86 protein-coding genes and 1 pseudogene are annotated in these 103,970 nt (G+C 71.6%); 49 read left to right on the top strand and 38 right to left on the bottom strand.

Translation table 11 applies throughout. The features are described from left to right. Together ACZ7CH_RS38545 and ACZ7CH_RS38540 are read left to right on the top strand one after the other, a co-directional pair. A partial coding sequence (locus ACZ7CH_RS38545; protein ID WP_470376203.1) for an alpha-glucosidase C-terminal domain-containing protein occupies positions 1-449 on the top strand: 449 nt, incomplete at its 5' end. Then, a complete protein-coding gene (locus ACZ7CH_RS38540; protein WP_470376202.1) occupies positions 446-1,801 on the top strand; it encodes a maltokinase N-terminal cap-like domain-containing protein in 1,356 nt (451 codons plus the stop codon). The genes ACZ7CH_RS38545 and ACZ7CH_RS38540, both read left to right, overlap by 4 nt. Before the next feature lie 153 nt (positions 1,802-1,954). Here the strand turns inward: ACZ7CH_RS38540 and ACZ7CH_RS38535 are convergent, their stop codons facing one another. From ACZ7CH_RS38535 to ACZ7CH_RS38520, 4 genes are all read right to left on the bottom strand, one after another. Next, on the bottom strand, positions 1,955-2,845 hold the full coding sequence (locus ACZ7CH_RS38535; RefSeq protein ID WP_470376201.1) for a hypothetical protein: 891 nt from the start codon (positions 2,843-2,845) through the stop codon (positions 1,955-1,957). A 275-nt stretch (positions 2,846-3,120) separates the two neighbouring features. After that, a complete protein-coding gene (locus ACZ7CH_RS38530) occupies positions 3,121-3,519 on the bottom strand; it encodes an ankyrin repeat domain-containing protein (RefSeq protein WP_470376200.1) in 399 nt (132 codons plus the stop codon). Further along, positions 3,516-5,708 (bottom strand): catalase, encoded by a 2,193-nt coding sequence (locus tag ACZ7CH_RS38525; protein ID WP_470376205.1) that lies wholly within the window; start codon positions 5,706-5,708, stop codon positions 3,516-3,518. The genes ACZ7CH_RS38530 and ACZ7CH_RS38525 overlap by 4 nt, the downstream gene beginning before the upstream one ends. Positions 5,709-5,861: 153 nt before the next feature. Beyond that, positions 5,862-6,233: a hypothetical protein gene (locus ACZ7CH_RS38520; protein ID WP_360388607.1), complete on the bottom strand. Its 372-nt coding sequence runs from the start codon at positions 6,231-6,233 to the stop codon at positions 5,862-5,864. Positions 6,234-6,444: 211 nt separating this feature from the next. Here ACZ7CH_RS38520 and ACZ7CH_RS38515 point away from each other — a divergent pair, with 211 nt between their 5' ends. Next, complete coding sequence (locus tag ACZ7CH_RS38515; protein WP_470372014.1) at positions 6,445-8,262, top strand: trypsin-like serine protease; 1,818 nt, start codon at positions 6,445-6,447, stop codon at positions 8,260-8,262. Positions 8,263-8,473: 211 nt separating this feature from the next. Here ACZ7CH_RS38515 and ACZ7CH_RS38510 read toward each other — a convergent pair whose 3' ends face one another. Together ACZ7CH_RS38510 and ACZ7CH_RS38505 are read right to left on the bottom strand one after the other, a co-directional pair. Further along, positions 8,474-10,021 (bottom strand): S8 family peptidase, encoded by a 1,548-nt coding sequence (locus ACZ7CH_RS38510; RefSeq protein WP_470376199.1) that lies wholly within the window; start codon positions 10,019-10,021, stop codon positions 8,474-8,476. A gap of 21 nt (positions 10,022-10,042) precedes the next feature. Continuing rightward, the gene (locus ACZ7CH_RS38505) at positions 10,043-11,614 is read right to left on the bottom strand and encodes a S8 family peptidase (protein WP_470376198.1); all 1,572 of its coding nucleotides are present in this window, start codon (positions 11,612-11,614) and stop codon (positions 10,043-10,045) included. A 136-nt stretch (positions 11,615-11,750) separates the two neighbouring features. On the opposite strand from ACZ7CH_RS38505, the gene ACZ7CH_RS38500 reads away from it, so the two are divergent. Together ACZ7CH_RS38500 and ACZ7CH_RS38495 are read left to right on the top strand one after the other, a co-directional pair. Beyond that, positions 11,751-14,645 (top strand): ATP-binding protein, encoded by a 2,895-nt coding sequence (locus ACZ7CH_RS38500; protein ID WP_360388596.1) that lies wholly within the window; start codon positions 11,751-11,753, stop codon positions 14,643-14,645. 146 nt (positions 14,646-14,791) lie between these two features. Then, positions 14,792-15,913 (top strand): FAD-dependent oxidoreductase, encoded by a 1,122-nt coding sequence (locus tag ACZ7CH_RS38495; protein WP_360388594.1) that lies wholly within the window; start codon positions 14,792-14,794, stop codon positions 15,911-15,913. A 19-nt stretch (positions 15,914-15,932) separates the two neighbouring features. Here the strand turns inward: ACZ7CH_RS38495 and ACZ7CH_RS38490 are convergent, their stop codons facing one another. Continuing rightward, a complete protein-coding gene (locus ACZ7CH_RS38490; RefSeq protein ID WP_458432040.1) occupies positions 15,933-16,160 on the bottom strand; it encodes a hypothetical protein in 228 nt (75 codons plus the stop codon). A 211-nt stretch (positions 16,161-16,371) separates the two neighbouring features. Between ACZ7CH_RS38490 and ACZ7CH_RS38485 the strand changes: the two genes are divergently transcribed. From ACZ7CH_RS38485 to ACZ7CH_RS38475, 3 genes are all read left to right on the top strand, one after another. Then, positions 16,372-17,337 carry a hypothetical protein gene (locus ACZ7CH_RS38485; protein ID WP_360388591.1) on the top strand — a complete coding sequence of 322 codons (966 nt, stop codon included), beginning with the start codon at positions 16,372-16,374 and terminating at the stop codon, positions 17,335-17,337. An 8-nt stretch (positions 17,338-17,345) separates the two neighbouring features. After that, a complete protein-coding gene (locus ACZ7CH_RS38480) occupies positions 17,346-17,723 on the top strand; it encodes a sunset domain-containing protein (protein WP_360388589.1) in 378 nt (125 codons plus the stop codon). Between the two features lie 209 nt (positions 17,724-17,932). After that, entirely contained in the window at positions 17,933-19,471 is a 1,539-nt protein-coding gene (locus tag ACZ7CH_RS38475; RefSeq protein WP_360388586.1) for a GMC oxidoreductase, read from the top strand. 16 nt (positions 19,472-19,487) lie between these two features. Here ACZ7CH_RS38475 and ACZ7CH_RS38470 read toward each other — a convergent pair whose 3' ends face one another. The 4 genes from ACZ7CH_RS38470 to ACZ7CH_RS38455 all read right to left on the bottom strand — a co-directional run bounded on the left by ACZ7CH_RS38470 (position 19,488) and on the right by ACZ7CH_RS38455 (position 24,969). Beyond that, positions 19,488-19,982 (bottom strand): carboxymuconolactone decarboxylase family protein, encoded by a 495-nt coding sequence (locus ACZ7CH_RS38470; RefSeq protein ID WP_470372007.1) that lies wholly within the window; start codon positions 19,980-19,982, stop codon positions 19,488-19,490. After that, entirely contained in the window at positions 19,979-21,058 is a 1,080-nt protein-coding gene (locus ACZ7CH_RS38465) for an NAD(P)H-dependent amine dehydrogenase family protein (RefSeq protein WP_470376197.1), read from the bottom strand. The genes ACZ7CH_RS38470 and ACZ7CH_RS38465 overlap by 4 nt, the downstream gene beginning before the upstream one ends. Positions 21,059-21,177: 119 nt before the next feature. After that, positions 21,178-24,234, bottom strand: a complete 3,057-nt coding sequence (gene ileS / locus ACZ7CH_RS38460; protein WP_470376196.1) for an isoleucine--tRNA ligase — start codon at positions 24,232-24,234, stop codon at positions 21,178-21,180. Between the two features lie 27 nt (positions 24,235-24,261). After that, positions 24,262-24,969, bottom strand: coding sequence for a hypothetical protein (locus ACZ7CH_RS38455; protein WP_470376195.1), 708 nt, complete (start codon positions 24,967-24,969; stop codon positions 24,262-24,264). Positions 24,970-25,076: 107 nt separating this feature from the next. Here ACZ7CH_RS38455 and ACZ7CH_RS38450 point away from each other — a divergent pair, with 107 nt between their 5' ends. Both ACZ7CH_RS38450 and ACZ7CH_RS38445 read left to right on the top strand, forming a co-directional pair. After that, positions 25,077-25,949 (top strand): alpha/beta fold hydrolase, encoded by an 873-nt coding sequence (locus ACZ7CH_RS38450; protein ID WP_470376194.1) that lies wholly within the window; start codon positions 25,077-25,079, stop codon positions 25,947-25,949. A gap of 9 nt (positions 25,950-25,958) precedes the next feature. Beyond that, positions 25,959-26,441 carry a winged helix-turn-helix transcriptional regulator gene (locus ACZ7CH_RS38445; protein WP_470376193.1) on the top strand — a complete coding sequence of 161 codons (483 nt, stop codon included), beginning with the start codon at positions 25,959-25,961 and terminating at the stop codon, positions 26,439-26,441. On the opposite strand, the gene ACZ7CH_RS38440 is transcribed toward ACZ7CH_RS38445, so the two are convergent. Continuing rightward, positions 26,416-26,898 (bottom strand): PaaI family thioesterase, encoded by a 483-nt coding sequence (locus ACZ7CH_RS38440; protein WP_360388569.1) that lies wholly within the window; start codon positions 26,896-26,898, stop codon positions 26,416-26,418. The two genes, ACZ7CH_RS38445 and ACZ7CH_RS38440, sit on opposite strands and share 26 nt — an antisense overlap. A 2-nt stretch (positions 26,899-26,900) precedes the next feature. Further along, positions 26,901-28,076, bottom strand: coding sequence for a thiolase family protein (locus ACZ7CH_RS38435; protein ID WP_470376192.1), 1,176 nt, complete (start codon positions 28,074-28,076; stop codon positions 26,901-26,903). A gap of 127 nt (positions 28,077-28,203) precedes the next feature. Between ACZ7CH_RS38435 and ACZ7CH_RS38430 the strand changes: the two genes are divergently transcribed. From ACZ7CH_RS38430 to ACZ7CH_RS38410, 5 genes are all read left to right on the top strand, one after another. Then, a complete protein-coding gene (locus tag ACZ7CH_RS38430; RefSeq protein ID WP_470372001.1) occupies positions 28,204-28,866 on the top strand; it encodes a hypothetical protein in 663 nt (220 codons plus the stop codon). Between the two features lie 261 nt (positions 28,867-29,127). Next, a complete protein-coding gene (locus tag ACZ7CH_RS38425) occupies positions 29,128-31,824 on the top strand; it encodes a ricin-type beta-trefoil lectin domain protein (RefSeq protein ID WP_360388561.1) in 2,697 nt (898 codons plus the stop codon). A 108-nt stretch (positions 31,825-31,932) separates the two neighbouring features. Continuing rightward, a complete protein-coding gene (locus tag ACZ7CH_RS38420; RefSeq protein WP_360388558.1) occupies positions 31,933-32,430 on the top strand; it encodes a DUF2243 domain-containing protein in 498 nt (165 codons plus the stop codon). Then, entirely contained in the window at positions 32,430-33,317 is an 888-nt protein-coding gene (locus ACZ7CH_RS38415) for a cytochrome c oxidase assembly protein (protein ID WP_458432050.1), read from the top strand. The genes ACZ7CH_RS38420 and ACZ7CH_RS38415 overlap by 1 nt, the downstream gene beginning before the upstream one ends. 8 nt (positions 33,318-33,325) lie before the next feature. Further along, the gene (locus tag ACZ7CH_RS38410) at positions 33,326-33,592 is read left to right on the top strand and encodes an early set domain-containing protein (protein ID WP_458432051.1); all 267 of its coding nucleotides are present in this window, start codon (positions 33,326-33,328) and stop codon (positions 33,590-33,592) included. 65 nt (positions 33,593-33,657) lie between these two features. Here ACZ7CH_RS38410 and ACZ7CH_RS38405 read toward each other — a convergent pair whose 3' ends face one another. Then, complete coding sequence (locus tag ACZ7CH_RS38405) at positions 33,658-34,569, bottom strand: LysR family transcriptional regulator (protein ID WP_360388550.1); 912 nt, start codon at positions 34,567-34,569, stop codon at positions 33,658-33,660. 268 nt (positions 34,570-34,837) lie between these two features. Here ACZ7CH_RS38405 and ACZ7CH_RS38400 point away from each other — a divergent pair, with 268 nt between their 5' ends. Both ACZ7CH_RS38400 and ACZ7CH_RS38395 read left to right on the top strand, forming a co-directional pair. Then, positions 34,838-35,944, top strand: coding sequence for a PrpF domain-containing protein (locus ACZ7CH_RS38400; RefSeq protein WP_470376191.1), 1,107 nt, complete (start codon positions 34,838-34,840; stop codon positions 35,942-35,944). Positions 35,945-36,000: 56 nt separating this feature from the next. Further along, positions 36,001-37,389 (top strand): SLC13 family permease, encoded by a 1,389-nt coding sequence (locus ACZ7CH_RS38395; RefSeq protein ID WP_470376190.1) that lies wholly within the window; start codon positions 36,001-36,003, stop codon positions 37,387-37,389. Between the two features lie 56 nt (positions 37,390-37,445). Here the strand turns inward: ACZ7CH_RS38395 and ACZ7CH_RS38390 are convergent, their stop codons facing one another. Beyond that, a complete protein-coding gene (locus ACZ7CH_RS38390; protein ID WP_360388542.1) occupies positions 37,446-37,898 on the bottom strand; it encodes a MarR family winged helix-turn-helix transcriptional regulator in 453 nt (150 codons plus the stop codon). A 63-nt stretch (positions 37,899-37,961) separates the two neighbouring features. Between ACZ7CH_RS38390 and ACZ7CH_RS38385 the strand changes: the two genes are divergently transcribed. Continuing rightward, positions 37,962-38,330, top strand: coding sequence for a VOC family protein (locus ACZ7CH_RS38385; protein ID WP_360388539.1), 369 nt, complete (start codon positions 37,962-37,964; stop codon positions 38,328-38,330). 96 nt (positions 38,331-38,426) lie between these two features. Further along, positions 38,427-39,113 carry a type 1 glutamine amidotransferase domain-containing protein gene (locus tag ACZ7CH_RS38380; protein WP_470376189.1) on the top strand — a complete coding sequence of 229 codons (687 nt, stop codon included), beginning with the start codon at positions 38,427-38,429 and terminating at the stop codon, positions 39,111-39,113. Between the two features lie 132 nt (positions 39,114-39,245). On the opposite strand, the gene ACZ7CH_RS38375 is transcribed toward ACZ7CH_RS38380, so the two are convergent. Next, positions 39,246-40,112, bottom strand: coding sequence for an MBL fold metallo-hydrolase (locus ACZ7CH_RS38375; protein WP_470376188.1), 867 nt, complete (start codon positions 40,110-40,112; stop codon positions 39,246-39,248). A 91-nt stretch (positions 40,113-40,203) separates the two neighbouring features. Here ACZ7CH_RS38375 and ACZ7CH_RS38370 point away from each other — a divergent pair, with 91 nt between their 5' ends. From ACZ7CH_RS38370 to ACZ7CH_RS38325, 10 genes are all read left to right on the top strand, one after another. After that, positions 40,204-40,758 (top strand): TetR/AcrR family transcriptional regulator, encoded by a 555-nt coding sequence (locus ACZ7CH_RS38370; RefSeq protein WP_470376187.1) that lies wholly within the window; start codon positions 40,204-40,206, stop codon positions 40,756-40,758. Positions 40,759-40,794: 36 nt separating this feature from the next. Continuing rightward, entirely contained in the window at positions 40,795-41,784 is a 990-nt protein-coding gene (locus tag ACZ7CH_RS38365) for a hypothetical protein (protein ID WP_458432058.1), read from the top strand. A 20-nt stretch (positions 41,785-41,804) separates the two neighbouring features. Then, positions 41,805-42,935 (top strand): sensor histidine kinase, encoded by a 1,131-nt coding sequence (locus tag ACZ7CH_RS38360; protein ID WP_470371995.1) that lies wholly within the window; start codon positions 41,805-41,807, stop codon positions 42,933-42,935. Further along, entirely contained in the window at positions 42,932-43,645 is a 714-nt protein-coding gene (locus ACZ7CH_RS38355) for a response regulator transcription factor (protein WP_360388523.1), read from the top strand. The genes ACZ7CH_RS38360 and ACZ7CH_RS38355 overlap by 4 nt, the downstream gene beginning before the upstream one ends. Before the next feature lie 54 nt (positions 43,646-43,699). Next, entirely contained in the window at positions 43,700-44,362 is a 663-nt protein-coding gene (locus ACZ7CH_RS38350) for a DUF2306 domain-containing protein (RefSeq protein WP_360388520.1), read from the top strand. Next, positions 44,359-45,345 carry an NAD(P)-dependent alcohol dehydrogenase gene (locus ACZ7CH_RS38345; protein WP_470376186.1) on the top strand — a complete coding sequence of 329 codons (987 nt, stop codon included), beginning with the start codon at positions 44,359-44,361 and terminating at the stop codon, positions 45,343-45,345. The genes ACZ7CH_RS38350 and ACZ7CH_RS38345 overlap by 4 nt, the downstream gene beginning before the upstream one ends. A gap of 178 nt (positions 45,346-45,523) precedes the next feature. Next, positions 45,524-46,705 carry an FAD-dependent monooxygenase gene (locus tag ACZ7CH_RS38340; RefSeq protein WP_470376185.1) on the top strand — a complete coding sequence of 394 codons (1,182 nt, stop codon included), beginning with the start codon at positions 45,524-45,526 and terminating at the stop codon, positions 46,703-46,705. Positions 46,706-46,719: 14 nt separating this feature from the next. Then, positions 46,720-47,418: a hypothetical protein gene (locus ACZ7CH_RS38335; protein ID WP_470376184.1), complete on the top strand. Its 699-nt coding sequence runs from the start codon at positions 46,720-46,722 to the stop codon at positions 47,416-47,418. 74 nt (positions 47,419-47,492) lie between these two features. Next, a complete protein-coding gene (locus tag ACZ7CH_RS38330; RefSeq protein ID WP_470371990.1) occupies positions 47,493-47,753 on the top strand; it encodes an Atu4866 domain-containing protein in 261 nt (86 codons plus the stop codon). A 308-nt stretch (positions 47,754-48,061) separates the two neighbouring features. Beyond that, the gene (locus ACZ7CH_RS38325) at positions 48,062-49,552 is read left to right on the top strand and encodes a cellulase family glycosylhydrolase (RefSeq protein WP_458432066.1); all 1,491 of its coding nucleotides are present in this window, start codon (positions 48,062-48,064) and stop codon (positions 49,550-49,552) included. Positions 49,553-49,848: 296 nt separating this feature from the next. On the opposite strand, the gene ACZ7CH_RS38320 is transcribed toward ACZ7CH_RS38325, so the two are convergent. Continuing rightward, a complete protein-coding gene (locus ACZ7CH_RS38320) occupies positions 49,849-50,226 on the bottom strand; it encodes a hypothetical protein (RefSeq protein WP_470376183.1) in 378 nt (125 codons plus the stop codon). Positions 50,227-50,498: 272 nt separating this feature from the next. On the opposite strand from ACZ7CH_RS38320, the gene ACZ7CH_RS38315 reads away from it, so the two are divergent. After that, positions 50,499-51,266 (top strand): hypothetical protein, encoded by a 768-nt coding sequence (locus ACZ7CH_RS38315; protein WP_470376182.1) that lies wholly within the window; start codon positions 50,499-50,501, stop codon positions 51,264-51,266. A 25-nt stretch (positions 51,267-51,291) separates the two neighbouring features. Here the strand turns inward: ACZ7CH_RS38315 and ACZ7CH_RS38310 are convergent, their stop codons facing one another. Beyond that, positions 51,292-51,588 (bottom strand): ArsR/SmtB family transcription factor, encoded by a 297-nt coding sequence (locus tag ACZ7CH_RS38310; protein ID WP_360388499.1) that lies wholly within the window; start codon positions 51,586-51,588, stop codon positions 51,292-51,294. A 70-nt stretch (positions 51,589-51,658) separates the two neighbouring features. On the opposite strand from ACZ7CH_RS38310, the gene ACZ7CH_RS38305 reads away from it, so the two are divergent. Next, positions 51,659-52,045, top strand: coding sequence for a nuclear transport factor 2 family protein (locus ACZ7CH_RS38305; protein WP_470376181.1), 387 nt, complete (start codon positions 51,659-51,661; stop codon positions 52,043-52,045). A gap of 202 nt (positions 52,046-52,247) precedes the next feature. Here ACZ7CH_RS38305 and ACZ7CH_RS38300 read toward each other — a convergent pair whose 3' ends face one another. From ACZ7CH_RS38300 to ACZ7CH_RS38290, 3 genes are read right to left on the bottom strand one after another with little or no spacing between them, the layout of a single operon-like run. Continuing rightward, positions 52,248-52,877 (bottom strand): response regulator, encoded by a 630-nt coding sequence (locus tag ACZ7CH_RS38300; protein WP_470376180.1) that lies wholly within the window; start codon positions 52,875-52,877, stop codon positions 52,248-52,250. Further along, entirely contained in the window at positions 52,874-54,166 is a 1,293-nt protein-coding gene (locus tag ACZ7CH_RS38295) for a sensor histidine kinase (protein WP_360388490.1), read from the bottom strand. The genes ACZ7CH_RS38300 and ACZ7CH_RS38295 overlap by 4 nt, the downstream gene beginning before the upstream one ends. A gap of 34 nt (positions 54,167-54,200) precedes the next feature. Then, positions 54,201-55,331, bottom strand: coding sequence for an acyltransferase family protein (locus ACZ7CH_RS38290; RefSeq protein WP_470376179.1), 1,131 nt, complete (start codon positions 55,329-55,331; stop codon positions 54,201-54,203). A 287-nt stretch (positions 55,332-55,618) separates the two neighbouring features. Here ACZ7CH_RS38290 and ACZ7CH_RS38285 point away from each other — a divergent pair, with 287 nt between their 5' ends. Together ACZ7CH_RS38285 and ACZ7CH_RS38280 are read left to right on the top strand one after the other, a co-directional pair. Then, positions 55,619-55,954 carry a hypothetical protein gene (locus tag ACZ7CH_RS38285; RefSeq protein ID WP_470376178.1) on the top strand — a complete coding sequence of 112 codons (336 nt, stop codon included), beginning with the start codon at positions 55,619-55,621 and terminating at the stop codon, positions 55,952-55,954. Then, positions 55,951-59,637 carry a tetratricopeptide repeat protein gene (locus ACZ7CH_RS38280; RefSeq protein WP_470376177.1) on the top strand — a complete coding sequence of 1,229 codons (3,687 nt, stop codon included), beginning with the start codon at positions 55,951-55,953 and terminating at the stop codon, positions 59,635-59,637. The genes ACZ7CH_RS38285 and ACZ7CH_RS38280 overlap by 4 nt, the downstream gene beginning before the upstream one ends. Before the next feature lie 160 nt (positions 59,638-59,797). Here ACZ7CH_RS38280 and ACZ7CH_RS38275 read toward each other — a convergent pair whose 3' ends face one another. Next, positions 59,798-60,355 carry a hypothetical protein gene (locus ACZ7CH_RS38275; protein WP_458432073.1) on the bottom strand — a complete coding sequence of 186 codons (558 nt, stop codon included), beginning with the start codon at positions 60,353-60,355 and terminating at the stop codon, positions 59,798-59,800. 8 nt (positions 60,356-60,363) lie between these two features. Continuing rightward, on the bottom strand, positions 60,364-60,996 hold the full coding sequence (locus ACZ7CH_RS38270) for a DUF998 domain-containing protein (protein ID WP_360389843.1): 633 nt from the start codon (positions 60,994-60,996) through the stop codon (positions 60,364-60,366). A 23-nt stretch (positions 60,997-61,019) separates the two neighbouring features. Between ACZ7CH_RS38270 and ACZ7CH_RS38265 the strand changes: the two genes are divergently transcribed. Then, a complete protein-coding gene (locus ACZ7CH_RS38265) occupies positions 61,020-61,805 on the top strand; it encodes an alpha/beta fold hydrolase (protein ID WP_470376176.1) in 786 nt (261 codons plus the stop codon). Positions 61,806-61,860: 55 nt separating this feature from the next. Here ACZ7CH_RS38265 and ACZ7CH_RS38260 read toward each other — a convergent pair whose 3' ends face one another. From ACZ7CH_RS38260 to ACZ7CH_RS38240, 5 genes are all read right to left on the bottom strand, one after another. Next, positions 61,861-62,814: a cation diffusion facilitator family transporter gene (locus ACZ7CH_RS38260; protein WP_360388474.1), complete on the bottom strand. Its 954-nt coding sequence runs from the start codon at positions 62,812-62,814 to the stop codon at positions 61,861-61,863. A gap of 1 nt (position 62,815) precedes the next feature. Then, the gene (locus ACZ7CH_RS38255) at positions 62,816-63,547 is read right to left on the bottom strand and encodes a substrate-binding periplasmic protein (RefSeq protein ID WP_470376175.1); all 732 of its coding nucleotides are present in this window, start codon (positions 63,545-63,547) and stop codon (positions 62,816-62,818) included. Between the two features lie 161 nt (positions 63,548-63,708). Further along, on the bottom strand, positions 63,709-64,626 hold the full coding sequence (locus ACZ7CH_RS38250) for a Dyp-type peroxidase (protein WP_360388468.1): 918 nt from the start codon (positions 64,624-64,626) through the stop codon (positions 63,709-63,711). Continuing rightward, positions 64,623-65,078, bottom strand: a complete 456-nt coding sequence (locus ACZ7CH_RS38245) for a hypothetical protein (RefSeq protein WP_458432079.1) — start codon at positions 65,076-65,078, stop codon at positions 64,623-64,625. Before ACZ7CH_RS38245 ends, ACZ7CH_RS38250 begins: the two co-directional genes overlap by 4 nt. A gap of 12 nt (positions 65,079-65,090) precedes the next feature. Then, a complete protein-coding gene (locus ACZ7CH_RS38240; protein WP_470376174.1) occupies positions 65,091-72,899 on the bottom strand; it encodes an RHS repeat-associated core domain-containing protein in 7,809 nt (2,602 codons plus the stop codon). Between the two features lie 454 nt (positions 72,900-73,353). On the opposite strand from ACZ7CH_RS38240, the gene ACZ7CH_RS38235 reads away from it, so the two are divergent. After that, positions 73,354-75,087 carry an ABC transporter ATP-binding protein gene (locus tag ACZ7CH_RS38235; protein WP_470376173.1) on the top strand — a complete coding sequence of 578 codons (1,734 nt, stop codon included), beginning with the start codon at positions 73,354-73,356 and terminating at the stop codon, positions 75,085-75,087. 13 nt (positions 75,088-75,100) lie between these two features. On the opposite strand, the gene ACZ7CH_RS38230 is transcribed toward ACZ7CH_RS38235, so the two are convergent. The 4 genes from ACZ7CH_RS38230 to ACZ7CH_RS38215 form a co-directional block, all read right to left on the bottom strand. Next, positions 75,101-76,204 carry a sensor histidine kinase gene (locus tag ACZ7CH_RS38230; RefSeq protein ID WP_470376172.1) on the bottom strand — a complete coding sequence of 368 codons (1,104 nt, stop codon included), beginning with the start codon at positions 76,202-76,204 and terminating at the stop codon, positions 75,101-75,103. Continuing rightward, a complete protein-coding gene (locus tag ACZ7CH_RS38225) occupies positions 76,201-76,854 on the bottom strand; it encodes a response regulator transcription factor (RefSeq protein WP_360388454.1) in 654 nt (217 codons plus the stop codon). The genes ACZ7CH_RS38230 and ACZ7CH_RS38225 overlap by 4 nt, the downstream gene beginning before the upstream one ends. Positions 76,855-77,011: 157 nt before the next feature. Beyond that, positions 77,012-78,229: a DUF418 domain-containing protein gene (locus ACZ7CH_RS38220; protein ID WP_470376171.1), complete on the bottom strand. Its 1,218-nt coding sequence runs from the start codon at positions 78,227-78,229 to the stop codon at positions 77,012-77,014. Positions 78,230-78,340: 111 nt separating this feature from the next. Further along, positions 78,341-79,426 (bottom strand): sporulation protein, encoded by a 1,086-nt coding sequence (locus ACZ7CH_RS38215; RefSeq protein WP_360388448.1) that lies wholly within the window; start codon positions 79,424-79,426, stop codon positions 78,341-78,343. 191 nt (positions 79,427-79,617) lie between these two features. Here ACZ7CH_RS38215 and ACZ7CH_RS38210 point away from each other — a divergent pair, with 191 nt between their 5' ends. The 4 genes from ACZ7CH_RS38210 (at position 79,618) to ACZ7CH_RS38195 (ending at position 83,694) form a co-directional block, all read left to right on the top strand. Beyond that, positions 79,618-80,601 (top strand): GlxA family transcriptional regulator, encoded by a 984-nt coding sequence (locus tag ACZ7CH_RS38210; protein ID WP_470376204.1) that lies wholly within the window; start codon positions 79,618-79,620, stop codon positions 80,599-80,601. A gap of 97 nt (positions 80,602-80,698) precedes the next feature. Further along, positions 80,699-81,325, top strand: coding sequence for a DJ-1/PfpI family protein (locus ACZ7CH_RS38205; RefSeq protein ID WP_360388445.1), 627 nt, complete (start codon positions 80,699-80,701; stop codon positions 81,323-81,325). A 144-nt stretch (positions 81,326-81,469) separates the two neighbouring features. Further along, entirely contained in the window at positions 81,470-82,522 is a 1,053-nt protein-coding gene (locus ACZ7CH_RS38200) for an aldo/keto reductase (RefSeq protein ID WP_470376170.1), read from the top strand. Then, on the top strand, positions 82,519-83,694 hold the full coding sequence (locus ACZ7CH_RS38195; protein ID WP_470376169.1) for a winged helix DNA-binding domain-containing protein: 1,176 nt from the start codon (positions 82,519-82,521) through the stop codon (positions 83,692-83,694). Before ACZ7CH_RS38200 ends, ACZ7CH_RS38195 begins: the two co-directional genes overlap by 4 nt. Positions 83,695-83,731: 37 nt before the next feature. On the opposite strand, the gene ACZ7CH_RS38190 is transcribed toward ACZ7CH_RS38195, so the two are convergent. The 5 genes from ACZ7CH_RS38190 to ACZ7CH_RS38170 all read right to left on the bottom strand — a co-directional run bounded on the left by ACZ7CH_RS38190 (position 83,732) and on the right by ACZ7CH_RS38170 (position 92,151). Next, on the bottom strand, positions 83,732-84,946 hold the full coding sequence (locus tag ACZ7CH_RS38190; protein WP_470376168.1) for a cytochrome P450: 1,215 nt from the start codon (positions 84,944-84,946) through the stop codon (positions 83,732-83,734). Further along, the gene (locus ACZ7CH_RS38185; RefSeq protein WP_470376167.1) at positions 84,943-87,339 is read right to left on the bottom strand and encodes an SDR family NAD(P)-dependent oxidoreductase; all 2,397 of its coding nucleotides are present in this window, start codon (positions 87,337-87,339) and stop codon (positions 84,943-84,945) included. The genes ACZ7CH_RS38190 and ACZ7CH_RS38185 overlap by 4 nt, the downstream gene beginning before the upstream one ends. Then, on the bottom strand, positions 87,336-89,579 hold the full coding sequence (locus ACZ7CH_RS38180) for a beta-ketoacyl synthase N-terminal-like domain-containing protein (RefSeq protein ID WP_470376166.1): 2,244 nt from the start codon (positions 89,577-89,579) through the stop codon (positions 87,336-87,338). Before ACZ7CH_RS38180 ends, ACZ7CH_RS38185 begins: the two co-directional genes overlap by 4 nt. Positions 89,580-89,583: 4 nt before the next feature. Continuing rightward, on the bottom strand, positions 89,584-90,792 hold the full coding sequence (locus ACZ7CH_RS38175) for an acyltransferase domain-containing protein (protein ID WP_470376165.1): 1,209 nt from the start codon (positions 90,790-90,792) through the stop codon (positions 89,584-89,586). A gap of 132 nt (positions 90,793-90,924) precedes the next feature. Beyond that, entirely contained in the window at positions 90,925-92,151 is a 1,227-nt protein-coding gene (locus ACZ7CH_RS38170) for a metal-dependent hydrolase family protein (protein ID WP_458432089.1), read from the bottom strand. A 342-nt stretch (positions 92,152-92,493) separates the two neighbouring features. On the opposite strand from ACZ7CH_RS38170, the gene ACZ7CH_RS38165 reads away from it, so the two are divergent. Genes ACZ7CH_RS38165 through ACZ7CH_RS38155 form a run of 3 tightly spaced genes read left to right on the top strand, consistent with a single transcriptional unit; the run spans position 92,494 to position 95,710 of the window. Continuing rightward, complete coding sequence (locus ACZ7CH_RS38165) at positions 92,494-94,035, top strand: HAL/PAL/TAL family ammonia-lyase (RefSeq protein WP_470376164.1); 1,542 nt, start codon at positions 92,494-92,496, stop codon at positions 94,033-94,035. Beyond that, positions 94,032-95,219, top strand: coding sequence for a carboxylate-amine ligase (locus ACZ7CH_RS38160; RefSeq protein ID WP_360388420.1), 1,188 nt, complete (start codon positions 94,032-94,034; stop codon positions 95,217-95,219). Before ACZ7CH_RS38165 ends, ACZ7CH_RS38160 begins: the two co-directional genes overlap by 4 nt. Before the next feature lie 5 nt (positions 95,220-95,224). After that, positions 95,225-95,710 (top strand): phenolic acid decarboxylase, encoded by a 486-nt coding sequence (locus ACZ7CH_RS38155; protein ID WP_360388417.1) that lies wholly within the window; start codon positions 95,225-95,227, stop codon positions 95,708-95,710. A 10-nt stretch (positions 95,711-95,720) separates the two neighbouring features. On the opposite strand, the gene ACZ7CH_RS38150 is transcribed toward ACZ7CH_RS38155, so the two are convergent. After that, the gene (locus tag ACZ7CH_RS38150; protein WP_458432093.1) at positions 95,721-96,872 is read right to left on the bottom strand and encodes a histidine decarboxylase; all 1,152 of its coding nucleotides are present in this window, start codon (positions 96,870-96,872) and stop codon (positions 95,721-95,723) included. 39 nt (positions 96,873-96,911) lie between these two features. Between ACZ7CH_RS38150 and ACZ7CH_RS38145 the strand changes: the two genes are divergently transcribed. The 7 genes and pseudogenes from ACZ7CH_RS38145 to ACZ7CH_RS38115 all read left to right on the top strand — a co-directional run. Further along, entirely contained in the window at positions 96,912-97,112 is a 201-nt protein-coding gene (locus tag ACZ7CH_RS38145; RefSeq protein ID WP_470371969.1) for a hypothetical protein, read from the top strand. A 205-nt stretch (positions 97,113-97,317) separates the two neighbouring features. Further along, positions 97,318-98,058, top strand: a complete 741-nt coding sequence (locus ACZ7CH_RS38140; RefSeq protein WP_360388410.1) for a glycine-rich domain-containing protein — start codon at positions 97,318-97,320, stop codon at positions 98,056-98,058. A 375-nt stretch (positions 98,059-98,433) separates the two neighbouring features. Next, entirely contained in the window at positions 98,434-99,564 is a 1,131-nt protein-coding gene (locus tag ACZ7CH_RS38135; RefSeq protein ID WP_470376163.1) for a cytochrome P450, read from the top strand. Positions 99,565-99,775: 211 nt separating this feature from the next. Continuing rightward, complete coding sequence (locus ACZ7CH_RS38130) at positions 99,776-101,893, top strand: discoidin domain-containing protein (protein ID WP_470376162.1); 2,118 nt, start codon at positions 99,776-99,778, stop codon at positions 101,891-101,893. Between the two features lie 55 nt (positions 101,894-101,948). Next, the gene (locus tag ACZ7CH_RS38125) at positions 101,949-102,380 is read left to right on the top strand and encodes a hypothetical protein (RefSeq protein ID WP_470376161.1); all 432 of its coding nucleotides are present in this window, start codon (positions 101,949-101,951) and stop codon (positions 102,378-102,380) included. A gap of 207 nt (positions 102,381-102,587) precedes the next feature. Beyond that, on the top strand, positions 102,588-103,622 hold the full coding sequence (locus ACZ7CH_RS38120) for a S1 family peptidase (protein ID WP_470376160.1): 1,035 nt from the start codon (positions 102,588-102,590) through the stop codon (positions 103,620-103,622). Positions 103,623-103,670: 48 nt separating this feature from the next. Then, a pseudogene (locus ACZ7CH_RS38115) lies at positions 103,671-103,970 on the top strand (hypothetical protein); the annotation flags it as partial.

The raw sequence follows: 103,970 nt of genomic DNA, 5'->3' as shown, positions 1-103,970 counted from the left end.
ACGCGGGGTTCTCCTCCTGCGACCCGGGCCGGATCTACCTGCCGGTGATCATGGACCCGGTCTACGGCTACCAGGGCCTCAACGTCGAGGCGCAGGCCCGCAGCCAGTCCTCGCTGCTGAACTGGACCCGGCACCTGATCGCGGTGCGCAAGCAGCACCGGGCGTTCGGCCACGGCGACTTCACCGAGCTCGGCGCGTCGAACCCCACCGTGCTCGCCTACCGCCGCACGCTCGGCGCCGACGTGGTGCTCTGCGTCAACAACCTCTCCCGCTTCCCCCAGCCCGTCGAGCTCGACCTGGCCGAGCACGCGGGCAGCGTGCCGGTGGAGCTCACCGGCGGCGTGCGGTTCCCGGCGATCGGGGAGCTGCCGTACCAGCTCACCCTGACCGGTCACGGCTTCTACTGGTTCCAGCTGACCTCCGACGTGGAAGGTGGCGACAAGAAGTGACGACGAGCGAGGCCGTCGAGGTCGTGCCGGAGCAGCTGGACCGCTGGCTGGTGACCCAGCCCTGGTTCCGCGGCCGCGGGCCGGTGGAGTGCGAACGCGTGACCGTGCTGCGCGACGGTGACCCGACGCTGGCCCACGTCGTGCTGGCGGCGGGCGGACGCCGCTACCAGCTGCTGCTGGGCGTGCGCGACGAGCTGCCGGAACGGCTGGTGCACGCCAGGATCGGCGCCGCGGGCGACCGCCAGGTGTACGAGGCGGTGTACGACCCCGAGCTCACCGCCGTGCTGCTGCGGCACTTCGAGGAGTCCGCGCAGGTGGCGGGCCTGCGGTTCCGCGGCGACCTGCCGCCGCGCTACACCGACGCGCCGGTGGGGCGGCCGTTCCCGGGCCCGCAGCGCAACTGCTCCATCGTCTACGGCCAGCGTCACGTGCTGAAGTTCTTCCGCGAGCTGGTCGCGGGCGACAACCCGGAGCTCGTGCTGCACACCGCCCTGCACTCCATCGACGACCCGCACATCGCACCGCCCCAGGGCGCGCTGGAGTCCGAGCTGGACGGGGAGCGCACCACGTTCGCGGTGCTGCACGAGTTCGTCCCGCTCGGCGCCCTGGGCTGGCCGATGGCGACCGCGAGCGTGCGGGACTTCCTCGCGAGCCCCGGCACGGACCCGCAGGCCGCGGGCGGTGACTTCGCCGCGGAGGCGCGCCGGCTCGGCCGGGCCGTCGCGCGGGTGCACGCCGACCTGCGCGAGACGCTCGGCGAGCAGACCGCGGGACCGGACGAGGAGGCCGAGTTCGTGGCGGCCCTGCACCACCGCCTGGACGCGGCACTGGCCGAGGTCCCCGCGCTGGCACCGTTCGAGGCGGGCCTGCGCGCCCGGTTCGACGCCGTCCTGGCCGCCGCGGAGCCGGTCCGCCTGCAGCGGGTGCACGGCGACCTGCACCTGGGCCAGGTGCTGCGCTCACCGCGCACGTGGGTGCTCGTCGACTTCGAGGGCGAACCCCACGGCGGTGCGGCGGAACGGGCCCGGCCACGCCCCGCGGAACACGACGTGGCCACCGCCCTGCGGTCCCTGCACTACGCGGCGGCACAGCTGCTGGTGGGCGCGGACGACGTGGCCACCCTGCTGCCGCGGGCCGCTCGGTGGCTGGACCGCAACCGCGGCGCGTTCTGCGACGGCTACGCCGAGGTGGCGCCGGACCGCCGTCCCGGTGGCGCGCTGCTGGCCGCGGTCGAGCTGGACCGGGCGGTGCTGGAGGTGTGCCACGAGCAGCGCTACCGTCCCGAGTGGACGGTCATCCCGCTGTCGGCGATCGCGGAGGCGGTGACCGGCGAGCCCGCCTGGCTGGTGTAGCCGGGTTTCGGACGGCGGCGGGCCTCAGCGGTCCGGCCGCCGTCCACGGCCGGCGTGATCGCATCGTCGGTGCGGTCGTTGTCGGCAAGCTCGTGGTGGGACCGCGAGCCAGGTCGTCGTCGGCTCTCCGCGTTCGGCACCGCCGCCCGCGGCTCAGCCGGACCTGAGCAGGTTCTGCGTGTCGCCCCGCCGCTGGGTGCCCACGGTCGCGTCCGTGCCGATCAACGGCACCGCCGTCGTCCGCACCGGTTCGAGCACCGGAGTGGCCTGGGTCCAGCTGCGCAGCAGGTGCCGGCACAGGGACGCCTCCAGGGCGATCGCGGCGGCAGCGGCGTGCAGGAGGTCCTGGGTCCGGCCGGGGTGGGCGGACAGGTGTTCGCGGCTCTCGTTCAGCATCCTGGCCCAGCGCTCGTCCGGCGCCTCCGCGACGGACGGGACCGGGCGGCCGCCGACGCGGTGCAGGCCCGCGGTGAGGCGGCGGTCGAACAGCAACGCGATGCCCGCTGCCGCGGTCCGGTGGCCGATGGCCGTGGCGGTGGTGAGGGCCAGCGCGCTCATCGTGTTGTGGGCGGCGATGGCGACGGCGGGCACGCGGTCGATCGCGGGCTGCGGCTCGTGCAGCGACTTCGCGGTGACCAGCTCGCGCAGCTGCGTGGTGGTGGCCTTGGTCTCGATGAACGAGTACAGCGCGGTGTGGCTGCTGCGCATCAGGCTGATGAGGTGGTCGCCGATGCGGGCGGGGGAGGCGGTGTCACCGCCCGCGTCCCTGACCATCGGCGCGGTCATCTCCCGCAGGGCGGCCAGCCACCGCTCGCTCAGCAGCGCACGCCACCGCACGACCTCCGGCTCGGCCGCGCGCTCGGCGCCGACGCCGTCGAACTCGCCTTCGTGCAGGGCGATCCACAGGGCCAGCTGGAAGTCCGGGTCGGCCAGCAGCCGCGCCGGCTCGTCGACCGCCGCGAGGGCGGGGGGTGCCGTGCGGACGTCGAGCAGTGCGGCGATGACGCCGGCGCTCAACGGTCCTCGGGCGGTGGGCAACAACATCAGTGCCTCCGACGGGGGTGATCGCGATCCCGTGATCACTTACCCCTCCCGGGGTTCGTCAAACGCCTTCCCGGATTCCGGTACCCGGACGTGGGCCCGCGCCCTGCCGCTGAGGCGCCGTACAGGGGCGGCGAGGTCGCGGTCTTCAGGTCGTGTCCGGCTGACCGGACACGACCTGAAGACCGCGCGAGCTGGAGCACCCGCAACCCCGATGACGGCAGGTCGGCGGTCATCTCCCGGGGGACGACCGCCGCCGACCTCCCGGCCGACCCGGCTCAGGCCGTCCGGGACCCCAGCAGTTCCAGCATCTCCGGCAGGTCGAAGAACCGCGCCACGTCGAGCGCGGACCTCGGCCCGAGTGCCGGGTCCGCCCCGGCCTCCAGCAACAGCCGCACGGAGCGCTCGGAACGGCGGAACACCGCCGCCCCGAGCGCGGTCTGCCCGCGGTCGTTGACCCGCCCGGTGTCGGCGCCGCGCTCCAGCAGCGCGGCGACGGTGTCGGGGTGGTTGTGGTACGCGGCCAGGATCAGCAGCGAGTCACCGGCGCCGTTGGTGAGGTTCACCGGCACGCCCGCGTCGAGTGCCTCGGCCAGCCGCTCGGTGTCGCCGGTGCGGGCCAGGTCGAACATCGACTGCAGGAACGCGAGCTCCTCCTCCGTCAGCGCCCCGGTCATGCGATCGTCGCCGGGAACCGTTCCCACACGCGGTGGGCGCCGAGCAGCGTCATCAGCTCCGTGAACACCTTCGTCGCGTCCTCACCGGCCACCACGCCCGCGGCACCGGTGATCCCGGCGGCCTCCAGGGCAGCGCGGCCGGTGCCCCACGCGCCGATGGCCTTGGCGTGGCGGAAGCACTCCTCGACCATCAGCAGCACGCGCGGGTCGACGGTCGTGCCCGGCGCGCCCGCCTTCGCGTCCCTGGCCGGCACCGCGTCCGGGCCGGGCGGGGGAGCCGCGGCGAGCAGCAGGGCGTCGAACTCGATCGACCGGGCCGTGAGGAACGTGCGCTGCGCGACCAGGCCGGAGTCGCCGATGGGGCCACCGGTCGGCGCGATCAGCAACGGCACCATCCCGCCGGCCAGGATCGTCTCGCGGACGGTCCGCACGCCGTCGAGGTCGGCCGGGTCGACCACGATGCCGATGAGGCGGCCGTCGGTCGGCCAGGTCTTCCCGACCTGGGAGAGCGCCGGGCTCGGCGTGACCTTCCTCGGCCGCACGGTGGGTTCGGGCGCGGGCAGGCCGAGGCCGCGGGCGACCTCCGCGCACAGCGTCGGGTCGACGTTGGCGAGCACCCGCAGCTGGCGTTCCTTGATCGCCTGCTCGTAGCACTTGCCGAGCTCGAAGGTGAACGCGCGCACCACGTGCTCCTTCTCCACCGGCGACAGGCTCAGCCAGAACAGCCGCGGCTGCGTGAAGTGGTCGGAGAACGACACGGGCGACTGCCGCACCTTCGCCGACTTCGGCAGCGGCTGCGCCACCTCGACGAACGCCCGGTCCTCCACGCCCGCGGTGAACGGGTTGCCGCCGTCAAGCGTGTTCGGCCGGTACGGCGCCACCCCGGCGTGCACCGCGTGCTGGTGGTAGCCGTCGCGGAACATGTCGTTGACCGGCACGTGCGGGCGGTTGATGGGGATCTGGTTGAAGTTCGGCCCAGCCAGCCGGGTCAGCTGGGTGTCCAGGTAGGAGAACAGCCGCGACTGGAACAGCGGGTCGTCGGTGACGTCGATGCCGGGCACCAGATTGCCGAGGTGGAACGCGACCTGCTCGGTCTCGGCGAAGAAGTTCATGGTGTTGCGGTTGAGCGTCAGGAGGCCGACCGGCTGCACCGGCGCGAGCTCCTCCGGCACGATCTTCGTCGAGTCCAGCAGGTCGATGCCCTCGAACGTCTGCCGCGGGGTGTCCGGGAAGATCTGCAGGCCGAGCTCCCACTGCGGGTACGCGCCGGACTCGATCGCGTCGGCGAGGTCGCGGCGGTGGAAGTCCGGGTCGAAGCCGTTGGCCATCTGCGCCTCCTCCCACACCAGGGAGTGCACGCCCAGCTTCGGCTTCCAGTGGAACTTCGCGAGCGCGGTCTCACCCTCGGCGTTGACGAGCCGGAACGTGTGGACGCCGAAGCCCTCCATCGTCCGGTACGAGCGGGGGATGCCGCGGTCGGACATGTTCCACAGGACGTGGTGGGTGGCTTCGGTGTGGGTGGACACGAAGTCCCAGAACGTGTCGTGCGCGCTCTGCGCCTGCGGGATCTCCCGGTCCGGGTGGGGCTTGCCGGCGTGGATGATGTCCGGGAACTTGATGCCGTCCTGGATGAAGAAGACCGGGATGTTGTTGCCGACCAGGTCGAAGTTGCCCTCCTGGGTGTAGAACTTCGTCGCGAACCCGCGGGTGTCGCGGACCGTGTCGGCCGAACCGCGCGAGCCCAGCACGGTCGAGAACCGCACGAACACCTGCGTCTCCACGCCGTCGCCCAGGAACGCGGCCTTGCAGACGTTGGCGGCCGTGCCATAGCCGACGAACACGCCGTGCGCGCCGTAGCCGCGTGCGTGCACCACGCGCTCCGGGATGCGCTCGTGGTCGAAGTGCATGATCTTTTCGCGCAGGTGGTGGTCCTGCAGCAACGTCGGGCCGCGGTCACCGGCCTTGAGCGAGTGGTCGGTGTCGTACAGCCGCGCGCCGGCCGACGTGGTGAGGAACTCGCCCTGCTGACCGTTGGCGAGCTTCGGGGCACCGGTGGGCGCTCCCGTCGGTGACACCGTCTCCGGACCGGTCTGGTCCTGCTTGGGCGGCAACGGGCCCCGCGGCTCGGTCGGCTCCTCGAGCGAAGGCGGCTCGCTGTTCGGCACGCCGGGGATCGGCGGGTTCACCATCTCGGTGACCTTGTCGACCGCCTTCTCCAACGCCGCCTTCACGCGCTTGCCCGGCTTCTGGGTCGCCACTTGCTTCCTCCTCGGAGCTTGAACGTCAGCCAGGCAGTACCCGCCTAAACGCCATCTATGCGTGACAACCCGTCCGAGTATTGGTCAGCGCCGCCGTTTCTTCTCCTTCGCCTTCTTCTCCTTCGCGGCGGGCGCGGGCACGATCCGCTCCGCGACCGCAGGTGGCGCGGCGGCCAGCCCCGGTCCACCGGCCTCGACCCACTCGACGACGCCGTCCACCACCTCGTCCTCCAGCACCGACCCGACCCACACCGGCCGGGCGCCCGCGGCCCGTTCCCGCGCGCCGGGCAGCACGACCACGACGTTGGACACCTCGCACGCGTCCAGGCAGTCGGCGACCCGGACACCGGACAGGCGGGAACGCAGGACCGCGAGCTGGTGGTCGTGGTCGACGTCGGGGTGCTTGCGCGCGGTACCGCAGCAGCACCCCCGGCAGACGGTGATCTTGGGCGTCATGCCCTGAGTTCTACCCACCGACCGGCCGCGAGGGGTGTGAACGTGCTGCGGTTCTCAGTCCCGCGATCCGGGCGACCGGCCGATAAAGTGCCGTACCCCTACGGATGCGGACCCTGATTGTTCCTCACCGGACACCGCCTGACAGTGATCGGCAGTGAACTGCCGCCGTCCCTGCCTGAAGGCGAGCGTTCCTGATCCGAGAGGAACTGAAGTGAACAGAACACCACGGTCCTGGGGTCTGCTGGCCCTGGTCGCCGCGGCGGCGCTGGCCCCGGTCAGCACCGCGCACGCGGCACCGGAGAACGCCCAGCGGACCGCCCCGGCGGCCACCTACCTCGGCGACACCGTCCCTGCGAACCTCGGTGACGTCTCGCCCATGTTCGCCGGCGGCCAGAACGCCACGGTGAGCGAGTTCCCCGGCATCGTCGCGGGCATCCGCGCCGGTGGCTCCCGGCCGGAGGGCCAGACCTGCACCGGCACGGTCGTCGCCCCGCGCAAGATCCTCATCGCGGCGCACTGCGCGGACGCGGAGGGGGAGAAGAAGTTCGTCTACGGCCTCGACGACCTCAAGGACTACCGGGGCGGCGCCGGTTCCGGGTTCGCCGTGAACGTCGTCAGCTACAAGAAGCACCCGCGGTACGTCAACTTCGACCAGGGCTACGACGTGGCGGTCGTGACCGTCGACCGCGACATCGCGCTCAAGGGCGGGGCGGCCTACCCGAAGTTCGCCACCTCGGCGGACGCCGGCGGCGCGGCACCGGGCAAGACGGGCCAGGGCTTCGGCTACGGCAAGAAGGACTTCAACGACACCTCGCAGGACGTCACGCTGGACAAGGCGAGCCTGCCGGTCGTCGACGGCGACCGGGTCTGCCAGGGCGTCGGCGCGGGCTTCAAGTCGGCGACCATGATCTGCGCCGGCTACTCCGACGGCCGCACCACGATCCTGCCCGGTGACAGCGGTGGCCCGCTGGTCGTCGACGGCAAGGTCTACGGCGTCGCGTCGTGGAGCCGGTCGGACTTCAAGTGGTACTCGATCTACGGCCGCCTCGACAACGACATGGGCGACTGGGTGAAGACCGAGGTCGGCGAGCAGCCCCCGGTCGGTGACTTCGGGCTGACCGTCGCGCCGGGCAGCGGTTCGGTCGCCGCCGGCAAGGCGCTGTCCGCCGCGGTCAACACGACCGCGGGCTCGGGTGGTGCGGAGAACGCGACGCTGTCCGCCTCCGGCCTGCCCAGCGGCGTGAAGGCGGTCTTCCAGCCGACGTCGGTCACCACCGGTGGCTCGGGCAAGGTCACGTTCGACGCGAGCACCACCGCTCCGAACGGCACCTACGAGATCACCGTCACCGGCACCACGTCGAGCGGCAAGACCGCGTCCGGCAGGTACTCGCTGACCGTCACCGGCGGCGGCGACCCGCAGCCGGGCGACTTCACCCTGGCGGCGACCCCGAGCAGCGTGAAGGCGGCCAAGGGCAAGTACGTCTCGACCACCGTCGGCAGCACCGGCGACGGCCAGACCATCACCCTCTCAGCCTCCGGCGTGCCCACCGGCGTGAAGGCGGCCTTCCAGCCGTCGTCGATCGCCGCGGGCAGCGCGGCCAAGCTGACGCTCGACGTCTCCACCACCGCGGCCGCCGGCACCTCGTCGATCACGGTCACCGGCACCGACGCGGGCGGCAAGACCGCCACCACCACGGTCTCGCTCACCGTCGAGGGCACCGAACCGCCGACCGGTGAGGTCACCGTCACCGCGACGCCGTCGTCAGCGACCGTCAAGCAGGGCCTGCTCGCGCAGACCCTGGTGAAGGCCGCCGGCGGCACCGGGAACCTCACGCTGACCGCGTCCGGGGTGCCCGCGGGCGCGCAGCTGTCGTTCAACCCGGCCACCATCGGCCAGAACGGCAGCAGCAACGTCTGGATCTTCACGAACTTCTCCACCCCGCCCGGCACCTACCCGATCACCGTCAAGGCCACCTCGGCGGACGGCAAGACCGGCACGACGACGTTCACGCTGACCGTCACCCGCTAGCAGCAACAACGACGTGTGGGGTGTGACCGCTTCCCGCGGTCACACCCCACACGTGTTCTCGCTGCTGAGCAGGTTGCCAGCTGTCGTGCCTTCGCCCCCGAGTTCCCGCCCCTGGCTCTGCCGGCGTCTGCAAGTACCACCAACTGGTACTTGCAGACGCCTTGGGCAAGCAAGGAGGGGAGGGGCGGACAAGACTTCTGGCCCCAGGTGTTCAGACCGTGAGAGTCCAGGAGTCGATGGTGCCGACGTCGTAGGTGTAGACGTCCTTCACCTGGAGCTTCCACGTGCCGTTGCGCGTCTCCGAGGAGAGGTCGACGGTGTAGGTCTCGTGGACCCCCGCCGAGGACGACGCGCCGCCGGCCTTCTTGAGCACGTAGGACCGGCCGGACGGGCCGACCAGGTCGATGGCCAGGTCACCGGTGTAGGTGTGGTTGATGTCGACCTTGACGGTTGCCGAGGCCGTGGAGTTGCCGGTGCAGCCCGAGATCGTGACCGAGGACGAGACCGCGGTGCCGTTGTCCGGGATGGACACGTCCTCGCCGTTCGTGCCGGGGCCGCACTCCGGTGCCGGGCCGCCGCCGATGAACCCGCTGTGGAGCAGCTTGTTCGGCGAACCGGAACCGGGGTTGGTGACCTTGCCGCTCGTGGCGCCGTTCACCAGCGCGTCGCGCAGGGCCTGGGGGCTCGCGGACGGGTTGGCCGACAGGTACAGGGCCGCGACCCCCGCGACGTGCGGGGTGGCCATGGACGTGCCGGACATGTTCGTGGCACCGCCGTTCAGCCCGAGCGAGGTGATGTTGTCACCCGGCGCGAAGATGTCGGTGCAGGTGCCGTAGTTGGAGAACGAGGCACGGGCGTCGTTCGACGAGGTCGCGTTCACGGTGATCAGCGCCGCGATCTTCGCGGGGCCGGTGGAGCAGGCGTCGGTCGAGCTGTTGCCCGACGCGACGGCCATCTGCACGCCCGAGCTCACCATGCCGGCGATGGCGTCGTTGCCGATGTCGGCGGTGTCGAACGTCCAGGAGGCGTTGACCACCGCGGGCTTGCGGGCGTTCGCGGTGATCCACTCGATCGCCTTGACACCCGCGGAGTCCGGGCCGTTGCCGGTGCAGCTGGTGCCCAGCATCCGCACCGACACCAGCTTCGCCTTCTTGGCCACGCCGTAGGTCTTCGACCCGACCGTGCCCGCCACGTGCGTGCCGTGGCCGGAGCAGTCCTGGCCGTTCTGGCCGTCCTCGATGAAGTCCGCGCCGACGGTGGCACGGCCCTCGAAGTCGGCGATGCCGGTCTTGATGCCGGTGTCGGTGACGTAGACGGTGACGTTCGACGCGCCCCCGTCGGGGTAGCTGAACCTCTTGTCCAGCGGGAGGTTCGCCTGGTCGATCCGGTCCAGGCCCCAGGTCGGGTTGCTCTGCACCTCGGTGGCCCGCGCCGTGCCGTCCTGGTAGACGGCCTTGACCGCGGGGTCGGCCGCGAGCCTGCGGGCCTGCTGCGAGCTCAGGCCCGTGACCTGGAACCCCTGCATGGCGCGGGAGAACACGGTGTCGAGGGTGCCGCCGTAGCGCTGGACCAGCGTGGAGGAGGCGGCCTGGACACCGGCCAGCGAGATGCCGCCGGCCGGTTTGAGGGAGACGATGAAGCTGTCGCCAGGGGCGGGGTTCTTGGCCCGGACGAAGTCGGCCTCAGCGGCGTGCGCCGCCGGGGCGGTGATGACCGAGAGCGACGCCAGCACGGCGAGCCCGAGAGCGGTGCGTTGCATGACAGGTCCTTCCGGGCGTCGTCAGAACGTCAGGGTCCAGGAGTCGATGGTGCCGCTGTCGTAGCTCCACACGTCCGTGACCTGCAGCTTCCACGTGCCGTTGCGGTCCTCCGCGGACGCGTCGACGGTATAGGTCTCGTGCACACCGGTCGTGGACGACGCGCCGCCCGCCTTCTTGAGGCCGTACTTCGCGCCGGACGGACCGACCAGGTCGATGGCCAGGTCAGCGGTGTAGGGGTGGTTGATGTCCACCTTCACCTTGGTGGTGGTGGACGCCTTGCCGGTGCAGTTCGAGACGGTCACCGAGGAGGAGACGGTGGTGTTGGTGTCCGGGATGGACACGTCGTCGCCGTTGGTGGCCGCCGCGCACGGCTCGGGGTCGGGGCCGCCGCCACCGATGAAGGAGATGTTGAGCAGCTTGTTCGGCGAGCCCTTGGTGTCCGAGATCTTGTCCGGCGTCGAGTTGTTCACCAGCGCGTCGCGGACCTGGGCAGGGGTGGCAGAAGGGTTCGCCGAGAGGTACAGCGCGGCCGCGCCGACCACGTGCGGGGTGGCCATCGAGGTGCCGCCCATCGACGTGGTGCCGCCGCCGTTCTTCGTGGAGGTGATGTTCGAGCCGGGCCCGAAGATGTCGACGCACGAACCCCAGTTGGAGGCCTGGCCGCCGGTGTAGATCGAGCGCTTGTCGGCCGAGTCGCTGGCGGCCACCGTGATGGCCTCCGGCGTGCGGGCGGGGGAGGTCTGGCAGGCGTCGCCGTTGTTGTTGCCCGCCGCCACGCCGAACGTGACGCCCGCCGCGATCGCCCGCTTCACCGCGCTGTCCACAGTGGAGTCGGCGCCGCCGCCGAGGCTCATGTTCGCCACGGCCGGCTTCTTCGCGTTCTGGGCGACCCAGTCGATGCCCTTGATGATCTGCGAGTACTGCCCGTTGCCCGAGCAGTCGAGCACGCGCACACCGACGAGGTTGACCTTCTTGGCCACGCCGTAGGTCTTCGACCCGACCGTGCCGGCGACGTGCGTGCCGTGGCCCTGGCAGTCCGAGGCGTCCGGGTCGTTGTCGATGAAGTCGTAGCCGTCCTTGGCACGTCCCTCGAACTCCGGGTGAGCCTTGTAGATGCCGGTGTCGAGGATGTACGCGGTGACGTTGGAGGCGGTGTTCGGGTAGGTGTAGCGCTGGTCGAGCGGCAGGTTCGCCTGGTCGATCCGGTCGAGGCCCCAGGTCGGGTTGGTCTGGGTCTCTGACATGCGCGCCCAGCCGTCCTGCTGCACGTAGGCGACCTGCGGGTCGGCCGCGAGCCGCCGGGCCGCCGCCTCGTCGAGCTTCACCGCGAAACCGCGCACGGAGGCGACGTAGGTGTTGCTGACCTTGCCGCCGTGCTTGCGGGCCAGGTCGAGTGCCTTGGCGTTCGTGGTCGGCGCGTCGCTCGCCCCGTCCTTGAACACCACGATGTAGCTGCCCGCGACGGGCTGCGCCACCGCCTTGACCTCGGCCTGCTGGGCGAAGGCGGGGGTCGCCGCCGCAGCCGCGGCGCACAGGGCGGCCACACCGAGTCCGGCCGTGACCAGCCGGCGGGATGTGCGATCGAGTCGCATCTGAGGTTCTCCGTTCTGGGCCGCCTCGGCAGGGAGTGGGCGGCCACGTGCGGATCACCATCGGTCGCGTGCGCACCGCGAACAATCCGGATATCGCTACGTAGGGATACCCGTCTTTCGCCTAAGATCAGTCCGGATGAGTCGGACACCGAGCCAGCGCCGGCCCGGCCCCGCCGCACTGGTGCGGACCAGCTCCCCGGTGCTCGTGGGGCGAGGGGACCAACTCGGCACGCTGCGCGCCGCCGTGCCGAGGCACCCCGCCGTGGTCATGGTCGAGGGCGAGGCCGGTGTGGGGAAGTCCCGCCTGGTCCGCGAGCTGCTCGACTCCGACCTCGGTCCGATCGCCGTGCTGATCGGGCACTGCCAGCCGGTGGGGGAGCCGTTCCCGTACGGGGCGGTGCTGGAGGCGTTGCGCGACTGCGCCGAACGGCTCGCGCGCGGTCCGCGGCTCAGCCCGGTGACCGGTGTGCTGGGCGCGTTGCTGCCGGAGATCGCCGAACACCTGCCGCCGCCACCGCCGCCGACCGGTGACCCGCGGGCCGAGCGGCACCGGGTGTTCCGCGCGGTGCGGGAGCTGGTGAGCGTCCTCGGGCCGGTGCTGCTGGTCGTGGAGGACCTGCACTGGGCCGACGACGGGTCGCGGCAGCTGCTGCGGTTCCTGATGGGCGACCCGCCCGCGAACCTCTCGATCGTGGTCACCTACCGCCGCGAGGACGTGCCCGGCGGGGTGCCGCTGGGGTCGGCGTACCGGCCGCCCGGTGGGACCACCAGCGCGGTGCTGGAGCTCGAGCCGCTCGACGTGGCCGAGGTGCGGGCGCTGACCTCGGCCATCCTCGACGGCGAGCCGGTGTCCGCGGAGTTCGCGGCCAAGCTGCACGAACGCACGGCGGGCATCCCGTTCGTCGTCGAGGAGACCCTGCGCGCGCTGCGGAACCCGGCCGGTGCCGTGCACGCCGACGGTGCCACGGCGCGGCGGCTGCTCGACCACGTGGACGTGCCGGTGCTGCTGCGCGACGCGATGGCCGAGCGGCTGGCCGCGTTGCCGGTGACCGCGACCCGGCTGGTGCAGGCAGCGGCCGTGCTCGGGGTACCCGCGACGGCCGAGCTGCTCGGTGCGGTGGCCGCCATCGGGGAGAACCGGGTGCGCACGGCGTTGACCCACGCGCTGACGGGCCACGTTCTGCACGAGGCCGACGCACGCACCTACGGCTTCCGCCACGCGCTGGCACGCCAGGCCGTGTACGACACGTTGAGCGGACCGGACCGCCAGCAGCTGCACAGCCGGGCCGTCGAGGCGTTGTCGCAGGTCGAGCCGCTGCCGTTGGTGCAGCTGGCCGAGCACAGCGAACGCGCTGGTCACACCGCTGAGTGGCTGCGCTTCGGCGAGGCCGCCGCCGACCGGGCCGCCGAGCGCGGTGAGGCCGGGACCGCCACCGCCCTGCTGCAACGGCTGCTGTTCGACCCGGCCGTGCCCGCGGCCGACGTGGACCGGCTCGCGATCAAGCTCGGCGAGGTCGCCCACCGCGGCCTCGACCAGCACGCCCCGACCGAGGCGCTGGAACGCCTGCTGTCCGACCGGCGGCTGTCCGTCTCGGCGCGCGGCGAGGTGCGCCTGTTCCGCGGCCTGCTGCTGATCCGCCAGGCCGGCGGCCTGGAGGAAGCCCGCGTCGAGATCGAACGCGCCGTCGCCGACCTGGGCGAACGCCCCGACCTGGCCGCCCGCGGCGCCGCCGTGCTGGGCCTGCCCTACCTCGGCACCACCCCGGTCGGCGAGTGCATGCCGTGGCTGGACCTCGTCGAGGAGCACCGCGCGTCGACCGGCGACGCCGAGCTGCGGCTGTCGCTCTACGCCAACCAGCTCGGCTCGAAGATGCACACCGGCGACCCGTCCGTGCTGCGCGAGCTGGACTTCACCCCCGCCACGACCCCCGGCGAACTGCGCCAGCTCGCCCGCGCCCACTGCAACCTCGCCGACGCGCTGGCCACCACCGGCCACCTCGACCTGTGCGGTGACCTGCTGCGCGACGGCCTGCGCCTCGCCGCCGAGTGCGGCGCCCCGTTCGTGGTGAGCACCGCCCAGGCCACCCGCGTCCGCCTCGACTGGCTGACCGGCCGCTGGGACGGCCTCGCCGACCGCGCCCAGACCCTGCTCGACGAGTACCGCGACCTGTTCCCGGTGGCCAGCGAGCTGAACCTGGTGCTCGGCTCGCTGGCCACCGCGCGCGGCGAGTGGGCGGAGGCCACCAGCCACCTCACCGAGACCGGCGCGTTCGCCCCGGAGGAGTCGATCGCCCCGGTCGCCATCGCCGGCTGCGCCGCACTGGCGTGGACGGTGCTGTCGCAGGACGAGGTCACCCGCGCCTGCGTGGACGTGGACCGCGGCCTCGCCGTCGTGCGCGCCAAGGGCGTCTGGGTGTGGGCCACCGAGCTGGGCCCGGTCGCCGTGGCCACGTTCCTCGCCGCCGGCCGCGAAACCGACGCCGAGACCCTGATCGCCGACATCGCCCGCGGCATCGAGGGCCGCGACGCACCGATGGCGGTGGCCGCACTGGCCCAGTGCCGCGCCCGCCTCGCCGAGGCCCGCGGTCAGCTCGACGTCGCCATGACGCTCTACCGGGAAGCCGCCGACCGCTACGCGGCGCTGCCCGCGCCGTACTTCACGGCCCTGGTGACCGAACGCGAGGCCGTCTGCCTGCTCCCGACCGACCACGAGAAGGCGACCGAGGTCCTCTCCGCCCTGGTGGACACCTTCGACGCGCTGGGTGCGACCCGCGACGCCGCCCGGTGCCGCCACCTGCTGCGCAGCATCGGCGGCGGCAAACCCTCCCGCCGCGGCCGCCGCGGCTACGGCAACGAGCTGTCCCCGCGCGAACAGGAGGTCGCCCGCCTGCTCGCCGCCGGCCACACCAACCGCAAGATCGCCGACGTGCTGTTCCTGTCGCCGAGGACCGTGGAACAGCACGCGGCCAGGGTGCTGCGCAAGCTCGGGGTGTCGTCGCGGGCGGAGCTGCAGGCGGAGGACCTGGGCTGACCGGCTGCGCGGCGAGGTGTCGCGGTCGTCCGCTGACAGGGCCTGTCAGCGGCTGTCAGGCCCTGCCAGCCGCACGTGCGCCCGGTGCCAGCGCCTCCCACCAGCCTTCTGGGCGAACACCCCAGAGCTGATCAGGAGTCCACCCCATGCACGTCACGATCACCGGCGCCGGTCTCGGCGGCCTCACCCTCGCCCGCGTGCTGCACGTGCACGGCATCGAGGCCGCGGTCTACGAGGCCGAGCCGTCACCGACCGCCCGCGCCCAGGGCGGCATGCTCGACATCCACGACTACAACGGCCAGCTCGCCATCACCGCCGCCGGGCTGATGGACGAGTTCCGCGCCATCGTCCTGGAGGGCCGCGAGGCCATGCGCGTCGTCGACCGCAACGGCACCGTCCTGATCGACAAGGCCGACGACGGCACCGGTGGCCGCCCGGAGGTGCAACGCGGCGAGCTGCGCACGTTGCTCATCGACTCGCTGCCCGAAGGCACTGTCCGATGGGGGCACAAGGTCAGCAGCGCGCGCACCCTCGACGACGGCCGCCATGAGGTCACGTTCGACAACGGCACCGTCATCGCCACCGACCTGCTCGTCGGCGCGGACGGCGCCTGGTCGCGCATCCGCCCGCTGCTGACGCCTGCGACCCCCGAGTACGCGGGCACGTCGTCCGTCGAGACCTTCCTGCTCGACGCCGACACCCGCCACCCGGGGGCCGCCGCACTGGTCGGCGGCGGCATGATGATGGCCGCCGCGCCGAACAAGGGCATCCACGCCCACCGGGAACGCGGGGGCACGCTGCACGTCTACGTGATGTTCACCGAAGCGCAGGAGTGGTTCGACCGCTTCGACTTCACCGACCCCGCCGCGGCCACCGCCGCGCTCGCGCGGGAGTTCGACGGCTGGGCCCCCGAACTGGTCGCGCTGATCACCGACACCGACACCCCGCCGCTGTGGCGGCCCCACTACGGCCTGCCCTCCGGCCACCGCTGGGAGCGCGTGCCGGGCGTGACGCTCGTCGGCGACGCCGCCCACGTCGCCGCACCGGACGGCGAGGGCGCCAACCTCGCGATGCTCGACGGCGCCGACCTCGCGCAGGCACTGGCCGCGCACCCGCACGACGTCGAGGCGGCGCTGGCGGAGTACGAGCGGAAGATGTTCGGGCGCGTGGAGGCGGGCGTCGACGAGGAGCAGCTGCTGCAAAGCCTGTTCGGGGAGAACGCGCCGCAGAACCTGGTGGACCTGTTCGCCGAGCACCAGGCGTCCTGACCCACGAGGAGCCGGTCCGTCAGACCAGGTCCGCCGGGGCACGGGCCGCGAGCGCCTCCGCGTCCGCCACGCCGAGCCGCCGTCCCCGGACCTGCCGTGCGCGGCCGGAACGCCGGTCGCACCCGCAGGTCTCGAAGCCCTCGTAGCGCAGCCCGGCCGCCAGCGCCGCGGCCACGGCCCTCCACCCGGAGTCGTCCGTGCGCCGCGGCGCCGTGAAGTCGTGGCCCGCGAACGCGTACCGGCACACGCCGCCGACGGTAGCAGGAGCCGCTCAACGTCCGAAGTGGACGAACCGCACCGCGGTGTGCAACGCCCGCGCCACCGGCTGAGCACGTCTTCACGACCGGCGACGTGCGCGGAGTCCACCACCCCGTTTCGGCCACCTGACCGGGTGAAGTTCCGCTCGAACGACGGCAGCGGCTGGCTTTTCGGCCGCGCGGTCCGGTAAGCCCTCCGGCGTGCGTTTGCCTCACGCGGTTTGGGTCGGCGGGCTGCTGGTGCCCGCCCTGCTCGCCGCCACCGGTGTGTTCGTCTACGGCAGTGGCGTCGAACGGTCGCTCGACGCCGATGTCCGCTCGGCGCTGACCAAGGCCGGCTACCACGGCGTCGTGGCGGTGGACGGGCGGTCGGTGGTGGTCAGCGAGGTGGCCCCGCGCGCGGCCGACGCCGTGCGCGCCGTGGTGTCCGACGTGGACGGTGTCGCCACCACCGAGATCCGCGCGGCCGGCCCCGAGCAACTGCTCGTGGCCGTGCGCGGCGCGGAGGTCCTGGTGTCCGGCGCGGTCGCCGACGACGCGGAACGCCGCGCGCTGGTCGACGCCGTCCAGACCCCCGGTCACCGGGTCACCGCGGCACTGCGCCTGGGAGGCACCCTGCCGATCCCGCCCGCGGTGGTCGGCCGGCTGGTGTCGGCCGCGTTGTCCGCCAGGGTGTCCGAGGTGACCACGACCGTCCACGGTGGACATGTCGCCGTGGCTGCCCGCGTGCCGGACGAGGAACGTGCCACCGCGGTCCGCGAGGCCATCCGCCAGGCCGCGAACGGCCTGCGGGTCACCGACCGCGTCGAGGTCGGCCCGTCCACCACCGCCGGCGACCTGGACGTCGCGGCCCTGCACGACTCGATCAGCCGCATGGTCAACGGCAACGGCGCGATCCGGTTCGTGCAGGGCACCACCGCCTGGGAGGGCCACGGCCCGGTGCTCGTGCACCGCGTCGGCCGCATGCTCCTGGTCGCACCCCGCGCCTCCGTCACGCTGGTCGCCCACGGCACCGACCCGGTAACGGCCACCACACGCGGCCAGATGGTCCGCGACGAGCTCGTGGGCCAAGGCGTCTCCCCAGCCCTGATCGCCGTTGAGACCCGCCCCGCCCCCGACGGCGAGTACGACCCGGCCACCCGCCAGGTCGACGTCGTAGTCCGCTAGGAGTTCCCGTGCTCTGGTTGTTCTCGCAGATGTTCCTGCTGTGCCTGGCGTCCTTCGCCGCCGGCTGCCTGCTCACCTGGCTGGCCGTGCGCAAGCGCCACGCCGAGTCCCCGAAGCCCCGCCTCGCCCTGCCCGCACCCCGCACCGAGAACCCGATCGTGCGCCAGCAGCCGCTGCTCCAGGTCGCGGACGAACCCGTGGTGACGGTGCCCGCCGATGACGAGGAAGCGTTGCCCGTCAAGGGGAACTCGCGAACGATGGTCTACCACACGCCGGACTCGCCGTACTACCGGCGGATGAAGGGCGACGTGATGTTCGGGACCGAGACCGAGGCGCTGAAGGCCGGGTACCGGATGTGGACGACGAAGGCCCGCGTGAAGGCCTGATCGCACTTCTCCAGACCCCTCCGACGTCGAGGAAGGCCCCGTCGATCTGACTAGCAGGTAGTGACTTGCCGCACAAGCGCAGGTATAACTTGTTCTCATACGGCAAGAGTGAGGATGATCACATGAACCACACAATGACGTGTGATAACGGTTTCAAGGGTCCCTCTCGACGTTCGTTCTTGACTGGAACAGGTTCTATTTTAGGTGGCATGGCCCTGGGTGCCGGTCTCGCACCGGCGGCCAGAGCGAGCACGATCGCCGACGCGGCGGTGGTTCCGGCGCTCGTCATCGGCACCGGGTACGGCGGGTGCGTCGCGGCGCTGCGCCTGGCCCAGGCCGGTGTCGACGTCCACATGGTCGAGATGGGCATGGCCTGGGACACGCCCGGTTCCGACGGCAAGGTCTTCGCCAACACGACCACGCCGGACCAGCGCTCGTTCTGGCTGCGCACCAGGACGAAACAGCCTTTGAGCAACTTCCTCGGCTTCCCGATCGACAAGGCGATCCCGAGGTACACCGGCATCCTCGACGCCGAGGAGTTCGGCGGCATCACCGTCTACCAGGGCCGCGGTGTCGGCGGCGGCTCCCTCGTCAACGGCGGCATGGCCGTCACGCCCCGGCGCGAGACCTTCGGCGACGTGCTGCCCGGCGTGAACGCCGACGAGATGTACGGCACCTATTACCCGCGGGCCAACGCCGAGCTCGGCGCCGGGCTCGTCAACCCGGCCTGGTTCGACGGCACCGCGTGCTACCAGTACGCGCGGGTCGGCCGCAAGCACGCCCAGCGCAGCAACTTCCCGTACGTGTTCGTGCCCACCGTGTACGACTGGGGCTACATGGAACAGGAGGCGGCGGGCACCGTCCCGAAGTCGGCGCTGGCCGGCGAGATCCTCTACGGCAACAACCACGGCAAGAAGTCCCTGCAGAAGTCCTACCTGCCCAAGATCAGGGCGACCGGGCGGGTCACCATCTCGCCGCTGCACCGGGTCGCCTCGGTCCGGCCCACGACCGGTGGCTACGCGGTCACCGTCGAGCAGCTCAACACCACCGGTGACGTCATCGCGACCAAGTCGGTGACCGCGGCGAAGGTGTTCTTCGCGGCGGGCAGCGTCGGCACCAGCAAGCTGCTGGTGAAGCTGAGGGCCACCGGTGCGCTGCCGAACCTGAACGGCGAGGTCGGCAAGGGCTGGGGTGACAACGGCAACGTCATGTGCGGCCGGGCCAACCACATGTGGGACGCCACGGGCGCGCTGCAGTCGTCCATCCCGACGCTGGGCATCGACAACTGGGCGGCCGGGGGAGCGTTCGCGGAGGTGGCGCCGCTACCGACCGGGATCGAGACCTACGCCTCGTTCTACCTGTCGATCACCAAGACCCCGCACCGCGCCGCGTTCTCCTGGAACGCCGCCACGAACAAGGTCGACCTCAACTGGCAGACGGTGTGGAAGGAGAAGTCCATCACCGCCGCCAAGACGATCTTCGACAAGATCAACGCGAAGGAGGGGACGATCTACCGGACCGACCTGTTCGGCGTGTACAAGATCTGGGGCGACCACCTGACCTACCACCCGCTCGGCGGCGCGGTCCTGGGCAGGGCCACCGATGCCTACGGCCGCCTGCACGGCTATCCGGGGCTGTACGTCATCGACGGGTCGCTCATCCCCGGCACGACCGTGGTGAACCCGTTCGTCACCATCACCGCGCTCGCGGAACGCAACATCGAGAAGATCATCGCCACGGACCTGTGACCGGGTCTGTGAAGTCCTACGTGGACGCTCCCAGCTGACTCGGCAGCACGCAGACCGCGTCGAGCCCGAGCACGTGGTTCAACCGGCCGAACGAGAGCCACGCGCCGATGCTCATGGTCAGCTCCACGATCTCCACCTGGCTGTACGACGCGGTCATGCGGGACCAGAAGTCCTCGTCGAGACCGTGGTGGTCCAGTGCGTACCGCTCGGCGTACTCCGCGGCCATCCTGGTGCGGTCGTCGAAGGCGTCGGTGGTGCGCCACTGGGTCACCGCGTCGAGGAACCCGTCCTCGACCTTCTGCCCGTCGCGCTCGGTCCGCCAGTCGAGGCAGAACAGGCACCCGTTGATCTGCGCGGTCCGCAGCCGTGCCGCCTCGAACTCGCGCAGCCCGAGCGTGGTGTGCTGGTAGACAGCGAGCGAGAAGTTCGCCGCGGCGACACCGATGCCCGGCACCATCTCGCCCCACACGTACCCGATGGGGTCCTTGCCCTGCGGGATGTCGACGTTCACCGCGCACTCCTCCCCAGCTTGCCCGCCACCGGTCGCAGCGGCACGTCCAACGCGTCATAGAGACCGGGTTCCGCCGCCGCCAGCCAGTCGATGGCGTTCACGAGCCGCCCGACCGCCGTCGCGTTGCCGCCCGCGGACCGGTTCTCGCCCTCGTCGTCGGCCTCGACGGACACCTCGATGCGCGGCCGGCCCTCGATGATCACCTTGTGCGCGCCGTCGCCGGAGGGCGGCATCGGCCAGTCGGGCGCGCACGACGGGTGGATGCGCGTCACGTGCTCGATCACGATCAACGGCTCGCCGCCGACGACCCCCTGCACCTCGAACCGGATCGCGCCCTGCGCACCCGCCTCGAACTCGCCCATGGTCCTCGTCGTCACCGTCTCGTCGAGCGCGCGCCGGTCGACGGTCTCGCGGATCTCGTCGACCTCCACGCCCAGCGCCCTGGCCATCAGCCGGATCTGCCCGCCCCACACCATGGTCGGCACCGCGGGCATCAGCATCGGCGCCTGGTAGTCGAGCGGCTGGCCCATGCCGATCAGCCACCGCACCGCGTCGGGCTGGTCGTAGGTCGAGTAGTCGAAGATCTCCTGGCAGCGCACCGCGTCGATCCGGCTGCCCAGTCCGCTGATCAGCAACGGCAGCACGTCGTTGCCCCAGCCGGGGTCCACACCCGACACGAACAGCGACCCGCCGCCGTCCGCGATCGCCTTCAGCACCGGGTCACGCAGCTCCGGAGGTGCACTGCGGTGGTCGTAGAGCGCGTACAGCGACGGCGTCACCACCACCGCGCCCGCCGCGATCGCCCTGGTGATGTCGGCGAGCGCCTCGGCCGGCCGCACGTCACCCGAGGCCGCGTAGACGACGGCCCGCGGACCCGTGGCGAGCACCGCGCCGATGTCGTCGGTCGCGACGATCCCTGTGTTGTAACCGGTTCCAGCAAGCTCACCGGCGTCGCGTCCCACCTTGTTGGCGTCGTGCACGACCACCGCGGTCAACTTCAACCCAGGATGGGCCTCCACGGCCCGAATTGCCGCACGCCCGACGTTGCCCGTGCCCCACACCACTGTGGCGATCATGCGCTGTAGCCTAACTAGAACACGTTCCAGTTTCTAGTGCAGTCCCGTTCCCGCTCCCAAATCCACCCGCGGGGCGTAACCCCCTGCCTTCCACGGCATCTGCAACAAGCGGGGTGGGGCTAGGGTTTGTGGAGTTGGACGGTCAGCTCCTTGCCTGGGTGCAGGAGAAGGGACACGGCCAGCGTTTCGCGTTCGACGAAATCGCGGTGCGTGTGAACGGCCGCCGCGACGTCCTCGGGTGCCGTCAGGACGACCTCGATGCGGTCGGAGACGTCGAACCCGGAGTCCTTGCGGGCCTGCTGCACCAGCCGGACCACGTCCCGCGCCAGGCCCTCCGCCTCCAGCTCCGGCGTGAGCGCGGTGTCGAGCGCGATCGTCACGCCCTGCTGCGCACCCACGACCCAACCGCTGCGCGGCGCCTCGGTGACCAGCACGTCATCCGGCGAGAGCGTGACGGACCCGGCCAGCTCGGCCGCACCCGTGGCGCGCAGGGCCTCCGCCAACGAGCGGGGGTCCGCGGCCGTGATCGCCGCCGCCACCTCCTGGGTGCGCTTGCCGAACCGCTTGCCCAGTACGCGGAAGTTCGGCCGCACCTCGATGTCGACCACCTCGCTCGCGGCGTCGAGCGGCAGCACGACCTTGACGTTGAGCTCGTCACCGACGTCGTCGAGCAGCTCCCGCGGCAACGGAACGCTGACCAGCGCGCGGCTCAACGGCTGGCGGATGCGCAGACCCGCGGACTTGCGCGCGGCACGGCCCAGCTCCGCGACCACGCGGGCACTCGCGACCTGCGCGGACAGCTCGGGGGAGACGCGGGCGGGATCGCTGACGGGCCACGTGGCCAGGTGCACCGAGTCCGCGGCGGCGGGGTCGTGCGGCCTGATCACCCGCTGCCAGACCTCCTCGGTGATGAACGGCACGAACGGCGCCAGCAGCCGGGTGAGCACCTCCAGGCACTCGTGCAGCGTCGCCAGCGCGTTCTCGTCGCCGCGCGAGAACCGTTGCCGCGACCGGCGCACGTACCAGTTCGACAGGTCGTCGACGAACCCGGCGAGCAACCGGCCGGCCTGCGCGGTGTCGTACTGCTCCATCGCAACGTCGACAGCGGCCACGAGCGCGTGCAGCTCGGAGAGCACCCACCGGTCGAGCACCGGCCGGTCGGAGCCTGCGGTCCACGTGGCACCCGAGGCGTGGAGGCTGAAGAACGAGGCGGTGTTCCAGTACGTCAGCAGCACCTTGCGCACGATCTCGTCCAGCGGCCCGGCACCGACGCGGCGTGCCGACCACGGTGAGCCCGAGCAGGCCATGAACCACCGCAACGCGTCCGCGCCATGCGTGTCCATCAACGGGATCGGCTCGATGATGTTGCCCAGGTGCTTGCTCATCTTGCGGCCGTCCTCGGCCAGGATGTGGCCCAGGCACACGACGTTCTCGTACGGCGACTTGCCGAACACCAGCGTGCCGATCGCCATCAGCGTGTAGAACCAGCCGCGGGTCTGGTCGATCGCCTCGCAGATGTACTGCGCCGGGTAGGTGGCCTCGAACGCCTCGACGCTGCCGGGCAGGTGCGGGTAGCCGAGCGAGGCGAACGGCATCGCACCCGAGTCGTACCAGGCGTCGATGACCTCCGGCACCCGCGTGGCCACCTCGCCGCAGTCCGGGCAGGCGAACGTGACCGCGTCCACGAACGGCCGGTGCGGGTCCAGTGTGGACAGATCAGCCCCGGCCAGCCGCCCCAGCTCCGCCCGCGAGCCCACGGCCGTGACGTGCCCGCCGTCGCAGCGCCACAGCGGCAGCGGCGTGCCCCAGTAGCGCGTCCGCGACAGCGCCCAGTCGACGTTGTTGACCAGCCAGTCGCCGTAGCGGCCGTGCTTGATGTGCTCGGGGAACCAGTTCGTCGCCTCGTTCTCCCGCAGCAGCTCCGCGCGCACCTCGGTCGTGCGGACGTACCACGACGGCTGCGCGTAATAGAGCAGCGGCCAGTGGCAACGCCAGCAGTGCGGGTACGGGTGCTCGAAGTCCTCGTAGCGGAACAGCCGGCCGGTCCGGCGCAGCTCCTCGACCAGCACGGGGTCGGCGTCCTTGAAGAACGTCCCGCCCACCAGCGGCACCTCTGCCAGGAACCGCCCGTCCCGCCCGACCGGGTTGACCAGCGGCAGCCCGTTCTCCCTCGCCACGGCCAGGTCCTCGGCGCCGAACGCCGGCGCCTGGTGCACCAGACCGGTGCCGTCGGTGGTCGTCACGTAGCCGGCGAGCACCACCCGGTGCGCGTCGGGGATGTCGATGAGCTCGAACGGCCGCTCGTACCGCAGCCCGGCCAGCTCCGCACCGGTGAGCGCCGCCAGCACCTCGGCGTCGCCGAGAACGGCCTCGACCCGCGGCTCGGCCACCACGAACACGCCGTCCCCGGTGCGCGCGACCACGTAGGTGACCTCCGGGTGCACGGCGACCGCGGTGTTGGACACCAGCGTCCACGGCGTCGTGGTCCAGATCAGCAGCTCGGCGCCGTCGATGCCGTGCAGCGGCTCGACGAGGGGGAGTCGCACGTAGGCGGACGGGTCCGTCACCGTCTCGTACCCCTGCGCCACCTCGTGGTCGGACAACGTGGTCTGGTCGTTCGCGCAGTACGGCGTGACCCGGAAGTCCTCGACCAACCGGCCGTCGGCGTGGATGCGCTGCAACGACCACCAGACGCTGTCGACGTACTCCGGCGTCATCGTCTCGTACGGGTGCGCCAGGTCGATCCAGTAGCCCATCCGCTCGGTGAGCTGCTCGAACGCGCCGACGTGCCGCAGCACGGACTCCCGGCAGTGCGCGTTGAACTCGGCGACGCCCATCCGCTCGACATCGGGCTTGCCGGACAGCCCGAGCTCCTTCTCGACCGCCAGCTCCACCGGCAGCCCGTGGCAGTCCCACCCGGCCCTGCGCGGCACCGAGCAGCCCTTCATCGTGCGGTAGCGCGGGAACACGTCCTTGAACACGCGCGCTTCGACGTGGTGTGTGCCCGGCATGCCGTTCGCGGTCGGTGGTCCCTCGTAGAACACCCACGCGGGCCCTTGGGCGGTCTGCTCGACGCTGCGGGCGAACACGTCGTTGTCCTGCCACCACCGGATGATCCGGCGGTCCAGGTCACCGAGGTCCACCTTGGACGGCAGCGGGCGGGCGTTCTCGCTCATGCCGGCCATGATCCTCCAGTCGCGCGGTCAGGCGCCGAGCGGCGTGCGGAGCTTCGCGGCCCTGGCTGCTCCGTACCTGGTGGTCAGCAGCTGGTCGACCAGCTGCTCGGAGGTCAGGCCCTCGCGGTTCTTCTGCTGGTTGAACGCCAGGTCGGAGAGGTCGAACAGGGCCGGCAGGTCGAACTTCCACACACCGTCCTCGAGGCCGAAGCCGATCATGCCCGACGCCTGCTCGCCCCGGACGGCGTAGCGGGCCAGCGCGACGCCGTTGTGGATCGTCGGCCGGCTCAGCGCGATGTCGCGGGCGTCGTCCGCGTTGACCAGACCCCGGTCGATGATCGTCTTCACGAGGTCCTGCGGCGAGCCGGTGCGCAGCACGGCGTGGTCGAGCTCGGCGCGCATCGCGTACGTGAGGAGGCGGGCGCTCGGCCGCTGGGTCGCGACCGTCTGCTCGGTGCCGGTGACCGCTTCCCGCCTGATCCCGTCGTAGATCTTGAAGGTGTTGCTCAGCAGCACGGGGAGGGCGGCGGCGCCGTCCTTGGTCAGCGCGGCTTCCCGGTAGGTCTCGAAGGCGGCGGAGATGGCCTGCGGATCACCGGCGGACGTCGGCACGGTCGTCGGCACGGTCGTCGGCGCGCCGCTGGACGCCCCGGTCGAAGGCGGTGCGGCGTCCGGAGCCGGGGTGGTGCAGGCGGCCGCTGCCAGGCACAGGACGGCCGCGATGAGTCGCTTCACGGGCGGAGCGTAGTCGACGAAGCAGGCCGGGACCGCCGGGTTTGACAACGCAGGCTAATGGCATTAGCTTTTGGCTAACGACATTAGCCGAGGCTCTGGAGAACAGCGTGACCGAGCACCTGGAGATCGACGGCAACACCCTCGCCTACGACCTGATCGGGCAGGGGCCGCTCGTCGTGCTCGCCCACGGCATCGGCGACAGCCGCCACTCCTACCGCTTCCTCGCCCCGGCACTGGCCGCGCAGGGGTACCGGGTGGCGAACGTCGACCTCCGCGGCTGCGGTGACTCCGGCGTCGGCTGGGACGGTTACAGCCGCACCGACATCGCGGGGGACCTGGTGGCCGTCATCCGCCACCTGGGCGGCCCGGCGGTGATCATCGGTCAGTCCATCAGCGGCGGTGCGGCCACGATCGCGGCCGCCACCGCGCCCGACGTCGTCGCCGGTGTCGTGGAGCTCGCGCCGTTCACCCGCGCGCAGTCCTTCGACGTGGGCGGGCTGCTGCGGGTGCGCCGCTTCCGCGCCGGGTACGCGCAGCTCGCGAAGGTCATGATCGCGGGCAGCCTGCCGGGCTGGACGAGGTACCTCGACCTCGCGGTGCCGGTGAAGCCGGCGGACTGGACCGTGGAGCTCGCGCGCATCGAGGCCAAGCTGGGCGAACCCGGCCGGATGGGGGTGTTGCAGGCCATGTGCAAGACCAGCCCCGCCGACGCCGGTGCGCGGCTGGCCGACGTCACCTGCCCGGTGCTCGTCGTCATGGGCGACGCCGACCCCGACTGGGCCGACCCGCGGGCCGAGGGGGAGAAGGTGCTCGCCGGCCTGCCCCGGGGTCGCGGCGAGCTGGCCGTCATCGAGGGCGCCGGCCACTACCCGCACGTGCAGACCCCGGACGAGGTCCTCGCGCTGTGCCTGCCGTTCCTGGTCGCGACGCTGGCGGACCGCCCCGCCGAGCTGGGTATGTCCGACACTAGCCAGGTGTAGGCTCCCTGCATGCCCATGCAGATGAAGGGCCCGTTGGCCGCGCTGGACCAGTGGCAGCCGGACCGGTGCTCGATCGCGCTGGCGCTGGACGTCATCGGCACGAAGTCGGCGGTCCTCCTGCTGCGCGAGGCCTTCTACGGCACGACGAGGTTCGACGCGTTCGTGCGGCGCGTGGGCATCACCGAGGCCGTCGCGGCCAAGCGCCTCAAGGAACTGGTCGCGGCCGGCGTGCTCGCCAAACGCCCGTACCGGGAGCCCGGCGCGCGCACGCGGTACGAGTACGTGCTGACCGACATGGGCAACGCGCTGCTGCCGGTGGTCGTCGCCCTCATGCAGTGGGGCGACACCTACCTGCGCGAGGACGGCCCGTTGCAGGTGGTGGCCGCCGAGACCGGCGAACCGGTGAGCGTGCACGTCGTCCCCTCCGGCGCCGGGTCGCTCACGCCGGAGGGGTTGCAGGTGCGGATCAACCGAGGAGCAGGCACGTCGTGACGGCGTGCGCGATCACGCGGCCAGAGGCGTCGGTGACGCGGCCCTCGGCCGTGGCGGTGCGGCGCCCGCTGGACACCACCCGGCCCTCGCACGTGAGCGTGCCGCTGCCGAGCGTGGCCGGACGGGTGAACTTGATCGTGAGGTCCAGCGAGGTGTAGCCGGTGCCCGCGGGCAGTCTGCTGTGCACCGCGCATCCGAGCGCGGTGTCGGCGAGCGTCGACAGGACACCGCCGTGCACCGAGCCGATCGGGTTGTAGTGCCACTCGGCCGGTGTCAGCTCGAACCGCGCGTAGCCGTCACCGATCTCGGCCATTCTCAGGCCGGTGGTCTCGGCGGCAGGGGGAGCGGGCAGGTCGCCGCTGCCGATCTTCTTGAGGAACTCGGCGCCGTCCAGCTCGCTCGCCGCCCGGGCGAGCAGCCGCGGGTCGCTCCAGCCGTAGGTGCGGGTCCGGTCCACCGTCAGACCCTCTCGATGATCGTCGCGTTGGCCAGTCCGCCCGCCTCGCACATGACCTGCAACCCGAACCGGCCGCCGGTCTGCTCCAGCGCGTTCAGCAACGTCGTCATCAGCCGCGCCCCGGACGCGCCCAGCGGGTGCCCGATCGCGATGGCGCCGCCGTTGACGTTGACCTTCGCCGGGTCCGCGCCGGTCTCCGCCTGCCACGCCAGCACGACCGGCGCGAACGCCTCGTTGACCTCGAACACGTCGATGTCGTTGATCGTGAGCCCGGCGCGGGCCAGCACCTTGTGCGTGGCGGGGATGATGCCGGTGAGCATGAGGACGGGGTCGTCGCCGGCGACGGCGAACGAGTGCACGCGGGCCCGTGGCCGCAGCCCGTGCCGCGCCGCCGCCTCCTCGCTGGTGAGCAGCACGGCCGCGGCGCCGTCGTTGACCGGTGAGCTGTTGCCGGCGGTGATCCGCCAGTCCAGCTCGGGGAACCGCGTCTCCCAGTGCTCTGCCCGGAACGCCGGTCGCAGCCCGGCCAGCACCTCGGCGGTCGTGTCGGGGCGGATCGTCTCGTCCACCGCCAGGTCGGTCACCGCCACGACCTGCGCGTCGAAGAGCCCGTCCTTCCACGCCGCGGCGGCCTTCTGGTGCGACTCGGCGGAGAACTCGTCGAGCCGCGCCCGCGACAGGCCCCACCTCCGCGCGATCAGCTCCGCGCTGATGCCCTGCGGCACCAGCCCCTCCGGGTAGCGCGCGGCGACCTTCGTCCCGAGGAAGTCCCTGCCCAGCGCCTGCGACCCGATCGGGACGCGGCTCATCGACTCGACCCCGGACGCGACCACCACGTCGTAGGCGCCGGCCAGCACCCCCTGCGCTGCGAAGTGCAGCGCCTGCTGGCTCGACCCGCACTGCCGGTCCACGGTCACGCCCGGCACCGACTCCGGGAACCCGGCCGCGAGCGCCGCCCACCGCGCCGTGTTGCCCGACTGCTCGCCGACCTGGCCGACGGCGCCGCTGATGACGTCGTCGACCGCGGCCGGGTCGAGCCCGGTGCGGTCGACGAGTGCCTTGAGGACCGCGCTGTGCAGGTCCACCGGGTGGATCTCGGAGTACGCGCCACCGGGCTTGCCCTTGGCCAGCGGGGTGCGGACGGCGTCGACGACGACAGCCTGACTAGTGGAAGGCATAGTCAGGACGCTACCCCCTGACTGTGCTCAAGCCAAGCCAGGTTGCGAGGGAAAACCGCTGTGCCGGATTTGGTTAGATCATCCCCGTGCGCCCGTTGCCGGGCGCGTGACTCCTGGGGGAAACAAGTTGAAGAAGCGCATTTGTGCTGCCGTCGTGGCGATCGCCGCCCTGGCCACGACCGCCTGCGGTGGTGAGCCGGCTGCGGCGCCGCCGGTCACGACGACCACCACGACGACGGCGCCGCCGACCGCGGCGGAGCTGGACCTGCGCGCCAAGGCGGCGATCGCCCCGCCCGGTGCGTTCGACGCCCTGGGCGGCAAGGTCGGGTCGAGCACACCCGCCACCGACACCGACCCCGGCCTGGAGGGCGAGCCGGTCACCTTCGTCTGCAAGACCAGTGAGCTGTTCGCCGACGGCATGTCGGTCTCGCGGACGCGCACCTGGGACGGGCGGGTGGACCTGTTCCAGCGGGTTCACGCCACGGCCGACCGCCCGGCGGCCACGCTGGTCGAGCGGGTGCGGACCTGGGCGCAGCAGTGCACCCAGTACCGCGGCGCCGACAAGATCAAGCTCGAGCTCCCGCTCACCAAGCCGCAGGGCGTCGACGACTTCTACGCCTACTGCGAGACGACCGAGGACCCCGCGCTCATCGACTGGTCGTGCCACGCGGTCATGGGCCGCGGCACGCTCATCACGGTCGTGGTGGCGTTCGGTCCCACGCAGGCGGCGGCCGAGGCGCAGCTGACCTCCGCGGTGCCGATCTTCGCGGAGACGTTCGCGAAGGCGTGACCGTGCGCGCCGGTGGTCCGCCACAGCGATGGCAGACCACCGGGTTGCGCAACGCTCACATCGAAACTGTCGCGCAGATCTCGCCTGCTCAACAGCCGCTAGCGCGGTGCCGTGCTCCATCCGGCCCTTGCTAAAACGTTAGCGCTCACAATCGTGGCAGATATCTGCCATCGGCTGCCCGCCCGCGCCCGGCGTGCTGGAAGGTGGCGGTGATCCGCGGGTGGCTCCCGGCCGGTTCGCGGGGTGAGCGAAGGGGAGAGCATGGGGAGCACAGCCGTGAACGCCGCGAGGTCGCTGGTCGCCCTCGCGGTGCTGGTGTCCGCCGCACTGCTGCCGGCCTCGGCAGGTCAGCTCCGCGCCTCCGCCGCCGTGCAGGAGACGTTCTACGTCGCACCGGACGGGAACGACTCCAACCCCGGCACGCTCACGGCGCCGTTCCGGACGCTGCCGCGTGCACGGGACGCCGTGCGCGCGGTGAACGCGAACATGTCCGGCGACATCCAGGTGTACCTGCGCGGCGGGAACTACCCGGTCACGAGCACCGTCGAGTTCACGCCGGGCGACTCGGGCACGAACGGCCACCGGGTCCTGTACTCCGCGTACCAGGACGAGGTGCCGGTGCTCAGCGGCGGCGTGCCGGTGACCGGCTGGACGCAGCACAGCGGCAACATCTGGAAGGCGCCGCTCAGCCGCGCGAACAAGCTGCGGGCGTTGTACGTCAACGACAAGCGCGCCTTCATGGCCACCAAGACGATCAGCTCGCAGGGCTGCTACGGCACCTACACCGTGACCGCAGGGCAGGCGCCGTGGGCGTGGGAGTCGGGCTCGCAGTGCGACGGCGCCCGCTACAACCCCGGCGACCTGCCCGCCATCACCCGCAACCCCGCCGACATCGAGATCGAGACCGCCACGACGTGGACGACGGCCATCGCCGGCGTCCGCCAGATCACCACGAGCAGCGACGGTGCGAGCCGGGTGGCGTTGTTCCAGCAGCCCGGCGGCGCCATCGCCCAGGGCGCGTTCAACGGCAACTTCCAGTCGGGCGGCAGCCACAAGTTCATGAACGCCTACGAGTTCCTCGACGCTCCGGGCGAGTTCTACTTCGACCGGTCGAGCCAGACGGTGTTCTACTACAAGGCCGACTCCGACAACATGGCGACCGCGTCGGTCTTCGCGCCCAACAACGTCTCGACGCTGCTGCGGATCGCGGGCACCTCCACGGCCAACCGCGCGCGCAACATCACGTTCTCGGGCATCACCGTGCAGCACTCGGACTGGAACCTGTTCACCGTGGCCGGGTCGTCGTTCAAGCAGGCCCAGCAGGGCAACCTCGGCAACACCGCCTACGCCAAGGGCAACTTCCACGTCTACTACTACCGCAACGTCGACACCGCACCCGGCGCCGTGCAGCTGGAGAACGCCGAAGGCATCGCGTTGCTGCGCAACAGGGTCCAGCACACCGGCGTCGACGGCATCAGCATGGTCAACGACGTGCTGAACACCCAGCTGGTCGGCAACGTCACCAACGACGTCGCCGGGTCGGCGATCGTCGTCGGCCACCCGCAGCACGTCTACATCGGCGACCACACCTCGTCCAACCGCGAGAAGTACACCGCCCAGGCCGAGGGCCTGCCGAAGAACATCGAGATCAAGAACAACTACCTCTACGACAGCGCGGTGCTGTTCAACGGCCACAGCCCGATCTCCGCCTACTTCGCGGACACGCTGACGGTGCAGCACAACCGCATCGAGAAGGCGCCGTGGAACGGCATCACGCTCGGCTGGGGCTGGTGGAACTTCGACGGCTCATCGGGTTCCATCGCCCCGAACCGGCCGACGACCACGGCCCGCAACAACACCGTCAGCCACAACCACATCATCGACACGGTGCAGCGGCTCAACGACACCGCGCCCATCTACACGCTGGGCAGCCAGCCGGGCACCACGATCACGGACAACTACCTGCAAGGCGTCCCGTCCGGGCACAAGTACGGCCTGCACCCGGACGAGGGGTCGGCCTTCATGACCTTCCGCGACAACGTGCTCAGCGTCGACAAGAACGTCACCTGGCTGGTCAACTCCGACGACTTCGGCCGCAAGCACGACCTGAGCATCACGCAGACCTACGGGCCGATCAACAAGGTCTCGCAGAAGGTCCTGCCCAACAGCACCATCCACGACATCCTGGTGTCCTCGGACTACGTGTGGCCGGCCGCGGCCTACGGCATCGCCGTGCGCTCCGGCCTGGAGGACGCCTACCGCGACATCGTCCCCGCCGCCAACCTCTCCCGGCCCGACTACGCGCTGCCCGCCAGCACGTTCGTCGGCGCGGGCACGGCCTCGATCCCGATCCGCAGCACCGGTGACGCGACCAGGACCGTGTGGCTGGCGCCTTCCGGCACCACGAACTTCGCGGTGGGACCGACGATGACCAGGGCCGGTGGCACGGCGACGACCATCGACGTCCCGGCCACCAACGGCGACTACCGGCTGTTCGTCGTGGACGCGCAGGGCGTGCGGTCAGCCGAGTCGAAGTCGCTGGTGCGGCGCCAGGGCGGCGGCAGCCAGCAGAGCGGCACGATCGTGGGCGGCCAGTCCGGCCGGTGCGTCGACATCAACGGCGCCAGCACGGCCAACGGTGCCGCGGCCCAGCTGTGGGACTGCCACGGCAACACCAACCAGCGCTTCACCCTCACCTCGGCCAAGCAGTTGCAGGTGTACGGCACCAAGTGCCTGGTCGCGAGCGGCGGCGGCACCGGCAACGGCACCGCGGTCGTGATCGGGGACTGCGCGAACCAGACCAGCCAGCAGTGGAACGTCAACGCGAACGGCACGATCACCGGCGTGCAGTCCGGGTTGTGCTTCGACGCCAACGGCGCGGCCACCGCGAACGGCACCAGGATCATCCTCTGGACCTGCAACGGTGCGGCGAACCAGCAGTGGAGCCTGCGTTCCTGACCGGCTCGAAGTGGCCCCTTACGCGGCGGCGTGGGGGGCCACCAGAGTGGCAGCCATGACGAGAGCACCGATCTTCGACGAAGAAGCCCGGTCGAACGGACGGCCCAGGTGACCACCGTCGAACAGCGGACGAGCCTGAAAGCCCCCGGAATCCTGCTCGGGGTGGGCCTCGGCGGGTTCGCCGACGGCATCCTGCTGCACCAGCTCCTGCAGTGGCACCACATGTTGAGCAGCACGAACACCGACAACGCCGGAATCGACTTCTACGACCCGGACACCGTCTCCGGGCTGCGGATGAACACCGCGTGGGACGGCATCTTCCACACGGTCTGCTGGCTGGCGGTCCTGCTGGGGCTGGCCGTCCTGCACTCCAGAGTCACCGAGAACCGGCGCGGGACGTGGACCTCCCGCGCGCTGTGGGGGTGGGTCCTGGTCGGCTGGGGCACGTTCAACCTCGTCGAGGGCGTGCTCGACCACCACCTCCTCGGCGTGCACCACGTGCGCGGCGGGCCGCACCAGCTGTGGTGGGACCTCGCGTTCCTGGCCCTGGGCGCGGTTCTGGTCGTGGGCGGCTATCTGCTGCAACGCAGTCGGCGTGACTCCTGATGGACCACCACGCTCACGGCCCGAGCATCGGCGCGTGGCTGCCCATCGTCCCGTTGTTGTCGTGCGCGGTCGTCTACCTGCTGCTCGTCGGCCGCGCTCGACGGTCGAACCCGGTCCTGGGGTGGAGCCCGTGGCGCACAGCCGGGTTCCTCGGCGGCATCGCCCTGCTGGCCGTCGCGTTGCTGCCGCCGGTCGCACCATGGGCACACACCGACTTCCGCGGCCACATGGCGCAGCACCTGCTGATCGGCATGTACGCGCCGTTGGCACTCGTGCTGAGCGCACCGGTCACACTGCTGCTGCGAACGCTGCCGGTCCGTGCGGCGCGTCGGCTCGTCGCGGTGCTGCACAGCCCGCCGGCACGTTTCGCGGTACGACCGGCGGTCGCGTTCCTGTTGAGCACCGGCAGTCTCGTGCCGCTCTACTTCACGTCGCTGTACAACGTGATCACCGCCGACCCGGCGGGGCACTGGCTGCTGCACGCGCACTTCCTCGCCGCCGGGCTGCTGTTCGCCCACGTGATCGCCGGCCCCGACCCCGCTCCGGCCCGACCCGGCGTCCGCACCCGGCTGGTCTACCTCGGTTGCGCCATCGCGGTGCACGCCGTGGTCTCCCAGCTGCTGTACGGCGGCTTCTGGACCCGGGTCGACGCACCCGCCGCCGAGGTCCGCACCGGTGCGGAGATCATGTACTACGGCGGTGACATCGCCGAGCTGCTGCTCGCCGCGATGATCACACCGCTGCTCGGCGAGCGCCGTGCCCGGCGGACGAACCACCCGATCCAGCGACTGTCCACTCGGGCGCGTCGGCTCGTCAGACGCGGCACTCCTCGACAGGCTGTCACGGCACAAAGACCGGAAAGCCTGAGAGGACCGACGTCTCGATGATCCGAATCGTGCCTGCGAAGGACCAGCAAGTGCGGGTGACCTGGGCGCTGCCCCGGCACGAGCCGTCAGGACCCGTCAGCGTGGTCGGCGACTTCAACGGCTGGACGCCGGGCGTGACCGAGCTGCGCGCCCGGTCCAACGGCCGCCGCACCGCCGCCGTCGTCGTCCCGCGGGGCACCACCCTGCGCTTCCGCTACCTCGGCTCCGACGGCCACTGGTTCGACGACGAGGACGCCGCCGCCCGCGACGACCACGGGTGCCTGATCACGGTCTGAGCCCGCGACCGGGCACCTTCGGCGTGACCGGCGCGCAGCCCTGACCGCCTCGTGAGGCGGCGGCGTCAGGGTTTGGTCTGGTACTCGCGGGCGACGTCGACCAGCAACTGGTGCATCGCGAGCTCGGCCGGTGCGCGGAGCCGGTCCTGGCGGTGCGCGAGCAGCACCCGGCGGGCCGGCACGTCGCTGCCCAGTGCGAGGACGCGGACGTCCGGGTTCGGGTTGCGCACCGCGGTCCTGGGGGCGAGCGCGACGCCGAGGCCGACGCTGACCATGGCCTGCGCCTCCTGGTAGTCGTTGGCCTCGAACGCGATCCGCGGGGTGAACCCGGCCGCGCGGCAGCTGCGTTCGAGCACCTCGGCGACCGGGTGGTCGTGGGCGCGCACGATCCACTCCTCGTCGGCGAGCTCCGCCATGGTGGTGAACCTCTTGCGGGCCAGGCGGTGGTCGGCGGCGACGACCAGCACGGTCGGGTCGTCGAGCAGCGGTGTCAGCGAGATGTCCGGCACGTCGACCCGGTTCCACGCGTAGTCCCACAGCAGCGCGATGCCGACCGTGCCGTTCTCCAGCAGCTCGACCAGCTCGTCGAACCGCGTGCTGCGCACGTCCAGGCGCAGGTCCGGGTACTGGCGGCGGAACCGGCTGACGACCTGGGGGAGCAGCGCGCTCGCGACGGTCGGGAACACGCCCACCGCGATCGTGCCGCGGCGCAGGCCCGCCAGCTCGGCGAGGTCGGCCTCGGCGGCGCTGAGCCGGCGCAGCACGTGGCGGGCGTGACCGGCCAGCACCGCTCCGGCCTCGGTGGGCCGCACGCCCCTGGCCTGCCGGTGCAACAGCGGCTGACCGGCCTCCACCTCCAGCCGGCGCAGCTGCTGGGAGACCGCCGACGGCGTGTAGCCGAGCTGTTCCGCGGCGGCGGTCATCGAGCCCGTGTCCACCACGGCGGCGAGCAGTGCGAGGCGTCGGACGTCCAGCATGGGGCGCTCCTCGGCAGAAAAGTTCGATGCGGTCGTTTCACTGTGCGATGACTTCCGTACAGCTGTGCTTCAGGCTACCCATAGTGTTCGAACAGCGTTTTTCGGCCTTGGCGCTGGTTCATGGACGTTGATTGGGCCGATTGAGCATGAAGCAACACTTCACGGGTATGCAGATTCTCGTGATTGTGTTCAACCTCGGTGCACGTCACGGTTGCCGTCATTCCCCGGTTGTCACGGCGGTGTTGCCACCGCCCGCGAAGGAGTGGCTGTGCGAGAGATACCGGCGACGTGGATGCGCGGAGGCACCAGCAAGTGCTGGGTGTTCGAGCGCGATGTGCTGGCGGTGCCCGGTCGCAGCGTGGACGAGGTCCTGCTGCGGCTGTACGGGAGCCCCGACCCGCGCCAGGTCGACGGTGTCGGCGGGGCGACGTCCACGACCAGCAAGGCCGTGGTGCTCGCGCGGAGCGACCGGCCGGGCATCGACGTCGAGTACACGTTCGCCCAGATCGGCATCGCCGACGGGCGCGTGGACTGGACGAGCAACTGCGGCAACTGCTCGGCCGTTGTCGGCCCGTACGCGCTGCGCCGCGGCTGGGTGACGCCCACCGGAGACGTGACGACGGTGCGGATCAACAACACCAACACCGGCCAGCTGATCGTGGTCGACGTGCCGACGCCGGCGGGCCGCGTCACCGAACAGGGCACCGACCGCATCCCCGGTGTCGCCCAGCCCGGTCTCGGCGTGCACCTGTGGTTCGTCGACCCGGCCGGCCGCACGACCGGTGCGTTGCTGCCCACCGGCAACGCCATCGACGTGGTGGACGGCGTCCGCGTCACGCTCCTCGACGCCGGAGCACCGGTCGTCCTCGTGCCCGCCGACGAGCTCGGCGCGAACGGGGAAGCGTCCCCGGCCGCGCTCGACGCCCAGCCGGACCTGCTGGACCGGCTCGACCGCATCCGCCGCACCGCCGCCGTGCGCATGGGCCTCGCCGCCGAGGCCGAGCAGGCCGCCCGCGCCACCCCGAAGATCGCTCTCGTCAGCGCGGGCCGCCCCGGCCGCTCGGACGTGACCGTGCGGATGATGTCCATGGGCCGCACCCACCCCGCGCTGGCCGTCACCGGCAGCGTCGCCCTCACCGCCGCCGCCCGCACCGCGGGTACCGTCCTGTCCCGGTTCACCGCCGGTGACGAGGAGGTGCTGCGCCTGGACACCCCGGCCGGAGTCGTGACGACCCGCGCGGACACCCGCGACGGACAGCTCGCCATCGGGGTCACCCGGACGACGCGCCGCATCGGCGACGCGACCCTGGTCCTGCCCGACGACGAACCGCTGGAGCTCCCGCTCACGGAACTGGCCGCCCTGTCGGCCTCCTGACCCGACCGTCCTGCCCGGGCGGAAGCGTCGGGGCCGCATGACCCAAGAGGACAATGATGTCATCACAGCTGATCGCCATCCTGGTTCTGGGCGGCATGTTCGTCATCGCCACCGTGTTGCCCGTCAACATCGGGATCCTCGCGCTGGTCGCGTCCTTCCTCGTCGGCACGTTCGTGTTCGGCTTGGAGGACAAGGAGATCTTCGAGGGCTTCCCCGTTTCGCTGTTCATCACCGTCGTCGGCGTGACCTACCTGTTCTCCGTCGCCAAGCTGAACGGCACGATCGACCTGCTGGTGGAGGGCGGGATCCGGCTCGTGCGCGGCCGGGCGATCCTCGTGCCCTGGGTGCTGTTCGCCGTCGCCGCGACGCTGACCGCACTCGGCACGTTCACCCCGGCCGCGGTCGCACTGCTGGTGCCGATCGGCATGAGCTTCGCCTTCGCCTACCGCATCAGCCCGCTGATGATCGGCATGATGGTGATCTGCGGTGCCCACGCCGGCGCGTTCTCGCCGATGGCGGTGTCCGGCGCGCTGGTCCACGGCATCGTTGCGAAGTCCGGTCTCACGATCTCGCACGCCGCGTTGTTCTTCGCGAGCTTGGGCTTCAACGTGCTGCTGGCCGCCGTCACCTACGTGATGCTGCGCCGCCGTGGTGAGGAGAGCTTCGTCGAACGCCCGGACGACGTGGCCTCCGGCGGCGGGATGTCCGGCGGCGGGGTGTCCGGCGGCGGGGTGTCCGGCGGCGGGGTGTCCGGCGGCGGGGTGTCCGGCGGCGGGGTGTCCGGCGGCGGGGTGGCGGAGCCGACCGGTGGTGGCGTCGCCACGGCGGTCCGCCCGGAGGCGGTGGCGGTGACCTGGCGCCAGCGGGCCACCCTCGCTGCCCTGGTGGTGCTCGTCATCGGCGCGCTGGCGTTCCACCTGCAGATCGGCTTCCTCGCCCTGGCCGCAGGAGCCGTGCTCGCCCTGCTCGACCGCGAGCACCTCGGCAAGGCCGTCGAGGGCATCAGCTGGCCGACGATCCTGCTGGTCGCGGGCATGGTCACCTACGTGGGCGTGCTGGAGCACTCCGGCACCATCGACTGGGTCGCCCACGGCGCGGTCGGCCTCGGCGCCCCGCTGCTCGTGGCGCTGGTGCTGTGCGTCATCGTCGGCGTCACCTCGGCGTTCGCCTCCTCGACGGCCATCCTCACCGCCACCATCCCGATGGCGATCCCGCTGCTGCTCACCGACGCGCTGCCGGTCGCGGGCGTCGTCGCCGCCATGGCCATCTCCACCACGATCGTCGACGTCTCCCCGTTCTCCACCAACGGCGCCCTGGTCCTCGCCAACGCCCGCGGCGTCGACCGCACCCGGTTCTACCGCCAGGTCATCTCCTACACCTGCGTGATCGTCGGCCTCGGGCCGATCGCGGCGTGGGCGGTGCTGGTGCTGCCCGGCTCGTTCTGATCCGCAGCCCTCGGGGCGGACGTCACCACGGCGTCCGCCCCGAGGGCTGTTCCGGTTCAGGCGCCTTCGTCGCGCAGCGCGTGCACCATGCTCCGCAGCACCCGGAACGCCTCCGCCCGCTCGCCCTCGGTGAGCCCCGCCAGCATCCTGACCTCCACCGCCCGCACCGCCGCCGACGCCTTCTCCAGGCTCCGCCGCCCGCGGGGGGTGAGCCGGGTGGGCAGCACCTTCCCGACCGGCGCCGCCGCGGGCCGGGTCACGTACCCGTCCCGCTCCAGGTTCTGCAGCAGCACGTTCATCGACTGCCGCGTCACGAACGCGCGGCGGGCGAGCTCGGAGTTCGACAGGCCCGGCCGCTGGGCCAGCAGCTCCAGGCACGAGTAGTGCGTCACGGTCATCCCGAGCGGGCGCAGCACCTGCTCCATGGCCGCGCGCAGGACGCTCGACGCCTCCTTCAGCAGGTAGCCGAGTGACGTGTCGAGGTCGATGCCCGCGTCGTCTTGACTCATGTCAGGATTCTGACATAGCGTGGTGCATGTCAGAAAACTGACACGTAGTGGAGGAGCCACGCCATGCCCGTCACCGGACCCGACTTCATCTCGCTGCAGGCCCGCGACCTCACGGCCTCGCAAGCGTTCTACGAGCGCTACCTCGGTCTCGTCCGCTCGCCGGCCGGGCCGCCGCACGCGGTGGTCTTCGAGACGAAGCCCATCGCGTTCGCGCTTCGCGACGTCGTCCCCGGCACCGACCTCGACGCCGTCGCCCAGCCCGGCATCGGTGCCGCGATCTGGTTGCACGCCACCGACGTCCAGGACATCCACGACGCGCTCGCCGCCGACGGGCACACCATCGTCGCCGCGCCGGTCGACGGTCCCTTCGGGCGGACGTTCACCTTCGCCGACCCCGACGGGTACCGGATCACGCTGCACGACCGCGGCTGACCGCCCGAGTCGCCGGGAGCGGACCCGTCGTCCAGGGTGGTGGGCGGACCGGCTTTGACCCTCAAGGCCCCACGACGACGACGGAAGGGTTCCGCGATGAACGTGCTGATCGTTCTGACCTCGCACGACGAGCTGGGGGACACGGGCCGCAAGACGGGTTTCTGGCTGGAGGAGCTCGCCGCGCCGTACTACCGGCTCAAGGAGGCCGGTGCGACGCTCACGCTCGCGTCCCCGAAGGGCGGCCGGCCGCCGCTGGACCCCAAGAGCGACGAACCGGACACGCAGACCGACGACACCCGCCGGTTCGCGGCGGACCCCGAGGCCGAGGCAGCGCTGAGCTCGACCGTCGCGCTGAGCGCGGTCGACCCCGCCGACTACGACGCGGTGTTCTACCCCGGCGGGCACGGGCCGCTGTGGGACCTCGCGGAGGACACCGACTCGATCCGGGTCATCCAGGACACCCTGCGGGCCGGGAAGCCGGTCGCGCTGGTGTGCCACGCGCCGGGCGTGCTGCGGCACGTGACCGGCGAGGACGGTGAGCCGCTGGTGAAGGGGCGGTCGGTCACCGGGTTCACCAACGGCGAGGAGGACGGTGCCGGGCTGACCGACGTGGTGCCGTTCCTCGTGGAGGACGAGCTGAAGGCCAAGGGCGGCGACTACTCGAAGGGTCCGGACTGGGGTTCCTACGTGGTGCGGGACGGGCTGCTGATCACCGGGCAGAACCCGGCCTCGTCCGCGGAGGCCGCCGACGCCCTCGTCGCCCTGCTGCGCGAGGGCGCCTGACCGCCGCCGGGACGGCTCCGGCGGGGGCCGTCCCGGCAAGCCGGTGCTGCCCGACGGTGGTGCTCTTCAGAGCCGCCGCGGTCCAGGCCGACAGCGGCGGGACCGCCGCCACCGCCGTCATCCGGGAGCTCCTCACCTGACCGTCAGCACCAGGCCGTCCGGCCCGCGAACGATCCGGCCGGCCGTCGGCGGCGGGAAATGCGTGCCCAGCACGAGGGTGCCGGTGTCCGCGAGCGACTCGAGCAGCGCGCGCCGGGTGGCCTCGGCCTGGACCGGGTCGACGTCGGCGCAGCTGGTCACCTCCGGGTGCGCGACCTGCACCGGGTGGTGCAGGCAGTCGCCGGTGACCAGGGCGGTCTCGCCGCCGCTGGTCAGCTCCACCGCGACGTGCCCCGGCGTGTGCCCCGGCGTCGGGACGAGCCGCACCCCCTCGGCCACCTCTGCGCCGTGCGCGCCGACCTCGACCAGGTCCAGCAGGCCGGCGTCCTCGACCGGGTGCACGGAGTCGCGGAACACCTGCTGCCGCGGCTCGTCCAGCACCTGCCCGGCCCAGAACTCGCGCTCCAGCCTCGACGTGGCGTACCGCGCGTTCGGGAACAGCGGCACCCACTCGCCGTCCACGAGGTGCGTGTTCCAGCCGACGTGGTCGGTGTGCAGGTGGGTGAACAGGACGAGATCGACGGCGTCGGGCGTGGTCCCGGTGTCCACCAGCCGGTCGTGGTAGCCGGTGCGCAGGTCGTGCCACGCGGGGTTGGCCCGCTGCTTGCCGTTGCCGACACCGGTGTCGATCACGATCCGCCTGCCGTTGCCGACGACGACGAAGCTGTGGGTCGCGAGCCGCAAGGCGCCGTCCGCCGCGGCGAAGTCGGGGTGCAGCCAGTCGTGGCGCCGGACGAGGTCGGGCGTCGCCGCCGGGAGCAGCCACGGTCCGGTCTCCGGTGGTGCGATCGCTTCGTCGACCCGGTGCACGGTCAGGTCCCCGACGGTCCAGGTGGGCACAGGCCGACCTCCTAAAGCTAATTCTTCGCGTTAAGCGGACGGTAGCCTTGGCATCGGCGTTAAAGCAACATCTTTGCTTTAGGCTGGTGTCGTGGACCGCAGAGCGACAGCACGTCCGGGTGGCCGGAGCGCCCGCGTGCAGGAGGCCGTGCACGCCGCCGTGCGAGAGCTGGAACCCGAGCTGGGACGGGAGAAGCTCACCGTTCCGCTCGTCGCCGCGCGGGCCGGTGTCACGCCCTCGACCATCTACCGCCGGTGGGGCGACCTGCAGGCGCTCCTGTCGGACATCGCGGTCGAACGCCTCCGGCCGGACTCGCCTCCGGAGGACCGGGGGAGCCTCATCGCGGACCTGCGGGCGTGGGCGGGGCAGTTCCTGGAGGAGATGTCGTCCGCACCCGGCCGCGCTTACCTGCGTGACGCGCTCATCGGCGATCCGGGCGTCAACGCCCTGCGGTGTTCCGACTACGCGGCCGACCAGATAAGCGTGATCCTCGGCCGTGCCGCCGCGCGCGGGGAACCGGCCGTCGACACCGAGACCGTGCTCGACCGCGTGGTCGCGCCGATCGTGTACCGGGTCCTGTGCCGTCCCACCGCGATCGGTCCCGGCTACGCCGAGGGACTGGTCGACGACCTCCTGCGGAGCTGAGGGAACGCCCGGTCGCCGCGAATACCATCTTCGGCCATGGTCCGCACCACTCCGCCGCGTCCCGTCGACGTCACGGCGCACTTCCCCGAACTCGCACCGCTGGCCCGCACCGCCGTGCGACTGCACCCGCGCCCCGGCGCACCGACCGCCGCGGACAGCTCCATCGGCGGCCCGCTGCTGTGGCCCGCGGGGGAGGAGTGGCCGGCCTGCGCCGAGCACGCCGGCCCCGAGCTGCACGGTGCGAGCGTGGCGGACGTGTTCGCACGGCGGCGGATTCTGACCGAAGCGTGGGCACGGCCGCGGGCCGAGGGCGTGAACCTGTTGACAGCGGACGAGAAGGTCGTCGTCGACCGGGTCGACCACGGCACCGGGATCGCGCAGGACGGGCCCGCACCGATGGTGCCGGTGGCCCAGCTGTACGCGCGCGACGTCCCCGGCCTGCCCCGCCCGGACGGTGCCGATCTGCTGCAGGTGCTGTGGTGCCCGTTCGACCACGAGGACGAGGGGTGCGCGCCCCGCACCGCGCTGCGGTGGCGGAAGGCGGCCGAGGTGACCGACCCGCTGGCCGAGGCCCCGCAGCCGGCCGCGGTCGAGGAGCACTACCTGCCGCAGCCGTGCGTGCTGCACCCGGAGGAGGTCACCGAGTACCCGGCCCCGCACTGCCTGCCCGCCGAGCTCCGCGAACGGGTGCGGCGGTGGGAGGAGCAGGAGGACCAGCACTACCAGTACGCGCTGTCCGTGTCCTCCGGCTGCAAGGCCGGTGGGCACGGTCCGTGGAGCTTCTCCGACCCGTTCCCCCTGTCCTGCCCGGACTGCGGCGGGGCCGTCACGCCGCTGCTGACCCTCGCCACCAGCGAATGGGACGGCACCACGAGCTGGCGGCCGGTCGAGGACGCCGACGCCGGCGGTGCGCTGTTCCCGCACGACAACGAGCCGACGATGCTGTCGATCGGCCGCAGCTACAACCTGCAGTTCTACGCCTGCGCCGACTTCCCGGCGCACCGGCACGTCACGAACATGCAGTAGCCGACTCGTAGGATGACGCCGTGTTCGCCCTTCTGCGGTCGGTGTGGGACGAGCCCCGGCCGGTGCGCGGGGCCGCGCGGCTGTGGTGGGACTGGGCGCTGGTCGCCGTGCTCCTGCCGGTCGCGGTGCTGGAGGCGGTGCTGCGGCCGGATCTGAGCTGGCGGGCCGGTTCGGTGGTGCTGGCCGTGGTGCTGCTGCCGTTGTTGCTGGTGCGCCGCAGCAGGCCGTTGCTCGCCGCCGGTGCCGCGTTCGGTGTGGCCGCGGTCGCGTCGCTGGTGTTCTGGGGCGAGCCGGACCTCAACACCCTGGTGTTCCTGCTGCTGTTCCCGTTCGCCCTGTTCCGCTGGGGATCGGGGCGGGAGGCGGTCGTCGGGCTGGCGGTCATGCTCGGCAAGGTCGGCCTGTCGGTGGCGCTCGGGTTCCTCGGCGCGGGGGACGCGGTGGCGGGCAGTGCCGTGCTGGCCGCGGCGTGTGCGCTCGGAGCCGCAGCGCGCTACCGGGGACGGGCGCGGGCCCGTGAGCTCGACCAGGTCAAGCTGCTCGAACGGGAACGGCTGGCCCGCGACCTGCACGACACGGTGGCCCACCACGTGTCGGCCATGGCGATCCGGGCGCAGGCCGGGCTCGCGACGGCGGCCACCCGCCCGGAGGCGGCGACCGAGGCGCTCGTGCTGATCGAGTCGGAGGCCTCACGGGCGCTCACCGAGATGCGCACGATGGTGCGGGCCCTGCGCCGCACCGACTCCGCGGACCTGGCGCCCAGCCCCGCGATCGCTGACGTCGCCCTGCTGGCGAGCCCCGGCCGGCCCGGTCCCGAGGTGGCCGTGCTGATCGAGGGGGCGGCCGACGACCTGCCGAAGTCGGTGGGAACCGCGGTCTACCGGCTCAGCCAGGAGGCGGTCACCAACGCGCGCCGCCACGCCCGGCACGCCACCCGCATCGAGGTGCACGTCGACGTCGGCGGCTCGGCGGTGCGGCTGCGGGTCAGCGACGACGGCGACCCGGTCACCGCACGCACCACCCGCGGACACGGGTTGATCGGCATGGAGGAACGCGCGGACCTGCTCGGCGGCACCTGCGCGGCGGGCCCGAACCCCGGCCGCGGCTGGACCGTGACCGCCGTGCTGCCGCTCACGGGGGCCGCCCGATGAGCATCCGCGTCGTCGTCGCGGACGACCAGGAGATCGTCCGCACCGGACTCGCGATGATCCTCGACGCCCAGCCGGACATCGAGGTCGTCGGTGCGGCACCGGACGGGCGGCAGGCCGTGGAGCTCGCCAGGAACGTGCGGCCCGACGTGTGCCTGTTCGACATCCGCATGCCCGGCATCGACGGCATCGAGGCCACCCGCCTCCTCGCCGGCCCCGGTGTCCCCGACCCGCTCGCCGTCGTCGTGATCACAACCTTCGACCTCGACGACTACGTCTACGCCGCTTTGCGGGCGGGCGCGAAGGGGTTCCTGCTCAAGGACGCCGGCCCCGCGCTGCTGTCGCAGGCCGTCCACGCCGCGGCCGCCGGTGACGCCCTGATCGCCCCCAGCGTCACCGCCCGGCTGATCGAGGCCTTCGCGGACACCGGTCCCGCCGGTCCCGCCGCGCAGCTCGCCGACCCGCTCACCGAACGGGAGGAGCAGGTCCTCGCCGCCGTCGCGGGCGGGCGCACCAACGGCGAGGTCGCCGCCGAGCTGCACATCACGCTCAGCACCGTGAAGTCCCACATCGCCAGCCTGATGGCCAAGATCGGCGCCAGGAACCGGGTGGAGATCGCCATCTGGGCCTACGAGACCAGGCGCGTGCGCGGCGGTCTCCGGCAGCGGTCAGCCGAAAGTACGACGACCGCACCCGACCATCGGCCAGGATGACCGAAGACCTTCTCCCGATGAGCCGGCCCCGCCTCCCGCGCCACGATCTGGGGCATGACCTCCACCACCCGGCGGGACCTGCTCGTCCCGGCCGCGATCATCCTGTTCAGCCTCGTCCCCGTGCTCGGCGGCGCACTGCGGCTGACCGAGCTCGGAACCGGCGCGGAGATCACGCCGGACAACGCGCGGTTCTTCGCCTCACCCGTGCCCGTCGTGGTGCACGCCGTCACGGTGAGCGTCTACAGCGTGCTCGGCGCCTTCCAGTTCGCTCCCGGTTTCCGCCGCCGCAGACCGGGGTGGCACCGCGTCTCCGGCCGAATTCTGGTCCTCTGTGGACTTCTGGGGGCGTTGTCGGGGCTGTGGATGACCGTGTTCTACCCGAAACCGGCCGACGTGGGCGCGTTTCTCACCGGCTCCCGGCTGGTGTTCGGCACCGCGTGGGCGGTGTTCCTCGTCCTCGGTGTCGCCGCGGCCCTGCGCAGGGACCTCGCCGGCCACCGCGCGTGGATGGTCCGCGCGTTCGCGATCGGGCTGAGCGCCGGCACGCAGGCCGTGCTGATGGGACCCTGGATCGCCTTCAGCGGCCCGCTCGACCAGCTCACCAAGGCGGTGCTGATGCTCGCCGCCTGGCTCGTCAACCTCGCCGTGGCCGAGTGGGTCGTCCGCCGCCCGGCGCGGTCCGCCCGTTCCGCGCTCGCGCTCGGGGTGACGCGGTGAAGGCGATCGTCCAGGACCGGTACGGCTCCCCGGACGTGCTGGCGCTGCGTGACGTGGAACCGCCGTCGGCCGGCAGCGGCGAGCTGTTCGTGCGAGTGCACGCCGCCGCCGTCAACGCCTACGACTGGCACATCATGCGCGGAGACCCCTACCTCGCCCGCCTCACCGGGATCGGGTTCACCGCTCCCCGCGCCAAGATCCGCGGCCGCGACTTCGCCGGAACCGTGCAGGCGGTGGGCAGGGACGTGCGGCGCTTCCGCCCCGGCGACGAGGTGTTCGGCGACCTCGGTCCCGCCGACGGGGCGTTCGCGCAGTACGTGCGCGTGGCCGAGGACCTCGTCGAACCCAAGCCCGCCTGCCTGAGCTTCGAGCAGGCGGCCGCGCTGCCGTTGGCCGGGCTCACCGCGTGGAAGGGCCTGTGCGACAGCGGGGGACTGCGACCCGGTCACCACGTGCTGGTCAACGGGGCGTCCGGCGGCGTCGGGACGTTCGCGGTGCAGATCGCGAAGTCGGTGGGCGCCACCGTGACCGGCGTGTGCCGGACGCGGAACGCCGAGCTCGTGACCTCGTTGGGCGCCGACCACGTCATCGACTACACCGGCTCCGACTTCACCACCGGCAGCACGCGGTACGACCTCGTCCTCGACCTGGTCGGCAACCACCCGCTGGCAGGACTGCGCCGCGTGGTCCGTCCCGGTGGGACGGTCGTGCTGTCGGGCGGGGGAGTGTTCGAGGGCGGCAGTCTCGTCGGTCCGCTGCGGCTCCTGCTGAAGGCGAAGCTGCGGTCCGCGTTCGTCCGCGACCGGCTGCACGTGCTCACCACCGCGCCCGACCGGACGGTCCTCGCGGAGCTGCGGCGCCTGGCCGAGTCCGGTGCCGTCACGCCGGTCGTCGACCGCACGTTCTCGCTCGCTCAGGCGCCCGATGCGATCCGGTACGTGGAAACCGGGCACGCCCGCGGCAAGGTCGTGATCACCGTCTGACGCCCGCCCGCCGCCGCGACCGCCTCGGTGACCGCCGTGACCGCCGGACCGGCGGTGCCGGGCAGCCGGGCGACGAGGATTCACCGGACCTCCCGCGCTCCGGTGCCGAAACCCCGCGCGGCCACCCGGCCGCATTCCTATACTCCGGACCATCCTGATCGGACTACTGGGGGCTGCGGTGAGCGGGAACAAGGTCTTGGTGGCAGGGGCGAGCATCGCGGGACCCGCGCTGGCCCACTGGCTGCACCGGTGCGGCGCCGAGGTGACCGTCGTGGAACGGGCACCCGCGCTGCGGCCGGGAGGCCAGGCCGTGGACGCGCGCGGCGTCGCCAAGGAGGTCATCCGGCGGATGGGCCTGGAGGACGCGGTGCGCGCGGCTCGCACGGACACCGCCGGCGCGCACACCGTGGACGCCGACGGCACCGTGCTGGAGACCTACCGCGCCGAGGACGACGGCGGCGACGGCTACATCGCGGACATCGAGATCCTGCGCGGAGACCTCTCCCGGGTGCTCCACGACGACACCCGCGACCACGCCGAGTACGTCTTCGGCGACCGCATCGCCGAGCTCACCCAGGACGCGGACGGCGTGGACGTGACGTTCGCGAGCGGCACCCGGCGCCGTTTCGACCTGGTGGTCGGCGCGGACGGCCTGCACTCGTCGCTGCGCGCCCTGGTCTTCGGGCCGCGCGAGCGGTTCCTGCGGCACCTCGGCCTGGTGCTGGCGTTCTACAGCGTGCCCAACGAGTTCGGCGTGGACCGCTGGATGATCGACCACCAGGACCGCGACACCGGCCGCTCCGCCGGCCTGCGCCCCATCGGTGACGACACCAGGGCGATGGCGATGCTGTCGTTCCCCGCGGCCGACTTCACCGTCGACCACCGCGACGTGGAGGCGCAGAAAACCCTGCTGCGCGAACGGATGGCGGGCATGGGCTGGGTGACGCCGCAGATCCTCGCGCACCTCGACGACACCCCGGACTTCTACCTCGACCAGGTCGCCCAGGTCGTCATGGACCGCTGGTCGCACGGCCGCGTGGCGCTGATCGGCGACGCCGCGTTCAGCTCGTCGCCGATGTCCGGCGGCGGCACCGGCCTGGCCCTGGTCGGCGCCCACCTGCTGGCCGGTGAGCTCGCCACCGCCGGCTGGGACCCCGAGGCCGGGTTCGCGGCCTACGAGCAGCGGATGCGGCCGTTCGTGGAGGCCAACCAGGAGATCGGCCGCATGCACGTCCACAGCCTCCTGCCGCAGACCGAGCCCGCCCCCGAACCGGACATGGAGACGTTCACCGCCCTGATCGACCGCGCGATCAACGGCGTCGAACTGCCCGACTACGCGTTTCCGGGAACGGCGGAGTGACGAGCCTGCTGCGCGTGTCCGTCGTTGCGCCGGAGCACTCCGCCTGGGGCAGGACCGAGCTGAAGCTCCTGGTGGACGACCGAGACCCGGTCGAACCGGTGTTCTCCGAAGGACCGCGGGAGGACCCCGACGTGCTGCTGGGGCCCACCAGCCCGCTGCTGCCCGGTGACGAGCCGCGTGAGGTGATGATCGCCGAGGCGGACTGCACGTGGGGGTGCTGCGGCGCGGTGTTCGTCCGCGTCCGCCGCGAGGGCGGCGAGGTCGTCTGGGACGGGTGGCGCAACCCCGACGACAACGGGCTGTCCCTGCCGGAGGTCCGCTTCGACCTGGCGCAGTACGAGGCCGAGCTCGCCCGCGCCGACCGCGACCGGTTCTGGGAGTGGCCCGGCCGGGAGGTGGCGCGGCTGGTGCGCGACGGGCTGCGCGAGCACCCCGCCGTGCTGGACCGGTGGGACAGCGGCGTCGACTGGGCGCAGTCCTTCCCCGGCACCCGCGACCAGGTCGACGTCACGTTCACCTCGCCACCGCGGCACGTCGTCGACAAGCGCTGGAGGACGACCCGCGAGTCGTTGGAGCACAAGCAGTTCGTCCTGCGGTTCCCCGTGACCGAGGAGCCCGTCGAACGCCAGGCCGAGCACATCGTCGCGACGTTGCGCGACAGCGACCCGCGAGCGAGCGCCGAGGTCTGCGGCGGGTACACCGCGCCGAAGTGACGAGTCCTGGGTGTGCCACACCCAGGACCACCGCGTCCTGCCCGGGACGCGAGAAGTGGCCGATCCTCGACGTCATGAGCAACGACGACAACATCGACGTGGTGGGCATGTGGGTCACGGCGGACGGCCACATCCGGCAGGAGCTGCACGCCGACGGCCGTTACGACGAAGCCCGCGGCACCCGGCGCAGCGCCTACACCGGCTCCTACTCCGTGACCGGCGCGCACTTGGACTACGTCGACGACACCGGGTTCACCGCGACCGGCGACATCCGCGACGGCGTGCTGTACCACGAGCACCTCGTGCTGTACCGGGAGCCGGCGGCTGGCACGTGAGCAGGGCGTGGTCTTCGCGGCCTGGGTTCCCGCTGTGCGCTAAGTCGTCCACTCGGCACTGGGTTTCGCCCTGCCGCCGGGCGTGCCGGACCACCCGCACCAGTCCGAGACCGAGGTGCGGGAGACGACAGGACGAAGTCATCGGAGGGTTCGGTCGATCGACGAGCAGGAGTGGCCTCGGCCTCCTGGACTGACACCTCCCACACATCGGTTCTTTACGTGCCGCGGCATCTTCGCTACGGTCGGCTCTGGGAGCGCTCCCAGAATTGGGGTGGCGGCCTGTCCGTGACGCGCACGAAGGAGTGCTGATGTCGGGAACAGCCAAGAAGCGCCGTACCGTGCTCGCGGTGCTGGGGGCGGCGGTGGCCGTCGCGTGCACGGCTCTGACGGCGGTCGCGGGTGGCGCGAGCGCGGCGCCGTTCGGGTGCCGGGTCGACTACACGACCACCGACTGGGGCAGCGGCTTCAAGGCCGACGTGACCATCGCGAACGTCAGCTCGGCGGCGGTGGACGGCTGGACGCTGACCTACACCCACGCGGGCAACCAGACGTTGCAGCACGGCTGGAGCGGCACCTGGTCCCAGTCGGGCAAGAAGGTCACCGTCACCAGCATGAGCTGGAACGCCACCGTCCCCGCGGGCGGCAGCGTCAGCGCCGGGGCGAACTTCTCCTACAGCGGCAGCAACGCCAAGCCGACGGACTTCGCGGTCAACGGCACCGACTGCACCGGCACCGTGCCGACCACCACGACCACCCCGCCGCCCGACGGTTCCGCACCGGAGCTGCGCGTCTCCGGCAACAGGATCGTCACCGCGCAGGGCGAGCCGTACCGGCTGCTGGGGGTGAGCCGGTCCAGCGGCGAGTTCGCCTGCGTGCAGGGCAAGGGCATGTGGGACGGCGGCCCGGTGGACCAGGCGTCGGTGGACGCGATGAAGACCTGGAACGTCCACGCGGTGCGGATCCCGTTGAACGAGGAGTGCTGGCTGGGCGTCCACGGCTCGCCCGGCGGCGTCGCCTACCAGCGGGCCGTGAAGGAGTACGTGGACCTGTTGGTGTCGAACGGCATCAACGTGATCCTCGACCTGCACTGGACCTGGGGCGCCTACCCGAACGGCCCGGACTGGCACTGCAAGGACGAGCACGCGGTGTGCCAGAAGCCGATGCCGGACGCGCAGTACGCCCCGCAGTTCTGGACCGGCGTCGCCACCGCGTTCAAGGGCAACGACGCCGTGGTCTTCGACCTGTTCAACGAGCCGTACCCGGAGATCGCCAGCGACTGGAACAAGACCCTCGGCTGGCAGTGCTGGCGCGACGGCGGCACCTGCACCGGCCTGCCCTACGAGACCGCCGGCATGCAGGACCTGGTCGACGCGGTGCGGGCCACCGGCGCCACCAACGTGCTCATGCTAGGCGGCCTCGAATGGGCCAACGACATGCGGGAGTGGCTGGCCCACAAGCCGGTGGACCCGTTGAACAACATCGCGGCGTCGTGGCACGCCTACAGCTTCAACGCCTGCGCCAGCGAAGCCTGCTGGGACACCCAGATCGCCCCGCTCGCCGAGCAGGTTCCCGTGGTGGTGGGGGAGTTCGGGCAGGACAACTGCGGCTTCGACTACATGCAGCGGTTGGTGGACTGGGCGGACGCGCACGAGCTGAGCTACCTCGCGTGGACCTGGAACCCGTGGGGGTGCAGCTCCGGCGCCGTGCTCATCAAGGACTGGAACGGCACGCCGGAGCCCGGTGTCGGTGAAGGCTTCAAGGCCCACCTGCTCAGCCAGGACCCGTACGGCGCCCGGTAGAGCTCAACGCCCGAGCCTGGTCCACGAGCACGTGCTCGCGGACCAGACTCGGGCGGATCAGCCCACTGCGTCGCGCCTCCGATGTGCGTCACACAGGACTTGAACTCTCCTGGCACGAACGTCACTTCGGAAGCCATTACGGTACCTCGAAATCCACCGTCAACAGTGGACAACTAGATGACACCGCAGAGGCGGTGTGCGGTGGGAATGGCTTGGTCCAATGGAATGATCAGCGGGGAACGCGCCACCGCGCGTTCCCCGCTGATGTCATCCCAGCCTCACCGAACGTGGATCGTTCAGCTGAGGGTCTTGCACGCCGTGCCCTGGTAACCGGTGCTGTTGGACACGCCGGTGACGCAGTAGGTGCCGCTCCAGGCGTTCTGCAGGGAGTAGTCGGCCCAGTTGCCCTTGCCGCCCGTCCAGGTGCCGGTCTGGGACCAGTTCAGGCCGCCGGGACCGGTGAGCGTGAGCGAGCCGGTGAAGGTGGTGTTGCGCGCCCAGCCCTGCACCAGCGCGGTGCCGCCGGCGTTGCCGCCCAGGAAGATGCAGACGTTGCCGGAGCAGCCCTGCGCCGCGGCGTGGGCCGGGACGGCGCCCAGCACCACCGCTGCCGCGGCAGCGGTGGCCAAGGCCGAGGTGGTTGCGGCCGTGCGCAATCTGGACAAGATCGCCATGAGGTTCTCCCGGTGTCGATGATCGACCGGACGCTCGGGTTCGGCTGTCGCCTGCTTCGAGGCCGGTGCTGTCGGAGATCGACGCTAAGGCTCGTGACCTGCGTTGATGACCGTCCGGACGTCGGTCGGACATCCGACCGACGGTGCGTACGCGGTTACCAGGGGCGACAGCGCGGCCGTCTGCGGTCGGTGTTGTCCACTCGGCGGTGCGGAATGCACAAAGCCCCGAACAGACGACGACGAATCTCGTGCCGATGATGTTCTCTTGCTCCATGAACCTGCGGAGCAAGCGAAGACCTCAAGACACGATCACCGTTTTCTGGTCCGACTGGCACGCGCGTCGCGCGGACTCCGGCGTGCCGGTCAACGACATCGCCCACGCCGCCCAGAGCAACCGGACCTCGATCTACGACCTGGGCAAGCGCGGCAAGCTGTTCCCCGATCCGGAGTTCGTCACCAAGCTGTGCACCGCTCTGGGCATGAACGACGCCGAACAGCGCGAATGGCTGACGCGTTATCGCGCTTTGTCAGCTGTGTCCACAAATCAGCCGGAACGGCGGAACTGGACGACGTGGCACCTCGGGGCCGTCGGCGCGGTCGCGGTGGTTCTCGGCGCAGCGGCAACAGTTCTGGTGCTGGCGGTGACCGAGAGCCGCGACCACACCACTGCTCCTGCTGCTGCTGCTGCTGCGGTCATCGAGGTGCAGAACAAGACTGTCGCCGGGGAGAACGAGCTCGCCGAGGACGTGACCCCCGCCTACCTGTCCAGCAGAACCGTCCGCAGGTGCGCCGCACCGGAGAACGCCTGCAAGCTGGCGGGAACCGAGATGTCCAGTGGTGCTCTGGTCGTGGCGGTCTGCCGTGCCACCGGGGACGAGCTGGTGAACTACAACCGCGACTCGCCCTACCCCGACAACCCGCACCGAGCTGTGTCGAACGGCTGGTACCGCGTGGTGTGGCCGGACAAGCGTGAGGGTTACCTGTCCGAGGTCTACGTCCACCCCGCTCATCGGGGCGGCCGCGGCCTGCGCGACTGCTGACCCGCCCTCGCGGCACCCGGTGGGCTCAGCCCCGCACCACCGCGTCGAGCACGCCGGGGAACCGGCTGTCCAGGTCCTCGCGCCGCAGCCGCAGGTACAGGTACCGGCCCTCGCGCCGTTGTTCGACGACCCCGGCCTCCCGCAGCACCTTCCAGTGGTGGCTGGCCGTGCTCTTGGTGATGTCCGGCAGGATCTCCTGGCAGTTCAGCTCCTCCGCCGCCGCCAGCGTCCTGACCACCCGCAGCCGCAGCGGGTGGTCGAGCGCCGCGAGCACCGCCTCGATGGTGATGTCCCCGCGGGCAGGGCCCTCTTCGGTCTCCACACACCCGATTGTACGACTTGACTCGAACTGTTACGGTTCGAATCAAATCGAACAGTTGAGGTGGGGCGTGATGACGACCGAACAGGTCAAGCAGGACGTGGCGGCGACGTTCATGAAGGCGCTGGCCGGCCAGGACTGGGACCTGCTGCGCGGGATTCTCACCGAGGACGTGACCTGGACGCTGCCGGGCGACAACCAGGTCTCCGGAACCGTGACCGGCCAGGACGGCGTGGTCGACCGGGTGCGGCTGATCAGCGGCTTCGGCGTGGACTTCGCCCTGCTGCACGTGCTGGTGAGCCGGGACAACGTCGCGCTGAACCTCCACAACACCGCGACGAGGGGCGAGGTCGTGCTCGACGAGCACCTCGCCACCGTCTTCACGCTGGCGGACGGCAAGGTGTCCCGGATCGAGACGTTCCTGTCCGATGTGGACGGCATGAACCGCTTCTTCGCCTGACGAACTGCGGGGGATGCTCACGCTCGTGACCGGTCTGGTGGCCGAGCTCGGCGTCGAGGACCCCAGCAGCTCGTCACCCTCGCCGACGGCGCGATCAGCCGCACCATGGTCCTCAACGACCCCGGTTGCGGGCGGCACGCTCGTGCCGCCCCGGAGGTCCTCCTCGACCACGTACCACGCGGCGGGCGGAGGTGAGCGGCCGTCAGTCCTGCGGCGTCAGGTAGCCGCGGGAGAACGCGACGGCCACGGCGGCCGCCCGGTCGTTGACGCCCAGCTTCGCGTACACGTGCAGCAGGTGCGTCTTCACGGTCGTCTCGCTGATGAACAGGCGCCTCGCCGCCTCGCGGTTCGTCGAGCCGCGCGCGATCAGCTCCAGCACCTCCAGCTCGCGCTGCGACAACGGTGCCGGAGCCGGTCTGCGCACCTGCCCCACGAGCCGGGTCGCCACGGCGGGGGAGAGCACCGCCTGCCCGCGTGCGGCGGCTTCCACCGCGCGGACGAGCTCCTCCCTCGGCGCCTCCTTGAGCAGGTAGCCGGTGGCGCCGGCCTCGATCGCGGCCAGCACGTGGCTGTCCGTGTCGTACGTGGTCAGCACCAGCACCCGGGACGGCACCCCGCGCTTGGCCAGCTCCCGGATGGCGGCGACCCCGTCCGTCCCGGGCATCCGCAGGTCCATGAGGATCACGTCGGGCCGCAGGCGTTCCCCGGCCGCGATCGCCTCCGCACCGTCACCGGCCTCACCGACCACCTCGAAGCGCGGGTCGGAACCGAACATGCCGCGCAGCCCGTCGCGCACCACGGGGTGGTCGTCGACGATCAGCAGCGAGATCACCGCACACCTCCCGCAGGGATCGCCGGCACCGCCACGGTGATCGCGGTGCCCCCGCCCGGCTCGGACTCGACGTCCAGCCGCCCCGCGAGCAGCTGCACGCGCTGCCGCATGCCGGCGAGCCCGAAACCGCCGTCCGCGGAACCGCCCGTGCGCTGGGCGTCCGGTGCGAATCCCACCCCGTCGTCCAGCACGTCGAGCGTCACCAGGTCCTCCATGTACGACAGGGTCAGGGCCACCCGGCCGGCCCGCGCGTGCTTCGCGACGTTCGCCAGGGCCTCCTGGGCGGTCCGCAGCAGCGCCACCTCGACGTCGGTGTGCATCGGCCGGGCCTCACCGGTCGTGGTCAGCACCGCCTCCACCCGGTTCACCCGCGACCAGCGCCGGGCCACGTCGCCGATGGCGTCCGGGAGGCGCGTCCGCTCCAGCGCGGCCGGCTCCACCGCGTGCACCGTCCGCCGGGCCTCGGTGAGGCTCTCGCGGGCCAGTTCCACCGCGTTCGCCACGTGCCGGCGCGACACCACCGGTTCGTCCGCGGCCTGCTCGGCTGCCTGCAGCTGGGTGAGGATGCCCGCGAGGCCCTGGGCGAGGGTGTCGTGGATCTCCCGCGCCATCCGCTGCCGTTCGTCGAGCACACCGGCTTCGCGCGCCTGCGCCAGCAGCTGGGCGTGCAGGCCCGCGTTCTCCGCCAGCGCGGTCTCCAGCTCGGCGTTCGCCCTGTGCAGCTCCACCAGCGCCCGCTTCTGCCGGTGGTTGCGCCGGTCGGACATCACGTCGGCGGAGAAGGCCGCCGTGGCCAGCACCGCCGTGACCGCGCTGACCGCGGGCCACTTCCACCACTCGTCAGCACTGATGCCGTCCGCCCCGCCCACGTAGGAGATCGCGCAGACCGCGGCCGTGACGACCACGCCGGCGTAACGCCACCGGCCCTTGAGGTACTGGAACGCGTGCACGTAGCCGATGAAGGCGAAGAAGCCGAACCACGGCGTGACCAGCACCAGGCAGGCGGTCAACGCCACGAGCCCCGCGTAGTACCAGGCCATCCGCGCGCTGTCGCCGTGCCACTGCGGGTGCGAGGTGTGGAACCACACCACCCACGCGGTGAGCACGGCCGAAAGCACCAGCACCTCCGGCAGGTGCAGGGGAGCGCCCCAGAGCGGTTGCAGCAGCGTGAACACGACGCTGACCACCAGCAACGGGTACGGGAGCAGCTGCAGGACCGCGGTCTCCCTGCGCTCCCAGCGGTCGAACTCCTCGCGCAACTCGGCCTCGACCCCCACCCCGGGAATCATCGCACGACCGTTCCCGGGGCGAGGGGAGCCGTTGCTAGACAACCGCACGCACAGCGCGCACCCGGCGCAACGCCCCCGAGACCGCCCAGCTCGCGGTCGCGGCGATCACCAGTGCCAGCAGGAACTTCGGCACGGGCGCCGCGTCGAGTGGCTGCAAGACCGCCACGACACCGACGATGACGGGCGCGTGCACGAGGTACACGGCGAAGGCGTTGTCGGCGAGGTACCGGCTGAACCGCGACGAGCCGGCGGCGAACCGGGCGAACACCCGCAGCAGCACCAGGACGACGCCGACCGCGAACGCCGACTCCCACAGCGCCAGTGCCAGGTGCGGGAGGTCGTACCCGGCCAGCTCGCCGGCCGCCACGAACCCCCGGTACCCGCCCAGCGCCAGCGGCACGAACGACGTGACCACCAGGACCACGCCGAACCAGCCCGTCCGCTGCGGCAGCGACTCCAGCCACCGGCGCCGGTACGCCACGACACCGGCGAAGAAGAGCAGCACGTACTGCGGCAGGTAGGAAGGGCTCGGCAGCCCGAGCACCGGCTCGTCCGTGCCGAGCGGGACGAGGATGCGCCAGCCGTACGTGGCCACGGCGAGCACGAGCGTGAAGACGAGGAGATCCCGCCGCCGCAACGGTTGTGACCGCACCGGCGCAGCGGTCCCGCGCAGGTGCAGGAACAGCGCGTATACGAGCGAGAAGATCAGCAGCACCTCCAGGAACCAGGCGGGCCCGACCTCCCAGGCCGTGAAGTAGTAGGCCACGAACGACGGCCGGGTGCCGGCCGGCAGGGCGAGGTAGGTCGGCAGGTCGAACAACGGGCGCAGCAGCACCACGAACGCGAGCAGCGGAATCCCGAGCCGCCTCAGCCGCTCGACCACGAACGCGCGCGGCCCCCTGCGGTCGGCCGCACCGGGCGCGAAGTACCCGGACAGCAGGAAGAAGAACCCCATGAAGAACGACTGGTTGACCACGAGCAGCAGCGTCAACGGCACCGCTTCGGCCTCCGACGCCGGCGGTTGCCAGTTCGGCCAGACGTCGATGGTGCTGTAGGGCGCCGCGCAGTGGTGCACGACCACGAGGAACGTCAGGAAGATCCGGAGGTTGTCGAGGTAGCGGATGCGTGCCGGACGAGAGGTGCGGACGACGTCGGACAATGCCATGCGGACAGCCTGCCGCCGCCCGCCCGCGCACCGGATCGACCACGCGGACGCGGATCACGGCGGGCGCGGTGGACCCCGTCCATCCTCCGATCGGAGGATGGACGCCGTCAGCACGGCAGGGTTCGACGCTCCTCATCGGACAGCCGCAGCGCACGGGCCAACGCCGGGCACACCTGTGCTGACGGCGTCGCCACCGGTCCCTGCTCGAGACCCGCGGGTGGTTTCATCGACGTCGGAGATGTCACACCGGAGCCCGGTCCGCCGATGTCTTCCAGGGGAGGTCGATCATGGCGAGGGATGCGAGGCGCCGGCCGCTGGCCGGTGGGATCGTCGTGGGGATGTTGTTGCTGCCCAGCGCGGTCAACATCGCCACGGGGGCGTTGCCCGACACCTGGGCCCGGTTCGCCTGGGTGGGCGTGCCGGTCGCGGTCGTGCTGACCGCGGTCCTGGTGGTGCTGGAAAGACGCGCCCGCGCCGCGGCTGACCCGGCCGGTGCGGAGCAGCCGCGCGGCGGCAACCACTACTACGTCACCGGCCCCCAGAGCACGCAGATCAACTCCCCGCAGGGCACGGTCAACGTCCAGTACGGCACGCAGCAGCAGCCCGATCGCCGGGAACCATGACCGGCGACCAGCACTTCGTCACCGGGCCCGGCAGCGTCCAGATCAACCACCCGCAGGGGCCGGTCACCGTGACCGGAACGCCGCCGGCGCACCGGCTCGAGCCGTTCTCGTTCGTCCCCGCGGTGGACCCCGCGCGGCTGGCCCACCAGCCCAGCCGGCTGCTCGACGCGCGCAGCCAGGTCGTGCCGTTCAGCGGGCGCGACGACGAGCTCGCCGCGCTGGCGAGGTGGAGGGACACCGCGGTCGCGCCGATGTCCGCCCTGCTCGTGCACGGCCCCGGCGGACAGGGCAAGACGCGGCTGGCCGCGCGGTTCGCCGAGGTGTCCGCCTCCGCCGGCTGGGAGGTGGCGCTGGCCCGTCACGCGTCCGAGGCGGCTTGGTCCGGCGCGACGTTCGAGCCGCGTTCGCCCGGCGGTCTGCTGGTGGTCGTGGACTACGCCGACCGGTGGCCGCACCTGGAGCTCGTCGCGCTCCTGCGGGAGCTGGGGCAGGTGGGCAGACCTGTGCGGGTGCTGCTCGTCGGCCGGACGGTGCAGTGGTGGCCCGCTCTGCGCGGTGAGCTGCGGGAGATCGGTGCCGACGTCGGCGACCTCCTGCTGCCGGACTTCGCCGACGGCACTGACGACCGCGAACGCGCCTTCGCCGCCGCCCGCGACCGGTTCGCGGCCGTGCTCGGGGTGTCGGCGCCCGTCGACGAGGTCGCGCGCGGCCTGGACGGCGACGAGTTCGGGCAGGTCCTGACCATCCACATGGCCGCCCTCGTCACGGCCCTGCGCGCGCGGCACCCCGGTGGGCCGGTGCCCGACGGCGTCGAGGGCATCGCCGCGTACCTCCTCGATCGGGAACGCATGGGGTGGGAACGCCTGCAACCGCGTCCGGGGTTCAGGACGACGTCGGCCGACATGGCCCGCGCCGTGTTCACCTCCGTGCTCAGCGACAGCATGTCCCACCGCGACGGCCTCGCCCGGCTCACCCGCCTGCGGCTTGAACCCGCCCAGCAGGTCCTCGACGACCACCGGTTCTGCTACCCGCCGCACGACCGCTCCCGGGTGCTGCAACCGCTCCAGCCGGACCGCCTGGCCGAGGACTTCGTCGCACTCATGCTGCCGGGGCACGACATCACCGGCTACGACCCGGACCCGTGGGCCGGTGACGTGCCCGGCGTGCTGCTCGGTGTCGACGAACCGGACGCGGTGGTGCCGTCGACGGTGGCCAGGACGATCACGGTGCTCGCCTCGGCCGCCGGCCGGTGGCCGCACGTGGGCCGGCAGCTCGGCGCGCTGCTGGGCGAACGCCCCCAGGTCGCCGTCCACGCCGACAGCGCGGCGCTGATCGCGTTGGCCGAGGCCAGGCACGTCGACACGGACGTGCTGCTCGCCGTCGAGGTCCACCTGCCCGATGATCGCCAAGTCGACCTGGACGAGGGCGCCGCCGCGGTCACCGAGCGGCTCGTGCGCGAGCGGGTGACCGACACCGCCCGGCTCCAGGACGTCGCGTCCTGGTGCTCCCGGCTCGGGACCCGCCTGGGGCACGCCGGTCGCAAGCAGGAGGCGGTCCGGTACGGCCTCCAGGCGCTCGCGGCGCTGAGCCGGCTCGAAGAGCTCGACCCGCGGACCTACGGGGTCGACGTCGCGCTGTGCCTGATGCGCGTCGGCGCCCACCTGTCGGACCTCGGCCGGCACGACACCGCGGTCGGCTTCACCGGTCGCGCGGTCGAGCTGCTGCGCGCCAAGACCGAGGACTCGGCCCGTGCCGGCCTGGCACTGGCCCTGTCGAACTACGGCAACCAGCTGCAGAACGTCGGCCAACGCGGGAACGCCGTTGCCGCCGCGGAGGAGTCCGTTGCGCTGCACCGGGTTCTGGAGGGCACCGCCGCCGCGGACCCGCCGATGTTCGCGTTCGCGCTCACCGCTCTCGGCACGAGGCTCATGGCCGTCGGCGAGGACGAAGCGGCGCTGCGGGCGCTCGGCGAGAGCGTGGAGAGGTACCGGAGCCTGGTGGACTCGGCCCCGAAAGCGCACCTGCCCGGCCTCGCACGGGCGTTGACGAACCTCGGCACCGCCTGCTTCCGGCTCGAACGTTCGGCTGAAGCACTCGAAGCCTCCGCGGAGGCCGTGGACATCCGGCGTGACCTCGTCGCGGTGAACCGAGAGGCCTACGCGCCCGATCTGGCGCTGTCGCTGATGAACCACGCGGGCCGGCTCTGCGACGTCGGCCGGGACGCGGAAGCCACGGCCACCGCGGACGAAGCCGTGGCCTCGGCCAGGAAACTCGCCCAAGCCGACCCCGTGCGCCACACAGCCCTGCTCGCCGCAACGCTGTCGAGCCGCGGCAGCGTCTACGCGCAGGTCGACCGCGACCGCGCGGTGGACTCGTTGCGTGAAGCGGTCGCGTTGTACGAACGCCTGGTGGTGAACAACGAAAGCCATCGATCCATGTTGGACACAGCCCTGCGCAACCTGCGAATCCTCGATTCCACACCGGCGGCCGGTGCCTCCCGGACACCGCAGCCGGAGACCGTCGAGTTGTTCAACCGCGGTGTGCTGCTGGAGAAAGCCGGTCGCACGACCGAAGCGGAACACTGCTACCTCGGAGCCGCCGACGCGGGTCTCGCCGAGGCGATGTTCAACCTCGGTCATCTGTACCGCGCCGACGGTCGGCCTGCGGACGCCGAGCGCTGGTTCACCGCCGCCGTCACCGCGGGCATGACCTCGGCGTGCTTCAACCTCGGCGCGCTGTGCCTGCACCAGGGGCGCCGGGACGAGGCCCGCCGGTGGTTCCACGCCGGCGCCGACGCGGGCATGGCGATCGCCATGACGGTGCTGGGAAGCATGTACCGCGACGACGGCGCACCGGCCGAGGCCGAGCGCTGGTTCATCGCGGCCACCGAACGCGGCGAACCGGAGGGCCACTACCGGTTCGGCCTGACCCTGGCGGAACAGGGCCGGCACGCCGAAGCCGCCGTCCAGCTCGCCAAGGCGGCCGAGGCGGGCCACCCCGACGCCGCCAAGGAGCTCGCTGACCACCAGATGCGGCACAACCAGACGCACCAGGCCCACAGGTGGTGGCGCATCGCCCGCGCCGGAAGAGCTCCCGCGCCACCACCACCGACCGCCGCACCGCAGTCGGACCACCCCCTGGTGCAGGCGGCCCTCGACCGCGACATCCCGACGCACGTCGTCTCCCCGGCCGGCAGCGTGTCCGTGGCGGCCGAGCTGCGCGAAGCCCACGTGAGGCAGCTCCTCGACGCCGGACGGCTCGACGACGCCATCGACACCTACCTGGGCGCTGCACGGGACGCCGAGGCGCTGCTGGCCCACAGCCCCACCGGCTCCGACCTGACCTACAGCCTGCTCAGGCAGCGGGCCGTCGACCTCTCCAGGGCGGCAGCCCTCCAGCAGACCGCGGGCCGCACCACCGAAGCACTCGCTGCGAGCCAGACGGCGGTCACCGCACTCGGTGAGCTCGCGGCCCGCTCCGGTGACACGGCCACCCACGCCCGAGCCCAGCGGATCTTCGCCGCGATCCGCGCCGACGCGCGCACCGAGCTGGACCGGGCCGTCGTCGAGGTCGAGGAGGCCATCGCGACGTTCTCCCAGCTCGGCGGAGCGGACTACGCGGAGGGTGAGCTCCGGTTGTGCCGGATCGTCCTGAGCGCACTGCGGTCAGGACCGCGGAACTAGGGCCTGTGTCGAAGTCCATGTTCGCGATAGCCGGCCTGAGGCGGCCCCTGGGGGCACGGGCGGACAGCCCGCATACAACACCGGTATGCGGGCTGTCCGCCCGCACCGCCAGGAACCACCTCAGGCGCGACTCTCATCGAACGGGACCTCGACACAGACCCTAGTCGTCGAGGCACCGGCCGTGGGGCAGGAGCCCTCCCAGGAAGCTCCCGCCCCCTCCACCCGGCACGCTCGTGACGTACCCGACGAGGCAGGCGTTCTCCGCGACGGGCACCGCGTAGAGCAGGGCCCCGGAAGGCGCGGGGTCGTCCGGGCGGGCGATGCGCACCACGCTGTTCACGAACCCGGCCCGTTCCAGGGCCGTGCGGCGGCGATCCGCGTCGTCGGTGACCGGTGGACGCCTGGAGGGCACGACGCACCTGTCGTTCGGCGCGGAACTGCAGCGCGAGTCGACCGACATGGCGCGCTGAACGTTGTTGTAGACCTGTTCAGCGGCGGTGCGCTGCGCGGAGGTGAGGGGCGTGCGCCGGGCGATGTCGGCCGCGACCCGCCCGCAGTGGTCGTCCTTCTCGTCCTGCGCCGTGATGCACGAGACCGAGGTCCCCGACGACGAACCCGTCGGCCGGTGCCGGGTGCTCAGCCACCACGCGCCTGCGAGCAGGCAGACTGCGAGCGCGAAGCAGACGACCAGCGTGGCCTGGCGGCGCCGTGATGGCATGACCCGTGTCACCGCGGCTCGCGCGGCGGGGCAGCCGGCCCGGTGCGAGCCCACCGGGCCGACGCCCGTGCCCCGAGCAGCAGTCCTGTCGCGACGGTCAGCAGCTGCACGCGCTGCACCAGACCGGCACCGGGGTGGTTGACCAGCACCGCGGACAACACCCCCGTCACGGCCAGCAGCACCGCCACCACCCAGGCGCTCCACCAGCGTGTGCTCCGTGCGAAACCCACGGCGGCAACCAGTGCGCTGAGGAACGTCAGCACGCTCGTCACCTGGTGCAACTGATGTCCGAGCGACACCGACCCGCTGCTCTCCCGGGCGCGGCACACCATGTCCACGCTCGGCGCGCAGTCCAGGGCGAGCGCGGTGTCGGCGAGGGTCGCGCCCGCGAAGACGAGCACAGCGGCGACGACCAGTCGTCCGCGCATCCCGCGGGCGGCGAGCAGCAGGCAGCAGGCGGCCAGCGAGTCGGTGACGCGGAACAGCCACCGGTACGGCTGGTCGTCGGCGAGCAGCTCGCTCACGTAGCTGTCCACTGAGGACAACCCGGTCGGCAGGACCAGCTCCAGCAGCCAGCACGAGTACAGGACCGCGGCAGTGACCAACCACCCGTGCGGCCGGCGGGACAACGGTTCCCGCATCACGCCCGCCTCATCCTTGCGCCATGCTGTGTCCCGTGGCCAACGTCGTGGGATCGACCCTGCACCTGCTGGCGGACGGACCGGCGGACGCGCCGCCGGTGGTGCTCACCTCGGGCCTGGCCGGCGCTGTCGCCGACTGGGACGCCGTGACCCGCCTGCTCACCCCGTCCGCGCGGGTGCTGCGCTTCGACCGGCCCGGCACCGGCGCGAGCACCCCGTCGCCCGAACCACCGTCGGCCCGGCGCGAGGTGGCGGTGCTGGACGCGGTCCTCGACGTCGCCGGAGCCCCGGCCGTGCTGGTCGGGCACTCGCTCGCCGGCCTGCACGTGGAGGCGTACGCGCGGTTGCGCCCCGAACGCGTGCGCGGCGCGGTGCTCGTGGACCCCAGCCTCGTCCCGCCCGGAGTCGGCCGCCCGTTCGACCTCTCCGCCGTGTTCGCGCAGGCCCTGCTCCGGGTGGGTGCCGCAGGACCGGCCGCACGCTGCGCCGGTCCGCTGCTCCGGCTCTTCGGCAGGCCACCGGCCACCGCCGCCGTGGTCGAAGAGCTCGCCGGTTATCCCGCTTTGGTCGCGGAGGTGGACGCGTTGCGCACGCACCCGTTGCCGGACGTGCCGTGGCAGGTGCTCACGGCGGGAGGGACGCTGGGCGGCGCGAGGTCGGCGTTGCACATCCTCACCGCCCACGGATCGATGGCCTCCCTTTCCGCTCATGGCCTTCATCGCATCGTGCCAGAAGCGTCGCACATGGTGCAGTTGGACGATCCCGGTGCGGTGGCCGATGCGGTGCGGCGCTGCCTCTCGTCGTCCTGACAGTTCCCGGCCGCGTGTTCAAGATCGGCGTTGCACGCGGCGAGCGGATGCCGGGTCACCGGCGGATCTCGCGCACGGGCATGACGGCGATGTCGTGCATGCGCCAGTCGGCGTCGCGCAGCCGGTGGCTGAGCCGGTCGAGCCGTTCGACGAGGTCGTCGGTGCCGGGCCGGGGTACGACGAGCATCTCGCCGACGAACACGTGGCCTTCTTCCCGCAGCCGGATCCAGGCGTCGGTGACCCAGGGCTGGTCCAGGGCGAGTGCGGTGAGCTGAGCGGGCAGGGGGTGCGGTTGGTCGTCGGTGACGGTGCGGGGCCGGCGGTCCATCAGGTCGGCGACGGCGGTGCGGGTGGTGCGCAGGCCGTCGCGGACGATGTCGGCGGAGATGATGATCGCGGCGACGGCGTCGGCCCACCACAGGCCGGCGCCGATGCCGAGGATGCCGAGGACGGCGGCGCCGGCGGTGAGCCAGTCCGCGCGGTTCATCTCCGCGTCGGCGTGCAGGACCTTGTCGTGCAGTTGTGCGGCCAGCTTCGTCTTGGCGCGGCCGAGCAGGATCGCGGGGACCATGGTGGCCAGCAGGACGGCGATCATCGGCCACCCCAGCCACACCGCGTGGTCGAAGACCTCGATCAACCCGATCGGCGGGCGCTCGCCCTGCACGAGCCGCAGCACGGACTCGACGAGGATGTAGCCGCCGAGGATCAGCAGTGCCAAGGCGGAGGCCAGGAACGCGATGGCCACCGAGCGGTGATGCCCATAGGGGTGTTCCTCGTCGACGGGCCGGTTGCGGTAGCGATCGGCGACCAGGAACGCGATGGGCGGCGCGAGAGCGAGGATGTCCTCCACCCAGGCCGCCTTCATGGCCTGCGACTGGCCCAGCACGACGGCCAGCACGGTGATGGCCACGACGAAGAACGCGACCGTCCACCACTCCAGGCGCACGGCCCGGCGGTGCAGCGCCGCCTTGTCGGGCGGAAGCTCGAAGCTGTCGTGGATCGCGGCCATGTCACGCCCCCTCACGGCGGGCGTCGAGCAGCAGCCGGCGCACCTCGTCGGGCTTCAGGCCCAGCAGGAACCGCTCGACCGTGCTCTGCCAGGCGTTCTCGCCGGCGGGCACCGCCATGACGTGATCGGCACTGGACAGGTGGATGCCGGAGTCGGTCAGGCCGGCCGCGTCCACCCGCCAGTCCGGGACGACAGCGGCACCGCCGGGGCGTTCGGGAACGTCGGCGACGGGGACGGCGGTCGCGTCTTCGTCGGACAGCAGCGCGGCCTCGGCGCTGCCTTCCCGCACCAGCACCCGTTGCCCGGTGATGTCAGCCGCTGCTCCCGCGGGCACGGCGACGACCATGTCCGTGGTGAGGTAGTCGGTGGTCAGTGCGACGTCCTTCTCCCAGGGCGACTCGGCGTCCAGCCCCGCGACGACGAGGTCGAGGCTGCGTTCGGACAGCGCGGTCATGAGCTCGGCCTCACCGCCGGACACCCACTGCACGCGCGCGCCCAGGCTGTCGGCCAAGCGCTGCACCAAGACCGTCTCGGCACCGCCCGGTGCCTGGTTCCCGTCCGTGATCGTCCACGGCGGGCGGTGCGCGACCCCGACCCGGAGCGTGCCCTCCCGCACCCGGTCCAAGGTGCCGTCGGCGTCGCGCGGCCACTGGCAACCGCCCACCGACACCAGGACCAGGACCACCGCGGCCGCTCGTTGCCACACGTGTCGAGCCAGTGCAACCGATGCCATGCGGGTGATGTTGCCCAAGACCACCCCGTTCAACCATCGGATGATCCACTCAGGAACGCCTTTCACAGGCGCAACCGGGATGAAACGCCCGAAAGCGGTGTCTTCTCACCGCAGCCACCGGAACGGCACCGCTCGCGCGGGGGAGAACGCGAGGACCGGGGTCAGGCGGGCACCCGGTAGTACCCGCCCGCCGTGGTCAGCAGGTACGGGTGCAGCGCGTCCGAGGCCAGGCGGGACTGTGCGCGGGCGAAGCCGTCCTCGAAGGACGACTGGAACGCCATGAACACCACACCGGTCTCGGCAGGGGTCTCCTGGTAGATCCACGACCGGCGCAGCATGCGCGGCGCCGGGGTGTCCCCGGTGCGCGGGTTCATGGCGCGCACGTGCGAGTTCAGCGGGATCGCCACACCGTCCGGGTCGCCGGCGTAGTCGGGGACGCGGCCGGGCGGGGTGCCGTCGAGCCAGGTGCCGTCCGGGTGGCGGCCGATGATCCTGGCCTGCGCCTCGGCGCTGTCGGCGTCCCACAGCGGGTGGGCCAGCCGGATGACGCGCAGCGCGGCGAGGGTGTCGCCGTCGGGCAGCAGCACCGACTGCTCGTTGGTCTGCCCCTCGACGAAGCCGAACGGGTTGCGCTGCAGGGGTTTGCCGTCCAGCGGCGGGGCGACGTCGCGGTGGACCGGCACCGTCCACACCGGCGTGAGGCCGGGCAGCTCGGCGAGCACCTCGGCCAGCCGGTCCGCGCAGTCGTCCCGGTCGTCCCCCTCGACCTGGACGAACGCGTCGGTGCGGGACCGGTCGCGGTCCAGGGTCTCGCCGGGGAAGTCGGGCATCACGGGCACGTCCGCGAGCGTCGGGCCGAGGCCGACCATCACGTCGTCGCCGCGCACGCCGAGCAACCGCGCCCTGGCGTCCGTCCCCCGTGCCCGCAGCAGGGCCAGCGCCCCGGCCGGACGCGGGGTGCGCAGCACCGGGTGGGTGCCGGGCGGGTCGGTGCCCGGTGTGCCGCAGCCGGACAGGCCCAGGCACGCCAGCAGCGTGCCGAGGCCGGCGCCGACCAGCAGGTCGCGGCGGTCGATCACCGGGCGACCGCGACCACGAGGTCGTCGAACGAGGGGTCGTCGTAGCCGTCGCTGCACCGCAGCACCGCCCCGTCGCCGGTCTCCTCCACGACGATCCCCGCGTTGCCGACCCACGCCTGGTCGACGCCGGCGTCGTCGACCCAGGTGTTCCACATCCGCACCAGCAGCGCCCCGCGCCCTGACCGGCGCACGGTCAGCTCGACCAGCGGCGGTGCGGTGTCGGTCCACAGCACCACTTCGGCGAGCCGCTGGCCGTTGACCTCCAGCACCCCGCCCCTGGCCTTGACCACCAGACCCTCCCGCCGGTCCCGGCGGGCGCCGGTGAACGCGATCCGCAGGGTCTGGCCGTCGGCGGGGTCGGGCAGCTCGTAGGTCATCGTCACGCGCTGCCCGGCCACGTCGAGGGGCGCACCCCGCCCCTCGGCGAACAACTCGCCCAGCTTCTTGGCCATCACAGTCCCTCGTCAGTACCCGGGGTGCCGGAACGGGTCCCTGGCCGCGTGGTCCTGCGGCCAGCGCGGCACGACCCGCTTGCCGCCGTCGCGCATGGGGATCGGCTCGTGGGACAGCTCCATCGACTCCATGCCGCCCTTGTCGGGATTGTAGCGAGTGGGCGGTTGCCCGGACCGCATCCTGGCGAGGTCGGCGTCGGACCACTGCCGGCTCGCGCTGGGGTGCTCCGCGGCGTTCTTCCAGTACCGTGACCGCACGGTCGACCAGGCCGGGTCGTTGCCCGCCGCGGTCTTGGAGTAGATGTCCTGACCGCGCTGCCAGCCCTTCCCGTTCGCCGCCTTCCACCCGTTCTGGATGTCGCGCATGTCCGCGGCCTTCGACAGCCACTTGCCGATCCCGGCGCCGAGCATCCCGCCGAGGCAGCCGGCCGCGGCGGCACCGCCGACGCCGCCCCAGCCCCAGTCGACCTTGCGCCCGGACAGGCGCTGCCCGGCGTAGTCCATCGCCGCGTCCATCGCGGCCCCGCCGAGGCAGCCGAGCAGCAGCGGGTTGGTGCCGTTCGGGTCGGTGGCGTTGGCCGGCGAGTTGCCGACGTAGGCGTAGAGGTTGCCGCCGCCCTGGTAGCCGATCGGGTCCTCGGAGATGAACCGGCCCAGCGCGGGGCTGTAGTAGCGCTCGCGGTACTGGAGCAGGCCGGTGCCGTCGTCCTGCCGCCCGGTGAACGACAGGTCCGAGCCGCGGGCGTCACCGGTGGTGGCCGGCACGCCGAACGGGTCGTAGGACTGGGTCGCGGCCAGCGTCCCGTCCGCTCGCCCGAGCGCCAGCGGCGACCCGAGCCCGTCGGTCAGGACGCTGTCGGTGATGCCCGCCTTGGCCCGCCCCGCCCACTTGTCGGTGCCCATGGCGAGCAGCCCGGCCGACAACGTGCCCGCGGCGTCGAGCTCGGCCGCGGCGTTGGCGCCGTCGTAGACGAACCGGGTGGTGGCCGAGCCGACCGTGCGGGTGTCCCGGACCCCGGTGGGGCCGTAGACGTTGGTGCTGGTCAGCCCGGACCGGCTGGTGCCGGTCAGCTCGCCGCGCGCGTTCCACGTGTAGGTGGTGGTGCCGTCGGAGAGCAGGTTGCCGTCGTTGTCGTAGGTCAGCGCCGTGCCACCGGCGGAGACCAGCCGGTTGCCGTTGTCGTAGGCCAGGTCCGACCTGGCGGCCGGCAGCGCCACGTTCGCGAGCGAGCCGGTGACCGAGGTCCGCCTGCTCACCGCGTCGTAGGTGTAGCCGAGGTCGCCCTTGGCGGTGCCGTTGTGGCTGTAGGCGATGCCGGTGACCTGCCCGATCGCGTCCCGGGTGAAGGCCTGCCGCCAGCCGCCCGGCAACGCGACCGCGCTGGCCCGCCCGGCCGCGTCCCGCGTCACGGTGACCGTGTCGCCGCCGCGGGTCGCGCCGGTGAGCTGGTCGGCGTTGTCGTAGGTGTAGGTGGTGGCGGGCAGCCCCGGCACCGTGACACCGGTCGTGCGGCCGAGGACGTCGTAGGTGTAGCCGACCGTGCCGTTGGGTCCGGTGGTGGTGGCGAGCCGGTCGAACGAGTCCCAGGTCTGGCTGGTGGTGCCGCCCGCCGTGTCGGTGAGCGTGGTGAGCCGGTCCAGGGCGTCGTAGCCGTAGGTGATCTTCGACTGCTGCGTGCCGGCGCCGGTCACCCCGTACCTGATGCTCGTCGGCCGGTTGAGCTGGTCGTAGGTCATCTCGGTGCGCAGCCCGGCGCGGCTGACCGTCGCGGTGACCCGGCCGGTGCCGTCGTAGGTGGTGGTGTCGGTGCGGTTGAACGGGTCGACGCGGGTGACCGCCCTGTCGGCCTTGTCGTAGGTCCACGAGGTCGTCTTGCCACGCGGGTCGGTGTAGGCGGTCCGGTTGCCGTTGGCGTCGTAGGTGAACGTGCTGACGCCGCCGAGCGCGTCGGTGACCTTCACCGGGTTGTTCAGCGCGTCGTAGGCGACGAGCTTGCGCGCCCCCGCCGCGTCGGTCCACAGCACCGGCCGGCCGGCCGCGTCGTGGAAGGTCGTCGCGGTGCGGCCGAGCGCGTCGCGCACCCCGGTCAGCGTGCCGGACTCCCAGGTGAACGTGGTGGTCGCGCCCGCGGGGTCGCGCAGGGTCGCGACCTGCCCCGCCGACGTGCGGGTGGTGGTCGTGGTGCGGCCGAGCGGGTCGGTCGCGGTGAGCAGGTTGCCCTTCGCGTCGTAGGTGAAGGTGCTGGTGCGCCCGGCCGCGTCCTTGGTGGTCGTCGGCTGGTCGTACGGCCCCCAGGTGGCCTCGGCCGAGGTGTACTCGCCCGCGGTGTCCGCGAGGCCGGTCGCCTTCACCACCCGGTCCGCGGCGTCGTAGGTGTACTCGGCGCGCCGGCCGTACGGGTCGACCACGGCGTCGAGCCGGTTGCCTGCACCGCGTTCGTAGGTGGTGGTCCGCGCCAGCGACGTGCCGAAGGCGGTGGTGTCGGTGGCGACCATCCCGGTGGCGGTGAAGGTCACCCGCCGCACCGACCCGTTCGGCTGGGTCACCCTGGTCTCGGTGACCTGGTTCTGCGCGTCGAGGGTGTAGGCGAAGGTGAAGGAGCCGCCGTCGGCGATGTCCTGCCGCGACACCCTGCCGTTCGCGTCGTAGGCGACGCTCAGGTAGGTGTTGCCGCGCCCGTCGGTGATGCCGGTGACCCGGTTCGCGGTGTCGTAGGTGTAGGTGGTGACCTTGCCCGCCGGGTCGGTGACGGTCGCGAGCCGGCCCGCCGTGTCGTAGGTGTAGCCGACCTGGCGGCCGATGTTGTCGCTGGCCCTGATCACGCGGGCCGAGGCGTCGTACTCCAGCCCGATCCAGCGGCCGTTGGGCGAGACGATCTGGGTGACCTCGCCGTTGGCGCCGCTCGGCCGCACGAACGTGACCTCGTTGCCGTTGCGGTCACGCATGGCACGCGGCCTGCTGTACCAGGGGAAGAACCACTTGGTGCCGTCCCGCAGGGTCAGCACCCAGTCGCCGTTCTCCTGCGCGATGGTGGAGCCGGTGTAGCGGCCGGGGGAGCCGACCGCGGCGAACACCGCGTCGCCGTAGCCGGTGCCGGGCGAGGTGCGGACGTAGTGCGCGCGCCCGCCGCCCGGGGTGTAGAGGTCGACCTCCTGGTACTGCTGTTCGGAGGCCAGGTACATGTTGTGGTCGGCGCCGGAGTTCAGCCCGAAGTCGCGGCTGTGGTTGTCGCCCTGCCAGTACTGCCGGTTCAGCGCGATCGGCACCGTGTCGTCGAGGCCGAGATCGGTGTGGGTGTCGGTCAGCAGACCGGTGGACAGGTCGACCGGGTCACCGGAGAGCTTGTCGAGCAGGTCCTGCCACCACGGCTTGTCCGGCTTCGGGTTGCCGCCGGTGTTGAACATCGCGCCGTCGAGGGTCCACAGCTTGGTCTTCTCGTCCGGGATCACCCGGCTGGCGTCCGCGTTGACCTTGCCGTGGCCGTAGACGTACCACTGCTTCTCGGCCGGGTCGTAGTTCCAGAAGTCGACGACGGTGCCGGCGGGCAGCTTGGTGTAGTTCGGGTACACCACGCTCGCGCCGTCCGGGAAGATCGTCGCCCCGCCCGGCTGGACGGTGAAGAACGTCGGCACGATTCCGTTGCGCGGCAACGGGTAGGGCGGCCGGTCGATCGGGATGGCGGTGATGCCCAGCTCCGTGACGACCTTGCCGTCCATGTCGCGCACGACGGTGCCGGCCGGGATGTGGACCTCGAGGCCGGGGATGGCCGGCGTGGTCAGGACCATGTCCTTCGTGGTCGGCGCGGCGAGCTCGACCGTGTGCGCCATGTCCAGCTTGGGCAGCCACACCGGCGCGTCCAGCGGCGTCGTCGTGCCCCGCTCGACCCTGGCGTGGATGCGGAACGTGCCGTACCTGCTCTTGCCGGTGGCCGCCGCGTACCCGTCGACCACGATCATGGTCGCGTTGGCGCGGACACCGGACAGCAGGAACCGGCCGCTCGCGTCGGTGGTGGTGCGGATCGAGTCGACGCGCACCGGGATGCCGGCCAGCGGCCTGCCGTCGAGCCCGAGCACGTGCCCGCTGATCGCGGTGACGCCCTTGGGCGCGGTCAGGTCGGTCACCGGTGTGGCCGGGCCGCGCCGCGTCAGCCAGTCACGGCCGTCGAGGTTGCCCGCGTCCGGCGTCCAGGCCGCGTCGAGCCGGTCGTCGCGGACCAGCGTCGCGGCGTTCGGGGAGGCCGGGTCGGGGTCGACCCGCAGCGAGTCGTCCCGCAGCCGTGCCGGCAGGAGCTGGGGCTTGGTCCTGGTCTCGTGCTTCGGTTCGGCGACGGCCGTGGCCACCGGAGCCTGCTCGGTCCGCTCGTTCTGCTTGGCCTGCTCGGCCGGTGGTGCGACCGCCGCGGCGAGGGCGGTGGCGGTCCGCGCGGTGAAGGTCGTGGCGCCGGTGTTGATGCCGTAGGGGCCGAACCACACCTTGTACGTGCCGGTCTGCGGCAACGTGCGCCCGGTGACCTCGGTGTTCATGTACTGGTCGGTCAACCGTTGTCCGTCCGGCGCGATGATCTGCCAGGCCGCGCCGCAGCAGCCCAGCGAGCCGGAGGTGTTGCTGGACCCGATGGTCACGGCCTGGCCGGCCGTGCCGGAGAAGGTGACGAAGGCGTCCTGGCCGGGGTTGGTGACCGTGACGGTCTTCGCGGTGCCGTCGAGGGTGATCGTGCCCGCGTCGAGGTCGGCCGGGACGGTCCACGCCTTGAAGGTCGTCGAGCCGGTGTTGGTGCCGTACGGCCCGAAGGAGATCTTGTAGGTCCCGGTCTGCGACAACGTCTTGGTGTCGACGGTGGAGTTCATGTACTCGTCGGACATCCGCGTGCCGTCCGGGGCGAACACCTGCCACGCGGCGCCACAGCAACCCAGGTTGGCCGACGTGTCGGTGGACTGGAAGATCACTCGCTGGCCCGTGGTGCCGGAGAAGGTGACGTAGCCGTCCTGGCCCGGGTTGGTGATGGAGATGGTCTTGCCCGTGCCGTCGAGGGTGATCGTGCCCGCGTTGACGTCCGCCGGGACGGTCCACGCCTTGAACGTGGTCGAGCCGGTGTTGGTGCCGTAGGGGCCGAAGGAGATCTTGTAGGTTCCGGTCTGCGGCAACGTCTTCGTGTCCACCGTGGAGTTCATGTACTCGTCCGACATGCGGGTGCCGTCCGGGGCGAACACCTGCCACGCGGCGCCGCAGCAGCCCAGGTTCGCGGACGTGTCGAGGGACTGGAAGATCACGCGCTGCCCGGCGGTGCCGGAGAAGGTGACGTAGCCGTCCTGGCCGGGGCTGGCGATCGAGATGGTCTTGCCGGTGCCGTCGAGCGTCAAGGTGCCGGCGTTGAGGTCGGCGGGCACGGTCCACGCTTTGAACGTGGTGGAGCCGGTGTTGGCGGCGTAGGGGCCGAAGGAGATCTTGTAGGTTCCGGTCTGCGTCAACGTCTTGGTGTCGACGGTGGAGTTCATGTACTCGTCGGAGATCCGCGTGCCGTCGGGTGCGAAGACCTGCCAGGCGGCGCCGCAGCAGCCCAGGTTGGCCGACGTGTCGAGGGACTGGAAGATCACCCGCTGACCCGCGGTCGCGGAGAAGGTGACGTAACCGTCCTGGCCCGGGTTCGTGATCGAGACGGTCTTGCCGGTGCCGTCGAGCGTCAAGGTGCCGGCGTTGAGGTCCGCGGGCACGGTCCACGCCTTGAACGTCGTGGAGCCGGTGTTGGTGCCGCGCGGGCCGAACCAGATCTTGTACGTGCCGGTCTGGGGCAGCGTGCGCGTGTCCACAGTGGAGTTCATGTACTCGTCGGACAAACGCGTGCCGTCCGGCGCGATCACCTGCCAGGTCGCGCCGCAGCAGCCCAGGTTGGCGGACGTGTCGAGGGACTGGAACAGCACGCGCTGACCCGTCGTGGCCGAGAACGTGACGTAGGCGTCCTGGCCGGCGCTGGAGATCGTGACGGTCTTGGCCGTGCCGTCGAGGGTCAGCGTGCCCGCGTTGAGGTCGGCGGGCACCGTCCACGCGGTGAACGTGACCGAGCCGATCAGCACCGACGACGGGTCGGCCACGATCCGGTAGGTGCCGGTCTGGGGGAGCGTGATCGTGTCGAGGGTGTCGTTGGCGTACTTCGTGTCGCCGACGCGGGTGCCGTCCGGTGCGACGAGCCACCAGTACAGGCCGCAGCAGCCGAACTGCGACGACGCGTTCGTGGACTGGACGGTGACCCGGTTCCCGGCCGTGCCGGCGAAGGTCGTGTACGCGTTCTGGCCGGGCTTGGTGAAGGTGACGGTCTTCGCGGTGCCGTCGAGCGGCTGGGTGCCCGCGTTGAGGTCCGCCGGGACCGACCACGCGCTGACCGTGACCGAACCGGTGTTGGCGCCACCCGGATCGAGGAAGACGCGGTAGGTGCCGGTCTGCGGCAGGGTGGTCGTGTCGAGGGTGTCGTTGGGGTACTTGGTGTCGCCGACGCGGGTGCCGTCCGGTGCGACGAGCCACCAGTACAGGCCGCAGCAGCCGAACTGCGACGACGCGTTCGTGGTCTGGATGATGACGCGGCCGCCCGCCGTGCCGGAGAACGTCGTGTAGGCGTTCTGGCCGGGGTTGGCGACCGTCACCGTCTTCGCGGTGCCGGACAGGGACTGCGCGCCGGCGTTGAGGTCGGCCGGCACCTTCCGCACGGTCACCGTGGTGGTGCCGGCGGTGTCGGTGTCGTTGCGCAGGAAGATCGTGCGCAGCCCGGGACCGCTCGTGGGGCCGGTGTCGATCCAGCCGCCGGTGCCGACGCAGCTGCCGGTGGCGGTCTGCCGGTTGCGCTCGTCGTGGACGCGGGCGTACAGGCCGCAGGAGCCGAAGGTGCCGTCGCTGAGCGAGAAGGCGAACCGGTCCCCGTCGGCGGCTGAGAAGTACCGCACCGCCCACTTGCGCGCCGCCACCGGCACCTGGGTCGCGGTGCCCGCGGTGATGGCCGCGGCGGTGTCGATGCTCGCCGGGTCGATGCCGGTGGGCGGCACGACCAGCACGGCCGAGCTGGTGCCGGTGCCGGCCGGGGTGCTGAGCGACACGGTGCCGGTCGCGGCACCCGGCGGAATCCGGACGGTGAGGGAGCCGCCGGAGCGTGCGGTGACCGCGGCCAGCATCCCGTTGACCCGCACCAGGTTGTTGGCGAACTCGGGGTCGGAGTTGGTCGTGGTGACGGTGACGGTCGACCCGGCGGCGGCGATCTTCGGCGTGACGTCGGTGACGGTCGGCTTGTCGTTGCGGACGACGGTGACCACCGGGCCGGTGCCGGTGCCGGCCGACGTGGTCACGGTGACCGCGCCGGTCGTCGCCGACGTCGGCACGGTGACCGTCAGCCGGTCGGCGGCGGCCGTCTTGACCGTCGCCGTGACACCGTTGACCTTCACGGTGTTGGCCGTCGCGGTGGTGCCGAAGCCCTTGCCGGACACCACCATCGCGTCGCCGGGACGCACGATGCCGGGCACGGTCGACAGGACCGCGACGGCCGGCGTGCCGAGCCGCTCGACCGACAACGGGTTGCCCGCCGGGTCGTAGGTGTACCGCGCGACCGAGCCGTCGGCGCCGACCACGCCGGCGACCCGTCCGAGCGCGTCGTACGCGTAGGTCGCGGGACCGGGTGGTGGGTCGACGAGGGGTGCCGTCGCGCGGGGTGCCGCCACCTCCGTCCTGGCCGGCAGGTCGCGGGGAGCGGCCGCTACCGGCACGCCGGTGGCCGTGACCGCCGAGGAGACCACCGCCACCACCGACACCAGGACCGAGTACTGCCGCAGCCTCGTGTGCACGTCGTCTCCTCGACCGCTCGGCGCGGGGTCTGCCGACTCCCCCCGGAACTATCGCCGGTCCCGCCGCCCGTGTGTCCACTCAAACCGGAAAACCGAGAAAATTACTCGTTTGTCGTAGCGACCAGGACGAAAAAGACCGACGAGGCGGCCGATCGGTTCATCGTGTCCGCCTATGACGAGTTCATCAACGGCTATGGCTGCGGCTTGACAACCGGGCAGGATTTTGTGCTGCTGCACGACATCCGGAAGCTCCAAAGCCCAGGACGAGCGATCCCAACGGGTTTGCTCCACCCCCCGGGTGACGGGCGTTGTCCAGCCATCTGACCGGTGCACCCAGCCGCGTCACCGGTGCCGCACGGTGCACCGGGGCGTGACGATGGTGGAGCCGGTCCGCGGTGGCGCTTCCGCCTGCCCGGACCACCCACACAGCCACAACAAACGGAGTCGTGTCACCGTGCGCACCCTGATCGACCGCACGACCTGGCGAACCCTCCTGGGGTATGCCGAACCACAGCGGCGCACCATCCTCTGTGGAGGGTTCCTCGTCCTGCTGAGCGGTCTCGCCGCCGCCGCGCTGCCGTTGGCGGCCAAAGCGCTGGTGGACCGGCTGGGCTCGGGGGAGGGGGTTGCCGGGCTGCTGGCGTTGCTCGTCGGCATCGCGCTGGCCGGTGCCGTGATCGCGATGGCCGGCGGTTACCTGCTCGAACGTGCCGCGGAGTCGGTCGTGCTCGGGGCCAGGAAACGGCTGGCCGCGCGGTTGCTGTCGTTGCGGGTGCCCGCGGTGCAGCGCGCCGAGCCCGGTGACCTGCTGTCCCGGTTCACCGGCGACACGACGTTGCTGCGCGAGGTCTGCACCCACGCTCTGGTCGGGCTCGTCACGGGGTCGGCGACGACCGTCGTGATGGTCGTGATGATGGGGGTGATGGACCTCGTCCTGCTCGGCATCACCCTGGCCGTGCTCGCCGTGGTGGGGCTGCTCGCCCTCGCCGGGATGCCGATGATCGAGAAGGCCTCCCACGCCGCTCAGAGCGCTGTCGGGGAGACGGGCGCGCGGCTGGAGCGCGTGCTCGGGGCTTTCCGGACCGTGAAGGCCGCGGGTACCGAGGCCGTGGAGCTCGCCGCCATCGAGCGGGGTGCGCAGGACGCGTGGCGTGCCGGTGTGCGGTCGGCGCGGTGGGAGGCGCTGGTGCACGGCTTCAACGGCCTTGCGGTGCAGGCGTCGTTCCTCGCCGTGCTCGGTGTCGGTGGTGCTCGCGTCGCGACCGGGGCGATCCCGCTGTCCACCCTGGTGGCCTTCCTGCTGTTCCTGTTCTTCCTCGAAGAGCCGATCGGGCAGCTGCTGCACGCCGGCAGCAAGCTGCAGATCGGACTCGCCGCGGTGCGCAGGCTGGGCGAGGTCGAGCAGATGCAGACCGAACCGGTCGGCACGGGCACCACCGCCGCGGCACCGGGTGCGGCCCGCGTGAGCTTCTCCGGCGTGCGGTTCCGGTACGGCCCGGACCTGCCGGAGGTCCTGCGCGGCGTGGACGTCGAGGTTCCGCCGGTGGGCCTGACCGCGTTCGTCGGCCCGTCCGGTGCCGGGAAGTCCACGCTGTTCGCGTTGATCGAGAGGTTCTACGAGTCGGACTCCGGCCGCATCCGCCTCGACGGCCGCGACCTCGCGGACTGGGACCTCGCCGAGCTGCGCGCGGGCATCGGGTACGTCGAGCAGGACGCACCGCTGCTGTCCGGGTCGTTGCGCGAGAACATCGTCTACGGCCGCCAGGACGCGACCGAGCAGGAGATCCGCGACGTGGTCGCGCACACCCGCCTCGACGCGCTCGTCGAGCGGTTGCCGGACGGGCTCGACACCCCGGTCGGGCACCGCGGCACCTTCCTGTCCGGCGGTGAACGGCAACGGGTCGCGCTCGCTCGCGCGCTGATCACCCGGCCGCGGTTGCTGCTGCTCGACGAGATCACCTCGCAGCTCGACGCCGCGAACGAGATGGCGATCAGGGACGTGGTCACCGCCGTCGCGAAGACCACGACGGTGCTCGTGGTGGCGCACCGGCTGTCGACGGTGACCCAGGCCGACCGGATCGTCGTGCTGGACGGCGGAACGGTGCGGGCCACCGGCACCCACGACGAGCTGGTCGGTCAAGATCCGCTGTACGCGGAGTTCGCCACCACGCAGCTGCTCAGCGGCTGACCCGGCGGCAGGCTCAGCCGCGGGCGGTGACCGGCAGGCTCAGCCGCAGCCGGAAGCCGCCGTCGGCGGTGGGGCCGGTGTGGAGCGTGCCGTCCAGCAGGGCGGCGCGCTCCCGCAGCCCGACCAGGCCGTGCCGTGCGCTGGGCAGCGCGAGGTGCGGCCGCGTGGGCGGGGTGTTGGTGACGGTCACGGTGAGGTCGGTGTCGTCGTGGCTGATCTCGACGGTGGCACCGGCGCCGGGCGCGTGCTTGCGCACGTTGGTCAGCGCTTCCTGGATGGTGCGGTAGATGGCGCGCTGCACCGGCGGTTCGAGGCCCTCGGGTGCGGTGCCGACCATGCGAGCGTCGATCGCGCTGTTCGCGATGAGGCGCTCCAGGTCGGTCAGCGTGGGCTGCGGGGTGAGCTCGGTGGCCGGGGTACCGGAGGCCCGCAGCAGGTTCACCATGTGCCGCAGCTCGTCGAGCGTGTTCACCGACAGCAGGCGCACGTTCTCGGCGGCCTTCCTCGCCTCCGGGTCGGGGGTGCTGACCTGGAGCGCCCCCGCCTGCACCGCGATCAGGCTGACCTGGTGGGACACCACGTCGTGCATCTCGCGGGCGAGCTGGTTGCGTTCGCGGGCCAAGATCGCCTCGGCGTCGAGCCGCCGCTCGTGCTCACGGGCTTCCTTGACCTCCTCCAGCCGCAGCGCCAGCTCGTGCCGGGACCGCAGGAACTGGCCGAGCAGGACCGGTGCGAACGCGGTCATCGTGGCGTAGATGACGCCGAGCAGGGTGTAGGTGTCCCAGATGGTCGGAGCGAACTCCGACATGGGGAACGCGAAACCGGCCGCGGCGAGCAGCCAGCACCCCGCGAGCAGCCACCAGTCGCGGTAGCGGCTCGAGACCACGTACAGCGCGATGATCGTGGGGACGATCGCTCCGGGGAAGAGCACCGCCGGCAGCGTCGCCAGGAAGGCGGGCACCGGGACGCGGTGGACGAGCAGGAGAGCGGCGACGGCGACCGCGATGGTGACGATCCCGCCCAGGTCCTCCTCGCTGACCATGGTGAGCACCCCCTCGGCCACCGCGAGTGCGAGCGCCGCCGCGTCGACCAGCCACCGGGGCGGGCGGCGGCTCACCGCTCGGTCCCGTCGAGCAGGCCGGCGCGCTGCGCCACCAGGGCCGCCTGCACCCTGCTGCCCACGCGCAGCTTCGTGAGGATGGCGCTGACGTGGTCCTTCACCGTGCCGACGCTGAGGTGGAGCTGCGCGCCGATGTCGGTGTTGGACAGCCCCTCGGCGATCAGCACGAGCACCGCGCGTTCGCGTTCGGTGAGCAGACCGACCTGCTCGGAGGCCGGCGAGCCCGAACCGGAGCCCAGGTACCCGTCGACGACCGTGCGGGTCACCTTGGGGGACAGGACCACACCGCCGCAGGCGAGCGTGCGGACCATCTGGGCCAGCTGCTCGGGCCCGGTGTCCTTGAGCACGAACCCGGCCGCACCGGTCCGCAACGCCGTGGCGATGTACTCGTCGGAGTCGAACGTCGTGAGCATCGCCACCACCGGCGGCGGCTTGAGGCCCTGCAACTGGCGCAGGACCGTGAGGCCGTCGACGTCCGGCATCCGGATGTCGAGCAGCACGACGTCCGGCTTCCGCAGGCCGATCTCCCGCACCGCCTGCGCGCCGGTCGTGGTCGCGACCACCTCGATGTCCCCCGCCGCCTGCAGGATGAGGCGGAACCCCGTCCGCACCAGCTCCTCGTCGTCCACGACGACCACCCGGATCATGCACCGCTCCTTTGTGGATACTGTCCGTGCAGTGTCCCCAGGAGTCGTGCGAGCGCGCCATCCGGGGACCGGCCGGACCCCTCCGCCGACCGGCGGGCGCGACCAGCCGGTCGGCGGAGGGGAGCCGGCGCAGGGAAGTCGGTTCGGGGGAGCCGGCTCAGCGGACGTGCTTCGCCGGTGTGGTGGCGAGGTGGAGCAGGTGCTCCAGCGGTCCCCTGCGGAAGAACCGCGACCAGACGCCGGCGAACACCGTGACGCCGACGACGAACACGAGCACCGGCACCCAGGACGCCGTGGACTCGGCGCCGGTGCTTCCCGATGCCCCGGCCAGTTGTGGCGACAGGACGAAGTGCCCGACGTAGGCGGTCAGCGACATCGTCCCGACCGCGATGACCGGCGTGGCCAGGCGGCGCAGCAGCGGCAGGCGGTCGAGCAGCACCGTCGCGCCGACGACCACGGTGATCGCGACTCCGACGCAGCCGATGACGTCGAGCGGCATGCCGCTGTGCGGACCTGCCGTGAGCAACGACCACGCCGACCCGACGGCGTCAGCGCCGAGGTCCTCCGGTCCCGCCTTCCCGGCGACAGAGGGACGCTGCACCTCCGCAGCCGACCGGACGCCCTCGAACAGCTGCGACATCAGCCAGGAGGTGCCGTAGGCGAACACGGCCAGGGCGGGACCGAACACGGCCAGCCGGCGCCGCACGGTGCCCGAGGACAGGTCCAGCCGGCCCAGCGCCATGCCGGAGACGACGAACGCCATCCAGGGGAGCGCCGGGTAGAAGCCGGTGAGCAGGAGCTCGAGCACCCCGACACCACCGACGCGGTCGAGCGGGTCGTGGGCCTTGAGCGCGGCCGAGACCGGGTCGCTCAGCAGCGACCGGAGCCCCAGCGCCAGCGGCGGCAGGACGACGGCGAGCGCGGCCGCGACGATCGCGAGCGTGCGGGCGCGCAACCGCACCAGCGGAAGGGCGAGCAGGAAGTAGAGACCGTAGAAGGCGAGGATCACCACGCCGCCGTAGACGGTGGCCATCACCGTGCCCAGCGCCAGCAGGACCACCGCCCTGATCGCGATGCGGGCCTTGGCCTGCCGTCCGGCCACACCGGTCCTGGGTTCCAGGCGACCGGCGAGCAGCACCAGCGAGAACCCGGCCAGGGTGGCGAACAGCGCCGAGGACCGGCCCTCTGCCAGGTGGCGCACCCAGATACCGATGCCGGACGTGGCGTCCGCGGCCGGGCCGAGGTGCACGACGTACATGCCGAAGACGGCCAGTGCGCGGGCCAGGTCCACCCCGACCAGCCGTGCCGTCGAGGGTGTGACCGGTGTGCCGGGCTGGTGGGCGGTGGAGATGTCCTGTAGTGGCAGCTGTTTCACACAGCCACCTTTTCGGTGCGGCCCGGTGGCGGACCACCCGTCAGGTCGCGGTGCGCACCCCGCCGGTCGACCGGAACCGCCCGGCCGACCGGAACCGTCCGCAGTGGACGGTCATCCCTCGTCGTCGTCGCCGAAGAACTCCTCGGCCATGCCGCTCAACGCCATGCCGCCGAGCACACCGCCCGCGGCACCGGCGGCACCGGCGGCGAGCATGCCGCCCATGCCGGCTCCGCGCCGCTGGTCCTGCTGGTGGTAGTGGTGGTCGTCGTCGTGACCACGGCCGCGGTAGCCCTGCTGCCCGCCGTACCCGGCCGGGGTGCCGAAGGCGGGGTGGTGCCCGGGTTGCCCGCTGAACGCGGGGTTCTGCGCACCACCGAAGGCGGGGTTCTGGGCGCCACCACCGAACGCCGGGTTCGCCCCGCGCTCGGCGACCTGCGCCAACCAGCCGCTGATCGCGGCCGCCCAGTCGGTGACCAGCGCTTCCTGGTGGGAGACCCGCAGGTGCCCGGAGGTGTCGCCGCCGATCGAGAACCCGCCCCGCCGCCGGTCGGCTTCGAGCACCACGTGCAGCTCGTGCGCGGTGGCGACGAAGGTCAGCTCGACCTGGCTCACCCGGCCCGCGAACCGCCCCGGCGGGAAGAACTCCAGCTCCTGGTAGAAGCCGAGCTCGTGCGGCACACCGGGCAACCGCCCGTTCTCCACACCCGCACCGCGGAACGAGAACCCGAGCTGCCCGACCGCGTCCAGCACCTTGTTCTGCGACGGCAGCGGACCGACCAGGACCGGGTCGAGATCACCCTTGTCGGGCGCACCCGCGACGACGAGCTCGGTCCGCAGCCCCACCCCCATCCCGGGCAGCGCCGCACCACCGACCGCGGTGATCGGCGTCTCCCACGGCAGCTCCAGCTGGAACGGCACCGCCACCAGCTGCCCCGCGGGCACCCGCACACCCTGCTGCACCACCGCCCGGAAGAACTCCGCGCCACCGTGCTCGTCGTCGCGGGCGAAGGCGAACCCACCCCGCTCGACCTGCGCCACCAGCGACAGCACGACCTGGCCGATGTCGGCGTCGGCACTGCCGCCCTGGATGCGCACCTGCCCGGTGACGGGCTGACCGGGCACGGCGTGCGGCGAGTCCAGCACGGTGTCGACGGACGGGCCACCGATGCCGAAGGCGCTCAGCATCCGATTGAACATGAGAAGCTCTCCTCCTGGGACGAACGGGTCGAACCTGTTGCCGTGTCCCAGCTTCGTGAGCCCGTCGGACCGTGCACAGCTGCCGGACGTCCGGAACACCCCGCTACCCGGCTGGACCTGACCCCGCCGATCGGCGGGGTGGGCCACGTCCCGCCGAGGCTGAACCTGTCCTCGGTAGCCTCGGCGGTGTGATGGACGATCGTCGCGGCGTTGCCCCAACACGCACCCACTCGGTGCTCGTCGTCCTGTTCGACGGCGTGCAACCCCTCGACGTCGCGGGTCCTCTGGACGTGTTCTCGTTGGCAGCGCGTTGTGTCGGAACGACGGACACCCCGCCCTACGTCGTCCGCACGGCCTCACTGGGCGGCGGAACGATCCGCGCGGCCGGCGGCCTGCGGGTGGTCCCGGACCTCGACCTCGCCGCTGCCGACACCCCGGACCTGCTCCTGGTGCCGGGCGGTCCCGGCGTGGGGGACGTCGACGAGCGGCTCGTCGCGTGGCTGCGTGAGCGGGCTCCCGGTTCGCGACGAGTGGTGTCGGTGTGCACGGGGGCGTGGCTCCTGGCCGAGGCCGGTCTCCTGGACGGGAGACGGGCCACGACGCACTGGGAGTCCTGCGGTCACCTCGCCGACAAGCACCCGCGGGTGCGGGTGGAGACCGAACCGATCTTCGTCCAGGACGGCCCGTTCTACACGTCGGCCGGTGTCACCGCGGGTGTGGACCTCGCCATCGCCCTGGTCGAGGAGGACTTCGGCCGCGCGGTGGCCCACGAGATCGCCCGTCTGCTGGTGGTGTTCCTGCGCAGGCCGGGGAACCAGGCCCAGTTCAGCGCGCAGCTGTCGGCCCAGGCCGCGTACTCCGACCCGCTTCGGGACGTCCAGCACTGGGCCACCGCGAACCTCGCGGCGGACCTGTCCGTTCCGGCGCTCGCGGGCAGGGCCGGGCTGTCGCCACGTCAGTTCGCTCGCGCGTTCGCCGAGCAGGCCGGCGTGACACCGGGCCGCTTCGTGGACCTCATCCGGCTGGAGGCCGCGCAACGCATGCTGGCGGACACCGGGGAAGGGGTGCTGCGGATCGCGCGCCGGTGCGGGTACGGGACGCAGGAAGGGATGCGCCGCGCGTTCCTGCGCGAGCTCGGCGTGTCGCCCACGGAGTACCGGCGCAGCCGGGCCTGATCCGGGACGGATGGCAGATTCGTTGGGGTGCACGACATGGGCACGGCGACCGACCGGACCTACCGTTGCCCACAACGTCTGACTGAAGGGTCCCGACATGCAGGTCGCCATCGTTCTCTACCCCGGCTTCACCTCCTTGGACGTCCTCGGGCCCTACGAGGTCCTTGGCCGCCTTCCCGACACCGAGGTCGTCTTCGTGGCCGAGAAGCCGGGCCTGGTGGTCAACGACCTGAAGAGCCTGTCGATCGACGTCGTCGCCACCCTGGCCGATGTCACGGCACCCGACGTCGTTCTCGTCGGCGGAGGCCCGGGCCAGGTGGAGCAGATGTCCAACCACGCCTTGCTGGAGTGGCTGCGCACGACCGACCGGACGAGCAGGTGGACGACGGCCGTCTGCACCGGCACCTTCCTGCTCGCGGGTGCCGGACTGCTCGGCGGACGCAGGGCAACCACCCACTGGGGCGGGCTCGACCAGCTCGCCGAGTTCGGTGTGACTCCTTCGAAGGAGCGGGTGGTCGTCGACGGTCACTACGCGACCGCGGCCGGCGTGTCCGCCGGCATCGACATGGCGTTGACCCTGGCCGGTCTGATCGCGGGCGACGACGTGGCGCAGACGGTGCAGCTCATCATCGAGTACGCGCCGGAGCCGCCCTACGACGCGGGTTCGGTGGACTCCGCTCCCGCGGCCGTGGTCGAGAACGCGATGCGGATGATGTCGAGCTGACCCACCTCCGGCGGATCACCGCCGTTGACATGCCGGTGGGCACGAGTAGAGGACGAACGCTGACCGGTACTTGCGACACAGTGCCCTTGTCATCGGAAGCGTCCGGGGACGAAGTCCACTCGCAGTCAACGCAGGAGAACAGTCATGCGAACCCGTCCGCTCGGCCGCACCGGCATCCAGGTCAGTCCCTACGCGCTGGGCACGATGCTGCTCAACTCGTACGGCAACCCGGACCAGGACGAGTGCGTCCGCATCGTGCACCGCGCCCTTGACGCCGGCATCAACGTCGTCGACACCGCCGACGTCTACGGCCCCGACGGGGAGTCGGAGACGATCCTCGGGAAGGCCCTGCGCGGCCGCCGCGACGAGGTCGTGCTGGCCACCAAGTTCAACGGCGCCATGGGCACCGACCCCAACCAGCGCGGCAGCTCCCGCCGCTGGATCGTCTCCGCCGTCGAAGGATCGCTGCGCCGCCTCGGGGTCGACCACATCGACCTCCACCAGGTCCACCACCCCGAACCCGGCACCGACGTCGAGGAGACGCTCGCCGCGCTGACCGACCTGCTGCGAGCGGGCAAGGTCCGCGCCATCGGGCACTCCAACCTGCCCGCCGCGGAGATCGTCGAGGCCCAGTGGGTGGCCGAGCGGCGCGGGCTGGCCCGCTTCCGCTCGGAGCAGCCACACTACTCGATCCTCAACCGCGGGATCGAACGCGAGGTGCTCCCGGTGTGCGAGCGCTACGGACTGGGCGTCGTGGTGTGGAGCCCGCTGGCGATGGGCCTGCTCGGAGGCCGTCTGCGCAAGGGCAGCGCCGAGACCGCCTCGGCCGGCCGCCTGCACTGGGCCGGGAAGCACCTGACCGACGAACGCAAGCTCGACGCCGTCGAAGCACTCGCACAGGTCGCGGAGGAGGCCGGGGTGTCGTTGCCCCACCTCGCACTGGCCTTCGTGACCGCCCACCCCGCGGTCACGTCCGCGATCATCGGCCCGCGCACCCTGGACCAGCTCGACGACCTGATCGCGGGAGCCGACACCCTGCTCGGCGACGACGTGCTCGACCGCATCGACGAGATCGTGCCGCCGGGCACGGATGTGGGGCCCATGGACGTCGCCTACGTCACCCCGCCAGTCGCTCACCCTCATCTCCGCCGTCGCCCTGTTGCCACCCGCGCCGCACGGCAACGGTCTCCGCAGTGAAGGTCGACGTCGGACAACGCCGGGCTCGTCTCAGTGTCCGGCACCACCTGGCCACGGCCGCGACCACAGTCCAGGAGGCCATCGAGGGCGTCGTCGCGCTGCACGCCACCGATCCCGCGACGGTGTACCTCTCAGCGGCCGCACGGCTCATGCGCCCGGCCGTGGCGGAGGTCGAGCACGCGCTGTACCAGGAGCGCACCTGCTTGCGGCTGCTCGGGATGCGCCGCACGATGTTCGTGACAGGCCTTGAGACCGCGGCTCTGGTGCAGCACGGTTGTTCCGCCGACGTCGCGACGAAGCAACGGCGGCTGCTGGAGAAAGAACTCGGACAGCAGGGACACCCGGAGAACGTGTCGGAACCGGCGACGTGGCTGACCGAGGTCGAAACCGCCGTCGAGGCCGCCCTGCACAGGCTCGGGTCGGCGACAGCGACGCAACTGGCCGATGAAGAGCCACGGCTGCGCCAGCAACTGCGGATGTTCGAGGGCAAGCCGTACGAGGCGATCGGCAACGTCACCAGCCGGGTGTTGTTCCAGTTGGCCGCGGACGGCCGGATCGTCCGCGGCCGTCCACGCGGCACGTGGCTGAGCACGCAGTACGTCTGGCACCCCTTGCGGGACTGGGTTCCGGACGGCCTGCGGTCGTGGGAGCCCGACGCGGCGCGGACGGAGCTGGCACGGTTGTGGTTGCGCGCGTACGGTCCGGCGCCGGTGTCGGACCTGCGGTGGTGGACGGGCTGGACGGTCAGCCAGACCAGGAGCGCCCTGGCCGGGGTGGCGACGGCGGAGGTCGATCTGGCGGGCGTGCCGGGGCTGGTGCTGGCCGATGACCTGGACCCGGTGCCCGTGCCGGAGCCGTGGGCGGCGTTGCTGCCGAGCATGGACCCGACGTCGATGGGCTGGCAGGACCGCGACTGGTTCCTGGGTGAGCACCGGGCGGCGCTGTTCGACCGCGCGGGCAACATCGGCCCGACGGTCTGGGTGAACGGCCGCGTCGTGGGCGGCTGGGCGCAGCGCGCGAGCGGCGAGGTCGTGCACCGGCTGCTGGAAGACGTGTCGTCGGACGAACGGGAGCTGGTGGAGGAGGCAGCCGGCCGCTGTGCGACCTGGCTGGGCGGGGTCCGGGTGACACCGCGGATGCGCACTCCGCTGGAGCGCGAACCGGCGGCATGACCGCCGAGGACGTCTCGGCGGGGATCGGCTGCACGGCTCACCGCCGGGTGACGTCGACGACGAGCCGGGTGTGTCGACGGACCACGGCGCGCGCCTGGCGCTGAGGCTGCTCGGCCTCCCTGATCGCGTCCACCCGCAGCGCCAGCTGCCGGAACGCGACCTCAGCGGTCACGAGCCCCAACTCGGCTCCAGCGCACCGGTGCGCGCCCAGGCCGAACGACAGGACGTCGCGTGGCCCGGTGTCCGGCGTGAGGAACCGGTCCGCCACGAACGAGTCCGGATCACCGAACCTGCCGGGATCCCGGCCGAGCGCACCGAAGCACACGAGCACCACGCTGTCGCGGGCGACGGGGACACCGGCCAGTTCGGTGTCCTGCGCCGCGACCCTGACGCCGTACTGGACAGGAGGGTCGTACCGCAGTGCCTCCAGGACGAACGACCTCAGCAGTGCGTCGTCGTCGCGCAGACCCGGCAACAGGTCGTTGTGCGCCGCGAGCTGACGCAGGCCGCTGCCGAGCAGCGACGCGGTGGTCGCGGTGCCCGCGCCGAGCAGGAACACCAGGTTGCTGACGAGGTCCCGCTCGTCGATCTGGCTGTGCTCCCTGAGCGAACGGACGAGCGGAGCTTCGCTTCCCCGCTTCGCCAGGACCGTGTTCGTGATGTGGTCGACGAGGTGTGACGATGCCTCTTCGGCGGCTGCGAGCGCCTTGTCCGGCGGGTGCATCTCGTTGCGTTCCAGGAACCTGTCGAGCCAGCCGGCCACTCGTTCGCCGTCGTGCCGCGGCAGACCGAGCAGTTCGCCCATCACGGAGTCGGGAATGGTCGTGAACGACCGGGTGGCGTCCACCAGGCCGTCGCCCTCGCCGAACGGCGCTGTGCCGGCGCCGGCGTGCCGCGTGATCATCGGGCGCATCCGCTCGACCTGGTCGGGGGCGAAGAAGCGCGCGATGAGGCGGCGGGCGGGTTGGTTGTCGGGTGCGTTGCGGAAGAGCAGGCTGCGGTAGAGCAGATCGGTCGACGGGACCGTGTACCAGGTGGGCCACAGCCGGTCGGCGTAGTGGCGGTCGGGTACGGGGAAGAGCTTTGGGTTCACCAGGACGTCCGCGCACTCCCGGTAGCCGGTGACGAGCAGGCGCTGAGGGGTGATCGGCAGCACCGGCCAGTGTTCGACCAGCTCGCGGTAGTGGCGGTAGGGCGCGGTCCGCCCCTCGGGGGACAGCAGCCGCAGCAGCACGTCGTGAGGACTGGTCACGGCATGCCGTCCCGTCCGCTCAGCACGAGTCCGGACAGTGTCACGAGTGGACTGCCGTCGGCCGTGCCGGCGATGCCGTCGGCGACACCGTCCACATGCGTCACGTGCAGGTGGATGCCGTTCTTCGCCTGTGCTGCCAACGCGAGGTCGTTGTGCCCGGTGTGCAGCCTCAGCTCGGCGATCGAGTGGGGCGTCGCGTACCGGTGCGGGGTGTCGATGGCGCAGGCGGTCTGCAACAGGGCGTCGACGAGCAGCCACGGTGTCCGGTGCGCTGCGAAGAACTCGCCGTCCGGGAGCGGGGGTTCCCAGCGAGCCGAGGTCGTGCCGGTCGTGAACCTGAGGTCGCGAACCTGGTCGAACAGGCCCGACATGGACATCGTCGCCGGCGCGCGCCGGACGCTGAGCTGACGGGGCCGGGCAGGCGTGACGGTGCTGTCGGTGGTGCCGCCGACCGGAACCAGAACCTCGACGTGGTGGACACGGCGGCTGCGGTGTCCGGCCCTGAGGTGCGATCGGACGGTGACGCGCACGACGCCGGCATCCGGACCCGCGGGCGTGAACGACGCGGCCAGGGTGTACTCCGCAACCTGGGGGTCGACGGCGATGGGAGCCTCGAAGCGGACGTCCCGGAACCTGTCCACGACAGCGCCGCCGGTGAGGTGGCCGGTGACGGCGGCCGCGAGCTCCAGCACGAGCGCACCCGGCACGAGCGCGCGCGACTGCCGCACGTGGCCCCGCAGGTGGTCGTGCCGCGAGAGGTCAAGTCGCCAGACGGTGTCGTCCCGGTCGGTGTGGGACGGGCTGCCCACGTAGGGGAGTCCGGCGCCGTCGCCCACGAGGCCGGGGAACCGCGATCCCGCCAGCCGCCACTCCGCTTCGCCCAGCAGGACCGGTGCCGCGTGCCGCCCGAGGTGGTTCGCCGGCACCAGCGTGGTGAAGATCCGCTGTCCCTCGGCGTCGCTGATCAGGCCGAGCTGCCCGGTCTTCGCCGTGTAGTCGGTGAAACCGCTTCGTGGCCCCAGTCCGGACTCACCCCACAGGCTCCAGCCGATCGCGCACTCGGCGCCCGAGCTGCGGCCGGACTCGTACCGGGCGGCCGCGTTGAGCACGTCGTTGGCCGGTCCGTAGTCGATCTCGCCGGGCAGGCCGAACGCGCCGGCGACGGAGCTGAAGTGGCACCACGCGAGCGGTGCGGGGTCGCGGAACGCCGCCCTGAGGTTGTGGTAGCCCATGACCTTGGTGTCACGCACCCGCCGGAACGTCGAGAGGTCCTTGGCCCTCAGCCTGCGGGCGCCGCTGATCCCCGCGCCGTTCAGCACCAGGTCGATGCGGGGCGTCGTCGCGGTGATCACCGCCGCCGCGCGCCGGACCGCGGCGGGGTCCGTCACGTCGCACCCCAGGTAGTGCACCCGGTCCGCCCCGATCCGGTCGCGCAGGGCGGCGATGGTCGCACGCGCCTCCCGCGACCTGCGGCAACGGTCGTAGGTCGCCCGCAGGCCACCGATGTGGGCATCTGGGTCCTCGTGGCGCCTCCTGCGCACGTAGTCGGCGCTGCTCAGGTCACCGATCTCCGCGGACTCGGCAGCCATGGTGTCCGGTTCGGTGCTGCCGAGCAGCCACAGCACCGACGGCGGAGGGTTCATCGCCTCCAAGCACCGTGCGGTGATGCCACGTGCGCCGCCCACCGCGACCACGACGGGGCCGGTGACGGCTGGGTCCTCGACGGCAGGTGACGGCTCTTCGAGCGGGAGAAGTCGTTCCTCCCACCTGACCGCCGGGGCCGACCCGGTCCGGTAGTAGGCGACGGGCAGGCCTCTGCCGCACCCGGACTCCGCGCGAAGCCGTGCCAACGCGGCAGCGAGGCCGACGTCGTCGGTGACCACGGCGAGCACGTGCGCCGCCGGCAGCTCCCACGCGACCGACTTCGCCATCCCGGTCAGCAGCGCGCAGTGCGGATGTGGTGTTCCGCCGTCGAAACGGTCGAGCACGAGGAGCGCGACCGACGAGTTCTCGTGAGCCGGGTCGGCACGCTGTTTCAACGCGACGAAGGTCGCCTCCTGCAGGGCGAGAAGACCCGGACGTGGCGCGTCGGGCCACGCGGCACCGCGCAGGGACGTGATCACGCACAGCTGGTCGCTGACCGTTCCCGCCGAGGTGACGAGGTTCGTCACCGCCTCCTCGTCCCAGGTGGCCGCGGCGTCCGGCACGAGCACGACCGTCACCTCGTGCGCCGCGATGGCGCGCACCTGGTCCGCGATCTCCGCGTCGTCGGTGAGCACCAGCGCTCCGGCGGGCAGCGGATCGCGTTCGGGGAAGCGGGCCACAGCGGGACGTGGCACCAAGCGGAGGTCGTACGGCCGCACAGTCGTCTCCACCGCGTCCGTGGCCGTCATGGCAGCGGTGGGAGCACGTGGACGGTCGGGCCGGACTCCGCGGAGAACCGTTGGGGCAGGGTGTCCCGCACGACGCTCCGGATGACGTCGAGCACCCCGTCCGCGGCGAGGTAGCTCTTGCTCCGGCGTGGCGGTGCCGCCGCGGGTGCGGACGCCAGTTCGGTTCGCACCCGTGCGAGCACCTGCCAGCCGCGGGCGTCAGCGGTTTCGGGACGGGCGAGCGCCACCGCGAACGCACCCTCGGCGCTCTCCCCGCCCTCGCTGACGACCGAGCCGGTGCTGCCGAAGGCATCGGTGTTCCACGCCATCACCAGCGCGAGATCGATGTCGCCCCGGCGCAGGTAGCAGCCCGCGGTGTGCACGGCGGCGAGCCCTGACGCCGCTCCGGCGTCGACCATCATCGTCGGCCCGCGCAGGTTCCTCCGGTTGCTGATCCACCCGAGTGCGATGGACGACATGCGTCCCACCAGGCTGTACGGGCCGATGGCTCGGCTGCGGTCGTGGAGCTCTCGCAGGTACTGCTCCGCAGCCGCCTTCTCCTCGCCGTCCAACGTCGCCGCAAGCCCGTCACCCAGGCACCGCACGGTGGACTCGACAGCCGATCTGCTGACGCCGTACCGGGCGCCGAAGACACCCGTGCGTTCCTCAAGTCCCTGCCACCACGGTGTGTCGTCCCCCGATCCGGCCAGCCGGCCCGCCAGTTCGGCCGCGAGCAGCTGACTCATGTCCAGCTGAGCCGCGACCTTGGGCACGATCAACGAGCTCGCGAACGGAGGAAGCGGGTACGGGGCCTCGAACCGGGTCGTGTCGGCGGGATCGTCGCCTCGGGACAGCCGGTGCGCGACCGACTCGTCCTCCGGCTTGCCCGCCTGCAACGCGCTCCACCGCACCAGCACCAGCTCGTCGCAGGACGCGGGCGGAGCGGACCGCACGGCACGGGTCCGCGTGCCGGGCGGGCAGAGCAGCTGATGTCCGTTGATGCCACCGAGTCCACAGGCGAAGACCCCGACGAACGACCGTTCCTCCGCCGCCAGCGGCACCGGTGCCGACGGCACCCGGACGGAAAGGGAGCGGGCGTACTCCGGCAGCGACGCGTGGTTGGGCTGCCGGGGCACCGTCGACCGGTGCAGGCCGATCGCGGCCTGGATCAGCGAGACGATCCCGCAGGCCATGCCGGTGTGGCCGAGCATCGCCTTGTTCCCCGTGACCCACGGCGTGCCACCGGCGTGGGCGGCGGCGATGGAGCGCAACTCCGTCGCGTCCCCTGCGAGGGTCGCGGTCCCGTGCCCGATGATCCACGAGACCTCGGCGCCGGTGACGCCGTTGACGTCCCCGGCCCGCGTCATCGCGCGAGTCTGGCCCTCCTGGCTCGGTGCGAAGATCGCTTTGCTCTTGCCGTCGCACGCGGCGCCGAACCCGGCGAGCACCGCGAGCACCGTGTCGCCGTCCCGCAGGGCATCGCTCATCCGCTTGAGCGCGACGACGCCGGCGCCTTCGGAGAACACCGTGCCGTCCGCCGCCGCGTCGAAGGCGCGCAGCTGTCCCGTGCGCGACAGCGTGCCCATCTCGCCGAAGTACACCTGGCGCAACGGTCCGTGTGAGCTCACGCCACCGCAGAACGCGACGTCCACCTCGCCGTCCAGCAGGTGCCTGACGCCGAGGTCCACCGAGTACAGCGCCGACGGGCAGATGTTGTCGGAGACGAGCACGTGCGTGTCGGGAGGGAGCAGTCCCTTCGCGGCGCGGACGGCCTGGTGGTGGGGGAGGAACTCGGTGTGTCCGCGGTGCGCGCAGGGGTCCGCTTGCGCGAGCTTCCGCCTGATCGCGTCGCGCCGGTCTCCCGGCAGCCGTGCCGCGGTCTGGGCGGCGAGGGCGTCCGCGGCGAGCGCGAGGTCCATCTCGTAGCTCGTGTCCGTGGACGAGGCGAGGAACAGACCGGTGCGGCCGGTCGGACCGGGCGACGTGGTCGTGACGCATTGATGCAGCGCACGACGCAGCCAGGACACCTGGAGGTCGCCGGCGTCGTCCCCCGGCGCCGCCGGAACCTCGCCGAACCGGAGCTCGTACGGCTCACCCGTGTCGCTGTGGGTCAACCGCGCCAACGACTCGAGCCCGCGGAACCGGGCGGAGGGCCCGAACACGAGAGGGCCGTCCTGCGCGCGCCTCCACAACTCCTCGACGTCGTCGCAACCCGGCGTCACGACACCGGCGGCGACGACGCAGACCTGGTCGGCGTGCATCGGATCAAGCCGTTTCCCGCGCCGCACCGGCGTCCTTCAGCAGCTGGGCCACCGTGCGGACGGTGATGGTCGCGGGCGACTCGACCTGACCGAGCTCGACCGACCACCGCTGCTGGGCCTTGACCAGCACGAGGTGGTGCTGGAGGGAGTCCAGGCCGAACTCGGCTTCGAGGTCGACATCCGGGGTGACCATGTCCTCCGGGATCTCGAGCGCGGCAGCGTAGCTTTCGCGCAGGTAGGTGGTCACCACGTCGTCTGAGCTGGTCACGGCTGACTCCCTGGGGCTGGTGAGAAGAGTGGTCAACTGTCGGACATCGGTCTCGGTCACGCGTTTCCTGAACGGCGCCCACACCCGCGCCCTGCTGCCGAGGGTCTCGGAGACGAGCCGGGTCAGCGTGTCCTTCAGGCCGCATTCCACGAACTCCGCCACCCCCTCCGAGCTCAGCTCCGTGACGGCGTGGCAGAAGTCCAGCGGCCGCACCATCTGGAGCGCGGCGAGCAGGACAAGGTCGTCGTCGGCTCCCACCGCGCGCCCGAGCACAGGTGACCACACAGCCGTTTTCAGGGGCGCTGACCGGATTCCACGTACGGACTCCAGGTACCGTTCGAACGCGGGGCCGAGCGTGACGTGGTGCTGGGCGTAGGGGCCCGCGCGCAGTGCGGTCACCGTGGTGCCCTGCGCACGGGCGTGGTGCGCCAGCCGTTCGACCTCTTCCGCCGGGCCGGAGAGGATCACCTGCGTCGGGCTGTTCACCGCGGCGACCACGACGCTCCTGGCACCTGCCACGACCGCTGCCGCTTGGCAGGACGACAGCATGAACGCCGCGGTGGCGGCATCGGCGTTTGCGTGTGCCTGCAACGCTTTGGCGCGTTCGCACAACAGGCGGGCGCCGTCCTCGACGGTGATGCCCTCCGCGGCGACCATCGCGGTGATCTCACCGAGGCTGTGTCCGAGCAGGACGTCCGGGCGAAGCCCGAACTCCTCCAGGAGCACCCGGTGACAGCTCAGTTGTGCGTGGTAGGTCTGCATCTCGCTCAACGGGCTCCACGCCGTGGGCTCGGGCTCGCTCAAGACGGACGGCCACCCGAGGTCAGCCGTCACGGCGTCGATCCGGCTCGCGAGCTCGGCCGCGTGCCGTCGACCTGCTGCGTAGTGGGCGAACGGATCAGTGAAGAGCGATCCGAGGCCGGGAAAGACGAATGCGGTCTTCATGGAATCCCGTCATGTCGAACCTCTGCGCTGCTGTGCGGATCGAAGCTGACCTGTCCCGCTGGACGGTATGGCACCAGGACTTCGCCTTCCACGAGCCGTCCCATTCGATGGAACGACCCGTTCCGGCGTGCCTCACCGAACATCCGGATGGGCGTGCCGCTTGATGTGACCGTTCTGCATGACGAAGTCGACGTTCCCGGTGCAGCCGATGTCCTCGAAGGGGTTGCCGGGCATCGCGACGAGGTCGGCGAGCGCGCCGGGGCGGATGGTGCCGCGGTCGGGGGTGGCGAGCAGCGCGGCGGCTTCGGAGGTAGCGGCGCGGAGCGCGCGCAGCTCGCTGATGCCGTTGGAGACCATGGTGGGGAACTCGCGCCAGTTGTCGCGGTGGGGCAGGACGCTGGCGTCGGAGCCGAACGCGATCCGGGCCGCTGAGCCGGCGGGATGGGTGGCGCACTGGTGCAGGCGGTCGGCGTGCGTGCGGAAGGTGTCTCTGAGGTGGTCCGGCTTGTCAGTCCAGAAGTCGTCGTCGTCGAGGTGGCGCAGGCATTCGACGGTGACGAACTGGGTGGGGACGAGCCAGATGCCCTTGTCCGCGAGCACGGTGAGCGTGGAAGGGGTGGCGAGTGAGGCGTGTTCGACGGAGCGGACGCCGGCGTGGGCGGCGCGCAGGACGCCTTCGTCGTTGAACGCGTGGACAGCGGTGGGCATCCCGAGGTCGCGCGCGGTGGCGACGAGGGCGTCGACTTCCGCCTGGGAGTAGGTGACCAGTTCGGGGTCGTCGTGTTCGGAGCCGAACCCGCCGGTGCCGGCGAACTTGATCCAGTCCGCGCCCTGCCGTGCTTCGACGCGGACGGCCTGGACGACCTCGTCGACGCCGTCGGCGAGGGCGCCCAGTTCGACGCCGAAGCGTTCGCCCAACCCGGCGGACTTGTCGCCGTGGCCACCTCTGCCGGAGATGATGCGCGGCGCCACGATCATGCGCGGACCGTCGACGACCCCTTCGCGCTGCGCTTGCTTCAGGTCGACGGTGACGGACGGGGGTGCGCACCCGAGGTCGCGCACCGTCGTGAAGCCGTTGTGCAGCAGGGTCCGCAACGACGTCAGTGCCGCCAGGGTCTGCGCACTGACGGAGGTGTCGGGTGGCAGGTCGGGCACGACGTGGACGTGGCAGTCGATGAACCCCGGAACCAGGGTGCGATCGCCCAGGTCGACCACCTCCGCCCCCCGCGTCCGCGTCGGGCCGACCTCCTCCACGCGGCCTCCTGCGACGAGCACCGAGGTCCGCCCGGAAGGACGGTCGGCGATCCCGTCCCAGAACCGGTCGGCGACCACGATCAAGGGGTTCGTCGCGATTGACATCGATTGCCCTTCACTTTCACCGGTCGACTGGTCGCAGGGCCACTCTTTTGTGGGAATCTGCACCCGGAAAGCGCAGTCCCGGTGGACGTGTTGCTGCTGACCGTAGGCTCCTGCGCCTGTTCGAGTGACGGGTTTCCCTCCATTTCGATCTTACCAATGAATGAGGTGCTCCGTGGTGGATTAGCGGGCTTCCCGTGCGGGCATCACCAATTAAGGGAACTGTGCGGTTGAATTCCGAGCGAAATCGAATACGCGTGAATACCGTGGAGGACGACGGTGGAGGACACGACGGCCGGAGACCGGTCATTGATCTTGGGCGAGAATTCTCTCGACCCGCGAACGGTGGCAGAGGTCGCCTCCCGTGAGCTCCGCGGCGGGATACGGCTGTCCGACGGGGCGGCCGAGCGGGTCGACGGCAGCGCGGCGCTGCGCGGGGAACTGGTCGAGGCCGGACAACCCCTGTACGGGGTGACCACCGGTTTCGGTGACAGCGCGCGCCGGGTGGTGTCCGCGGACAAGGCGGTGGAGCTGCAGCTGGGCCTGGCCGAGTACCACTTGGCGGGGGTCGGTCCGCAGACCCCGCCGGAGGTGGTGCGGGCGGCGATGCTGATCCGGGCCAACTGCTTGGCCAAGGGCGCCTCCGGGGTCCGCCGCGGCCTGGTCGAGCTGCTGCTGTCCTGTCTGGAGAACGACCTGGTTCCCGTTGTGCCCCAACGCGGTTCGGTCGGCGCGAGCGGTGACCTGACGCCGTTGTGCTACATCGCGAACGTCCTGCTGGGCCGGGGCGAGGTGGTGGTCGGGGGTGAACGGCGACCGGCGTCCGAAGCGCTGCGGGAGTGCGGGTTGACGCCGTGGGAGCCGGAGCCCAAGGAGGTGCTGGCGCTGATCAACGGCACGTCGTTCTCCTCGGCCTTCGCGGTCGTCGCGCTGCAGCGCGCCACCCGCCTGGCCCACGCCGCCGAGGTGTGCACGGCGATGGCCTGCGAAGCCCTCGACGCCGACCGCAGCCACTACGACCCCGTGATCCACGAGCACAAGCCGCACCCTGGGCAGCGGGCGAGCGCTGAAGCCCTGCTGTCGCTGCTGGACCGGTCCGGCCTGGTCGAGGACCACCCCGCGTCCCTGGGCGATGACGACCGGGTCGACGGCGACTACGAGGAGCTGGACCAGCCGATCCAGGAGCCGTACAGCCTGCGGTGCGCCCCGCAGGTGATCGGGGTGCTGCGCGACACCCTCGACTGGGTCGGCCGCTGGCTGGAGGTGGAGATCAACTCGGTGGACGACAACCCGCTGTTCGACACGCGCACGGGCCAGGCCTACAGCGGCGGCAACTTCTACGCGGGCCACGTCGGCCAGGCGATGGACTCGCTCAAGGTGGTGACGGCGTCCATCGGAGACCTGCTGGACCGGCAGGTCGCGCTGCTGGTGGACGAGCAGTACAACCGCGACCTGACCCCGAACCTCATTCCCCGCGTGGACGACGACGACCCGCACGCCGGGCTGCGCCACGGTTTCAAAGCCGCCCAGATCACCTGCTCCGCCCTGGCGGCCGAAGCGCTGAAGAACACCATGCCCGCCACCGCCTTCTCCCGTTCCACCGAGTGCCACAACCAGGACAAGGTCAGCATGGGCACCATCGCCGCCCGCGACGCGCACACCGTGGTGGAGCTGGTGGAGAACATCGCCGCGGTCCACCTGCTGGCCTCCTGCCAGGCGTTGGACCTCCGCGGCGCCGACCGGGCCGCGCCCGCCACGAAAGCCGTGCGCGACCTCGTCCGCGAACACGTGCCGCCGGTCGAGGACGACCGCGGCGTGGGAGGTGACGTCAGCGTCGTCGCACGACTGCTGCGCACCGGGGCCGTCATGCGGACCGGTGAGCGGTGAACGCCGGCCACAGCGCTCTCGGCGCGTCGACCGGCCTGCCGGAGGGCACCGGCGTGACGATGGGCGTGGAGGAGGAGTTCCTCCTGGTGAGCCGCGGTTCCCGGCTGCCGGTCGGCGACGCCGCAGCGGTGCTGGCCGGTGTGCCTCCCGCGGACCTGCCCGGTGAGAGCCGCGTGGTGCACGAGCTGTGGGACACCCAGGTCGAGGCGACCACCGGAATCTGCTCCGACCTCGCGCAGGTGCGCGACGAGCTCACCCGCAACCGCGCCGCGCTGCGACGGTCGGCCCGGTCACTGGGCCTGGAGCTGGTGCCCTCGGGACACCCGCTGTTCGGCGCCGAGACCGCGCCTCCCCGGTGCGACGGCCACTACGGGTGGATGAGCGAGACCTACGCCGGGGCCCTGGCCGACCAGGAGATCTGCGGCTGCCACGTCCACATCGGGCTCGGCGACCGCGAGATCGGCGTCGCCGTGCTCAACCACCTGGCACCGTGGTTGCCGACGCTGCTGGCGCTCACCGCCAACTCACCCTTCCGGCGAGGCCGGGACAGCGGGTTCCACAGCTGGCGGATGATGGTGCTGACCCGCCTGCCGGCCTCCGGCATCCCGCCGTGGTTCGGTTCGACCGCCGAGTACGACGCCGACCTGGCCCGCCTGCGGGAGTGCGGGCTGCTGCCCCCCGACCACGGCGGCCTGCGCCTGGCCCGCCTGTCCGACCACCTGCCCACCGTGGAGGTCAGGGTCGCCGACACCACGGCCACGACCGACGAGGCGGTGCTCCACGCTGCTCTGGTCCGCGGTCTCGTGCGCACCGCGCTGGGCGAGCTGGACGCCGGCCGGGAGGCCCGCCGCCTCGGGGACACCGTGCTGGGCGACGCGTTGTGGGCGGCCGCTCGACACGGCCTCGACGGCCCGGCCGTGGACCCGTGGAGCGGCACGCGCACAGCACCGGGCGCGATGGTGTCCCGCCTGTTCCGGCACGTCGAGGACGCACTGGCCGCGACCGGTGACCTCGACGAGGTGCGCACGCTGCTCCACGCGGTGCTCACCGGCGGCAACGGGGCCATGCGGCAGCGCCTGGCCGCTGTTCTGCACGGCGTGCCCGGCGCGCTCGACCTGCTCGTCCGGGACGCGGAAGGTGGGACACCGCCACCGGCCGGACCGGTGACACCACTCAGGAGGTGAGCGACGTGAACGACGCCCTGCTCGGAAAGCACCTGATCTACACCTACGACAGCGGATGGCGGTACGAGTTGTACGTCAAGAACGCCACCGGCATCGACTACCGCATCCACAGCGGGCCTGTCGGCGGCCGGTGGGTCAAGGACCAGGCCGTCCACATCACCCGCCTCGACTCCGGCGCCCACACCGTGTCCTGGACCGAACCCACCGGCACCTCGGTCGCCCTGGTCGTCGACCTGGAGCACCGCCAGTTGCACGGCGCGATCTTCTTCCCCCGCTGGGTGTGGGACGACCCCGCCGAGACCGCGTGCTTCCAGAACGACCACCTCGACCGGATGACCGCCCTCCGCGACGCCGGACCCACCTACCCGGTCGAGGTGGTCGACGAGGCCGCGCGGATCACCTTCGTCGACCAGCGGGACACCGACGACGACACCGTGATCGACCGCGCACCCGAGGACCTGCCCGACGGGTACGCCGACCGCACGCGGTGAACCGGCCGGCTCAGGCGCGCTGACCGGTCAGGTCCGCGCAGAGCTGGTCGATGAGCTCGGTGGTGACGTGGGGCATGACGGACAGGTGCGCGCGCCCGTCCACGTCGAGCAGGTGCCAGGCGCTCATCGCCTCGTCCTCGGGACGGTCGAACAGCACGACGTTGCCGCCGGGGAAGCGGGTCGGGTTGAGCCCCGCTTCCCCCAGGCGCCGGACCGCGTGCTCGGTGACCTCCAGGCAGTGCCGGACCCGTTCGGCGAGCCCGTCGCGTCCCAGTCCGCGCAAGGCGTACCACAGCAGCAACGGCGACAGCGCGTCCCGGGACCCGCCGATCGTGTCGTCGTCGCTGCCCACCGCCACTCCCGGCCTGCGGATCGCGTCCGCGTCCACCTCGCGCACGAGGACCGCACTGCTGGGCAGGGGCGACCCGATGATCTTGTGGCCGCTGATCGACACGCTGTCTGCGCCGTCGGGGAACGACCAGGGGCGGCGTGGTCGACCGAACTCGGCGAGCGGCCCGCCGAACGCCGCGTCGGAGTGGACGAACACCCGGTCCACCCCCGCGTCGGAGGCGGCCCGCCGGATGCCGGGGATGTCGTCGACAGCGCTCCTGCCGGTGGTGCCGATGGTGGCGACCACGACCGCCGGCACGCCTCTGCTGCCGATCTCGTGCCCGAGCGCGGCGAGATCCAGCACGCCGCGCTCGTCGACGTCCACCGCCACGTAGGGCATGCGCAGGAGCTTCGCGATCTTCGGCATGGAGTAGTGCGCCTCGCGCGAGGCGAACAGCACGCCGTCCGGGTACCGCTCACGCGCCACGTAGGCCGCGAACAGGTTCGCCTCCGTCCCGCCGTGCGCCAGGTGACCGAACACCTCGTCCGGTGACCCGCCGGCGAGCTCGACGAAGAACGTCATCACCGCCTGTTCGAACGGCTTGGTGTCGAGCCCGTACTCGCTCGCCTGGTCAGGGCTGCCCGCGTTGTTGAGGTGCATCGACAGGAACGGGGCCAACGGGCCGTAGTCGAACTCCAGGTTGACCGGAAAACCGGTCATGTGCCGGGAACGCTCTTGGACCGAGGCCGCGAAGCGCTGCAACAGTTCGACGTCCGCGCCTCGGCGGGCGTCGCCGTGCACCGGGATCCGCAGTTCTTCCGGTGAGAACACGAAGACCACCTATTGGGCAGGAGCACCGTCGTCACCGCCGTGCTGCCCGCGCTCGCCCTGCGGCGGCAGACGATGTCGTTTCCGACATGGACCGTGTTCCATCATGCCGGGCAGACGACGGCCACCGTCAGCGCGAAACAGGTGAAATTCGATCCGCCCGTTCACGGACGCGGCTTCACACACCTGCGGCGCCGCGGCGAGGAATGGGCGACCCGTTGCTCCTCGCGGGTGAACCGCTGACCAGGCACTGTCCCAGCCGGGGTGTCCACTTCTGGTCCGAGCCGTTCCGCGCCCTTCTTCGTTCGCGATCGAGGTGGGATCTCGACTTTCGCCGGAAATTGGAATAGATCGACACCGGGGTGCGAGCTTCACCTAATCGAACCTGTTGTTCCCAGTGTGTTCCGAGTACGAATGAACACCGCCACTTGCAATCTTTGGAGGATTCATGTCACCTGTCGACTCAGCCGGCCGCTCGTTCACCCGAAGAGGGCTGGCAGCAGCGGCGCTGACAGCGTTGTTGCTGCCGTTGACCGCGCCGGCGCCCGCTCACGCGGCCTTGGTCAACACCTACACCAACCCCGGCAACTTCACCTTCACCGTGCCGGCCGGGGTCACCGCCGTCACCGTGCACGTCGTCGGGGCAGGCGGCGGGGGCGGTGGCAGTGGTTGGGGGTTCTTCCCCGTGCCCGGACCCGGTGGTGGCGGCGGCGGAGGCGGGGCGAACGCGACCTGCACGCTGGCCGTCACCGCGGGTGCCGTCCTGAAGATCTCGGTCGGTGCGGGGGGCACCGGAGGCGGTCCGCGCGAGGGCGTCTACCAGGCCAAGGCCGGCGCGTCCGGCGGGAGCTCCGGCATCACCATCGGCACGACCGTGCGGGCCAACGGTGGCGGCGGTCAAGGCGGGCAAGGTTCCCTCGGCGACAACACCGGCGGGGTCGGGGGCAACGGGAGCAGCTCGGCGAGCTGCAGCGGCACGGTGGTCACCACAACCCCCGGCGCTGCTGGAGCCACCGGAGGCAACGGTGTGCTGAGCAGCGGCGGAGGTCCAGGCGGTGCGCCCGGTTCGACGGTGCCCGCCGAATGCGCGGCCGGCACCGGACGAGGGGGCAACGGCGCCAACGGCGGTGTGTTCAACGGGTTCACCGGCGACGTCGGCAGCAACGGCTGCGTCGTCCTCAGGTACTGATCCGGCTCTGTCCGGACGAGGCCGCTGACCCTTCCTCCTCGCCGGTGTGGGGTCAGTGGCAGACCTGACTGATCAGGTCCGGTGCGGTAGGCAGGTGCCTGAGAGTTGAGCTCCGTGCCGCCGCCTGCGCCCACTCGGTCGGACAGCTCGGGCGAACACCGCAGTGCCTCGTTTGTCGCAACGCCAGCCTGTTGACTGCGGGTAATCGCCCGAGAACACTGGGTCTTCACGAGGTGAGGAGTGGTCTGGTGAAACTGCTGAAGAGGATTGTCCGTCGTCGCTTCGCCAAGCCCGGTTACTACGCCTACCCGGCGGTGTGATCCGATCCTGTTTCCGGGCCGCCCGCTCGGGCGGCCCGGACCGGGAGCCGTCCGCGTGAGAGACCCGCGGCAGGCGTTGACCGCCGTGGCGCGGTCCGAGGGTGGCGTGGTCGAGTTGCGGCCCGGTACGTGGCTGGTGACCGATCCCGCCACCACCGAGCGCCTGCTGGCGAGCCGGCACGCCCTGACCGCCAGGACCGAGCGGGGCGCGGCTGTCATCTCCTGGGGCGAGGACGGCCTGGAGCGGTGGATGGCGGCTCGCCGCGCCATGCGCCCAGGACTGACAGCGGCTGCCGCTGCCCGGTTCGAGCCGACCACCGGCTGGTACGCCCGACGGGCCGTCACCGGGTGGGCGTCGATGACGAGCATCGACGCAATGGCCGAAGCCACCCGCCTGATGGCGGCGGTCAACACCCACTACGTCCTGGGTGAACCGGCCCCGGTCATCACCGCCCTCGTCGGGAACGAGCTGTCGACCGCGCAGCGGACCCGTTTCCCCGTGTCCCGCCGGTTGCCGCGCAGGCAGCTCGCCACGTACACCGCCCTGCGCACCCACCTGCGCGACCGAACGCCGGCCAGAGGACTCGTCGCTGACCTGGCCGCCGCGGGACTGGACGAGCGGAGCACCACGCTGGCGGTGCGGGCCATGCTGCTGTCCAGCCACCACGTTCCCGCCGCCGCCTTGGCGTGGGCGCTGCACGAGCTGTCGCGGTGTCCCGATCTCCAGCGGAAGATCCGCGACGAGGCCACCGCACTTCCGGACCCTGGCGCCGCTGACCTGCCCCTGTGCCGGGCGGTCGTCAGGGAAACCCTGCGCCTGCACCCGCCGATCTGGCAGCTGCGGCGCGTCCTGGACGCCCCCGTCCCCGGCTTCCCGGCCGGCGCCGAGGTGCTGTTCAGCCCGTACCTCAACCACCGCGACCCGGCAGTCCACCTCGACCCGGACCGGTTCGACCCCCACCGGTGGACCTCCGCTCCGCGCCCTTCCCCTGGCTCCTACCTGCCCTTCGGGCTGGGGCACCGCTTCTGCCCCGGCTCCCACCTGGCCACCGCCGAACTCACCGTCGTCCTCGCCGCGGTCCTCGCAGGTCACCACGTCCTGCCGCGCCAGACGCCCAAGCCGCTGCGAGGTGTCCTGAACGCACCGCACCGCCTGCGTGTGGCCCTGGTTCCGCGTCCCCGGTGAATCGGTGTTGTCGAAGTTCTTGGTCGCCTGTCCTCCTGCTCACGCGGACGATGACCGGAGAGCGCTCTCCCAAACAGCGTCCCGCTGGGCGCCGGGAAGTGTCAAGAGGGCTCGTTGACATCGCTGACCTGCGTTCGTAACATTCGTCGGCAGGGGCTGTGAGAGCGCTCTCCCGCATCTCTCATCCCCAGTCGACCCTGCAGGAGACGCAATGTCCCGCCTCCGCTCCATCGGCACAGTCATCGCCGTACTCGTAGGACTCGCAGTAGTGCCGGGCCCGGTCAGCGCCGCGCCCTCACTGCTGTCCCAGGGAAAACCCGCCACCGCCTCGTCGACGGAGGGCGCGGGCACCCCGGCATCCGCTGCTGTCGACGGTGACGCCGGCACCCGCTGGTCCAGCGCGTGGAGCGACCCGCAGTGGCTGCGGGTCGACCTCGGCGCGTCCTCGTCCATCACCCGCGTCGAGCTCGACTGGGAGGGTGCCTACGCCACGGCGTTCGAGATCCAGGTCTCCGCCACCGGTGACGCGTGGACGCCGGTCCGCTCGGTCACCGGTGGCACCGGCGGCCGGCAGGGCTTCGACGTCAGCGGCACCGGCCGGTACGTCCGGGTCCACTCGACACAGCGCGCCAACGGTTACGGCGTCTCGCTGTGGGAGTTCCGGGTGTTCGGCGAGCAGGGTTCCACCCCGCAGCCGGGCACCGGGGTGCGGGTGACCGGCTCGCAGGGCAACTGGCAGCTCACCGTGGACGGCCGGCCGTGGACGGTGAAGGGCCTGACGTGGGGCCCGCCCGCCGCGGACGCCGCGCGGTACATGCCGGAGCTGAAGTCCATGGGCGCCAACACGTTGCGCACCTGGGGCACGGACGCCTCCACCCGCCCGCTGCTGGACGCGGCGGCGGCGAACGGGCTGCGCGTGATCAACGGCTTCTGGTTGCAGCCCGGTGGCGGTCCCGGTTCTGGCGGCTGCGTCAACTACGTGACCGACGCGCAGTACAAGGCGGACACGCTCGGCCAGATCCGGCAGTGGGTCACGACCTACCGGGACCACCCCGGCGTGCTGATGTGGAACGTGGGCAACGAGTCCATCCTCGGGCTGCAGAACTGCTACTCCGGCGCCGAGCTGGAGAACCAGCGCGTTGCTTACGCCAAGTACGTCAACGAGGCCGCCCGCGCGATCCACGCGATCGACGCCAACCACCCGGTGACCAACACCGACGCCTGGACCGGTGCGTGGGTGTACCTGAAGGCCCACGCACCCGACCTCGACCTGTACGCGGTCAACTCCTACGGCAACGTCTGCAAGGTGCGGCAGGACTGGGTCGGCGGCGGCTACACCAAGCCGTACATCCTCACCGAGGCCGGCCCGGCCGGTGAGTGGGAGGTCCCCAACGACGCCAACGGCGTTCCGGCCGAGCCCACGGACGTCCAGAAGCGCGACGGCTACACCCAGGCGTGGAACTGCATCACCGGCCACACCGGCGTTTCCTTCGGCGGCACGCTGTTCCACTACGGCACCGAGTACGACTTCGGCGCCGTGTGGTTCAACCTGACCCCGGCGGGCAAGAAGCGGCTGTCGTTCTACTCGGTGCAGCGCGCGTTCGGCGGTGCGACGCCGGCGAACACCCCGCCAGTGGTCTCCGCGATGACCGTCCCGCAGACCGTCGCCGCCGGTGCGCCGCTCACGATCGACGTCGCGGCGTCGGACCCCGACGGGGACGGCATCGCCTGGTCTGCGGCGTTCAACAGCAAGTACGTCGACAACAGCGGCGGCCTCGCGAACGCGCCGGTGCGGGTGAACGGCAACCGGCTGACCGTGACCGCACCCGACCGGCTCGGCGTGTGGAAGGTCTACGTGATCGCCGAGGACGGTCGCGGCAACATCGGCATCGAGACGAGGTCCGTCCGGGTCGTGGCACCGCAGCCCGCCGGGGTGGACGTCGCGCGGGGCAAGGCGGTCACCGCGTCGTCGTACCAGCAGGTCGGTGACGGCGCCCCGTTCCCACCGGCCAACGCCGTCGACGGCAACGGCGCGACCCGCTGGGCCACCGACTGGGCCGACCCGCAGTGGCTGCGCGTCGACCTCGGCGCGGTGACGACGTTCCAGCACGTGCAGCTGGTGTGGGAGGGCGCGTTCGGCCGGGCGTACGAGGTCCAGGTGTCCGACGACGGCACGAACTGGCGTTCGGTGTACGGCACGACCACCGGCAACGGCGGCGTGGACTCGATCGACGTCACCGCGACCGGGCGGTACGTGCGGCTGTACGCCACCCAACGCGGAACCGGCTGGGGTTACTCGCTCTACGAGCTGGGCGTCTACCGCAGGTGATGCCCGGCGCACCGAACCGGCCCACGGCACCACGTGATCCGGTTAAGGTGCCGGAATGGCGGAGAGCGGATTCGTCGAGATCCACGGGGCCAACCGGGGCAACAACGTGTTCCTGCACCTGTTCGCCGTGGCGTTGATGCTCACCGGACCGATCGTCTACGCGGCCAACGACGGCGGCACCGTCGGCATCGTGCTCACCGCGGTGCTGGTGCCGCTGGGCATCTCCGTGTGGCGCGGGATCGGGCGGGCCAAGCGGCGGCTGCTGCGACTGGACGAGGTGGGTCTGCCCGCGACCGCCCACGTGCTGACCATGGAGCCGGTCAGCGAGGACGCCACGGTCCGCGTCCGGCTCTGGATCAGCGGCCCCGATGTGCCCGGCTTCGTGGCCGAACACGACGCCAGGTACGACCCGAGGCTGCGGCCGGGCAACGAGCTGGTCGCGACGGTCGACCCCGACGACCACCACGACTTCGAGCTTGACTACTAGGGCTGGGCACGGCCGGAAGCACAGCGGAATGGCATTATTGAAAGCGCTAATACTATTTTCCGCCCTTTGCGGCTTGACGCTCTCGCTGATCTCGTGACCTGCGAGAAATAAATATTATCGTCTGGACGTCCCTCTTTTGGTCGAGCACTCTGCTGTGCACACCCGGCGCGCCGCCCGCCGTCCGTCGAGAACAGCCGAGGAGAGACGATGAACGGTTGCACCGCCGCCCTCAAGCTGGCATCGGTCGTGGCCCTGGCGGCCGGTCTGGTCGTGACCGCGCCCGTCGCGCACGCCGCACCCGATCCCGGTCAGCTGGCTGACGTCCTCGCAGACCGGCTCGGAGCCGCGAGCGCCGGGTCCTACGTGGACGGGGGAGGAAGACTCGTCGTCACGGTGACCGACCGGGCCGCGGCGGACACCGTCACCGCGACCGGTGCGCGTGCCGAGATGGTCAAGCACAGCGCGGCGACTCTCGGTGTCAGCGCCGCCGTCCTGGACCGCACGGCGCGGATTCCCGGCACCTCCTGGGGGATCGACCCCGCGACCAACCAGGTCGTGGTGTCCGCCGACGCGACCGTCACCGGCTCCGCGCTCGCCCGGCTGAGGTCCGTGGTCGGCGGTCTCGGCGACACGGCGCGGCTGGAGCAGGTCGGCGGCTCGTTCCGGCCCACCATCACCGGCGGTGACGCCATCCTCGGCGGCGGCGTGCGGTGCTCGCTCGGGTTCAACGTCAAGACGCCCGGCACCAGCACCGCCTACCTGCTGACCGCCGGTCACTGCGGCAACCTCACGTCCACCTGGAGCACCTCCGGCGGTCAGGTCGTCGCGTCCCGCACGGGAACCAGCTTCCCCGGCAACGACTACGCCCTGTTCCGCTACACCAGCGGCATCAGCCGGCCCGGCTCGGTCAACCTGTACAACGGCTCCCAGCGCGACATCGCCCGCGCCGGCGACCCCGTGGTGGGGCAGACCGTCGGCCGCAGCGGCAGCACCACCGGGTTCCACCGGGGCAAGGTCACCGGCCTGAACGTCACGGTGAACTACGCGGACGGCACCACCGTGACCGGCATGATCGCGACGACGGTCTGCGTCGAGGGCGGTGACAGCGGGGGACCGCTGTTCGCCGACAACACCGCACTCGGCCTGACCTCGGGCGGCAGCGGCAACTGCGCCAGCGGCGGCCGGTCGTTCTACCAGCCCGTCACCGAAGCCCTCCGTGCCTACGGCGTGGCGATCTACTGACGTCCGCCGTCACTCCACAATGGATTCTTCAGCGTCGAGGAGCGTTCCATGACAGTCAACCGTCGCCGTCTTCTGCTGGGCAGTGCGGCTCTGCTGGCGGGCACCGCGGGTGCGACCGGTGCGGCCGGTACCGCCGCCGCGGCGCCGGCGGGGTTTCCCGACTACCGCTACCGCAGGCTCGCGCTGGTCAAGAGCAAGCTGCGGTACAACCCGACCGGTGAGCTGATCTTCCCGACGATCCGGGGCACGAAGGACCGCATCCCCGGCGCCAGGGCGGCCTACTACCTGTACTACGCGCCGCACGACGCACCGGGCGGGATCTGCCTGGCCTATGCCAACACCCTCGAC

This window comes from Lentzea sp. NPDC037011 (assembly GCF_055607425.1).
The sequence above is the reverse complement of the archived record's forward strand: the minus strand, read 5'-3'. Positions and strand labels throughout refer to the sequence as shown.

Coding starts and splice junctions, on each gene's coding strand:
- ACZ7CH_RS38465 (WP_470376197.1), bottom strand. CDS start 21,058: ATGATCGCCACAGTGGTGTGGGGCACGGGCAACGTCGGGCGTGCGGCA.
- ACZ7CH_RS38385 (WP_360388539.1), top strand. CDS start 37,962: ATGCCCGTCACCGGACCCGACTTCATCTCGCTGCAGGCCCGCGACCTC.
- ACZ7CH_RS38330 (WP_470371990.1), top strand. CDS start 47,493: ATGAGCAACGACGACAACATCGACGTGGTGGGCATGTGGGTCACGGCG.
- ACZ7CH_RS38500 (WP_360388596.1), top strand. CDS start 11,751: ATGAGTCGGACACCGAGCCAGCGCCGGCCCGGCCCCGCCGCACTGGTG.
- ACZ7CH_RS38200 (WP_470376170.1), top strand. CDS start 81,470: ATGCGAACCCGTCCGCTCGGCCGCACCGGCATCCAGGTCAGTCCCTAC.
- ACZ7CH_RS38350 (WP_360388520.1), top strand. CDS start 43,700: ATGACCTCCACCACCCGGCGGGACCTGCTCGTCCCGGCCGCGATCATC.
- ACZ7CH_RS38215 (WP_360388448.1), bottom strand. CDS start 79,426: ATGTTCAATCGGATGCTGAGCGCCTTCGGCATCGGTGGCCCGTCCGTC.
- ACZ7CH_RS38290 (WP_470376179.1), bottom strand. CDS start 55,331: ATGGCATTGTCCGACGTCGTCCGCACCTCTCGTCCGGCACGCATCCGC.
- ACZ7CH_RS38180 (WP_470376166.1), bottom strand. CDS start 89,579: ATGCACGCCGACCAGGTCTGCGTCGTCGCCGCCGGTGTCGTGACGCCG.
- ACZ7CH_RS38435 (WP_470376192.1), bottom strand. CDS start 28,076: ATGCCTTCCACTAGTCAGGCTGTCGTCGTCGACGCCGTCCGCACCCCG.
- ACZ7CH_RS38275 (WP_458432073.1), bottom strand. CDS start 60,355: ATGCCATCACGGCGCCGCCAGGCCACGCTGGTCGTCTGCTTCGCGCTC.
- ACZ7CH_RS38505 (WP_470376198.1), bottom strand. CDS start 11,614: ATGCGACTCGATCGCACATCCCGCCGGCTGGTCACGGCCGGACTCGGT.
- ACZ7CH_RS38325 (WP_458432066.1), top strand. CDS start 48,062: ATGTCGGGAACAGCCAAGAAGCGCCGTACCGTGCTCGCGGTGCTGGGG.
- ACZ7CH_RS38210 (WP_470376204.1), top strand. CDS start 79,618: ATGGACGATCGTCGCGGCGTTGCCCCAACACGCACCCACTCGGTGCTC.
- ACZ7CH_RS38175 (WP_470376165.1), bottom strand. CDS start 90,792: ATGAAGACCGCATTCGTCTTTCCCGGCCTCGGATCGCTCTTCACTGAT.
- ACZ7CH_RS38495 (WP_360388594.1), top strand. CDS start 14,792: ATGCACGTCACGATCACCGGCGCCGGTCTCGGCGGCCTCACCCTCGCC.
- ACZ7CH_RS38535 (WP_470376201.1), bottom strand. CDS start 2,845: ATGTTGTTGCCCACCGCCCGAGGACCGTTGAGCGCCGGCGTCATCGCC.
- ACZ7CH_RS38245 (WP_458432079.1), bottom strand. CDS start 65,078: ATGGCCAAGAAGCTGGGCGAGTTGTTCGCCGAGGGGCGGGGTGCGCCC.
- ACZ7CH_RS38225 (WP_360388454.1), bottom strand. CDS start 76,854: ATGATCCGGGTGGTCGTCGTGGACGACGAGGAGCTGGTGCGGACGGGG.
- ACZ7CH_RS38315 (WP_470376182.1), top strand. CDS start 50,499: ATGAACCTGCGGAGCAAGCGAAGACCTCAAGACACGATCACCGTTTTC.
- ACZ7CH_RS38475 (WP_360388586.1), top strand. CDS start 17,933: ATGGCCCTGGGTGCCGGTCTCGCACCGGCGGCCAGAGCGAGCACGATC.
- ACZ7CH_RS38395 (WP_470376190.1), top strand. CDS start 36,001: ATGTCATCACAGCTGATCGCCATCCTGGTTCTGGGCGGCATGTTCGTC.
- ACZ7CH_RS38140 (WP_360388410.1), top strand. CDS start 97,318: ATGTCACCTGTCGACTCAGCCGGCCGCTCGTTCACCCGAAGAGGGCTG.
- ACZ7CH_RS38185 (WP_470376167.1), bottom strand. CDS start 87,339: ATGACGGCCACGGACGCGGTGGAGACGACTGTGCGGCCGTACGACCTC.
- ACZ7CH_RS38255 (WP_470376175.1), bottom strand. CDS start 63,547: ATGGCATCGGTTGCACTGGCTCGACACGTGTGGCAACGAGCGGCCGCG.
- ileS (WP_470376196.1), bottom strand. CDS start 24,234: ATGAGCGAGAACGCCCGCCCGCTGCCGTCCAAGGTGGACCTCGGTGAC.
- ACZ7CH_RS38120 (WP_470376160.1), top strand. CDS start 102,588: ATGAACGGTTGCACCGCCGCCCTCAAGCTGGCATCGGTCGTGGCCCTG.
- ACZ7CH_RS38125 (WP_470376161.1), top strand. CDS start 101,949: ATGGCGGAGAGCGGATTCGTCGAGATCCACGGGGCCAACCGGGGCAAC.
- ACZ7CH_RS38285 (WP_470376178.1), top strand. CDS start 55,619: ATGGCGAGGGATGCGAGGCGCCGGCCGCTGGCCGGTGGGATCGTCGTG.
- ACZ7CH_RS38525 (WP_470376205.1), bottom strand. CDS start 5,708: ATGGTGAACCCGCCGATCCCCGGCGTGCCGAACAGCGAGCCGCCTTCG.
- ACZ7CH_RS38305 (WP_470376181.1), top strand. CDS start 51,659: ATGACGACCGAACAGGTCAAGCAGGACGTGGCGGCGACGTTCATGAAG.
- ACZ7CH_RS38520 (WP_360388607.1), bottom strand. CDS start 6,233: ATGACGCCCAAGATCACCGTCTGCCGGGGGTGCTGCTGCGGTACCGCG.
- ACZ7CH_RS38205 (WP_360388445.1), top strand. CDS start 80,699: ATGCAGGTCGCCATCGTTCTCTACCCCGGCTTCACCTCCTTGGACGTC.
- ACZ7CH_RS38510 (WP_470376199.1), bottom strand. CDS start 10,021: ATGCAACGCACCGCTCTCGGGCTCGCCGTGCTGGCGTCGCTCTCGGTC.
- ACZ7CH_RS38425 (WP_360388561.1), top strand. CDS start 29,128: ATGGGGAGCACAGCCGTGAACGCCGCGAGGTCGCTGGTCGCCCTCGCG.
- ACZ7CH_RS38280 (WP_470376177.1), top strand. CDS start 55,951: ATGACCGGCGACCAGCACTTCGTCACCGGGCCCGGCAGCGTCCAGATC.
- ACZ7CH_RS38295 (WP_360388490.1), bottom strand. CDS start 54,166: ATGATTCCCGGGGTGGGGGTCGAGGCCGAGTTGCGCGAGGAGTTCGAC.
- ACZ7CH_RS38365 (WP_458432058.1), top strand. CDS start 40,795: ATGGTCCGCACCACTCCGCCGCGTCCCGTCGACGTCACGGCGCACTTC.
- ACZ7CH_RS38260 (WP_360388474.1), bottom strand. CDS start 62,814: ATGGCCGCGATCCACGACAGCTTCGAGCTTCCGCCCGACAAGGCGGCG.
- ACZ7CH_RS38390 (WP_360388542.1), bottom strand. CDS start 37,898: ATGAGTCAAGACGACGCGGGCATCGACCTCGACACGTCACTCGGCTAC.
- ACZ7CH_RS38445 (WP_470376193.1), top strand. CDS start 25,959: ATGCCCATGCAGATGAAGGGCCCGTTGGCCGCGCTGGACCAGTGGCAG.
- ACZ7CH_RS38270 (WP_360389843.1), bottom strand. CDS start 60,996: ATGCGGGAACCGTTGTCCCGCCGGCCGCACGGGTGGTTGGTCACTGCC.
- ACZ7CH_RS38355 (WP_360388523.1), top strand. CDS start 42,932: ATGAGCATCCGCGTCGTCGTCGCGGACGACCAGGAGATCGTCCGCACC.
- ACZ7CH_RS38530 (WP_470376200.1), bottom strand. CDS start 3,519: ATGACCGGGGCGCTGACGGAGGAGGAGCTCGCGTTCCTGCAGTCGATG.
- ACZ7CH_RS38130 (WP_470376162.1), top strand. CDS start 99,776: ATGTCCCGCCTCCGCTCCATCGGCACAGTCATCGCCGTACTCGTAGGA.
- ACZ7CH_RS38405 (WP_360388550.1), bottom strand. CDS start 34,569: ATGCTGGACGTCCGACGCCTCGCACTGCTCGCCGCCGTGGTGGACACG.
- ACZ7CH_RS38265 (WP_470376176.1), top strand. CDS start 61,020: ATGCTGTGTCCCGTGGCCAACGTCGTGGGATCGACCCTGCACCTGCTG.
- ACZ7CH_RS38320 (WP_470376183.1), bottom strand. CDS start 50,226: ATGGCGATCTTGTCCAGATTGCGCACGGCCGCAACCACCTCGGCCTTG.
- ACZ7CH_RS38415 (WP_458432050.1), top strand. CDS start 32,430: ATGGACCACCACGCTCACGGCCCGAGCATCGGCGCGTGGCTGCCCATC.
- ACZ7CH_RS38170 (WP_458432089.1), bottom strand. CDS start 92,151: ATGTCAATCGCGACGAACCCCTTGATCGTGGTCGCCGACCGGTTCTGG.
- ACZ7CH_RS38380 (WP_470376189.1), top strand. CDS start 38,427: ATGAACGTGCTGATCGTTCTGACCTCGCACGACGAGCTGGGGGACACG.